The organism is Ralstonia sp. 110700041-2, from assembly GCF_056280165.1.
This window is the reverse complement of sequence record NZ_JBSFAI010000006.1, coordinates 222,338-317,456: the sequence shown is the minus strand read 5'-3', so window position 1 is coordinate 317,456 and position 95,119 is coordinate 222,338. Positions and strand designations below refer to the sequence as shown.

The following is a 95,119-nucleotide window of genomic DNA, read 5'->3' as shown; positions in this document are numbered from 1 at the left end:
GCGTGTAGTCCCTCTGCGTTCGCTTCTTCTGCCCGTCCATCTTGACCCTCACTCCCTGGCGGGGAAAAAGTGTCAACCTTATTCAGGACGGGTCACGGGCAACAAAAAAAACCGCCGCGGCGGTCTTTTTTCTATTGCGTGATGCGCATCAGAGCGAATCAACCGCCGTACATTGCCAGCGGCTTGCCGGCGGCATTCGGGTCGACACGCTTGAGTTGCTCGACAAAGTTGTCGGCGCCGTCCTTGATTGCGGCACCGGACTTGCCCTCGATGCGGCGGGCGCCGTTGTAGCGTGTCACCCAGTACGAAGCGGTCATGTCATCCACGCGGATCTTGCTGCCGGTGGAGGGAGCGTGCACGAATTTGTTGTCGCCGATATAGATGCCGACGTGCGAGAACGTGTGGCGCATGGTGTTGAAGAACACCAAATCGCCCGGACGCAGTTCCGCCGTGTCCACGCTGGTGCCAACGCGGCTCATTTCCACGGCGCGACGCGGCAGCAGGAAGCCGAAAGTATCGTTGAAGACGTAGCGGACGAAGCCGCTGCAGTCGAGGCCCGATTCCGGCGTGTTGCCGCCGAAACGGTAGCGCAGCCCGATCATGCCCAGAGCGTTCATGACGACGTCGCCGGTCTTGCTCATCACGTTTGAGATGAGGCCCGGTTTGGCCTCGGGCTTGACGTCGGCGCGGACTTCCGTGTCTTTGAAGACCGTATCAGCATGCACTGCATTCGACAGCATCACGCCGCAGCCGATCACAACCCCTACCGCCAGGCGCGCCATGGAATGAAGTACGAAATGCTGCATTGGTTCTCCCTCGGAAACTTGTAATGATGCGGCGCACATACGCCGCCGCAAATGAGAACAGTCCGAATCTTGTTAAAACAATCTCGCAGGATGATAAAAGTGACACGTTGACTTGTCAAAGGTCGTTACAAATTCCTCGGAATCCACATGCAAATCATGTACTTAGACATGACTTTAGATGCGCATTCTTACAAAAACAGCGCATCTAAACTGCACTGCCCTAGGGCGAAAACGGTGGATTTTACGGGTTATCCCGGGTGGGGATGAGCGAAGCCGCCGCCATTAGCTTGCAGGTATAGGGGTGCGAAGGCGACGCCAATACCGCTTCAGTGTCGCCCTCTTCCACCACTTTTCCATCCTTCATCACCACCACGCGATGTGACATCGCGCGGATGACAGCAAGGTCGTGGCTGATGAACAGATACGACAGGTTGTACTTTTTCTGAAGGGCAGACAGCAGCGAGAGCACCTGCTGCTGGATCGACACGTCAAGTGCCGAAGTCGGTTCATCCAGCACCAGCAGCTGCGGCTTGAGGATAAGCACTCGGGCAATGGCGACGCGCTGGCGCTGCCCGCCTGAAAACTCATGCGGATAGCGGCCCAGCGCCGTGCGGTCGAGGCCGACCTCGCGCAGCGCCTCGATCACGCGGTGGCGCCGCTCTGTAACGTTGACATGCGGTTGGTGCAGTGCCAGTCCTTCGCCGACGATCTCCTCAATCGTCATGCGTGGCGACAGCGAGCCATACGGGTCTTGAAACACGACCTGCATGCGCGCACGCACCGCGCGGCGCTCGTCGCGCGAAATGTGCAGCAGCGAGTTGCCAAGGAAACGCAAGTCGCCGCTCTTTGCTGCTTGCAGACCCAGCAGCGTCTGCGCGAGCGTGGTCTTGCCGGAGCCGGATTCACCCACGATGCCGAGCGTCTCGCCTTCGCGCAGTTGCAGCGACACGGCATCGACCGCGGTGAACGGATCTGCCCTGAACCAGCCGGCAAACCCGGGGCGATGGCGCTCGTAGATGACCGTCAGCTTGTCGGCTTCGAGCAGCACGGGCGCAAGCGGCACTAGCGGCAGCACGTCGCGCTGCGGACGACTCTCAAGCAGGCGCACGGTGTACGGATGTTGGGGCGCGGCAAATACGTCGGCCGTGCTGCCGGTTTCGACCAGGATGCCGCGCTCCATCACGCCGACGCGCTCGGCGAAGGCACGCACCATGTTCAGGTCGTGCGTGATCAGCATGATCGCCATGCCGAACTCGGCCTGCAGTTCGCGCAGCAACTGCAGGATCTGCATGCGCACCGTCACGTCGAGCGCGGTGGTCGGCTCATCGGCCAACAGGAGCTTGGGCGAGCACGCCAGCGCCATGGCGATCATTGCGCGCTGGCGCTGACCACCCGACAGTTGGTGCGGGAAGGCGTCAAACCGGCGCGGCGCCTCGGCAATGCCGGTGCGTTCCAGCAGCGCAATCGCACGTGCCTTGGCAGCGCGCTTGTCCAGTCCCTCGTGCAATTCCAGCGTTTCGACGATCTGGTTGCCGATCGTGTACAGCGGGTTGAGCGCTGTCATCGGTTCCTGGAACACCATGGCGACGTCGGCGCCACGCAGGCCGCGCATTTCGCGCTCGCTGGCGGCCAGCAGGTCGCGCCCTTCGAGCAGTATGCGGCCGCTGTATTGCGCGTCGGCCAGCAAGCGCATGATCGATAGCGCGGTGACGGACTTGCCCGAGCCGGATTCGCCCACCAACGCGAACCGCTCGCCGGCGTGCAAATCGAAGCAGACATGCTTGACGGCTTCCGTCACCTCGCCGTGCTCGGATTCGAAATGCACGCACAGGTCATCCAGGCGCAGCAGCGGGCCGTCGTACTTCGGCGCTGAGGAACGCAGATCGACGCGGGTCATTTCACCCCCGCCGGTTTCTGGCGCGTGCGCAGTTGCGCGAATGACAGGCGCGTGTCGAAGGCATCGCGCAGCGCGTCGCCCATGAAAGTCAGCAGCACGAGGGTCAGCACGAGCACCACGAAAGTCGACAGCGAGATCCACCACGCGTCCAGGTTGGCCTTACCCTGGGCAAGCAGCTCACCGAGGCTCGGGGTGGATGGCGGTACGCCAAGGCCAAGGAAATCGAGGCTCGTGAGCGCAAGAATGGCCGCGCTCATGCGGAACGGCAGGAACGTGATCACCGGTGTCAGGCTGTTGGGCATGATGTGGCGCCACATGATCTGCCAACTGGACAGGCCCATCGCTCGCGCGGCCTTCACATAGTCGAGCGAGCGGTTACGGTAGAACTCGGCGCGCACGTAATCCGACAGGCTCATCCAGCCGAACAGCGACAGCAGGATGATCAGCAGCCCAAGGCTGGGGGTGAAGATCGACGCGAAGATGATCAGCAGGTACAGCTCCGGCATCGAACTCCAGATTTCAATCAGGCGCTGCGACACCATATCGAAGCGCCCGCCGAAGAAGCCCATCAGCGCGCCGGTCAGCGTGCCGACCAGCACGCCAAGCACCGTAAGCGCCAGCCCGAACAGCACCGAGACACGGAAGCCATACAGCAGCCGCGCAAACACGTCGCGGCCGCGATCATCTGTGCCGAGCCAGTTTTCCGCAGAAGGGGGCGCCGGATTGGGCTCTTTCGAAAAGTAGTTCAGCGTCTCGTACGAATACGGATTGGGCGGGTAAATCGCAAAGCTTCCCGGCTCCTTGAACTTGTCCCGGATGAACGGATCAAGGTAGTCCGTCGGTGTGGGGAAATCCCCCCCGAAGGTCATCTCGGGGTATGCCTTCACGATCGGGAAATACCAGTTGCCGTGGTACCTGACCACCAGCGGCCGATCATTGGAGATGCACTCGGCGCCCAGACTGAGCACGAACAGCACCACGAAGATGAGCAGGCTCCAATAGCCCAGCCGATGCTGCTTGAAGCGCCGCCACGCGCGCTTGAGCGGCGACGGCGAGTGGCGCACCGGATGTGGCGCTGCCGTGTTGGGTGCATGCGTTGAAGTGCGCGAATACTGGGTCATGGTCGCCGGCCCGCCTATCGCCCAACCGAGCCGAAATGGATACGCGGATCAACCAGCACGTAGCACACGTCGGAAATCAACCGCGCAGCCAGGCCAATCAGCGTGAACAAGTACAGCGTGCCGAGCACGACCGGATAATCGCGTCGCATCACCGCCTCATACGACAGCAGGCCCATGCCATCAAGCGAGAACAGTTGCTCGATGAGCAGCGAACCTGTGAAGAATGCGCCAATGAAGGCCGACGGGAAGCCCGTCACCAGCGGCAGCAACGCGTTGCGGAAAATGTGCTTCCACAGCACGCGCCGCTCCGACAAGCCCTTGCTACGCGCGGTCAGCACATACTGTTTGCGGATTTCCTCCAGGAACGCGTTCTTCGTCAGCATGGTGATGACGGCAAAGCTGCCCACCACCGACGCCATGACAGGCAGCGTGATGTGCCAAAGGTAATCCGTGATTTTGCCGAGCAGGCTGAGCTGATCCCAGTTGTCGGAAGTGATGCCCCGGATCGGGAACCACTGGAAGAACGTGCCGCCACCAAAGAGCACCAGCAGCAGCACGCCCAGCACGAAGCCCGGGATGGCATACCCCACCAGCACGATGATGCTCGTCACCAGATCAAACCGACTGCCCGCACGCACGGCCTTCGCAATGCCGAGCGGCACAGCTATCAGGTACGTGAGAAAGAACGTCCACAACCCGATCGAAATCGATACCGGCAATTTCGACTTGATGAGATCCCACACGCTGCGGTGCTGGAAATAGCTCTCGCCCAAGTCGAAGCGCGCAAAGCGGCCGAGCATCAGGAAGTAGCGCTCGACGGGGCTCTTGTCGAAGCCATACAACGCGCGGATTTCCTTGATCTTCTCGGCGTCTACGCCGCGACGCCCGCGATAGTCGAACGCGCCGCCACCGCTGGCCTCGCCTCCGCCGCCTCGCCCCTTCATCTCCATCATCATCTGTTCGATGGGGCCGCCAGGCACGAACTGGATCACGACGAACGTCAGCGTGACCACGCCGATCAGCGTCGGGATCAGAAGCAGCAACCGTTTGATCAGGTACGCGAACATGGTGTCACCGATGCGGTCATTTGGCAGCCGATTGGGCGGAGTCCGGCGTCCGCCACCAAGCCGTCAGCACCCAGGCTTCGGCCGAGTAGTAGTACGGCAAACGATCCGGGTACATCAGGTTCTTGTTGTAAGCCACACGGTGCGAGGCCGAATACCAGTGCGGAATCACATAGCAGCCGCGCATCAGCACGCGGTCGAGCGCGCGTGAAGCCGTGACCAGCTCGTCGCGATTGTTGGCACGCAGTACATCGTCGATCAGCGCGTCCACGGCTGGCGATTTCAGGCCGATCACGTTGTCCGAGCCGGCCTCGTCAGCTGCGGCGGAGCCGAAGCGGTCCTTCAGCTCGTTGCCCGGGCTTTGCGAATCGGGGAAGCGCAGCGAGATCATGTCGAAATCAAACTCTTCCAGTCGCTTCTGGTAGAGCGCGAAATCGGTCATGCGCTGGTTGACCTGGATGCCGAGCTTCTCAAGGTTGCGCGCATATGCCGCCATGACGCGGCTCATGGCGCCGCCATCGTCGAGCATCTCGAAGACAAACGGCTCGCCCTTGGTGTTGCGCAGCGCGCCATCGGAGTATGTCCAACCTGCCTGGGCCAGCAGGCGACGCGCCTGCCGCAGGTTGTCACGCAGAGAGCTGGGAGCATCAGTCGAGGGGGGGTGCGGGCAGCACGCCAAACACCTCTGGGTCGAGCTTGGCTCCAGCAACGCCAGTTCGCCCGCGCTGGGCATGCCCGTGAGTGAATCCGACGCGGCCAGCTCGCTGTTGGCGAAGTAGCTGTCAAGCCGGCGATACGCACCATAGAAGAGCTGGCGATTGAGCCATTCGAAATCGAGCGCCAACGTCAGCGCCTTGCGCACGCGAAGGTCCTGGAACAGCGGCCGCCGCAGGTTCATCACAAAACCCTGCATGCCGGCACCGTTGCGATGCGGGAATTCGCTTTTGATCAGCTCGCCGCTGCGGAACTTCACGCCGACATAGCTCTTGGCCCAGTTCTTGGCACGGTACTCCACCATGGCGTCGTATTCGCCGGCCTTGAACGCTTCCAGGCGGGCGGTTTCGTCCTTGTAGAGCTTGTACTGAATGCGCTCGAAATTGAACGAGCCACGGCGCACGTTCAGGTCACGCCCCCAGTAAGCGGGATTGCGCCGAAAGGTAATGCCGCGCGACGGGTCAAAGCGCTCGATCACATACGGGCCGCTCGCGACCGGGTCCTGGAAGGTCAGCTTGTCGAACGCGACATCCTTGCCGCCGTCCGGATCATCGGGCTTGCCACTGCCCTTGCCCCACTTTGGCGAGAACACCGGCAGCCCACCGACGATGAGCGGCAACTCCTTGTTCCTGCGCTTGAAGTCGTAGCGGATGGTGCTCGCGTCCACCACCGTGACCTTGGCCACATCCGCGGTCATGCTGCGGTAGGCGGGGCTTGCCCCCTTGCCCATCAGCATGTCGTAGGAGTATTTGACGTCGGACGCGCGCACGCGATCGCCGTCGGAGAATCGTGCGCGCGGGTTGATGTGGAAGGTGACCGAGAGCTCGTCGGGGGCGACCGTCACGTCGTCCGCAAGCAGACCATAGCCGCTGGCGGTTTCGTCCCAGCTTGTAATGAGCAGGCTTTCAAAGACCAGCTGATTCAACCCCGGCGCCGACGTTCCCTTGATCGTGAACGGATTGAACTTGTCGAAGCTCGTGCGGCGGTCTGGGTTGCCGAGCAGCAGCATGCCGCCGATGGGCGCCTTCGGGTTCAGATAGCCGAAGTTCGAGAAACCGGCCGGATACTTGAGGTCACCATATTCGGCGTAGCCGTGTGCCGCCCAGGCGGGTGTCACGCAGATTGCCGCCAGCAGGCAGACCAGCGCCATGAATCGCTTGTGTGTCGCAACGCGCACGCTCATTGCGCCCCTAGCCCCCATTGTCCTTGCATGCGTTGATCCGATTGATCGCTGTCTGAAAAACTGTTTCAGACGATTCTAACGCCCTCACGCGGCAATCCCGCCAATTCCGGCCCCGGGGATCGTCCCGCATTGACAAGGCTGGCAGGGGTTGTGCGGCACTGCGCAAATGCGGAGCTGCCCCGTGCTTTCCGGTATGATCGCGCCCACCTAATTGCCTCGTGCCCCGGATACCGCCGCTGCGCAACCGCAGCGACGAGTGACCACAGCAACATACGGGCGCGACGTTGCCCCACATTTGTACGGAGAAACTATGGGATTCCTCGCTGGCAAGCGCATTCTGATTACCGGCCTTCTGTCCAATCGCTCGATCGCCTACGGCATCGCCAACGCCTGCAAGCGCGAAGGCGCGGAACTGGCGTTCACCTACGTCGGCGAACGCTTCAAAGACCGCATTACTGAATTCGCCACCGAGTTCGACAGCAAGCTGGTGTTTGATTGCGACGTCGGCAGCGATGAACAGATCGCCAAGGTGTTCGAAGATCTTGGCCAGCACTGGGGCCACTTCGATGGCCTGGTGCACTCGATCGGCTTTGCGCCGCGCGAAGCGATTGCCGGCAACTTCATCGAAGGCCTGTCGCGCGAGTCGTTCCGCATCGCGCACGACATCTCGGCATATAGCTTCCCGGCGCTGGCGAAGGCCGCGCTGCCGATGCTCTCGCCCACTGCTTCGCTGCTCGCCCTGACGTACCTGGGTGCTGAGCGCATCGTCCCGAACTACAACACGATGGGCCTGGCCAAGGCGTCGTTGGAAGCCGGCGTGCGCTACCTGGCCGGCGCGCTGGGGCCGAAGGGCATTCGTGCCAACGGCATCTCGGCTGGCCCGATCAAGACGCTGGCTGCTTCAGGCATCAAGGATTTCGGCAAGCTGCTGAAGTACATGGAAGATGTCGCCCCGCTGCGCCGTAACGTCACGATCGAAGAAGTCGGCAATGTGGCTGCGTTCCTGCTGTCGGATCTGGCAAGCGGTGTGACGGGCGAGATCACCTACGTCGATTGCGGCTTCAACGTGACCGCAGGCGTGCCGGAGAGCGTCGGTCAAGGCTGATGCATTGATGATGCGCGCGCCATCATCAGATGGAGCGCGCATGTCAGTCTGCGAGACCAACAAAGCAGCAGACAAAGAAAAAGCCCGCATGGCGCGAACCATGCGGGCTTTTTGACGTGCAGTGCAATGCGAGCCGTCACGTCAGCTCGACTCGCATCCGCCTGTTATGTGCGCTTCCCGCGAGAAGCACCAAACTGGCGGAGACGGAGGGATTCGAACCCTCGATCCAGGTTTTGGCCCGGATGCTCCCTTAGCAGGGGAGTGCCTTCGACCTCTCGGCCACGTCTCCCAAACTTGCGTTGCGCGAAGGAGCCCGTGCAACGAAGCGCGTATTCTAGCCACTTCACCCCACCCGGTCAACGACAACTGCATGACACGCGGTGAGAATCTGTGGCCCCCGGGGGGGCGCCACCCCGGCCATCCGGTGCCAGTTCAGCCGATTACGCCTGATCCAGCTCGAACGCCTTGTGGAGCGCGCGCACGGCCAGCTCCATGTACTTCTCATCGATCAGCACCGAGATCTTGATTTCCGAGGTGGAGATCATCTGGATGTTGATGCCCTCTTCCGACAGCGTGCGGAACATCTTGCTGGCGATGCCCACGTGCGAGCGCATGCCCACGCCCACCACCGACACCTTCGACACCTTCGGGTCACCCGACACGCTGGCGGCACCGATATGCGCCTTCACGCTGTCGTTCAGGATCGCCAGGGCGCGCTGGTATTCGCCGCGCGGCACGGTGAAGGTGAAGTCCGTCTTGCCTTCCACCGACTGGTTCTGGATGATCATGTCGACGTCGATGTTGGCGTCGGCAACCGGGCCCAGGATCTGATAGGCGATGCCGGGCTTGTCCGGCACACCGATCACGGTGATCTTGGCTTCGTCGCGGGCAAAGGCGATGCCGGAAATGGCGGCGGCTTCCATGTTCGAATCTTCCTCAAAAGTAATCAGCGTGCCCGAGTTCATCTCGACATCGAGCGGCATCAGCGGGTCGGTCAGCGACGACAGCACCCGGGTCTTCACGCGGTACTTGCCGGCAAACTCCACCGAGCGAATCTGCAGCACCTTCGAGCCAAGGCTGGCCATTTCCAGCATCTCTTCGAAGGTGATCTTGTCCAGGCGACGCGCGTCGTCCACCACGCGCGGATCGGTCGTATAAACGCCATCGACGTCGGTGTAGATCAGGCACTCCTCGGCTTCGAGCGCGGCGGCAACCGCCACGGCCGAGGTATCCGAGCCACCACGGCCCAGCGTGGTGATATGGCCTTCGCTGTCGATGCCCTGGAAGCCGGTGATGACCACCACACGACCGGCGTCGAGATCGGCGCGCACACGCTCGTCGTCGATCGACTGGATGCGCGCCTTTGTGTAGGCCGAATCGGTCTTCACCGGCACTTGCCAGCCGGTGTAGCTGCGGGCATCGATGCCTTCGGCATGCAGAGCAATGGCCAGCAGACCCACACTCACCTGCTCGCCAGTCGAGGCAATCATGTCGAGTTCACGCGGGTCGGGTTGGGCCGAAATCTCTTTGGCCATACCCAGCAGGCGGTTGGTTTCGCCAGACATGGCCGACGGAACGACCACGATCTGGTGACCTGCACGGTGCCACTTGGCAACGCGCTTGGCGACATTCTTGATGCGTTCAACCGAACCCATCGAGGTGCCACCGTATTTGTGAACGATGAGAGCCATCTTGGAAAGATCAGAGGAGGCGGAGCGGTGCAAAAGCTTTTGAAAATACAGCAATTTGCATCGATCGGCAAGCAATCCGCCGGTGACGATGCGTATCACGACGCACCCTCAAGGCCAGGACGCCACGTGATGCGCCAGCCAGTACCGCTATGCGTGGCCGCCTGGTTCATTCCCAGCCCCGCGGCAAACACTAGCATTTCGCCTGCATAGAGCAGTGGCAAACGCTGGCGCTCCCACGCAGGAATGCCGGCTTCCTGGTAAGCCTGCTTGAGCGCCCGCGACGGCCCGCCCGGGCGCAGCACGATGCGCTCGCCGCCGCGCCGGGGCGACAGGACCAGCGGCGCTTGCAAAGTTTGCATCGCAACGCCATCGCTCGCCACGGGCGCAAACAACAGCGCCCCGCCCCATGCGTCCACCGTCACACGCTGCTCGGCCGGATGCGCCGGCTCGAACAGCTGGGCCCCGATGGCGACCGCAGCCTGCCCGGGGCGATCGTTGGCGCCAGTGTCGATCCATGCAACGCCACGGTAGCGCCTGACCTGCCCAGTCGGCAATTCAATGCGCAGTGCACCGTCATCTCGTGCGTCAATCAGTTGCGTATGCAGATCCTCCAGGCGGCGACTCGACAGCGCGCGCATGCCCGCTTTGGTCAACCATGCACGCAGCACCGCACGCTGACGTGGCGCGGACAGCGCAATCAGCGCCGCTACATCCAGTCCATTCGCCGAAGCAATGCGCGTCAAATCCGCCTGAGCGATCTCGTCGATCAATGCGGCCGCATCCGCCAGATGTGCCGCGCTGCGCGACAGCGCCTCGCGATAGGCCGGGAAATGGTCCGCCATGCCTGCGAGCAGTGGACGCAATGCATTGCGTGCGTAGCGTGCGTCGGTGTTGGACGGGTCTTCGACCCAGCAGAGCGCGTGGGCGTGTGCGTACAGCTCGATCTCGCTGCGCGGTGCATCGACCCATGGACGCAGCAACGTGACTGCACCCGCCCGGGCCATCGGCATGGCGGCGAGGCCATCGAGGCCGGCGCCGCGCATCAATTGCAGCAGTACCGTCTCAGCCTGGTCATCCTGATGATGGGCCGTCAGCAGAATGGAGGCGCCCGTCTGCGCGCACAGCGCTTCGAGCGCAGCATACCGGGCTTCGCGCGCCGCTTCTTCAACGCCCTGCCCCGCATCAATCTCTACGTAGACGCGACGCGCATGAAACGCCACGCCGGCGGCTTGGGCCATACGTTGACAGGCACATTCCCACACATCGGCATCGGCCTGCAAGCCGTGGTGAATATGCAGGGCAACGAGCTGCACACGGGCGCCCGCATCCCGCCACGCAGCACACGCGTGCAGGAGCGCGGCGGAATCCCGCCCGCCCGACAGTGCAATCGCCACGGTCGGTGTTTCGATCTCGCCAGAAACAACAAAGGCCGCACACGCGGCAACGCGTTGTGCGACCTTGTTGACGAGATCAGCCGACGAATCAGCGACCTTCGGTTTCCTTGAACTTGCCATAAGCCATCAGGCGCTCGTGACGGCGCGCCTGGAGTTCCGACGTCTTCATGCCCTGGAACTGGCGCAGCGATTCGGCCAGCGCGCGCTTGAGCATCGTCGCCATGCCCTTCGGATCACGGTGTGCGCCGCCCAGCGGCTCGTTGACGATCTTGTCGATCAGGCCGAGCGCCTTCAGGCGATGCGCGGTCAGGCCCAGTGCCTCAGCGGCTTCCGGCGCCTTCTCTGCGGTCTTCCACAGGATCGACGCGCAGCCTTCCGGCGAGATCACGGCGTAGGTGGCGAACTGCAGCATGATCACCGAGTCGCCCATGGCAATGGCCAGTGCGCCGCCCGAACCGCCTTCACCGATGATGGTGGCGATCAGAGGCACCTTCAGGCCAGCCATCACAAACAGGTTGTGCCCGATGGCTTCGGATTGGCCACGCTCTTCCGCATCAATGCCCGGGAATGCGCCCGGCGTATCGACAAACGTGAAGATCGGCAGGCCAAACTTGTCCGCCAGCTCCATCAGCCGCTTGGCCTTGCGGTAGCCCTCGGGCTTGGACATGCCGAAGTTGCGCAGCGCGCGCTCCTTCGTGTCGCGGCCCTTCTGGTGACCGATCACCATGCAAGCTTGGCCGTTGAAGCGCGCCAGACCGCCCACGATCGACAGGTCGTCGGCGAAGGTGCGATCGCCGTGCAGTTCGTGGAAGTCGGTAAAGATCTCGCGGACGTAATCGAGCGTATATGGACGCTGCGGGTGCCGGGCGATCTGCGCGACCTGCCAGGGTGTCAGGTTGGCGTACAGATCTTTGGTGAGCTGCTGGCTCTTGGAAGCCAGGCGGGAAATTTCTTCAGAAATGTCGACAGCGGAATCGTCTTGTACGAAGCGAAGTTCTTCGATCTTCGCCTCAAGTTCTGCGATCGGCTGCTCGAACTCCAGGAAGGTTGTTTTCATGGATCTTCTGAAAGGCTCTTGAAGGCGCGCATTCTACCGGATTTTGACCGTCCGGCGACGCGCTCCGTTTCATCGAAATGAACAGATCAATAGGTGGTCGCCGTGTCTAGGCTGCGCCACATATACCAAGTGGCCACGGTGCGCCATGGCTCCCAGTTGGCGGCCACTTCCCGCGCCTCGCTGCGAGTGACGGGTTCGCCACTGAAATAATTCTGGGAAATCGCGTTGATGAGGCCGATATCGTCCAGCGGCAGCACGTTCGGGCGCATCAGATTGAACATCAGGAACATCTCTGCTGTCCATCTGCCGATGCCGCGGATTTGCGTCAACTCGGCGATCACGTCTTCGTCTTCCATCTCGGCCCACTTGGCGACGTGCACGGTGCCGTTGCGAAAGTGATCGGCCAGATCAAGGATGTACTCGGCCTTGCGTTTGGACAGGCCGCAACCCGCCAGCTTCTCCTGGCCCGCACGCAGGAACTGGGCGGGCACGAGCTTGGGGCACACACCCACGACGCGTTCCCACACCGACTGCGCAGCCTTCACGGAAATCTGTTGCCCGACAATCGAGCGCGCCAGCGTGACGAACGGATCGCCGCGCGAAGCCAAGTGCGCCGGGCCACACGTCGGAATGATCTTGCGCAGGATACGGTCGCGCTTCATCAGGTCTGCGCAAGCTTCTTGCCAGTACTCGGGCGGCCCCGAGAGCACCACTTCGGCGGGCACAGGCAGCGTCTCGCTGGCGGCAAGTGCTTCGGGCAGTGGCACCTTGCTCGCAGGCACGCGTTTGGCCGGGGCCTTGGCGGCCTTGATCGGTGCGCTCTTGGCGACGACCGTCTTGCTCGCCACGCCGTCGACTTTTCTGGCGACTGCTTTCTTGGCAGCCGACACCGTCACCGCCGGCGCTTTCTTGGCAGCGGTGCTGCGTCCTACGTTGGCTTTCTTGGCCACCGCGCTCATGCGCGTCTCCACTCGGTCAGGCCACCCGGTTTGTCTTCGAGGACAATGCCGGCGGCCAGCAGATCGGCACGGATGGCATCAGCGCGGGCAAAATCGCGGGCAGCCTTGGCGGCGCGGCGCTCTTCGATACGCGCTTCCACTTCTGCCGCGTCCACACCATCGGCCGACACACCGCCCTGCAGGAACACATGCGGATCGCGGCCGAGCAGGCCGATCACGCCGGCCAGCGCAGCCAGTTGGCTGGCCAGTTCGGGCGAGCGCGTTTTGTTCACTTCGCTCGCGAGTTCAAACAACACCGACACGGCGACCGGCGTATTGAAGTCGTCGTTCATCGCTTCGAGGAAGCGCTTGCCATGCGACTCGCTCCAGTCGGGTTTTGCACCCACCGCCGCCGGCACATCCTTGAGCGCGGTGTACAGGCGCGTGAGCGCATGGCGCGCGTCGTCGAGGTGGGCGTCGCTGTAATTCAGGTCACTGCGATAGTGCGAGCGCAGGATGAAGAAACGCACGACTTCCGCGTCGTACACTTTCAGCACGTCACGGATGGTGAAGAAGTTGCCGAGCGATTTCGACATCTTCTCGTCATTCACACGGACGAAGCCGTTGTGCATCCACATGTTGACGAACGTCTTGCCGGTCGCCCCTTCGGACTGCGCAATTTCATTCTCGTGATGCGGGAACTGCAGATCGGCGCCGCCGCCGTGCAGATCGAAATGCTCACCCAGCAGCTCGCAGCTCATCGCCGAGCATTCGATATGCCAGCCCGGACGGCCCTCGCCCCACGGCGACGCCCAGCGCGATTCAGCCGGTTCGTCGGCCTTGGCGGATTTCCACAGCACGAAGTCGAGCGGGTCCTGCTTGGCATCATTGGCCGCCACGCGCTCGCCGGCGCGCAGGTCTTCGAGCGACTTGCCGGACAGCTTGCCGTAACCGGGGAATTTGCGCACCGCGTAGTTCACATCGCCGTCGGTCGCCTGATAGGCGAGGCCGTTCGTCTGCAGCCTGCCGATCATGCTCAGCATCTGCGGCACGTATTCGGTGGCGCGGGGTTCGTGGTCCGGGCGCTGCACGCCAAGCGCATCGGCGTCTTCGTGCATGGCAGCGATGAAGCGGCCCGTCAGCGCACTCATCGTCTCGCCGTTCTCGACCGCACGCTTGATGATCTTGTCGTCGATGTCGGTGATGTTGCGCACGTAGGTGACGTCGTAACCGGCCGCGCGCAGCCAACGCTGCACCATGTCGAACACCACCATGACCCGCGCATGCCCGACGTGACAGTAGTCGTACACCGTCATGCCACACACGTACATGCGCACGCGGCCGGGCTCGATGGGGACGAACGTCTGTTTCTCACGCGCGAGCGTGTTGTAGATCTTGAGTGATTCCATGAAGCGGTGTCGGGAGACTCAGCGCGCCGCGCATGCGAGGTACAACGTTGCGGGCGGACTAAATTGGAGGCAATCGGCGCCGGCACGGCGCCTGCAAAACTAGCGGCATATCTTACCGGAACTGCGCTGACAGGGCGGCCTGCCAGTGCGTGAGGCATGCTCCCCGTCAAGAACCTTTCCTGGCGCGCACGGCCGCTGCTGCGCACAAAGACGGTTTGTTAGAATGCGGCGGAGTATAACGGAACCGATTCTCATGAACAGACCGCTGCGTCAGACCGCTGCAACCCTGGCTTGCCTGCTTGCCATGTCGGCGGCACCGGCCTTCGCCCAGACCGCCGGCTTTGCCTTGCCGGCCGATTTGATGCCCAGCACGCAGCAAGCGCCGCAGGTCGCGCGCCAGAAGCGCATCGACGACGCGTTGACCAAGAAGCAATACGCCGAGGCGCTGACAGAGCTGGACAAGGACGTCGCCTCCCAGCCGCGCAACGCGCAGGCACGCTTCCAGCGCGGTGTTGCACTTGCCGGCCTGGGCCGCGCGGACGACGCCATCGTGGCCTTCAGCCAGATGACACAGGATTTCCCGGAACTGCCCGAGCCATACATCAACCTGGCTGCGTTGTATGCCGAGCGCGGTGAGCTGCTCCGTGCCCGCGACAGCCTGATCATGGCGAACCGCGTGGCACCGGAAAATGCGCTGGCGCAATTCAATCTTGGCGATGTCTACGTCCGCCTGGCCGCGCAGTCGTACCAGAGCGCGATCAAGCTGAACCCCAAGAACGCCACCGCCCGGGCACGTCTGGATGCCCTGCCCGACCTGCCGGGCGTGCACCCTGCCACCAAACCTGTCACGACCACGCTGCCTGCAGCCAGCGGTGTGACTGCCAAGCCGGCGAAGCGTCAATAAGAAGACGCGGCCCGATCCTGCTTTCCCACCCACAAGCTCTCTCTTCCTGACCATGCTCCGTATTCGCTCCCTCTTTGCCGGGCTCGTGTGTGCACTGGCCGTAACCGCCACCGCAGCCACGGCAGCCACCGCGTCCGCGCCGCGCATCCAGTTCAAGACATCGATGGGTAACTTCACCGTTGAGGTGTATCCGGACAAGGCGCCCAAGACGGTCGCCAACTTCCTGCAGTACGTGAAGGACGGCTTCTACAAGGGCACGATTTTCCACCGCGTGATGGACGGCTTCATGATCCAGGGCGGCGGCTTCACGCCCGACATGAAACAGAAGGACACGCGCCCGCCGGTCGAGATCGAATCGAAGAACGGCCTGAAGAACGACAAGTACACGATCGCCATGGCACGCACCATGGACCCGAACTCCGCCACGGCGCAGTTCTATGTGAACGTGGTCGACAACAACATGCTGAACTACCCTGGTCAGGACGGTTACGGCTATACCGTCTTCGGCAAGGTGGTTGACGGCACTGACACCATCGACAAGATAAAGGCGGTGGAAACCACCACCAAGTTCCCGCACCAGAACGTGCCCGTGAAGCCGATCGTGATTGAATCGGCCACCGTCGTCTCCAAGTAACGCATTTTTGCCCCACCCAAGGAATTCACCATGACCCAAGTCAAGCTGCACACCAACCACGGCGACATCACCCTGGCCCTGGACGCTGAGAAGGCACCCAAGTCGGTTGCCAACTTCGTCGCCTATGTGAAGGATGGCCACTACAACGGCACGGTGTTCCACCGCGTCATCAAGGGCTTCATGATCCAGGGCGGCGGATTCGAGCCGGGCGAGAAGATGAGCCAGAAGCCCACCAAGGCGCCGATCGACAACGAAGCCAACAACGGACTGAAGAACGAGCGCGGCACCATTGCCATGGCTCGCACCAACGACCCGCACTCGGCCACGGCGCAGTTCTTCATCAACACGGTCGACAACGACTTCCTGAACCACACCTCGCCGACGCCGCAAGGCTGGGGCTACGCCGTGTTCGGCAAAGTGACCGAAGGCATGGATGTGGTCGACAAAATCCGCTCGGTGCGCACGGGCAACCGCGGCTTCCACCAGGACGTGCCGATGGAAGACGTGATCATCGAAAGCGCCGAAGTGATCGAATGATCGACGCAGCGCACGCCGCACAGGCCTCCGCGCTGAAGACACCGGTCCGGGTTTCCGGGCCGGTGTTTTTTATTTCGGATCTGCACCTCACGGCCAGCATGCCGGCCACCGCCGCTGCGTTCGAGCGCTTCCTGCGCACGCGCGCCCGCGAGGCACGCACGCTCGTCATCCTGGGTGACTTCTTTGAATACTGGGTCGGCGATGAAGAGTTGGCTGATCCGTTCCACCAGCACATCGCCAGCCTGCTCGCAGAGCTTTCAGTGGCCGGCACGCGCGTGCTGTTCATGCACGGCAATCGCGACTTCCTGCTCGGCAAGCGTTTCTTGAATGCCGCGCACGCTACGCTGCTACCTGATCCCACCGTGCTGGAAGCGGATGATGGCCAGCGCATCGTGCTTGCCCACGGCGACGCCCTCTGCACGCGCGACGCGGCCTACATGCGCTTTCGCCACTGGACGCGCAAGCGCTGGGTGCAGCGGATATTCCTGACGATGCCGCTGCGCTGGCGGCTGAAGATCGCGCAGAAGATGCGCGCAGAAAGCGAAGCTGGCCGCGCCATGTCCGCCAATGTTGCCGGCGAACCCCGCGCCGCTGCGATGATGGGCGACGTCGCACCTGATGCGGTGGACGCGCTGCTCAAGGCATCCAATACGTCCACGCTCATCCACGGCCACACGCACCGCCCGCAATTGCATCACGAGCCGAGCGGCAGCCGCTGGGTACTTTCCGACTGGGATTTCGATCAAGCACACCCGCGCGGCAGTTTCCTCAAACTGCAAGACGGCACGCTGACGGTCGAGCAAGTGACGACATAAGCCGTCGCCACCGGCCCTTTGCTTACTTGAGCATCCGCTTCAGCTCGCTCGCATCGAACGGATCGTTCGGCGAGTTTTCCAGGTGCGCGCCCAGGCGATCCAGCGCAGAAAGAATCGACTCGATACGCTCCTGCTGAAGCTCGCTGTGGTCGATCAGCCGCTTGAGTGCCAGCGATACCGGATCGTCCGCATCCGGCGTGATGCCGTAGGCGGAAAACTCCTGCTTCAGCGCAGACTGGGCTTCGGTGGCCACATCGCGTTCGATGATGCGCGCCGGAATGCCAACCGCCGTAGCACCCGGCGGTACCGGCTTGAGCACGACCGCGTTGGAGCCAACGCGCGCTCCATCCCCGATGACAAAGCCGCCAAGCACCTTGGCGCCCGCGCTCACCACCACGCCCTTGCCGAGCGTCGGATGCCGCTTGGCGCCCTTGTAGAGCGACGTGCCTCCGAGCGTGACACCTTGGTAGATCGTGCAGTCGTCACCGATCTCGGCCGTCTCGCCAATCACGACACCCATGCCGTGGTCGATGAACACGCGCCGGCCGACCGTCGCGCCGGGATGAATCTCGATGCCGGTGAGAAAGCGCCCGAGGTGCGAGAACCAGCGCCCCAGCCACCGGAAGCCGCCGTGCCAACACGCATGCGCGACCCGATGGACGATGATGGCGTGCAGACCTGGGTAGCAGGTCAGCACTTCCCAGCGGCTGCGCGCAGCCGGGTCTCGCTCCATGATGGCGCCGATATCTTCGCGAATGCGTGTGAACATCTTGAGGTGTGTAGATTGTTATATCTATATGCGCGATGCGCTGAGGGCAGTGTAAGGCATTGCCTTACCGCGCTGCGGCAAGGGTTTTAACCAGACATGCAGGAAATGCCGCCCTGCTGGATCAGCCAGGAGGCGGCTTTCTGGGCGATCAGCGACAGTCGTCGGCGGCGCCGGTGGGCGGCGTGGTGGCTTCGGCACGGCGGCCGAGCATGCGCTTGGCGATGCCGCGCAGGATGTTGACCTCTTCGGTCTCCAGCTGCGTGCGGGCGAACAGACGTCGCAGGCGCGGCATCAGCTTTTTCGGCTGGGCCGGGTCGAGAAAGCCGATCTCGACCAAGCCCTGCTCCAGATGTTCGAACATCCCGTCGATCTGCTCGGCCGTGGCCGGCTCGCCGACAAAGCCGACGCCTTCCATGCGCGTGTCGCCCGTGCCGGTGCCGGCCAGCAGCGCCATGCGCACCTCGTACGCAATCAACTGCACGGCCTGCGACAGGTTCAGCGAGGCATACGCCGGGTTGGCTGGAATGTGCGTGACGACGTGGCAGCGCTCCACCACCTCGTTGGGCAAGCCGAATCGCTCGTTGCCGAAGACGAAGGCGACGGTGGCGTCCGGCGCGGCCAGCAATGCGGCCACTTCTTCTGCCGCAGCACGCGGGCCGATGCGGCGCGGACCGAATTCGCGCGGGCGGGCCGTCAGCGCAATCGTGAGCGAGGCACCGGCCAACGCCTCGCCAATGTCGTCGACGACGCGGGCGGCGGCCAGCACGTCATCGGCGCCACTTGCCATGGCAACGGCATCAGCGTGGCGCTTTGCGTCGGCCTCGCGCGGGCGGACGAGCACGAAGCTACCGGGCTCGCCAAACCCCATGGTCTTGAGCGCACGTGCCGTGGAGCCGACATTGCCCGGGTGACTGGTCTCGACCAGCACGAAGCGGCACCGCGTGGCTTGCTGGCGCAGGATTTCCGGGTCGGCGGGTGTGGTGTTCGGTGTGCTCATTGGCGCAATTCGCGGGGCGCCGGGGGCGGGGTTCATATACAATACGGCCACTCTTTTGACGGCGGGCAGGATCGCAAGATTGGCCCGCCGCTCGTTCTTCTACAATTCGTTGTGTTGTTTCGCCTGCGGCCGCTTCCGAAAAATCGGCGCGTCAGGCGCGGAGATCCCACATGCATCCGATGCTCAATATCGCCGTCCGGGCTGCTCGCAAGGCCGGCACCGTCATCAACCGCGCGTCCTTCGACGTTGATAGCCTGCGCACCGAGCGCAAACAACACAACGATTTCGTCACCGAAGTCGATCGTGCAGCGGAAGCGGCGATCATCGAAGTCATCAAGACTGCCTACCCCGATCACGCGATTCTAGCGGAAGAGTCAGGCCAATCCTGGGCCGACGGCGAAACCGCCAGCGAAAACGTCTGGGTGATCGACCCGCTGGACGGCACGACCAACTTCATCCACGGCTTTCCGCAATATGGTGTGTCGATCGCGCTGATGCAGCGTGGCGTCGTCACGCAGGCCGTGGTGTACGACCCGACGCGCGACGAACTCTTCACCGCCTCCAAGGGCGCCGGCGCGTTTTTGAACAACCGCCGTATCCGCGTCACGCGCCGCGACAAGCTGGCTGACTGCCTGATCGGCACGGGCTTCCCCTACCGCGATCTGGAAGGCCTGTACGACTACACCCGCCTGTTTGCGACCATGACGGAAAACTGCGCCGGCCTGCGTCGCCCAGGCGCTGCCGCGCTGGACCTCGCCTACGTCGCCTGCGGCCGCCTCGACGGCTTCTTCGAGCAAGGCCTGAGCAAGTGGGACATGGCCGCAGGCTCGCTGCTCGTGACGGAATCGGGTGGCCTGGTGGGCAACTACACCGGCGAATCGGGCTATCTGGACCAAGGTGAAATCCTGGCCGGCAACCCGAAGGCTTTCGTGCAGATGATCAAGATCACCTCGCCGTTCTCGCGGTCGAAGGCTGAAGCTTGATTGCGGCGCTGCGCCAGTAGCCGCCAACAAAAAGCCCGCTTTATGCGGGCTTTTTCACGTCTCGGAGCTTACTTCTTGGCAACCGGCGGCTCGTTGGGCGCGAAGCTCAACGAGGGCAGTTCGGCCTGCGCCTTTTCCGGCGTTTCAAGCTCGGGCACCACGCGGCCGACAATCAGACCCAGCGACGGCGACGTGCGCACGTACTTTGTCTCACCGGCGTCCAGTGCGAAGCTCAGCGTCTTCTCGGTCTCGGTGGCTGTTGACACGACATACTTGCCAGCCGGACGGTCAACGAAGAAGAAGCCGCCCGGTTTGGATTGGCCAATCACTTCGCTGTTCAGCTTGATGTCCGGCTGCAGTGCCGCGCCGATCAGCGACGACGAGCGGAAGAAGTACACGCGCCCTTGGTCCTGCTTGAGCGTCGGAATCGACGAAGCCATTTCGGAATACTTCACGCCCGACGCGCAACCCGCCATCAGAACCGTGACACCGATGGCCGAAGCCAATGCGCGCAAAACTCCCTTCATTGTGATTCTCCTGTTGTGATGGATACAGCGGTAGAAAGCGGGGAGTACGCCTGCTCGCCTGGCAGGTAAAACCCGACCAGGCGTTGACCGGCGATCACCAGATAGGCCTCGTGGACCTGGCGGCCTTCAATCGTGAAGATCGTGCCGACCGGGCGATAGACAGCGCCTTGCGACAGCGTACCCACGCGCTGCCAGTTGGAGCCGGCCGCAAGCGTGCGCGTATAGCCAGTTTCCAGGCGTATCTCCGTTGAAGATTTCAACTGAATGCGCGACGGGCCTGTCGCGTTGTCGCTGGCCAGCGTGGCTGGTGCGGTGGACACCATCGGCGCGCACGCGCCCAGGCAAGCCACGGCAATGCACGCCACAGCCCAATGCAGCATTGGCTTCTGCACAACTCCCTCCAGAATCTTTTTTATCGGTACCGAGGCGGCACTCTGTGGAGAACGATCTCAATGAGATGACGCGAGACTGACACCCCCTCGAATCGGGTTTTTCGTGGGGAGTGCAATGCACGTTACTAACAACCGATATAAGCGACGCTTAGCCGGCGTGTTCGGTAGCAGGTTCGCTACCGGCGGCGCGGACCACCCCATCGGCGAGCGTGTCGAGCAACCTGCCAATGCCCCGAAACAATCCCCCGCAAGCCGAACGGGTTTTGCGCGCCTCGCCCCTCATTCACAATGAGCCTCGCCCTCAACGCCATCGACTGCCATGAAAAACGCCCTCGCCCTGCGCCATGTTCCGTTCGAGCATCTCGGCATACTGCAGCCGCTGCTGGAAGCGAGGGGCTACACGGTGCGCACCGTGGACGTGGGCGTGGAGCCGGTGCCGGCCGACGACGTGGTGGATGCGGATCTGCTGATCGTGCTGGGCGGACCAATCGGCGCGTATGACGATGCAACGTATCCGTTCGTGCGCGATGAAGCGGCCGCCATTGCGCAGCGGCTGGCCGCACGCAAGCCGCTGCTTGGCATCTGCCTGGGCGCCCAGCTGATCGCTCGCGCGCTCGGTGCGGCGGTCAAGCCGATGGGCGTGAAGGAAATCGGCTTTGCACCCATCACGCTCACGGCCGCAGGCGCAGGCTCACCGCTCGCGCCGCTGGCCGACGGCACGCCGGTGCTGCACTGGCATGGCGACCAGTACGACTTACCGCCCGGCGCGCAACGGCTGGCATTCACTGAAATCTGCGCCGAGCAGGCTTTCGCCATTGGCAACCACGCACTGGGGTTGCAATTCCATCTGGAGGCCGACCTGGACGAGCTTGAAGCCTGGCTGATCGGGCATGCGGCGGAACTCGGCGCAGCGGGCATCGACCCACGTGCGTTCCGCGCGCAGGTGCCGGCGGTTGCGGAACGCCTGTCGCAATGCGCGCGAGAGGTCTTCACCGCTTGGCTGGATCGCGCGGAGGCCGCATGACGCTGCCGGCTCCCGTCTGCATCGATACCGTCCTCACCGGGCGCGCTGTCGACTACACCCGCCCAGGCTCGCGCAGCGCCATTGACAAGCGCCCCGTGCACGATGCGGTGGAGGTAGGCATCAACGGCATCGTCGGTGATGAGCAAGGCGATTTGCGTGTGCACGGCGGCCCCGACAAAGCAATCCATCACTACCCGTTCGACCACTACGCGGGTTGGCAGGCGGATATCGGCGCGCATCCCATGCTCGCACAGCCCGGCGCGTTTGGCGAGAACCTGAGCACGACGGGCATCACCGAAGCCGACATCTGCGTAGGTGACCGCCTGCGTGCGGGCAGCGTGGTGCTGGAAGTGTCGCAACTCCGTCAGCCGTGCTGGAAGCTCAACGACCGGTTCAACACGCGCGACATGGCGCGCCGCGTGCAGCACACGGGCCGCACGGGCTGGTATTACCGGGTATTGGAAGGTGGCACGCTGCGCGCGGGCGATATGCTCGAATGGTTCGAGCGTCCATGGCCGCATTGGCCGCTGGCGCGTGTACTCGATGTGCTTTACCGCAACATGCTCGATCGTGCGGCGCTGGCCGAGATGCTGACGCTGCCGCTCACGCCCTCATGGCGCAAGCTGGTGGAAGGCCGCCTCGCACGTGGCGAGGTGGAAAGCTGGGCCAGACGCATCGATGGCCCAGCGCTCGAAGCCTGAGTTCTCAACCGTTTAGAACGTTTCCCAATCCGCGTCGGAACTGCCACCGGCTACGGCCAGAGGTTGCTGTTGCTTCCGGGCGGCAGCGGCAGGTGCGACCGGCACCGAAGCCACCGGCTGAACTGCGATCTTCGGTTCGCGCTTGCGCAGCGCCGCCCGTGCCGGCTTGGCCGCGCTGACCGGCTGTGCAGCGGCCTTGGCCACCGGCTTGGAAACCTTCTCGGGCTTGCGCACAGCCATCGCGGCGTTCCCTGCCCCATCCAGCCGGAACTGCGACACGACCTGCGTAAGGTTCTGCGCCTGCTCTTCCAGCGATTGCGCGGCGGCGGCCGCCTGTTCGACCAGCGCGGCGTTCTGCTGCGTCACCTGCTCCATTTCCGTCACGGCCTGGCCGATCTGCAGGATGCCCTGCGTCTGCTCGACCGATGCGGAGGCAATGTCTTCAACGATGTTGGCGACGCGGCGCACGGCCTCCACGGTCTCGGTGATAGTCTCGCCGGCCTGCGCCACCTGCGTGTGGCCCGCTTGCACGCGCGACACCGAATCGTCGATCAACGTCTTGATTTCCTTGGCCGCAGCAGCACTGCGTTGAGCCAGCGCGCGCACTTCGCCTGCCACCACGGCAAAGCCGCGGCCCTGCTCGCCGGCGCGGGCAGCTTCCACGGCAGCGTTGAGCGCCAGGATGTTGGTCTGGAACGCAATGCCGTCAATCACGCCGATGATGTCGGCCATCTTGCGCGAGCCCGCGCTGATGTCGTCCATGGTGGCCACCACGCCACGCACTACATCGCCGCCACGCGAAGCCAGGTCTGCCGCATTCGACGCCAGCGCGCTGGCCTGGCGGGCGTTCTCGGAGTTGTTGGTGACGGTGGAGGTCATCTGCTCCATGCTGGCAGCCGCCTTCTCGAGCGAGGCGGATTGCTGCTCGGTACGCGAAGACAGATCGAGGTTGCCGCTGGCGATTTCGTGCGCGCCGGTGTTGACCGAATCCGAGCTGTTACGCACCTGGCGAACGGTGTTCACCAGGCTTTCGCGCATGCGACCCACGGCAGCCAGCAGGCGGCCCAGTTCATTGCGGCCACCCGTCTTGACATGCACGGCCAAATCGCCTTCAGCCACGCGACTCAGCACGGTCACGGCTTCGTTGAGCGGCGTGATCACGAAGGCCTTGAGCCCGTAGAACACCGCCACGATCAACGCGAGCGCCATGGCAATACCGAGCGCCACGAACTTGAGGATCGTTTCGTAGCGCGCGCGGCCGCTGTCGGCCTCGTCCTTGGCCAGCTTCTTGACGAGCTGCTGGAAATTCTCGATTTGCACCGACCACGCTGCACCGGTATCGGTCACGTCCTTGTAGTTGATCGGGGCATAAGCTGAGGCATCACCTGCGCGCAAGGCCGCCATGCCACGCTGCACGGCTTCGATGTGCGTCTGTGCGGCCTGCACGATCGCCTGGCGCAGCGACTCGTCCACACCTTCGATGGGCGGCGCATTCTTGAAGGCTTCGACCTGTTCGATGGACTTCTTCAGGCCCTTCTCCGAGCTGGCAAGCGCTGTCGTCTTGGCAGCGCCATCCATGTTCTCGCGCAGGACGCTGTACAGGCGCGACATGCCGGTGCGCGCGCGCTGCATGTCCTTGTACGCGTCGTTCAACAGCATGCTGCGGTCGGAAATCTGATGCACGCGCTCGGTGGCCGCGTTGGTGGTGCGCAAGGCCAGCACACCCACCGCCGCGCCGACCACGATCATCAGTGCAAAGGTGATCAGAATCGCCAGCAGGCCAGCGCGCACGCTGGTGTTCTTCAAAATGCGGTCCATCTTGTCTCCGGGGTCCCGGCAGGCAAACCCATGCTTGCGGTGTGCGGGGTCAACGAGGTGAAGGTCAATCGTGGGTCAGAACGTTTCCCAGTCAGCGTTGTCTCCAGCGGCGACCAGAGGCTTCGCCTTGGCCAGGCTCGCGGGTATCGCTGCCGGTGCAGCCAGGCTCTTTTCGGTTCGCTCGACCGGCTTGGCAGCAGCCTTTCGCAACACAGGCGGCTTGCGCGACGTCAGCTTGGGCTTGGCAGCTTCGGTGCTCGGCCTGGCGGCCCCGCGCCGCGGCGCTTCGTCCTTGGGTGATGCCGGTGCCATCGGCGTTGCGAGTGCCACGGGCTTGACCGGCGCAACAGCCGGCTCAACCCGCGCCACCATGGCCGGCGCACGCAGCGCATGCGCATCGAGGCGGAACTGCGCCACCACCTGCGTCAGGCTCACGGCCTGCTCTTCCAGCGATTGCGCAGCAGCAGCGGCCTGCTCCACCAGCGCAGCGTTCTGCTGCGTGGCGTCGTCAAGCTGCGTGACGGCGTGGCTCACTTCTTCAATGCCGGAGCGCTGTTCCTGGCTGGCCGACGAAATCTCGCCAACGATGTCGGTCACGCGCTTCACGCTCGCGACGATCTCCCGCATGGTCGTGCCGGCTTCTTCCACCAGCGCGCTGCCTGCATCCACGTTGACGACGGAATCATCGATCAGCGCCTTGATCTCTTTGGCGGCAGCCGCGCTGCGTTGCGCAAGGCTGCGCACCTCACCGGCCACCACAGCAAAACCACGGCCCTGTTCCCCCGCACGCGCGGCTTCGACTGCCGCATTGAGTGCAAGGATGTTCGTCTGGAACGCAATGCCATCAATCACGCCGATGATGTCGACGATCTTGCGTGACGACGCGTTGATTGAGCCCATGGTTTCCACCACGCGCGTCACCACGTCGCCGCCGCGCACGGCCACATCCGAGGCGGACGCGGCCAACTGGTTGGCCTGCTGGGCGTTGTCGGCGTTCTGCTGCACGGTCGACATCAGCTGCTCCATGGCCGAAGCCGTTTCTTCCAGCGAGCTGGCCTGCTGCTCGGTGCGCGACGACAGATCCAGGTTGCCGCTGGCGATTTCGCGCGTGGCGGTGCCGATGGTCTCCGACGCGCCCTTGATGCGGCCGATGGTGTCCACCAGCGCGCCGCGCATGCGGCTCATGGCGTAGAGCAGGCTGTTGTTGTCGTCGGCGCGGGTGGCAATCTCCAGCGTCAGGTCACCGCCGGCAATGCGGTTGGCCACATCAGCCGCGTAGGCGGGGTCGCCGCCCAGCGTGCGCTGCAGGCTGCGGTTCGCGACGCCGCCCAGCAGCAACAGCAAACCGCCGACCAATACCAGCAGCCCGCCGGTTTGGTACAGCGAAGTCATGAACGCGGCATTGATGTCGTCCATGTAGACGCCGGTCGAGAAGACCCAGTCCCACGGCTCATAGCGCATCGCGAAAGCCGTCTTGGGCACCGGCTCCGAGCCGCCGACTTTCGGCCACACATAGCTGGTGAATCCGCCCTTCGGATCTTTGGCCGCGTTGGACAAGCCCACGTAGACGGCATTGCCCTGTGCGTCCTTGAAGCCGGATTGGTCCTTGCCGATGAACTCGGGCTTGATCGGGTGCATCACCACCACGTTGTTGGAGCTGGTGATGGTGAAGTAGCCGTCCTTGTCGTAGCGCAGCGCCTTGAAGCGGTCGAGCGCCTCTTTCTGCGCGGCGTCTTTGCTCAACGTGCCGTTCTTGGTCAGGTCGTCATATTGCTTGACCAGGTTCACGGCCATGGTCGTCACGCTGACGAGGTTGTTCTTGCGCTCCTCGACGCGGATCTCGCGCGCCTGATACGCGTTGAATACCGAGATCAAGGTCAGCGCGACAAGGCTGATGATCAGCGGCAGCCAAAGCTTTTGGCGAAAGCTGAGCTTACTCATTCCAGAGTCTCCGGATGCGGAACCGCGAGGCGCCATTTGCGCAAACGCGTTCCCACTATGGTTTTAGGGGTCCGAATGGTCTATCGGCAGGCTGGCCGCCAACCTTGAGGGGGCGTCGCGCGCCAAGCGCCGCCGCACTGCATTTGCGCCCGTCCAGGGCAAGGCGCCCCGCACGCGACCTTTGCAAATTACGCCACATTAGGCAGAATTCTTTTGATTTTGAATTGACAATCGTCGATGAAAACCACACTCGAAGAACTGCTCGCCTTCCGCACCGTCGTCGATACGGGCTCCGTCACGGCGGCGGCTGAGCAGCTCGGCCAGACGGTGTCGGGCGTGAGCCGCGCGTTGCGCCGCCTGGAAGAGAAGCTGGACACCACCCTGCTCTCGCGCACCACGCGGCGGCTGTCGCTCACCGACGAGGGCGCGACGTTTCTGGCGCAGGCGCGCAGCATCCTCGCCGCCGTCGACGAGGCCGAGGAGCAGATCGCCCTGCGCCGCCAGCAGCCTGCCGGCCGCCTGCGTGTCAACGCTGCCATGCCGTTCATGCTGCATGTGGTGGCGCCGCTGGTGCCGGACTTCCGCGCACGGTATCCGCAGATCGAGCTGGAGCTGAACACCAACGACCTGATCATCGATTTGCTGGAAGAAGACACCGACGTGGCGATCCGCATCGGCACGCTGCGCGATTCCACCCTGCGTGCGCGCCTGCTTGGCACGCGGCGGCTGCGCGTGCTGGCGAGCCCTGCCTATCTGAAAGCGCACGGGCGGCCCCGCCACGTGGATGAGCTGCAGAAGCACGCCCTGCTCGGTTTCGTGCAGCCGGAATCGCTAAACCAATGGCCCCTGCGCGGCCCGTACGGCGATCGCCTGCGCATCGAGCCCACGCTCAAGGCCTCCAGCGGAGAAACCCTGCGCTAGCTCGCGCTGCAAGGCGCGGGCATCGTCTGCCTGGCTGATTTCATGACCGCTGAAGACAGCCGCGCGGGCGATCTCATGCAGGTGCTGCAGGACGCCACGGTGGAGGTGCTGCAGCCGATTCACGCGGTGTACTATCGCAACACGCAGTTGGCTTCGCGGATTGCGTGCTTTCTCGATTTTCTCGAAGCCCGGCTCGCCGACGATAAGCAGTGAAGCAGCATCGCTGGTATGCAACAATTGCGCGATTCAACACCTTCCGCGCGCGGCCTGATCGGATCACATCCGGCCGCGCGCTGCGCTTTAGTACTCATGGCTGAACACTCCGCTCCGGTTCTGGAGATCGACCCGAAATACGGCCCTTTCGACAAGCACACCCCGATGATGCAGCAGTATTTACGGCTGAAATCGGGGCATCCGAACACGCTTGTCTTCTATCGCATGGGCGACTTCTACGAGCTCTTCTTTGAAGATGCCGAAAAAGCCTCGCGCCTGCTCGATATCACGCTCACCGCACGCGGCAGCTCCAACGGGCATCCGATCCGCATGGCGGGCATCCCGTTCCACGCTGCCGAGCAATACCTCGCCAAGCTGGTCAAGCTGGGCGAATCCGTGGCCATCTGCGAACAGATCGGGGACCCGGCCACAGCCAAGGGGCCGGTCGAGCGCAAGGTCGTACGCGTCGTCACACCCGGCACGCTGACGGACGCCGCCCTGCTTTCCGACAAGATCAACAACCACCTGCTGGCCATCGCGCATCTGCCGGCCAAGCGCGGCGCCGCACCGCTGATCGGTCTGGCCTGGCTCAACCTCGTCGGCGGCGAATTGCGCGTGATGGAGTGCAGCCCCGACCAGCTCGACCGCGAACTCGAACGCATCCGCCCCGCCGAAGTGCTGGCCGACGATGCAACGCTCAACACCATCCAGGTGGATGTTGCCCGCACGCGCCTGCCCGATTGGCACTTCGACGTGGAAGCCGGCACCCGCCGCCTGCGCGAGCAACTCGGCGTCGCGAGCCTCGTCGCCTTTGGTGCGGAAACGTTGACGGCCGCACTGGCGGCTGCCGGCGCGCTGCTCAATTACGCAGCCGCCACGCAAGGCCAATCGCTGCGTCACGTGATCGGCCTGACCGTCGAGCACGAAAGCGAATTCATCGGCCTGGACACCGCCACGCGCCGCAACCTGGAACTGACCGAGACGCTGCGTGGGCAGGAATCGCCGACGCTGTTCTCGCTGCTCGACACGTGCGCCACGAGCATGGGCAGCCGCCTGCTGCGCCATTGGCTGCATCATCCACTGCGGGATCGTGCCATCCCCCAAGCGCGGCAGCAGGCGATCGAGGTGCTGCTCGGCGGCGATTGGCAAACATTGCGCTCGACGCTGCGCACGCTGTCGGATGTGGAGCGCATTACCGGGCGACTGGCGCTGCTGTCGGCGCGCCCGCGCGATCTGTCTTCGCTGCGCGACACGCTCGCGCGCCTGCCCGAGATTCGCGAAGAACTGCCGCAGAGCGACGCGGCTCCGCTGCTCATCGAGCTGCACGCCGCGCTCACCCTGCCCGAAGACGCCCACGCCCTGCTGCAGCGCGCCGTGATGGCCGAGCCGGCAGCGATGGTGCGCGACGGCGGCGTCATCGCCCGCGGTTACGATGCCGACCTCGACGAGCTACGCGACATCTCGGAAAACTGCGGCCAGTTCCTCGTCGATCTGGAAGCCCGCGAGCGCGAGCGCACCGGTATCGCCAATCTGCGCGTCGAATACAACCGCGTGCACGGCTTCTACATCGAAGTCACCAACGGCCAGGCCGCCAAGGTGCCGGACGATTACCGCCGCCGCCAGACGCTGAAGAACGCCGAGCGTTACATCACGCCCGAGTTGAAAGCGTTCGAAGACAAGGCGTTGTCGGCGCAGGACCGTGCCCTGTCGCGCGAAAAGCTCCTCTACGAAGAGCTGCTCCAGAAACTGTTGCCGCACCTGGCCGAATTCAAACGTATCGCCGCCGCGCTGGCACAGGCCGATGTGCTCGCGACGCTGGCCGAGCGTGCGCATGCGCTGTCGTGGTCGCGCCCCACGCTGACGGACGCACCCGGTATTGAGCTGACGCGCGCACGCCATCCGGTGGTCGAACAACAAGTCGAACAGTTCGTCGCCAACGACTGCATGCTGCAGGAGGCGCGCAAGCTGCTGCTGATCACGGGCCCAAACATGGGCGGTAAATCGACCTTCATGCGGCAAACCGCGCTGGTCGTGCTGCTCGCTTACGTGGGCGCATTTGTGCCGGCGGAGGCCGCAGTCATCGGCCCAATCGACCGTATCTTCACGCGTATCGGCGCGGCCGACGATCTGGCGGGTGGCCGATCCACCTTCATGGTTGAGATGACGGAAGCGGCTGCCATCCTGCACCGCGCCACACCCAACAGCCTGGTGCTGATGGACGAGATTGGCCGCGGAACGAGCACGTTCGACGGCCTGGCGCTTGCCTGGGCGATTGCGCGTCACTTGCTGTCGCACAATCGCAGCCACACGCTGTTCGCCACGCACTATTTCGAGCTGACACAACTGCCGCAGGAGTTCGCACAGGCCGCCAACGTGCATCTCTCCGCCGTCGAACATGGTGACGGCATCGTCTTCCTGCATGCCGTGCAGGAAGGTCCGGCCAGCCAGAGCTACGGCTTGCAGGTCGCACAACTGGCGGGCGTGCCGCAGCCGGTCATTCGCGCCGCGCGCAAACGGCTGGCCTGGCTGGAGCAGCATTCCGCCGACACAGGCGCCACGCCCCAGCTCGACCTGTTTGCACTCGCCGCCGATATGCCCATCGTCGACGAAGGCGATGCCGACGCCGAAACACCCGACAGCGCGCTTGCGGATGCGCTTGCCGGGATCGATCCCGACGATATGACGCCGCGGGAAGCGCTTGATGCGTTGTACCGCCTCAAGGCATTGGCGAGCCCGGCCGCCTGATTCCGATGACCCGGCTCGGCGCAGTTTCCCGCACGTTTCAATGCATCGCCATGGCGTTGGCGATGCTGATGCCGGTGGCTGTACCAGCTGCACCCAAGGTCGCGAATTCTGCACCTGACGCGCCGGGCGCCTTCACCTTCACGGTGATCGGCAACGTGCCCGACCGCGCCGAGGATGTCGCCCCCGTGCGCGCACTGCTGGACGCCATCGACGCCGAACACCCCGCCTTCGTCGTCCATCTGGGCAACCTCAAGGGCCGCGATGAAGCGTGTTCCGACACGCTGCTCGAAGCGCGCCATGACCTGCTCGACAGCCTGATCGCGCCCGTCATCTACATCCCGGGCGACCACGACTGGAGCGACTGCCAGCGCCCCGCCGCGGGCAGTTTCGACCCGGTGGAGCGCCTGCTGCGCCTGCGCGAGCTGTTCTACCCCGACGACAACACGCTCGGCCAGCGCACCATGACGGTCATGCGCCAGTCCGACCAGGCGAAGTTCCGCAGCTACCGCGAAAACACGCGCTGGACGATGAATGACGTGCTGTTCGTCACCCTCAACGTGCCCGGCGACAACAACAACTACAAGACCGCGGGCGGGCGCAACGGCGAATACGAAGACCGCCTTGAAGCCAATCGCCAATGGCTCGCACGCGCCTTTGCCGTCGCGCGCCAACGCAAGATGGCGGGCGTGGTCGTCATGATGCAGGCCGATCCACTCTTTGAAGACGGTTGGGAACGGCGCCGCGCACCCAATCTGTTCGACGGCTGGCTGCGCCGCCGCTCGCATGACGGCTACCTTGCACTCAAGCGTCAGTTGCGAGCGCTCACGCGCGACTACGACGGTGCCGTCCTGCTCATCCACGGCGCCAGCCAGACGTTCATGCTCGACCGCCCGCTCAAAGACGAAGACGGCCGCCCGGACGCGCATGTCATGCGCGCACGCACCTATGGTTCGCCGGTGCTCGATCGCTGGCTGGAAGTCTCCGTCACGCCAGGCCGCACGCCGCTGTTCCATACCCGCAGCCGCCGCCTTGACAACACCCCCATCCCAGCGCCGGAAATCACGCCAGCGCCGGCGCAATAAAGAAAACGGGAGCCGAAGCTCCCGTTCTCGTATCTTGATGGACTTGCCGATCAGTGCAGCGTGTGCGGCTTATCGTCCTCGTCCTCGTCCACCACTTCAAGGCCATTTTCACCGTGCACGTGGCCGTGCTCGATCTCTTCAGCCGTGGCTTCCCGCACTTCGGTCACCTTCAGTTCGAAGCGCAGCGCCATGCCGGCGAGCGGGTGATTGCCGTCCAGCACAACCTTGTCTTCCGCCACGTCGGTGACTGTATAGACGATGGCATCTTCCTCGTCGCCATCTTCGGGCACGCCCTCGAACTGCATGCCAACTTCGAGCGGTTCCGGAAAGCGATCACGCGGCTCGATCTTGATCAGCTCCTGATCGTAGTCACCGAAAGCGTCGTCCGGTTCGAGCTGCAGCTTGGTCTCGAAGCCTTGTTCCTGGCCGTCCAGCGCTTCCTCGATCTTGGGGAACGTGCCATCATAGCCGCCGTGCAAATACACCATCGGCTCATCGGATTCCTCGATGACGTTGCCCTGCGCGTCGGACAGTTTGTAAGCCACCGACACTACCGTATTCTTCGCGATTTTCAATTGCGCACTCCATGAACGAAGTCCCATTATACGCTGCCGATGGCGGCGTCCAACCTGCTCTTCCAGCGGGGCATCCGGCGCAACTCCTCGGCGGGCTGTCACCGCGCGATTTCATGCGCACGCACTGGCAGAAGAAGCCTCTGCTGATCCGGCAGGCACTCTCCCCCGAAGAGATGCGTGCGCTGCACTTTCCGCTCTCGCCTGAACGTGTACTTGCCCTGGCTGCGCGCCCCGATGTCGAGTCCCGCTTGATCGCGCAATCGCGCGGGCGCTGGTCGTTCAATCACGGCCCCTTCGACGAACGCCCGCTGCCCTCGCGCAAGACACGCAACTGGTCGGTGCTTGTGCAGGGCGCGAACCTCGTCGAGCCGGCGGTCGAAGCGTTGATGCAGCGTTTCCGGTTCATTCCCGACGCGCGGCTCGATGACGTGATGATCAGCTTCGCAACCGACGGCGGCGGCGTCGGCCCGCACTTCGATTCGTACGATGTGTTCCTGCTGCAGGCCCACGGCAGGCGCCGCTGGCGCATCTCAGCCCAGGACGATCTCACGCTCGTCCCCGATCTGCCGCTCAAGATCCTCGCCAACTTCCAGCCCGAAGAGGAATTCGTACTAGAGCCCGGCGACATGCTGTATCTGCCGCCGCACTACGCACATGACGGCGTGGCCGAGGGCGACTGCATGACGTATTCGATCGGCTTCCGCTCACCGTCGTACCGCGAACTGGCCGGCCACTTCCTGGGCTTCCTGTCGCAAACGCTGGAAGACGACCCCAACTTCGACGGCCGCTACGCCGATCCCGAACAGAAGCCCACCACCCACCCCGGCGAACTGCCGGCCGCCATGGTCAAGGCCCTTGTCCAGAAGCTCAACGCGTTGCGCTGGACGCCTGAACTCGTCGGTGAATTCCTCGGCGCGTACCTTTCCGAACCCAAGGATCACGTCGACTTCGTCACGCAGCCCCGCTTGCCGCTTGCCCGCTTCACGGCTCGGGCGCGCAAGGAAGGCATCGTGCTGGACGCGCGCACGCAGGCGCTGTATGACGCGCAACGCTTCTGGATCAACGGCGATACGTTTGAACCATCGGGAACGCTGCTTGCGTGGCTCTCCGCGTTGGCGGACGCACGTCGTGCGAGCGCTGCATCCGTGGATGCGGCGGCCGGCTTGCCAGATCTGATGGATACGCTGCACGCTTGGTACGAAGAAGGCTGGCTCAGGCTGGCTGGACCCGCGCAACGATGATTCCGCATTGAAACAGATCGTTACAAAAGCGTCTGAATCGCACGTGCGTCAGCCCCGACTCAGCTACACACAGTAGGTAAAGGCCGCTATAATCCGACGCTAGCTTGCAAGCCGAGCAGTCCTCGTGCGGCTTGGCTGCCAGCATAGAAGAAGGTGTAGTACCTGAGCGATAATTACCGGTAATTATTCATCGCGCTTTCTGTTGTCCGCTTTCCATAATTCAGTTTAAGGATCGAAAAAATGAAAAAGTCTCTCCTGATCGCCTCGCTGATGGCTGCTGTGGCTCTGGCTGCTTGCGGTAAGAAGGAAGAAGCCGCTGCTCCGGCCGCCGCTCCGGAAGCTTCGGCTCCCGCCGCTGCTGCTCCGGCTGCCCCGGCTGCTTCGGACGCCGCTGCTGCCCCGGCTGCTTCGGACGCCGCTGCTGCTCCGGCTGCTTCGGATGCTGCTGCTTCGGCCCCGGCTGCCAAGCAATAATCGCGTTTCTCGCGAGACAAAAAAGCCGACCTTCAGGTCGGCTTTTTTTATGGGCGCCCATCTAGCGTTGGAACTCCGAGCAGCAACTACGCGACCCATCCGCCATTCAAAGTTGTTTCTGAATCTTACAAGCCGCGTCGATCGGACCAGCCGCCCTCAAACGGTGCACCAAAGCAGGCCCTCTTCCTGATCCGCAATCGGCACGTCTTCAGTGCGAGCCCCCAGCGGCACGGCAATCGCCTCAGCAGCCAATAGCGGCGTGTTGTTCTGCTTGGACAGATGCGCAGCAACGACCGTATGCAACGCGTCGTGGCGAACGCGCGTAAGGATCGCGGCTGCAATGTCATTGGCCAAATGGCCGAAATCTCCACCGATACGCCGTTTCAATGACCACGGATAGGCTGAATTGGCCAGCATCTCGCGGTCATGATTGCATTCGAGCACGAGGGCGTGCATGCCTGCCAGATGGGCGCAAAGGTATTCCGTCAACATGCCGGCATCGGTCAGCACGCCCAAGCGCCGCGCGCCGTCGTTGAAGACGAACTGCAGCGGCTCGCGCGCGTCGTGCGGCACGGTGTAAGGCAAGATTTGCAGATCGCCGACGGAGAACATATCGTCGGCGCGACAGAAACGCACGGCTGCACGGTCGGCGCCGCGCAGGTTTTCCGTGGCGCGATACGTGCCGTGACTGGTCCAGACCGGGATATTGAATTTGGCGGCAACCGCATAGGCGCTGCCAACGTGATCGCTATGCTCGTGCGTGACGAGGATGGCGTTGAGGGATTCGGGCGTACAGCCCAGGCGCTCGAGCCGCCGCACAGTCTCGCGGATACCGAATCCGCAATCCAGCAGGATGCGCGTGCACGTCGCGCCGCTCGCGGATTCCACGAGCAGCGCATTGCCTTCACTGCCGCTGCCAAGGCTGGCGAATCTCAGTGTCATCGCCCACCCAGGCAGCCGTACTGCATGATGCCGATTACCGCAGTTGCTCGTCGAGCAGCGACAGGATGCGCTTGCCGATGTCGCCGGTCTGCGCGGAGCCATCGTCGTTTTGCACCAGCACCGTCGAAGACGTGCCAGCATCCTTCACGACCACGCGGTAACGCTTGGCCCGCTTGAGGTCTTCGATCTTCGTGCCCGAGAACAGGCGCGAGAAGAAGCCCGGTGCGTTGGCTTCGGCACGCGTATCAGCGTAGCGAACGAAGTAGACCCCTTGCGAGCGGTCGCGGTCATCCACGGTGAAGTTCACGCGATCCAGCGCCAAGCCCACGGTGCGCCATGCGCGATCAAAGGGCTCCGGCACCTGCAGGACCGGTTGGCCATTCGACTGCGTCAGCAACGATGGGCCGGTACGCGGGGCCGGTTCAGCCTTCGTGCCGTCTTGCACCGGGTGCGCTGCCTGCGTTTGCGCGAGCTTCTGCTGTGCGGCCTCCTTGCTGGCGCCCAGCCGCTGCATCAGGCGCGACAGGAATTCGGCTTCGAGTTCCGGATCGGCCGGACGCGGCGTCCACACGGTCTGGTCCTTGGACGAACCGACCAGTTGTTCCTGCGCGCCGCGGTGCGAGATGTAGACTTCGACCGTGCCGTTCGGACCCTTCTCGATGCGGGTGCGGAACTTGTCACGCTCAGACGTCGAGTACAAGCCATCGAATACCTTGCCGACGGTGCGGCGGATGATGTCCTGCGGAATCTTCGCGCGGTTTTCAGCCCAGTCGGTTTCCATGATGCCGGTCTCGGGCGAGTCGATCACCAGCAGGAAGCCCAGTTCTTGCCAGAACGTGCGCAATTGCGGCCACAAGGCATCCGGCGTGGTCTTCACGAGCAGCCAGCGCTGATTGCCATCACGCTCGATACGCATGTCGGACACGGCAGGCAGCACATTCTCGGTGCCCGAGCCGGGCGTCGTGACCTTGGGCGCCGTTGACGTATACGCCGACAGCGTGGTCGTGCCCGTGTCCGGTGCGGCATAGCGGCGGTCAGCCTGGATGCCGGTCAGGTCGGGCGGGACCTCAAGCGTCGGGCCTTTCTTGGCCTGCGATTTGTAATCGATGCGGTCCGGCTGCATCACCTCATTGACGGTATCGCAACCGGAAATCAGGGCAACCGACAGCGCGGCCAGCAACAGTTGAGCGGACGTCGCCACAGCCCCGCGACGGGTTTGGTGCAGTTTCATTGACTTGCGATCCTTCAGATGAGAACGATGGCTTAAGGGCCTGAGAAGCGCCTTGAAACAATCAGGAGAGCAGCCCGGCATCCTTCAGGGATGCGCGCACAACCTCGTGATACTGGGGTGCCAGCGGCGTCAACGGCAGGCGAATGCCACCTTCCATCTTGCCCATGGCCTGGAGAGCCCACTTGACGGGAATCGGGTTCGACTCGACGAACAGGTTCTTGTGCACCGACAGCAGTTGCATGTGGATGCGGCGAGCCGTCTCCACGTCGCCGCGCATGGCGGCAACGCACAGTTCGTGCATGGCACGCGGCGCCACGTTGGCCGTCACGGAAATGTTGCCGTGGCCACCCAGCAGCATCAGCGCGATGGCCGTCGGATCATCCCCGCTGTAAATCTTGAACGAGGCCGGTGCGCCCTTGATGAGGTGCGCGGCGCGGTCGATGTTGCCCGTGGCTTCCTTCACGCCGATGATGCCCGGCACTTCGGCCAGACGCAGCATGGTTTCGACCGTCATATCGGCCACGGTGCGGCCCGGCACGTTGTACAGAATGACCGGCAGATCCACCGACTCGGCCACCTTGCGGAAGTGCAGATACATGCCTTCCTGCGTCGGCTTGTTGTAGTACGGCACGACCTGCAGGGAGGCATCAGCGCCTACTTGCTTGGCGTAGGCCGTCAGCTCCACCGCCTCGGTGGTGGAGTTGCCGCCGGTACCGGCAATGATGGGAATGCGCTTGTTGGCCTGCTCGACCGCCACGCGGATTAGTTCACGGTGCTCTTCCACCGACACGGTCGGCGATTCGCCGCTGGTTCCGACGATCACGATGCCGTCGGTGCCTTCGGCGATGTGCCAGTCGATGAGCTTGCGCAGGGACGGGAAATCAAGGCTGCCGTCCTCGTGCATGGGCGTGACGATGGCGACGAGACTGCCGGAAATCTGGATCATGGTTTCGAAAGCAGACAAAAGCGTGAACGTAAACAGTCGGATTGTACCGGATCGTCAGAACGGATTCGCCACATCTGAGACCCGCCAAGAGACGGGTAAGCCGCCGTCCTCAGCAACTTCAAAGTGCGTAGCGCGGCGCAACCGCCCCTGAGGGCTCGCGAACCGCGCAAATCCGCTGCACGTAAGCGTCTCGGGGCGATGCGAGAAAACCGTCTTCGTAGCCGATCACCCGCATCTGGCCTCGCACGGCATCGAGCAGTTCGCCCGGTGCCAGCAGGAATGCCGGGTTCGACGGCTTCCCGACGGTTTCGTTTCCGTCGGCGAAAGTTTCGTAGATCAGCCGGCCGCCCGGCGCGACGGCCGCCAGCAAGTGCGGCCAAAGCGGTCGGTGCAGATAGTTCGTGACGACAACGGCATCGAAAGTGGCGCCGGCAGGCAACGGCCAGGGGCCGCCTTCGATGTCAGCGACGATGGTTTCGGCGATGCCGACGAGGCCCGACAGCGCGGCCGCATCGCGGTCGATGCCAGTCAGGCGTAGACCGCGTGCGGCCAGCCAGCGCACGTGGCGTCCACTGCCGCAAGCCACGTCCAGCACGGAGGCGCCAGCCGGCAGTCCAGCCGCCCAACGCACCACCCACGGCGAGGGCGCAGCGAACGTGTGTGAATCAGACGCGACAGCAGACATCAACAGCCCATCAGCTGTACGACAGACCCATCGCCTCGCGCACCTCGCGCATGGTCTCCTGCGTAACCTTGCGGGCGTTGTCGCAGCCATCAGCAATGATGGCGCGCAGCAGTGACGGATCGTCGATGTATTTCTGGGCGCGCTCAAGCATCGGCTGCTGCTCCCGCAGGATGCCCTCGATCACGGGCTGCTTGCACTCCAGGCAGCCAATGCCGGCGCTGCGGCAACCCTTTTGCACCCACTCTTTCGTGTCGGCATCAGAGTAGACCTGATGCAACTGCCAGACCGGGCACTTGTCCGGGTCGCCCGGATCGGTGCGGCGCACGCGAGCCGGATCGGTCGGCATGGTGCGAACCTTTTTCTCGACGGTTTCCTTGTCCTCGCGCATGCGGATCGTGTTGCCGTACGACTTGGACATCTTCTGGCCATCAAGACCCGGCATGCGCGATGCCTCGGTCAGCAGCACCTGCGGTTCGGGCAGGATGATCTTGCGGGCGCCTTCCAGATAGCCGAACAGGCGTTCGCGGTCGCCCATGGACAGGCTCTGCGATTCGGCCAGCAGCGCGCGGGCCTGCTCCAGGGCCTCGTCTTCACCACGCTCCTGGTAGGCAGTGCGCAGCTCCAGATACAGCTTGGCGCGCTTGCCCCCGAGCTTCTTGGCCGCTTCCAGCGCCTTCTCTTCGAAACCTGGTTCGCGGCCATAGAGGTAGTTGAAGCGGCGGGCGACTTCGCGCGTCATCTCGACGTGCGGCACCTGGTCTTCGCCCACCGGCACGAAGCCGGCGCGGTAGATCAGGATGTCGGCGGCTTGCAGCAGCGGGTAACCGAGGAAGCCGTAGGTGGAGAGGTCCTTCTCCTTGAGCTTCTCGATTTGGTCCTTGTATGTCGGCACGCGTTCGAGCCAGCCCAGCGGCGTGCCCATCGAGAGCAGTAGGAACAGCTCCGCGTGCTCGGGCACACGGCTCTGGATGAACAGCGTGGACTGCGTCGGATCGACACCGGCAGCGAGCCAGTCGATCAGCATTTCCCACACCGATTCCTCGATCACCTCGGGCGACTCGTAGTGCGTGGTCAGCGCATGCCAGTCGGCGACGAAGAAGAAGCACGGGTATTCGGCTTGCAGCCGGACCCAGTTTTTCAGGACGCCGTGGTAATGCCCCAGGTGCAGAGCACCGGTCGGACGCATGCCAGAGAGAACGCGGTCAGGAAACATGTGGGAAATGGGGTTGAAGACTCAGGAAAACAGCATCTGCAGCGGACTCAGAATCCACTGCAGCAGTTGAAACAGCAGCGCCATGATCGGGCGCATCCAGACGTTGGTGATGACGTTGGAAATAATCAACGCCATCACGATAAAGAAGCCGAACGGTTCGATGCGCGACAGACCGAGCGCCATCCGAGGTGGCAGGAGTGCTGCCAGCACGCGCCCGCCATCGAGCGGCGGCAGCGGAAACATGTTGAACGCGGCCATCACCATATTGACCAGAATGCCAGCGCGCGCCATGCCGATCAGGAACGGTTCGTTCACGCCGCCCACCGCGAACACCACCGCCAATACGCCCCAGAAGATCGCCTGGACAAAGTTGGTGACGGGCCCCGCCAGCGCCACCCACATGCCATGCCAGCGCGGGTCCCGCAGACGGTCGAAGCGCACCGGCACCGGCTTGGCATAGCCGAAAACAAAGGCACCCTGGGTTGCAAAATACAGCAACAGCGGCATCGCAATCGTGCCGATGGGATCGATGTGCCGCAGCGGATTGATGCTGACGCGGCCCATGACATAGGCTGTATCGTCGCCGAAATGCTTGGCGACGTAACCGTGCGCCGCCTCATGCAGCGTGATGGCAAACAGGACGGGAATCGCGTAAACCGCGATGTTCTGGATCAGTGTGGGGTCCATAAGCGAGCTATTGTAGCAAGCGCGCGCCGCGGCACGGCGCCACCGAAGCACGCGCCAAGGGCTCGCCTACAGGCCCACGCGAGCCGGATCACCCCGGCCTTGGCGCACAAGTTCGGGCTCGCCGCTCGTCAGGTCGATGACGGTGGTGGGTTCGGCCGGGGCCGGGCCGCCGTCGATGACGAGTTCAAGCTGCTTTTCAAGCCGATCCCGAATGGTCTCGGCCTCGTTGAGGGGTTCGTCATCGCCGGGCAGTTGCAGCGTGGCGGAGAGCAGCGGCTCACCCAGTTCCGCCATCAGCGCCAGGGGAATCGCGTGTTCCGGTACGCGCAGGCCGATCGTCTTGCGCGACGGGTGCGAAAGCCGGCGCGGCACCTCCTTGGTCGCCTCCAGCAGGAAGACGAACGGCCCCGGTGTGGCCGCCTTCAGCACGCGATATTGCTTGTTGTCGACACGCGCGAACGTGGCCAGCTCGGAAAGGTCCCGGCACATCAATGTCAGGTGGTGCTTTTCGTCGATGCCGCGCACGCGGCGCAGGCGCTCGACGGCCGATTTGTCGTCCAGATGGCAGGCGAGCGCGTAGCAGGAATCGGTGGGCAGCGCGACCAGGCCGCCGGCGCGGATGATCTCCGCCGCCTGGCGAATCAGGCGCCCTTGCGGCGTGGTCGGGTGGATCTGGAAGAACTGGGACATGGCAGCCGCGCGCTCAGGACATCCACCGGCTCCACACCGGCGTCAGGTTGTCGGGCAGCGGCGGCAGTGTGCCGAGTTCGACGCGGCCCTCGCCGGGGCCATGAAAGTCTGAACCGCGCGATGCCAGCAGGCCGTAACGGCGGGCTACGTCGGCGTACAGCGCGTACTGGTCGGGGGTATGGCTGCCGGTGACGACTTCGACCCCCTCGCCGCCCAGCGCCTTGAATTCATCAAACAGCGCACCGTGCTCGACCAGCGACAACGTGTAGCGCCCCGGATGCGCCATCACTGCGACGCCGCCCGCGCCCTTGATCCAGTTGATCGCATCGGCCAGGCGCGCCCAGCGATGCGGCACGTAGCCCGGCTTGCCGTCGCCCAGATAGCGGTCGAACACCTCGTGGATGTCCCGGCAGTGACCGTGCTCGACGAGGAAGCGTGCGAAATGGGTGCGCGAGACCATGTCCGGGTTGCCGGCGTAGCGCAAAGCACCTTCGTAGGCGCCTTCGATGCCGAGCTTGGCAAGCGCGGCGCTGATGTCTTCAGCGCGCGCGCAGCGGCCGGAGCGCGTGCGTTCCAGGCCCTGCGCCAGATCGGCGTTATCCGGATCGATGCCCAGGCCGACGATGTGCAGCGTGCGCCCCGCCCACGTCACGGAAATCTCCACACCCGAGAGGTAATCCATGCCCAGGGCCGTTGCGGCTTCGCGCGCGGCGGCCTGTCCACCCACTTCGTCGTGGTCAGTCAACGCCCAGAGCGTCACACCGTGGGCGGCAGCGCGCGCGGCAACTTCGTGCGGCGCGAGCATGCCGTCCGACACCGTGGAGTGGCAGTGCAGATCGGCATTTCGGGCGGAGGCGGCGGAGAGATTTGGCATTTCGCCATTTTACTGCTGCGGCGCGCAACCGGGGGCCCTGCCCCCCCACGGATCGGCATCCGGAAGACCCGACTGCCCGTGGCGGTGTTCGCGGCGGGCCGCTTGCTGCAGGCTATAGTGGCCGCATTGTTTCGTTTTCTTCGCTTTGTCATGACTTCCGCCGCCACTCTCAACGCCGATTCCCCCCAGCCCGTGGAGCAACGCACCGACGTGCTTGTCGTGGGCGCTGGGCCGGTAGGCCTGTTCGCGGCGTTCCAGGCGGGCGTGCTTGGCATGTCGTGTGTGCTGGTGGATGCATTGGACCGCCCGGGTGGTCAATGCACAGAGCTGTACCCGGAAAAACCCATCTACGACATCCCGGCGCTGGTGTCGTGCACCGCACAGGAACTCGTCGATCGGCTGATGGCCCAGTGCGCGCCGTTCAACTACCCCATCCTGTGTGGTCGCCGGGCCGAAACCGTGGAAACGCTGGAAAACGAGCACGGCCGGCGCTTTCGGGTCACCACCAGCGCCGGCGACGTGTTCGACTGCGCCGCCGTACTCATCACGGCAGGCAACGGCGCGTTCACCCCACAACGTGTGGCTTTGCCTGAAGCGGCCGCACTGGAAGGCCGCCATCTGCACTATGCCGTGCGCGACACCGCGCGCTTTACGGGCAAGCGCGTCGTCATTGCCGGCGGCGGGGATTCCGCGCTCGACTGGGCGCTCGCGCTGCGCAAAGTCGCCGCACGCGTGACACTGGTCCATCGGCGAGAGGGCTTCCGCGCAGCCGATGCCAGCGTTGCTGAAATGCGCGCCGCCGTCGTCGCCGGCGAAATGGATTTCGTGCTCGGCATGCTTTCGCGCCTGGACAGCACGCCCGACGGCACGCTCATCGGCGCAGCCATCCGCGGGCGCGACGGCGAAACCGTTCTGCCCTGCGATGAACTGATCGCCCTGTATGGTCTGGTTTCCGAGCCAGGCCCGATTGTCAACTGGGGCGTGGAGATGCGCGCCGGCCGCATCACGGTGGAAACAACGGCGTACGAGACCTCGCGCCCGGGCGTGTTCGCGGCGGGCGATATCGCGCTGTATCCGAACAAGCAGAAGCTGATTCTGTCGGGCTTCCATGAAGTGGCGATGGCGCTGCGGCGCGCCTACCGGTATGCGAATCCGGACAAGACGCTGGTGCATACGCATTCGAGCAACGACGCCGGGCTGCAGACGAAACTGCATGTAACGGCGGAATAAGTCTCGCATGCGCGCACCGTCGCTCTACGAAACCGTGCTTGGTGCGAGATATGCGGAACTGGCGCCGGCCGTGCAAACCTTCCACCGCCTGACCGGCGCGGTGACGCTGCACGGCGAAGTCGAAACGGAACCGCCAGCCTCGCACCTCGCACGCATGCTTGCATGGTGCATTCGCACGCCGCGGACACCGACGCGTGGCCCGCTCCGAATCACGCTCAACACCGCCGGCACAGAAGAAATCTGGACGCGCCAGTTTCCCCGCCACACGATGCGCTCGACCTTGTCGCTGCACCGGGGGTACCTCACAGAGCGGCTCGGCGCGGTGCGCCTGTTCTTTTCGCTGGAGGCGAATCACGCCGTATTGCGCATGCGTCTGGAAGGCTTGCGCTTCCTCGGCATCCCTTGCCCTGCCTGGCTGCGGCCCGCCGTGTTGGCCGAGGAATCCGGTGACGGTGACCGCTTCCGGTTCAACGTGCGTGCCAGTGTGCCGTTGCTCGGCGTGGTAGCGGCGTATCGAGGTTATCTCGACCTGTCGACGATGGAGCGCGAATGATCGTCGTCTACGATGCGCACTGCCTGCTGTGCAGCGGCTCCATCCAGTTTCTGCTGCGGCATGACCGGCAAGGGTTGCTGCGCTTCGCGTCCATGCAGGGTCAAACTGGGCGGCAGCTGCTCGCGCAGGCCGGCGTGAATCCGGATGACGTGGATACCGTGCTCTTCGTGCGAGACGGCCGTGCGTGGCGTGAAAGCGCGGCCGTCCTGCGCATCCTGCATGCGCTTGGCTGGCCGTGGCGCTTGGCCTGGATCGGCTGGTTGATCCCCGCAACGCTGCGCGACGCGTTGTATCGCCGCGTTGCACGCAATCGCTATCGATGGTTTGGGCGGTCAGACACCTGCATTCTGCCGCCGCCCGGCGCGGCGCAGCGGTTTCTTGATTGACCTGCCGCTTAGCGCTGCAAACAGAACTCTTCGATCAGCGCGGCCACCTGTTCAGGCTGATCGTGATGCAGCATGTGCCCTGCATCCGCAATCAGCACCTCACGGAAATCAGGAAACGCCGTAAAGCGCGTCTTGAACTCGGCCAGCGGCACGTCGCCAGCAATGGCTTTTAGTGTGGGCGAATCGACTGCCTCGACGTGCAGCACGGGGGCGGTAACACGGCGCCAGATTTCCATCACCTCATCCAGCCGATAAAGCTGCGGATTGATGATCTTGTGCGCGGGGTCGCCGAGGATCTCCCAGCGGCCGTCAGCATTCTGGCTCGACCAGTGTTGCGCCAGGAATGCGGCCTTGTCGGCCGGCAGGCGTGGGTTGGTCTTCTGCAGGCGCGCGGCGACGTCCTCGACGGTCGCGTAGGTGTTCAGGCGCGGCTTGTCCTTCAGCTCGTCGAGCCATCGCGCATAGCGGCGCGGCGCCTGCGATGCCTTCGACGCCGACATGCCGAAGCCTTCCAGATCCACCACGCGCCGCACGCGCTCGGGCCGGATACCCGCGTACAGGCAAACCACGTTGGCGCCCAGGCTGTGCCCGACCAGCGTCACCTGCCCTTCCGGCTGGTAGTGGTCGATGATGGCTTCGAGGTCGGCCACGTAATCGGCAAACCAGTAGCTCTCGACGCCGGGGGCGTCCGTGGGCCGGGCGGTCTGGCCGTAGCCGCGCCAATCCGGCGCCACGATATGCCAGCGCTGGCGCAGCGCGTCGACCAGAAACTGGAACGATGCCGACACATCCATCCACCCGTGAAACAGGAAGAGGATTGGCGCACCCGGCTCGCCCCATTCGCGGATGTGGTAGCGCAGGCCGCGCACGGGCAGGTACGTCGAGCGGGATGCCAGGCGCACGGCAGGCTGTGTGGTGGAGTTCATGGTTTCCGTCACCGAATATAAATCGAACGATCGTTCTTTTTCTCGGGATTATAGCGGCGGATGAGCTGCGCCGTGGCGCTTAGAACGAGGCTTCCAGCGCGGCGATTTCGTCGTCGTCGAAACCAGCTTGGCGGCGCGCCTCGAGATTGAATGGCCCGCGCAAACGCGGCGCACCGTATTGCTCGGCCAGCTTGCGATACGTCGGCACGGGATCGAGCCCCGCGCGCTCGCACAGCCAGCGGTACCAGCGGTTGCCGACCGCCACGTGGCCAATCTCGTCGCGCAGGATGATGTCGAGGATGCCCGCGGCGGCCATGTCGCCCGCCTGCGCCAACTTGGCGCGGATTGGCGGAGAGGCATCGAGCCCGCGCGCCTCCAGCGTGCGCGGCACCAGCGCCATGCGCGCGAGCGGATCGGCGGCGGTTTTCTCCGTCATCTGCCAAAGGCCGTCATGGGCCGGGTGATCGCCGTAGCGGCAATCGAGCGTGGCCAGATGGGCAGAAAGCAGCGAAAAGTGCGTCGCTTCTTCCGCCGCCACGCGCGTCCAGTCCTGGTAGAACGCCGTGGGCATCCCGGCAAAACGCCACACCGCGTCGAGTGCAAGATTGATGGCATTGAATTCGATGTGCGCGAGCGCGTGCAGCAGCGCGCCGCGACCGCGTGGCGTATCGATCGCACGACGGCGCGGAACCTCGGACGGCGGCACGAGCACCGGTACGGCGGGGCGGCCGGGGACACCGTTTGCTGGTGCCGCAATGGCCTCGTCAATGCCCCAGCTCGCGTCGTCGGCGTTCTTGGCGCGCTCGCCCAGACGCAGCGTGGCGTCCACCTTGCTGGCCGGATCGGTGAGACACAGCGCGGCCAGGGCAGCATGGCGCAGTGTGTCAGCGGGCGTTTGGTGGCGAGGTTGCGAAGCGGTCATCAGCGTACAATTTGGACTTTCCGCCATTTTAATTCGACGCATCGGCCTGCCTTGCCCGGCAAGCTTGAAGACGCGCTCTTTTCCCCCACCTAAGCAGACTCTGGAGACCGATCGCATGGCCCTCTACCAACTCGGCGATGTTGCACCGACCATTGACGCCAACGCCTATGTGGCCCCGGAAGCGACCGTCATCGGCTGCGTGGAGCTGAAGGCTCGCGCGAGCGTGTGGCCCGGTGCCGTCATCCGCGGCGACAACGAGCCGATTACCGTGGGCGAGGCCAGCAACGTGCAGGAAGGCTCGGTGCTGCACACCGACCCGGGTTGCCCGCTGAACATCGGCGACCGCGTAACGATCGGCCACCAGGCCATGCTCCATGGCTGCACGATCGGCGAAGGCTCTCTGATCGGCATCCAGGCGGTGGTGCTCAATCGCGCGGTGATCGGCAAGAACTGCCTGGTGGGCGCGGGTGCGATCGTCACCGAAGGCAAGGTCTTCGAAGACGGCACGCTCATTCTGGGCGCGCCTGCGAAGGCCGTGCGCAAACTGACGGAAGACGACATTGCCAAGATGCACCTGAACACCGAAACGTATGCAGTGCGTCAGGCGATGTACAAGCAGCAACTGAAACGGATTGATGGATGACTGACGAGCTGAAGAAATTTGTATTTGACGCTGCGCCCGTGCGCGGTGAACTGGTGCGCCTGGAAGGCACGTGGCAAGAAGTGCTGAACCGCCGCCGCTACCCCGCCCCGGTCAGCACGCTGCTGGGCGAGATGATGGCCGCTGCTGCGCTGCTGTCGGCCAACCTCAAGTTCAACGGCGCACTGGTGATGCAACTGCACGGCGACGGCCCGGTGCGCATGCTGGTCGTGGAGTGCAACTCCGACCTGTCGATGCGGGCCACGGCCAAGATTGCCGAAGGTGCCGAGATTGCCGACGACGCCACGCTGGCCACCATGGTCAACGTGCACGGCAACGGGCGCTTCGCCATCACGCTCGATCCGCAAGACAAGCTGCCCGGCCAGCAGCCATATCAGGGCATCGTGCCGCTGTCGGACGAGAACGGGCCGCTCGCCAGCATCACCGAAGTGCTTGAGCACTACATGCAAAGCTCCGAGCAGCTCGACACGCGTCTATGGCTGGCTGCCGACGGCAAGGTCGCGTCGGGCATGCTGCTGCAACGCTTGCCTTCGTATGGCGGTGCGATGGAAGGCCGCACGGGCCATGTGTTCGCACAGGTGGGCGAGACCGGCCAGCCTCTGCACAAGGACGTGCAGGAGCAAGACCTCGACACGTGGGAACGCGTTTGCCAGCTCGGCAAGACGCTGCGCCGCGACGAACTGCTCGGGCAGCCCATCGACACGCTCATCAAGCGCCTGTACTGGGAAGAAATGGAAGCCGCCGGCATCCGCATGTTCGAGCCGCAGAGCCCGCGTTTCCGCTGCTCGTGCTCGCGTCTGCGCGTGGGATCCATGCTGCGTTCGCTCGGCCAACCCGAGGTCGACAGCATTCTGGAAGAACGCGGCAAGGTGGAAATCGACTGCGAATTCTGCGGCCAGCACTACAGCTTCGACGCCGTGGATTGTGCACAGCTCTTCGCACAAGACACTGTCGCGCAGGGTATTCAGGGCGCATCCGACCAGCGCCACTGAACACGGCGACATAGTATGAAGTGCGCGTAGCGCGCGGCACTTATCAGTGCCGCCCACGCTCTAAATCGCCAGCCCCCTCATCTGCCGCTTGCTGCGGAGCGCACCATGTCCAAGCTCACTTCTTCGTCCTTGCGATCGTTGAATTTCTCTCGTGCTGGCGCGCTGGCGTTGCCGATCGGGGCCGCGCTGCTGGCGTCAGCCTGTGTTGCCGTGCCGCGTGGACCGGGAGGCACGCCCTACACCGCCCGGCTACCGGACAATACGCAGGCTGCGGCACCGGCGCCGTTGTCGGCGGAAGACCGCAAAAAGCTGGATGCGCTGAATGCCAAGGCACTGCGCGAATCGGATCAAGCCATCAGACGCGATGCCGAGGCGCGTGCCTATGCTGCGGCGCCGTATTACGCACCGTACCCGTACTACGGAGGCTATTCGGTGTATTACGGCAGCGGATGGCGCCACCGGGGCGGCTGGGGCGTCAGCTACGGTGCACCCGTGTGGGGCTATCCGTACTACTGGTAAAACCCGGAAATTGTCGTCAAGGCGAGCGCGTCTGTTGGACGCGTTCGCATGGCGGGCTCAGTGATGCGCCTGCTGACCCGCCGGAGGGGGCGGCGGTAGCGGAGTCTCGCTGGTTTTCGGGGCCGGGGCGACAAATTGCACGAAGCCTTCGTCGTCCTTCACCATCCCGAGCTCATAGCGCGCGCGCTCTTCAATGGCGCCCGTGCCTTCCTTCAGATCCTTCACTTCACCTTCGAGCTTGGTGTTGCGCTGCTTCAGTTCAGCGTTGCGCTGATTCTGTGCCGTCACCTGCTTTTGCATGTCCCACACGCGCAACCAACCACCCTTGCCCAGCCAGAGTGGGTACTGGATGGCAAGCAGTAACAGCAGCAGGAACAGCGTAATCAGGCGCATAGAGACAAGCGTTGGCAGGACTCGGGCCCCAAATGCCATGCGACCGCCAGAGCGGCGGTCGCACAGTCATGCAGGGCAAAACTGCGAGGAATTATCGCAGGTTATAGAACGCCGACTTGCCCGGGTAGCTGGCGATATCACCGAGGTCTTCTTCGATGCGCAGCAGTTGGTTGTACTTGGCCATGCGGTCCGAGCGCGACAGCGAGCCGGTCTTGATCTGGCCAGCGTTCGTGCCAACGGCGATGTCGGCGATCGTGCTGTCTTCGGTTTCGCCCGAACGGTGCGAGATGACGGCGGTGTAGCCAGCGCGCTTGGCCATCTCGATGGCCGCGAACGTCTCGGTCAGCGTACCGATCTGATTGATCTTGATGAGGATCGAGTTGGCGATGCCCTTCTCGATGCCTTCCTTCAGGATCTTCGTGTTGGTGACGAACAAGTCGTCGCCCACCAGTTGCACCTTCTTGCCGAGCTTATCGGTCAGTGCCTTCCAGCCCGCCCAGTCGCTCTCGTGCATGCCGTCTTCAATCGACACGATGGGGAACTTGTCAGCCAGGTTCGCCAGGTAGTTGGCAAAGTCTTCCGACGACAGTTGGAGGCCTTCGCCTTCGAGGTGGTACTTGCCGTCCTTGTAGAACTCGGAAGCTGCGCAGTCGAGCGCCAGCAGCACGTCTTCGCCGGCCTTGTAGCCAGCCTGCTCGATGGCCGACAGGATGGTGTTCAGGCATTCTTCGTTGCTGGCGAAGTTCGGTGCGAAGCCACCTTCATCGCCTACGGCCGTGCTCATACCCTTGTCAGCCAGGATCTTCTTCAGCGCGTGAAAGATCTCTGCACCGCAGCGCAGGGCTTCACGGAAGCTCGACTGGCCAACCGGCATCACCATGAATTCCTGGATGTCCAGGCTGTTGTTGGCGTGTGCACCGCCGTTGACGATGTTCATCATCGGCACCGGCATCTGCATCGCGCCCGAACCGCCGAAGTAGCGGTACAGCGGCAGGCCGGCTTCTTCAGCGGCAGCCTTGGCAACCGCCATCGACACCGCCAGCATGGCGTTCGCGCCCAGGCGGCTCTTGTTCTCGGTACCGTCCAGATCGATCAGGGTACGGTCCAGGAAAGCCTGTTCCGACGCGTCCAGGCCCATGATGGCCTCGGAGATTTCGGTGTTGATGTGCTCGACGGCCTTGAGCACGCCCTTGCCCAGGTAGCGCGACTTGTCGCCGTCACGCAGTTCGATGGCTTCGCGCGAGCCGGTGGATGCGCCCGACGGCACCGCGGCACGGCCCATCACGCCCGATTCCAACAGCACGTCGCATTCGACGGTGGGGTTGCCGCGCGAGTCCAGCACTTCGCGACCGATGATATCTACGATGGCACTCATGAAAATCCCTCTTGGTGTCTTAAAGCAGGTAACGCTACGAGATCGACAGGCAGGTTAAATGCCTTCGACCACGATCATGTTCATGTTGGCAGCGTTGGCGCGCGCATTGCGCGCAGCGCGATATTCCTCGCTGTTGTAGAACGTCTTGGCGGCATCGTAGCTCGGGAACTTGAGCACAACGATGCGGGTAGGGTTCCACTCGCCTTCCAGTGGCTCGGTCTTGCCGCCGCGCACCAGCGGCTCGGCGCCGTGCGCTTGCATGGCCTTGGTCGACAGCGTCTTGTATTGCTCGTACTGCACGGGGTCTGTCACGTCCACGTACGCGAGGATGTAGCCAGCGGCCATGTGTCTCTCTCCGGATGCCGAAACGAAAACTGAACTGGGCTGAACCGAAAACGACAGCGGCGGCTGGTAGAGCCGCCGGTCATCGGGGGAAATCAGTCGAACTGATTTTCCAGGAAACCGCTGCGCTTGGTGAGCGCATCCAGTTCTTTCAGTACTGACAGCAAGTCTTTCATGCGCCGCAGCGGCACAGCATTCGGGCCATCTGATTTTGCGCATGCGGGATCGGGGTGCGTTTCCATGAAGACACCTGCAACCCCCACAGCGATCGCGGCACGAGCCAGCACCGGCACGAACTCCCGCTGGCCGCCCGAACTGGTGCCCTGGCCGCCCGGCAATTGCACCGAATGCGTGGCGTCGAACACCACCGGCGCCCCCGTCTCGCGCATGATCGCCAGCGAGCGCATGTCCGACACCAGGTTGTTGTAACCGAACGAGGCGCCGCGCTCGCAGGCCATGAAGTTGTCTTCCGGCAGACCGGCATCGCGGGCAGCGTGACGCGCCTTGTCGATGACATTCTTCATGTCGTGCGGTGCGAGGAACTGGCCCTTCTTGATGTTGACGGGCTTGCCGCTCTGCGCGCAGGCGCGGATGAAATCGGTCTGGCGGCACAGGAACGCCGGCGTCTGGAGCACGTCCACGACTTCGGCCACCGGCTTGATCTCGTCGATCTCGTGGATGTCGGTCAGCACCGGCACGCCCACCTGGCGACGGACCTCCGACAGAATGCGCAGCCCCTCTTCCATGCCCAGACCGCGGAACGAAGCGTCCGACGAGCGGTTCGCCTTGTCGAACGACGACTTGTAGATGAACGGAATGCCCAACGCACCCGTGATCTCCTTGAGCGTACCGGCGGTGTCGATCGCCATCTGCTCGGATTCGATCACGCAGGTGCCGGCAATCAGGAAGAACGGTTTGTCGAGGCCGACTTCGAAATCGCAGAGTTTCATGATGTTCCCGTGTGCCGGCGCTCAGGCGGCAGCGCGTTGCGTGTTCTGCTGATGTGCCAGCGCGGCTTCCACGTAGGCTTTGAACAGCGGGTGGCCGTCACGCGGCGTCGAGGTGAATTCCGGGTGGAACTGCACGCCGACGAACCACGGGTGCATCGACGCCGGCAGTTCCATCATTTCCGGCAGGTTTTCCGACGGCGTACGCGCGGAGATGATCATCCCGGCCTTTTCAAGCTGCGGCACGTAGTGGTTGTTCACCTCGTAGCGGTGACGATGGCGTTCGTTGACTTCCGCGCCGTAGATCGCCGCTGCCTTGGTACCCGATTGCACCGGCACGCGCTGCGAGCCCAGGCGCATGGTGCCGCCCAGGTCGGAGTCGGCCGAGCGCTTTTCGACGCGGCCATCGCGATCCAGCCATTCGGTGATGAGCGCGACCACCGGATGCTCGGTCTCGTCGTTGAATTCCGTGCTGTTGGCGTCCTTCATGCCGGCCAGATGGCGTGCAAACTCGATCACGGCCAACTGCATCCCCAGGCAGATGCCCAGGTACGGCACACCCTTTTCACGAGCGTATTGGATTGCGCGAATCTTGCCTTCCGTACCACGCTTGCCAAAGCCGCCCGGCACCAGAATCGCATCCAGCGTATCCAGCACCTGCGTATGGCCCGATTCCAGTTCTTCGGAATCGATGTACTCGATATTGACGCGCGTCGAAGTGTGCAGGCCGGCGTGGCGCAGCGCTTCGATCAGCGACTTGTACGACTCGGTCAGGTCAACGTACTTGCCGACCATGCCGATGGTGATCTCGTGCTGCGGGTTTTCCAGCGTGTGCACCATATGCGCCCACACCGACAGGTCCGCCGGCGGAGCTTCGATGCGCAGCTCTTCGCAAATGATGCGATCCAGCCCCTGCTCGTTGAGCATCTGCGGGATCTTGTAAATGGTGTCGACATCCCACACCGAGATCACCGCGTCCTGCGGCATGTTGGCGAAGAGCGAAATCTTCGCACGCTCATCGTCGGGAATCGGGCGGTCAGCGCGGCACAGCAGCGCGGTCGGCTGGACACCGATTTCGCGCAGCTTCTGCACCGAATGCTGGGTCGGCTTGGTCTTCAGTTCGCCGGCGCTGGCGATGAACGGCACCAGCGTCAGATGCGCGAACGCCACCTGGTTGCGACCCAGGCGCAGGCTCATCTGGCGTGCGGCCTCGAGGAACGGCAGCGATTCGATATCGCCCACCGTACCGCCGATTTCCACGATTGCCACATCGGCCTTACCGTCGTGCGATGCCGCAGCACCGCGCTCGATGAACGCCTGGATTTCGTTGGTGATATGGGGAATGACTTGCACCGTCTTGCCGAGATACTCGCCGCGACGCTCCTTGCGGATCACGGATTCGTAGATCTGGCCGGTGGTGAAGTTGTTCGCCTTGCGCATCTTGGCCGAGACGAAACGCTCGTAGTGGCCAAGATCGAGGTCGGTTTCTGCGCCGTCCTCGGTCACAAACACTTCGCCGTGCTGGAACGGGCTCATGGTGCCCGGGTCGACGTTGATGTAGGGATCGAGTTTGAGGAGGGTGACTTTGAGACCGCGCGACTCAAGAATGGCCGCGAGCGAGGCGGCGGCGATGCCCTTGCCGAGTGAGGACACTACGCCACCGGTAACGAATACGAACTTGGTCATGACCTAGCTTGCCGGGGAAAGCCGGATTATAGCAAAGGTCCCCTCTCCGATCCGTGACAGAACGGTGGAATTTGCCCCAGCGCGGTCTTGCCTATGCGGCGTGCGGCATGGAGCCTGCGTTGGCGCGCATTTCGTGGATCAACTCGCGGATCAACCCGGCCGTTTCCAGCGGCTTTTCCATCGGATAGAGGTGGCTGCCCTCGATCCAGCGCAGCCTGCTGCCGACGATGCGCCGGGTGGCGCCCAGTCCGACCTGCCGAATCTCGCGCGAGCGGGTGCCTGCCACGAAACTGACCGGAAACGCCGTGCCGCCCGCAACCTTTCGCCCCATGTTGGTCGGCAAGGTCCGGTAGATCTGGTATTCGATTTCGCGAGAGAAACGCAGTGTGCGCTCATGGTCACGGCCGGTGGGCTCTGTACCATGCTCGACATAGTCGCGCAGCACGTCTTCGTCCCAACGGTCGAACTTGCGCTTGGCCTTGAAGTGGCTCCAGACGGAGTCGAGATCAGGCCACAGGTGGCGCCGGTTCTTCGTTGCTGCGGCAGGTGATTGGCTCTCATCAATGTCCAGCCACTGCGCAACGCGCAGCAGCTTGGCGCGCCACCCCGCAATGATCGGTGAATCAAGCATCACGACGCCGCGCACGCGCTCGGGCCGACGAAGTGCCGCCATCAAGCTCAAAAAACCGCCCAGCGAGTGCCCTACCAGCCAGACCGGCTCGGGCTGCGCGTCGATTTCCGCAAGCAGCTCTTTCACCAGGCCAGGCCACGAACGTGTGACGGGGAAACGTGGATCGTGCCCAAAGCGCTCCACCGCGCGGATGTCGAATTCGTCACCCAGCACGCCCAGCATCTTGCGATACGTCCCGACGGGAAAGCCGTTGGCATGCGAAAAGAGCATCACATCGCGCATCGCAGATCCTGTGCCGTTCAGTGCGACTTCTGCGATCCGCCAGCCACGCGCTGGATGGTCGAAACCTGTTCCAACGCGGGGCCGGGCGCACGGTCCGGCGCCGCTGGCGCGTCGGCGGCAGGCGGCGCAATGCGTACGGGCTCAACCTCTGCGGAGGGATGTCCCTCGCGGCGCAGCGGATACGACGGCGAAGTGCCGGTTTCCCAATCCGGATCGTCGATTTCGGCAAACACCTGGCGCAGCCGCTTACCCCATGTGCCGCGAATCATCGTGAAATATGGGTTCTCTTCATCAATGGCGACAAAGCGCGTCACATGCAGCGAGTCGGCCTCGTAGACCAGCAGATCCAGCGGCAAGCCCACCGAAATATTGGACTTCAGCGTCGAATCCATCGAGATGAGCGCGCATTTTGCGGCTTCATCCAGCGGCAGCCCGGGGCTGACCACGCGATCGATGATCGGCTTGCCGTACTTGGCTTCGCCAATCTGGAAATAGCAGTTCTCGGGCGTCGCTTCAATGAAGTTTCCCGCCGCGTAGACGTTGAACAGGCGCGGCCGCTCTGCGCCGATCTGCCCGCCAAAGATGATGCTGACATTGAAGTCGATCTTGGCCTTGGCCAATGCCGCGGCGTCGCGGTCGTAGACGTCTCGTACGGCCTCGCCCACGATCGTGGCCGCCTCGAACATGTCACGCGCCGTCCACAGCGAGCGCGGCTTGCCGCGCGCTTCGGTCAGCACCTGGCGCACCGCCTGGCTGATGGCGAGATTGCCGGCCGTCAGCAGCACCATGACGCGATCGCCTTCGCGCTCGAAGACGGTCATCTTGCGGAACGTGGAAATAGCATCCACGCCCGCGTTGGTACGGGAGTCAGACAGGAACACAAGGCCTGCGTCCAGGCGCATGGCGACGCAATAAGTCATGGGCGAAACAACAAACGGAAACGGTGGTTGAGGGCATTCTAGCGCGGCGATCAGAACCCATCCGCGCGCTTGGAAGAGATGCTCAATTCACTTGCGCAGCCTCGGCGGGCAGCGGCTCGATGGAGATGCTGACATCCAGCGTCTCAGCACCCCCGCCCTGCCGCACGCCGCGAACCGGCGCAGCCGACTGGTAATCACGCCCGACCGCCAACCGGATATGGCGCGCATCGGTAAAGCATTGGTGGGTGACGTCGATGCTGCACCACGTGTGGGATTCGGCATCGAGGCAGACGTCGGCCCAGGCATGACTGGCAAGGTCTTCCTCGCCCACGGCTTGGAAATAGCCGCTGACATAGCGCGCCGGCACGCCCAGTGCCCGGCAGCACGCGACCATCACCTGCGCCTGGTCCTGGCATACGCCCGTGCCCAGGCCAAACGCCTCCGCAGCGGCCGTGCCGACGTGAGTGGTGTTCGGCTTGTAGCGCACACGCGTGGCAATGGCTTGCGCCAGGCGCACGGCAGATTCTGCGTCGCCGTGCACCAGTGCATGCTCGCGCGCAAAGTCGATCATCTCGGCGGGCGCGGAAGTCAGCGGCGTGGCGCTCAGAAAATACAGCGGCGAAACGCGATAGCGCCCCTGCTCGCGTGCTTCGACAAACCGTTGGCTGCCAGGCGAGCCCGCAGGAAACGCTTCGACAATGCCGCGCGCGTCGATGATGACGTCTTCCGTACGGTTGCCGAGAGTGAAGTGGTGGACGATGTTGCCGAAACCGTCGGTGGCGCGCGTGAGGTTGCCAGGCGCGTGGATCTGCCAGCTCTCCACCTGCTGCAGCTCGCCGCTGCGAGGCGTCAGCCGCAGCTCATGCACGCTGTGGCGCAGCGGCTCGGCATAACGGTAGACCGTCGTATGTCGAATTTGGTATTTCACGATGACACGGGCGCCGCCCGAAAGCGGCGCCCCGATGTATGCACAATGCCCTGCAGGGTCATGCGACCTCGAGCGGCACCAGGAAATCCTGGCTGATGCCGTTGCCCAGGTCGCCGATCCGCTCCAGGAAGTTGGTCAGCCAGGCATGCAGGCCGACCGAAAAGATATCTTCGATGCGGGCGTACCGCAGGTCGGCGTGCAGTTTACCAGCGCGACGCTCCGTCTCCGCCGATTGACTGTTGCGCACGGTCGAAAGAATCGCAACCACCTCGTCCATGCTGGCCAGCAGCGAACGCGGCATGTCGCTGCGCAGGATCAGCAGTTCCGCCACGCGCGTCGGCGTGATGACGTTGCGATAGATCTTGCGATAAACCTCGAAACCCGACACGGAGCGCAGCGTGGCGGCCCAGTGGTAGAAGTCGCCCTGCTCTGCGGCGGCTTCATCGCGTGTGGGCGTGGACTGGAACTTCACGTCCAGCAGCCGCGCAGTGTTGTCGGCGCGTTCCAGAAACGTGCCCAGCCGCATGAAGTGGAACGCGTCGTCCGTCAGCATGGTGCCGACCTGCACGCCGCGCGACAGATGCGAGCGGAACTTCACCCACTCAAAGAACTGCGACGGATCCTCGCGCAGCATGCCTTCGGCAATCAGGCGCTGCACGTCGAGCCACGTGGTGTTGATGGTTTCCCACACTTCCGTTGTGAGGGAGCCGCGCACGGCGCGGGCGTTCTCACGCGCGCCGCGCAGGCAGCTCATGATCGACGACGGGTTGGTCATGTCGCGCACCATGAAGTCAATCACGTCGTCGCGCGAAAGCAAGCCATAGCGGTCGGCAAAAACCTGCGTGAGTTCGGATATATCGAGCATCGCCCACCAGCCCTGCTCCGCCACTTCCGCCGATTGCGGCATCAGCGAGGTCTGGTAGTTCACGTCGAGCATGCGGGCGGTGTTCTCGGCGCGTTCGGTGTAGCGCGCCATCCAGAAAAGGTGGTCTGCGGTGCGGCTGAGCATGGCGTTCCCTTCTACGTATCCGATATGCGGTGGATCGATCAATCGATTGCCAGGTTGCGTCGCTGCGCGTGCGTTCAGCGCTCCAGCACCCACGTGTCCTTCGTTCCCCCGCCCTGCGACGAGTTGACCACCAGCGAGCCGGCCCGCAACGCCACGCGTGTGAGGCCGCCCGGCACCATGCGCACGTCCTTGCCGGACAGCACAAAAGGCCGCAGATCGATGTGGCGCGGTGCAATACCAGCCTCCACATAGGTTGGGCAAGTCGACAGCGCCAAGGTGGGCTGGGCGATGTATTGATCAGGGCGCGCCTTCACCACCTCACGGAAAGCGGCAATCTCTTCCTGCGTGGCAGCCGGACCGACCAGCATGCCGTAGCCGCCTGCCCCGTGCGTCTCCTTGACCACCAGTTCGCCCATGTGGTCCAGGACGTATTGCAGGTCATCTGGACGGCGGCACATGTATGTCGGCACGTTATTCAGAATCGGCTCCTCGCCCAGGTAGAAACGGATCATGTCCGGCACATACGGATAGATCGACTTGTCGTCTGCCACGCCGGTGCCGATGGCATTACAGATCGTCACGTTGCCCGCGCGATAGACCGACAGCAGCCCCGCTGCGCCGAGCGAAGAATCCGGGCGGAACACCAGCGGGTCGAGGAAGTCGTCGTCCACACGGCGGTAGATGACATCGATGCGCTGCGGACCCTGCGTCGTGCGCATGTAGAGGTGGTCGTCCTGCACGAACAGATCGTGGCCCTCCACCAGCTCGACGCCCATTTGCTGTGCCAGGAACGCGTGCTCGAAATATGCCGAGTTGTACATGCCCGGCGTGAGCACCACCACGGTGGGGTCCGCAATGTTCTGCGGCGACACGCTGCGCAGCATGTCGAGCAGCATGTCGGGGTAATGCGCAACCGGCGCCACACGATTGCGTGCGAACAACTCCGGAAACAGCCGCATCATCATCTTGCGGTTTTCCAGCATATACGACACACCCGAGGGCACGCGCAGGTTGTCTTCCAGCACGTAGAACTCGCCCTCGCCGGCCCGCACGATATCGATGCCAGCCACGTGCGCGTAGATGTCGCGCGGCACGTTGACGCCCAGCATGTCCGGGCGGTATTGGGCGTTGTTGTAGATCTGATCGGGCGGTATGACGCCCGCGCGCAGGATGTTCTGCTCGTGGTAGATGTCGTGCAGGAAGCGGTTCAGCGCATCAACGCGCTGCCGCAGGCCGCGCTCGAGCGTGGCCCATTCGCTTGCGGGGAAGATGCGCGGAATGATGTCGAACGGGATGGTGCGTTCAGTGCCGCTGTTCGAATCGTCCTTGTCGCCGTACACAGCAAAGGTGATACCGACCCGGCGGAAGATCAGGTCTGCCTCGGCGCGCTTGTTCTGCAGCGTCGAGGCGGATTGCGCGCCCAGCCATTCGGCGAAACGTCCGTAGTGGCCGCGAACCTCGCCCTGCTGGACGAGCGCTGCCGGGGCCGGTTCGGCGGCATGGGGGTTGCGGTCCCCGTCATGCCAGCTGAGCATTTCATCGTAGAACCGGACTGCCATGCTTTCCTCCCCTGACGGCGCCGCGCGATGTACGCGGCACGCGGTTTTTATAGCACAGCGGTTTTGACCGCCACAATGGGGCCAACCCGTTGTGCCACCAAGTTTTCACGGCTGGGCGTCGAAGGCGCCGGTGGCCGTTGCCAGGGGTTCCACTTCCTGTGCGGAAGACCAGTACCGCGGCCGCATTTTGCGCGCGGTCTGGATGTCCAGCACATCGCCGTCGGTCTGAATGACGACGGCACCGGTCTTGTCCGTGCGCAACCCGTCGATGTCGCGCGCAACGTAGCGCTGCCAAATCTGCGGATGCGGATGTCCGTACCGATTGCGGTAGCCGACCTGGAAAACCGCCACTTGCGGAGAAACCGCGTTCAGGAACGCGCCGCTGGAGCTTGTCTTGCTGCCGTGATGAGGCACAAGCAAGATGTCTGCCATCAGTCGCTCAGGCGTTTCTGCGTCGATCAGCGCGCTTTCCTGGGCGGCTTCGATATCGCCGGTCAGCAAGGCGGCGTGGCGGCCATTGGCGATACGCAGCACACAACTGCGGGCGTTGCTGGACACGCGCTCGCTTTCAGCCGGCAAACGCCGCGGGTGCAGCACCTCAAAGACAACGCCGTCCCACGTCCATGCTTGCCCAGCCAAACAATCGGCAAAACCGATGTTGTTGGCATCGGCCGTGCCGCGCAGGGCGTGCCCCGGAGGCAAAGACGCCAACATGGTGCGCACCGGCACCGCGCCGATCACCGTTTCGGTGCCACCGGCGTGGTCGTTGTCTTCGTGGCTGACGGCAAGCGTGTCGAGCGCTTCCACGCCATGTGCTCGCAGATAGGGAGCGATGACGCGGGCGGCGGCATCGGCATGGTCGCCGTAGCGCGGGCCGGTGTCGAACAGCAGGCGATGGTTGGCCGTTTCAACCAAGGCCGCAGCGCCCTGGCCGATGTCGAACGCGACGAGCCGGAATTCGCCAGGCGATGGCAATGGCTCGCGCGCCAGTACCAACGGCAAGAGGAGCAAGGCACCCTGAGCGCGCCACACCCATGCGCGCAAGCCACCCGGCACCAGCAATAGCGCCACCGCAACCATCGACAGCAACACTGCCCACATGGGTCCAACCGGCGCAACCCACACAGACCAGCGCGGCTTCGCCAGCCATTCAAGCCATACGACCAGCCACCGGAAGCTCGCTTCGGCCAACATCAGCACTGGCTGCGCTAGCGGGTCCGGGAGAGCCGCGCCGATCAGCGCCAGCGGTGTCGTCATGAAACTCACCGCGGGAATCGCCAGCCCATTCGCCGCAGCAGAGACGACCGACGTCTGCTGGAACAGCAGCAAAGTCAAAGGCAATAGCCCGAATGTGACCGCGAACTGAATCCGCGTACCGCCAGCGAGCGCACGGCGCGTGCGTTCGACCCAGCCATCTGGGTTGTCACTGCGATGGCCATCGAGCGCCATCTGCGCGGCGATGAAGATGATCGCCACCGCGCCGAACGACAGCCAGAACCCCGCCGACATGACGGCCCACGGGTCCACCACCGCCACCACGGCCGCCGCCCAGCACAGCGACAGGCTGGCGGGCACATTCCGATCGGTCAGCCGGGCGATGGCTACGGTGGAGAGCATCAGCAGCGTGCGCTGCGCCGGCACGCCCATCCCGACGAGCAGGCAGTAGGCGAACGCAGCCAGCATGGCCGCGATGGCGCCTGCGCGCGGGGCCGGCATGCGCAGCGGCAACGGCGTACGCAGCCAGCGCGCCAGCCAGAACGAGCGACGCCACAGCGCCATCCACAACGCTGCAAACAGCCCGGCGATCATCGTGATGTGCAGCCCCGAAATGCTGACGAGGTGGCTGATGCCGGTGCGGCGGAACAGGTCCCAGTCGTCGGGAGCGATGCCGCTCTGGTCGCCCACCACCAGGGCGACAATGACAGCCGCGTAGCGCCCATCGGGCAGGGCATCGAGGATGTGGCGCCGCACGCTGGCACGCCAGCGCTCCACGCCAATTCCGAAACCGGCGCTCGCCTCGCCAAGCGCGATGTTCTGCGCGCGCTTGCCTGTACGCACATAGCCGACGGCCCGGATGTTGTCGGCCAGCATCGCGTATTCGCCATCGAAGCCGCCGGGGTTGGTCAGGCTGTGCGGGCGCTTTAGGCGCAGCGTCAGTTGCCAGCGTTGGCCGGGCTGCAGATCGGGGATGCCAGCGCGTCGGTCCGGCTTCGCATCTTCCTCGCCCACGTTGCCCCACGTGCGTGGGCCATACCAGGACAGGCGCACGCGGGGCGGCACGGTATCACCCGCATTGCTGGATTCGATGTGAAAGAGAAAGCGCGTGGCGTCATCACCGGTCTGCGGCAACTCAGCCACCACGCCGGTCGCTATGATGTCCTTGCCTTCGCACGCGGGGCTGAGTGCCACCGCCATGCGCTGCTGCGCACGCCAATCGCTCCAGCCAAAGCCCGCCGCGATGGTGCTGGCGACGAGCAACACAGGAAACAGCATCAGCCGACGCCGCGTGGCACCGGCCAGCGACAGACAGAGCACCAGCACGCCAAGCGGCAGCCACACCGGCAGCAGCGTCGCCTGCATCTGCAATGCCACGCAGCCGGCAACAAAGCCGATCAACCCGAGACGCATGTGCGGGCGTCAGGCTTGCAGGAGCGCTTCCAGGCGGGGAATGGCGTCGATGCTGTTGCGGCGCGCCTGGTAGGCCAGCGCCTCAATGGAGATGCCGCGCAGTTGCGCCATCGCATCGGCAATGCGCGCGACTTCCGTGGGTACATTGCGCACACCGCCCTGCTCCCCGAATTGATCATCGGCCAGCCAGGCTGGCGCGAGGTCAGGCGCGTCGGTTTCCAGCACGATCGACTCGATCGGCAATTCCTGCGCCAGCCGACGCACGCGATTGGCGCGCGAAAAGGTAAAGACGCCGCCAAACCCCAGCTTGAAACCGGAATCGACAAAGCGATGCGCCTGTTCCGGGCTGCCGTTGAACGCATGCGCAATGCCGCGTACACCCGCCTTGGCCGCGGCGCTCTGTACCTGATCTTGCGACTTGCGCACGTGCATCAGCACAGGCAGGTCGAATTCGCGAGCGATGCGCAGTTGCGCACGGAACACGGCGTTCTGCCGTTCAATGTCGTAGTTGGGAATGAAGAAATCGAGGCCGATCTCGCCGACCGCCACAAAGCGCGGGTCGTCCATTGACGCGGCGACTTGGCGGCGCAGCTCGAGGAGGTCCTCTTCACTGGCCTGCGCGGCGTAGATCGGATGGATGCCCAGCGCATAACTGCAACCGGCATGCCGATGAGCCAGCGCCCGCACCGCGTCGAAATTCCAGCGTGCCACCGCCGGCACGACGATGTGGTTGACACCCGCTGCATGCGCCTGCGCGACGACCGCATCACGGTCGGCATCGAAGTCGCTGGCATCGAGGTGGCAATGGGTATCGATCCACATGGTCGGTTCAGCATTGGGGAAAGCGGCAACCTACCGGAAAGCGCGGTCTTGTGGAATCCGCCTTTTCCGATCATGCCGGCCGGCTTAGCGCTCCTGGTGCAGATGGCCGTCCCGCAGGCGGAAGATGCGATCGCAACGGCCGGCCAGCTCGATATCGTGCGTGACGATGACAAAGCTCGTGCCCAGCGTGCGCGTGAGTTCCAGCATCAGGTCAAACACTTCACCGGCAGTGTGATCGTCAAGGTTGCCGGTAGGCTCGTCAGCCAGCACGCAAGCCGGAGACCCGACCAGCGCGCGCGCAATCGCCACGCGCTGACGCTCGCCGCCGGACAGCTCACCCGGACGGTGTGCCGTGCGCGGGCCCAGACCCACGCGTTCGAGCATCGCCTGTGCGGTGTGGCGCGCTTGCGCTTCTTCCACGCCGCGAATGCGCAGCGGCATCGCGACGTTGTCCAGCGCGGTGAATTCCGGCAGCAGATGATGGAACTGATAGACGAAGCCCAGCGCCTGGTTGCGCAGCGTATTGCGCTCGCGCTCTTTCATGGCGGTGAAGGGCTTGCCGAGCAGGGAGACGCGGCCCGACGTCGGCTCATCCAGCCCGCCCAGCACGTGCAGCAGCGTGCTCTTGCCCGAGCCCGAGGCGCCGACGATGGCGACCTTCTCGCCCACGCCGATGCGGATATCCACGCCCTTGAGCACGTCGACGTTCAACCCGCCCTGGCGGAACGACTTGGACAGCCCTTCGGCTTGCACCACCCCACCCTGCGGCGCCGCGGCAGGCGCTTCCATCGAAGTCATGACGGCCTCACTCATAGCGCAGTGCCTCCGCCGGATTCACGCGCGAAGCGTGCCAGCTTGGATACAGCGTCGCCACCGACGCGAGGATGAAGGAAATGACGCCAATGGTTGCAATGTCGTTCACGCGGGGGTCCGAGGGCAGTTCGCTGATGAAATAGATGTCACGCGGCAGGAATTGCACGTGGAAAAGACGCTCGATGAAAGGGACGATCACGTCGATGTTGTAAGCGATGAGCGTGCCGAAGCCGACCCCCAGCAATGTGCCGATGAACCCGATCGCAACGCCCTGCACGATGAAGATCTTCATGATCGACGCGGGTTGTGCGCCCATGGTGCGCAGGATGGCGATGTCGGCCTGCTTGTCCGTCACCGTCATCACCAGTGTGGACACCAGGTTGAACGCGGCCACGGCGATGATCAGCGTGAGGATGATGAACATCATCTTCTTCTCGGTCTTCACGGCGGCAAACCAGTTGCGGTTCTGGCGCGACCAGTCGCGGATGTACAGCTCGCCGGACAACGTGCGCGACAGCGCTTCGGCCACCTGCGGGGCGCGGTCCATGTCGACCAGCTTCAGACGCACGCCGGTCGGGCCATCGAGGCGGAACAGTCGTTCGGCGTCTTCCATGTTGACGAGTGCGAGGGAGCTGTCGAACTCGTAGTGGCCCGACTCGAAGATGCCCGTCACCGTGAACTGCTTCAGGCGCGGCAACACGCCCGCCGGCGTGATGGTGCCCTGCGGCGCCACCAGCGTGACCTTGTCTCCCTGATGCACGCCCAGGCCGTTGGCCAGCTGGCTGCCCAGGGCGATGCCGAATTCGCCGGGTTTCAGATCGTCGATCGAGCCCGATTTGAAATCCTTGGCAATGTCCGACACCTTCGGCTCGTCCGCCGGCGACACGCCGCGCAGCAGCACGCCGCGCACCGCCTCGTCGCGCGTGATCATGGCCTGTGCGCCCACGTAGGGCGCCGCGCCGATGACTTCCTTGTTCTGCATCGCCTCATTGGCGGTACGCTGCCAGTCCGGCAGGCTGTTCGGCGCCATCACTTCGATATGCGCCAGCACCGAGAGCATGCGGTCTCGCACTTCCTTCTGGAAGCCGTTCATGACCGAAAGCACGATGATCAGCGCCGCCACCCCCAGCGCAATGCCGAGCATGGAGATGAGCGAAATGAAAGAGATGAAGCTATTGCGGCTGGCGCGCTTGCTTGCGCGCGTATACCGCCAGCCGATCTGCCATTCGTATGGAAGTTTCAAAGGGGGTTCCCCGTGGGTGTGATTTGTCCGGCTCACTGGCCGACAAGCCGGAAGTTTACAATCTCGGAGCCATGATTCCTGAACTCACCCTGATTGTCCCGTTTTGCGCGCCCGCTGCCGAGGTGGCGGATGACGCTTACCGTCAATTGACCTTGCCGGGCCTGGAAAGGTTGCTCGCGCGTGCGCGCGAAACGGAACGCGAGCGCCACGACGACGCCTACCTGCCCACGCTGCCGCACGAGCGCTGGCTGGCCAAGCATGCCGGGCTACCGATCTCTCCGCTGCCGTCGGCGCCATACATGCGCCTGGCGGACGGCGGCACCGCCGACACGCGCACCTGGGCCTGCCTGCAGCCGGTCCACATCCACGCCGCCCGAGACCATCTGGTGATGCTCGACCCGGCCCAGCTGCGCCTGGAAGCCGCCGACGCCGACGCGCTGCGCGCCGCCATCGCCCCCCTGGTTTCTGAGATGGGCATCACGCTCGATGCCACGCACGCCGCGCGCTGGTACGTCGCCGATTCGCCCTTTGGCGACCTCATTGCCGCCGCGCCGCAGCGCGCCACCGGCCACAACATCGACATCTGGCTGCACAAGGGCGAGCAGGAGCGCGCCTGGCGCAAGTTCCAGAACGAGATCCAGATGACGTGGTACGACCACCCCGTCAATCAGACGCGCGAGGCGCGCGGCCTGCTGCCGGTCAACTCGGTCTGGCTATTCGGCCAGGGCGCGCTGGTCGATGCCCGCCCCATTGCCGAGCGCATGATCGGCGCTGATCCGTTCTTCGCCGGCCTGTGTCACGCCGGCAACGCCACCGAACTCTGCGCTGAAACGCTGGCCGCCGTGCCATTCGACGACACGAGCGCCGCCGCGCTGCTGGGCGACGCCGGCAAGCCCTATCTTTCCGCCGACTGGTACGACTGGATCGAAACCCTGCGCGCCTACGATCGCGACTGGTTTGCCCCCGCCGCCGCTGCGCTGGCCGACGGCCGCATCGACGCCGTCTCGCTCGTGCTGACCGGCGACTCGCACTACGCACATTACCGCGTCACCCGCCGCGAACTCGCCAATGGCCCGTTCGGCTGGCTGCGCCGCTTCAGTCGCCCGCGCAGCTTGCGCGACGCGCTGTCCCCGCTTTCCATGGCCGCTTGAGCCTGATCCTGCATGACCCGCATCGCTGTCCGCTCACATTCCGCTGACGCCGCCACCACGCTGGCCGGCCACGGCATCCATCCTGTCCTGGCGCGCATCCTCGCTGCCCGGGGCGTCGCCCGGCCAGACGAACTGTCGACCGAGCTGACGGACCTGCTGCCCCCCGCGCAGCTCAAGGGCATTGACGACGCAGCGCGCTACCTGGGCGACGCCATCGCCGCCGGCAAGCGCCTGCTGATCATTGCCGACTACGACTGCGACGGCGCTACCGCCTGCGCCGTGGGCGTACGCGGCTTGCGCATGCTCGGCGCGCAGGTCAGCTACATCGTCCCGAACCGCTTCGAGTTCGGCTACGGCCTGTCGCCCGAAATCGTCGCCCTGGCCGCGCGCGAGAAGCCGGACGTGCTGGTCACCGTCGACAACGGCATCGCAGATGTGGCGGGCGTGGCGGCCGCCAACGCGCTGGGTATCGACGTGGTCGTGACGGACCACCACATGCCCGGGGCGCAGTTGCCCGAGGCGCGCGTGATCGTCAATCCGAACCAGCCGGGCTGCGACTTCCCGAGCAAGAACCTGGCGGGCGTGGGCGTGATGTTCTACGTGCTGCTGGCACTGCGGGCGGAATTGCGTAAGCGCGGTGTGTTCACGCCGCAGGATCAGCCACGCCTCGATGCCCTGCTCGACCTGGTGGCACTCGGCACCGTGGCCGACGTGGTCAAGCTCGACGCCAACAACCGCCTGCTGGTCGCGCAGGGCCTCAGGCGCATGCGTGCGGGACGCATGTGCCCGGGCATCGCCGCGCTGTTCCGCGTGGCCGGTCGCGAGGCGCGCCGCGCGTCGACGTTCGACCTCGGCTTCGGCCTCGGCCCGCGCCTGAACGCCGCTGGGCGCTTGGCCGATATGTCGCTCGGCATCGAATGCCTGCTCACCGACGACTACGACCGCGCCATGTCCATCGCCGCCGAACTTGACGGCATGAACCGCGAGCGCCGCGAGATCGAAGCCGGCATGCAGCAGGAAGCGCTCGCCATCCTCGACAGCATGAACGCCATCGATGGCGCCGGCCGCCACACCATCGCGGTCTACAACGAGACGTGGCACCAGGGCGTGATTGGCATCGTCGCGTCGCGCATCAAGGACAAGTTCCACCGCCCGGTGTTCACCTTCGCGCCCGGCGACGACGGCGTCATCAAGGGGTCGGGCCGTTCGATTCCAGGCTTCCACCTGCGCGATGCGCTGGACGCCGTCCACAAGCGCAGCCCCGGGCTGATCGTCAAGTTCGGGGGCCACGCCATGGCAGCGGGGCTCACGCTGCGTGAAGACGGCTTCGAGACATTCGTCGCCACCTTCGAGGCCGTCGGCCGCGAATGGTTGACCGAGGCGCTGCTCTCGCGCGTGCTCGAAACCGATGGCGAAGCCGACCCCGAATGTTTCACGCCGCAGTTCGTCGAGCTGCTCGAAACCCAGGTCTGGGGCCAGGGCTTTCCGGCGCCAAGCTTCTGCGGCGAGTTCGACGTGCTATCGCAGGCGGTGCTGAAAGACAAGCACCTGAAGCTCAAGCTCGGCCGCGGCAAGCAGCATTTCGACGCGATCTGGTTCAACCACGCAGAGCCGCTCGGCGCCTCGGCGTACGTGGCCTACCGGCTCGACAACAACACGTTCAATGGCATCACGCGCGTGCAGATGGTGATCGAGCACGCGCAATAGCGGATTGGACAAACCTTGCGCCAACGCATAAATACATGCCAAAACTGTCTGACGGTGCGAAGATGACGCAGCAATCGGGCACGGCCGGTGCGTTACAATGCGAGACTGCCGGCATGGAAACGCCCAAGCATCCATGACCGCGCGCCCCACGAATTCCTAGCACCAACTTCCAAGCGAAATGACTCACGTCGTTACCGAAAGCTGTGTCCGCTGCAAGTACACCGACTGCGTGGACGTCTGCCCCGTCGACTGCTTCCGCGAAGGCCCGAACTTCCTGACGATTGATCCGGACGAGTGCATCGACTGTGCCGTCTGCGTGGCCGAGTGCCCGGTCAACGCCATCTACGCCGAAGAAGACGTGCCCGCCGATCAGCAGAAGTGGATCGCCATCAATGTCGAGCTTGCACAAGCCGGCTGGCCGTCCATCACCAAGACCAAGCAACCCTTGCCCGACGCCGACGACTGGAAGGACGTGAAGGACAAGGAGCAGTACCTCGACCGCGGCTGAACGCGGTTGAACGAACTTGCCCGGCACACTTTTTGTAGTGCATCGCAAAAAAAGGTATTGACGGGCAGATCGAAAACTAGCTAGAATTCATTTCTTCGCTGTTGCAGCGATTCCCCGATAGCTCAGTCGGTAGAGCGCCGGACTGTTAATCCGTAGGTCCCTGGTTCGAGCCCAGGTCGGGGAGCCAAAATAACAAAACGCCTCGCTTCGTGCGGGGCGTTTTCATTTGTGGCATCGATGCGTGTATTGTCTGCATCGATCGTCATGCCCGGATGGTGAAATTGGTAGACACCGCGGACTTAAAATCCGCTGCGCCCTAATCGGCGCGTGCCGGTTCGATCCCGGCTCCGGGCACCAATCCCCTCTTTGCTCTTCCCCTCTTCCGCTCCAGCGTGTTACGTCGCGCAGCATGCGTGCGCCTTCGGCGCGTCTTCGTATTCATCGTGACGGCGCACCCATGACATGGGGCCGGTCTCGTTGCGGCCGAGCGGCGCGCGGTCAAGTAGCAGCAGTGTCCCTAGCATGTCTTCCAAGCCGCGCGCATACGTCGAGTACGTGTGGAAGACATTGCCCGCCTCGTCCTTGTAAAACGCGCTCATTCCGGGCAACTCGTCGTGGGCGTCTTCACGGGGCGTTGCCGTGTAGTTGTAGTCGACCGAGCGCTTGCGAGTTCGTCTTGCGAGAAGCTCACCCGGTAGTCGTGGTTGAACGCCGTACCGAACGACGACACCCACGGGAATTGCCAGCCCATGCGCTTCTTGTAGGCCGCGATTTTGTCGATCGGCGCGCGAGATACGGCGACGAACGTCACGTCATGGTGGTTCAGATGCGTGAGCATTCCGCCAATATGGTCGGACAGGAAGGAGCACCCGGGACAGCCCGCGCCCCAGTCGGGGCCGAGCATGAAGTGGTAGACCATCAACTGGCTGCGACCGTCGAACAACTCGGCCAGCGTCTTCTTGCCTTCCGGCGAGTCAAATTCGTATTCCGTATCGACCTTGACCCACGGCAGCGCCTGGCGCTCGGCGTTGATGGCGTCGCGCAGATGGATGGCCTCCTTCTCGCGAGCCAGCAGCGCCCTGCGTTTGATGAGCCATTCGTCTCTGGAAACTACGGGATGCGCTTGCATGATCGCCCCTTTGTCTAAGACCCCGGACTCCATACTAGGTGGCGTCACGCGAATGAAAAGCCGCGGCGCACAAGTCGCCAACCGGATGCGACTTGCGCGCCATGGAAGAGAATCAGCCGCCTCGGCGCATGTCATTTCAGGTGCCGGATCAGCCCACCAGCCAGCGCACGCCCACATTGATGAGCGCGCCGCCACCCACCAGACCAACCCACAGCACAGCGGCGCACAGCAGCGGTCGCACACCGGACTTCAGCAGCATCGGCACATGCGTTTGTGTGCCGATGGCAAACATCGCGCAGGCCAGCATGGCGGTGTCGATGGCGTCGATGGGGGCATGCCATGCGACTGGGATCGCACCAGCGGAATTCAGCAGCGTCACGATCAGCAGGCCCACCGCAAACCAGGGCATCGCCTTCCAGGCATGGCCGGCGGCTTTGCGAAGCGCGTTCCCGGGAGACGCCGAAGCGCAAGCCTGACCTTCAGCGGGCGTTGTGCACGCCAGTACCACGAGCAACGGAGCCAGCGCCAGCACACGCACCATCTTGCTGACGACGGCGGCGTTGGTGGCGTCGTCGCCCAACGGACGCGCTGCGGCAATCACCTGCGCGACCTCGTGCACCGTCGAGCCGATGTAGACGCCAAAGTACTCCGGCGCGATGGCCACACCGGCATGCGCAACAAGCGCGTACAGCCACGGATACAGAAAAATGCCGATCGTGCCGAACAGCACCACGCTGGCGATTGCCACGGCGGTTTCGCGCGGCGACGCCTTTACCGCTGGCGCAACGGCCAGCACAGCCGCCGCCCCACACACCGCACTCCCGGCCGCCACTAGGACGGCTTGCGAGCGCGTCAGGCGAAACCAACGCGTGCCGATCCACGTACCGGCCAGCATCGTCGCGGCCAATACCACCAGCGGAATCACCACGCCCGAGGTCCCGAGATCCTGGATCTGCGCCAGCGTCAGCCGAGCGCCGTAGAGAATCACGCCGGCACGCAGCAAAGTATGTCGCGCAAACTGGATCGCCCCCGGCGTCAGCCAACGCTGGTGCCCAGGCACATGGCCCACGGCCATGCCGAGCAGGATGGCAAGCGTCAATGCGCTTAAGCCCAGATGCCCAGCCCACGGCATTGCGCCGAGCGCCACCGCGACGCCCGCGCACCCGAACAGCACCGCCACGCCGGCAAGAGTTCGCCCATCGAACCCCGCTGCCATGCTCTGGGGTGCCAGCTGTTTCTGTGCAATCGTCATCACATTTGCCTTGCTTATTCACTATACGCATAACGATATGCAGTCCGTGATAACATGTAAAACAGGTAATTTTTGTAATTTCAACCACTTTTATGGATAACAAAGCGCCTCGCGTCACACTACGTCAGTGGGCTGTCTTCGCGGCCATCGCGCAGAGTGAGACGACCACCGCTGCCGGCGAAGCTCTTGGCCTGTCGCAATCGGCCGTCAGCGCGGCTCTGGCAGAGCTGGAATCCACGCTGGGGCATCCGCTGTTTGATCGGCACGCACGGCGCCTGCATCTGAATGCGCTGGGCCGGCAACTATTGCTGCAAGCGCAGGCACTGCTCGATCACGCCGATGCGCTGGAACACGCAACCGCCCAGCCGAACGTGCGCCTGAAGCTCGCGGCCAGCAGCACGATCGGCAACTATGTGCTGCCCGCCCTCCTCGCAGGCTTCCGGCACGACATCGCGCCGGACAGCCAGCTCGACGTGCTGATCGGCAACACGCAGGACGTGGTCGATGCCGTGCAACGCTTCGAGGTGGACATCGGCCTGATAGAAGGCACCTGCCGCGGCGAGGCACTGGAGATCGAAACGTGGATCGACGATGAGATGGTGATCGTGGCCGCGCCGGGGCACCCGCTCACCCAAGGGACCGAGCCGGTCTCACACGCGGCGCTGCGCGAGGCGGGCTGGCTCATGCGCGAACCCGGCTCCGGCACGCGCGAACTGATCGACAGCCGGATTGCCTCGGTGGTGGGACCGCTGCATGTGGCGCTCGAACTCGGCCACTCCGAGGCCATTCAGCGCACGGTGGCGGCGGGCTACGGCATCAGTTGCCTGTCGCGCCACGTAGTGGCCGACGCGTTGCGAGACGGCCGGCTGGTCGAGGTGAACAGCGGCTTGCCGCGCATCGCGCGGCCCCTGCTCATCGTGCGCCATCGGGACAAGCATCCGACGCACGGGCTCACGCAATTCATCGACGTGCTACGCGGCTACAGAGCCGATTCGAAAAAATTCACGCAAAGGACTAGCGCGATCTGAAAAAGGTTGATATAGTCTCGTTTCTTCGCGGGGCGTTAGCTCAGTTGGTAGAGCAGCGGACTCTTAATCCGTAGGTCGAGTGTTCGAGTCACTCACGCCCCACCAGTATTTGAAAGGGTTTCCAGGCAACTGGAAACCCTTTTGCTTTTCCGCAATCCGATGGCTTTTCCGCAAAAGCTAATCGCGACCTAGCCGCAGTACCCCTGTGGCATCATCCTGCCAAAGCAACAACGACGGCAGAAAATGAAGAACATCCTATGGGGGATCGCTGCGGCGATCATTCTGGCCGCGTGTGTGCAGGCCAAACAAGAACCGATCACAACGCCCGGCGATAGGACTGCCATTCAGGCCGCCATCGCGCGCGGCGAGGCAACCGTCGTATTCGTCGGCGACTCCATCACGGCAGGCGCTGACGTGCCATACCGCTGGTCGTGGGCACCTCTGTTCGCTGCGGATCTCCAGGCGGCCCACCCGAACGTGCGGTTCAAATTCATCAACCTGTCGCTGCCCGGCCGCAGCCTCGTGCAGGCGCTCGACGACAAGTACGTCGCCCAGGATCATGAAGTGCCAGCGCCTCAGGGCTACTACATGCCGCGCGGAGACACGAGCCTGTGGCCGCAAGGTTCGCAGCCGGGCCAGTCGTGGAAACAGGCGGTGCTCGCACAAAACCCCGATCTGGTCGTGATCGCATTCGGCATGAATGACGTGAGCGGAGACGGCGAGGCGTTTCACAAGGTGAGCACCTGGCTGGCGGCTACGTACCAGCAGGCGCCGTCTCATCCCTCGATCGCCATGGTGGCGACTATCCTGCCGTCACGCAGCGCCACGGACTACCAAGGCAAGGAATCGAACATCGACAAGGCCGCGCAGGCCGCCCGCGATTCGGCAGCAGAGGTGCATGCCACGCTGATTGACGCCAACGCCTTCCAGAAGTGGATGCGGGAAGGAAAGCCGCATTACGCGCTTGGCCTGCTGGGCGGCGCTGACGCGGCATTGCTTGGCGGCTTCCTGATCGGCGGCAATGGCATCAACCATCCGTCGATCATCGGTCACCGACTGATCTATCGGCAGGCCTATCAGCCCCTGCTGAGCGCACTGAAACCGGCATCGGAATCGAAATAACACGGGCTTGACAATGTACCTCACGGGTACTAGTCTTGGCTTCACTGAGCCGCGCAATTCGCGTGGTTCGATACTCCGAAAGGAATGCCACCGTGAAAACCGAATTTCTCGCGCGTGTCCGCGCCTGCTGGATCTCCAATGCCCTACGTACCGCCGTCTCCGGAGCAACTGGAAAAGTTGAAACAAGAGTTGGGGCTGAGCAGCGGCGCAATGGCCCAGCTCTTCGCTCTGGCGAACGGCCGGCAATGGCGGCGGTATCTGTCGGAAGACCCGAACAACCGCCGCGACATGGGTCTGCACATGCTGTTCTTCGGAGCTGCGCACCTCGTGCTCGACAAGAAGACCCTCGATCGCATCTATGCCGAGATGAAGCGCATCGGAGCCTCGTACGATCCGGATTCCGAGCAGGTCTCGGACTAGCGTTTGCCGCAGCGTTGCTGGGCCTTTCCGCATGCGGCGGTGGCGAAGAAGCCGCAAGCCAAGCTGCAGCCCCGGCAACCCCTCCCGTCTCTACAGCAACCCCGCCAGCCCCCTCGAAGCCCGCAGTCACCACGGCAACCGATTTCACGAAGTTCCAGGCCGCGCCAGCGGTCTCGGTTGGCGGGTGGTATTGGTCCGATCAAATCGTCCGTGACGAATCGGTGTTGCCGATCTCTGGCAAGACGAACTACACGCTGGCGCGCGACATCGTGCGCATCGTGAGCGTGCGCAACCGGCAAACAGGCCAAACCTACACGCCCATCACGGATTACACCGCCGTCAACGGCCAGCTCGTAATCCCAGCCGGGTCGCAGATTCCGGTCGTGCCGGCCGCCTGGACAAGCACCCCGCCCGACAATAACCAATACAACGTGGTCCGGGCAGACGGCACGCCGATTCGGGTGTCGCACGACTATCAGTACCACCAGATCGAAGTCACATATGAAGGAAAAGCCTACGGCGGCACCTACGTGAATTCGCCAGGCGCACAGACCACGCTGGCGAAGCTTGCCGCCGGCCAAAGGGTCGCAATCACCTTCGTGGGCGATAGCATCACGTATGGGAGCGATACAACCTGGGAATTGAACATCGAGCCTCGACAGCGCGGCTGGGCCGACCTTGTATCGATGCACCTTGCATCCCTGCATTCCGCCCAGGTGTTCTATCGCAACTGGGCGATCCCGAGCACCGTGTCGCTGGCCGGCTCCAACATGGCAGCGTCCTGGCTGGGTGACACGCCTTCCGACCTTGTGGTGATTGCCTATGGCATGAACGACGCGGGATTGGGCGTCTCAGGCGCAGACTTTGAGGCGCATCTGCGCACCATGATCTCGGCCGCGCGTACAGCGAACCCCAATGCCGAAGTGGTGCTCGTATGCAGTTGGCCGAGCAATCCCGAGGCCAGTCCGCTCAACTGGACGCCGCTCGGATGGTATTACTCGGCGATCAACCGCATCGCCTATGACACGCCCGGGGTGCTGATCGCGAACATGACCTCGGCGACCTGGGATTACCTCCTGACGCGCAAGTCGTTCTACGACATAACGGCCAACGGCGTGAACCACCCGAGCGACTGGATGCACGTCGTCTATGCGCAGGTTGTGCTGGGGACGATCTTGGGGGTGCCGGTCCCGAACTGAGCGGGGCCCGGCGTTCTCTCAATGAGAGGCCGTCAAGGCGTCGTAGTCGCGCTCGCAGGTGAGCCCGGCGACCCTGAGTCGGTCGGCGTAGCCAGCCAGCTCTCCCGAAGTTTGGTCAGACCGGCTGAGCACGTTGACGAGCACATCGAGGGGGTCGCCACCAGGCTGACTCGAGCCTGCGCCGGCAGCGGCGGAATGGCCGGCTGCGCGGGCGGCGGCGACAAGTCGGGCGACTCGTGCGCGCAGGCTGTCAGCAGCAGCGCCGGCAGCAACAGCATCAGCGGCAGCAGCCGCAGCTTGTTTCGTGGCGTCATTTGCGATCTCCGCTTGGGCTTTGGTGCGCCGCTGCTCCTCGGCGCGAGCGGCCTGCACATCGGCGAGGCGCTTCTCTTCGGCCGCTTCCTTAGCCGCATCGAACTGCTGCTGCACGTGGGCAGCACCGGCTTCATATCCTTGCTTGTAGATGTGGTGGTGCAGCGCCGTCAGGCCGAGCAGCACACCTACGGCAATGGCGGCGATACCGCCCCACTTCACCCAATCGATGGTCATGCCTTGGCCCTCCCCTCGCACAGCTCGCGCTCTGCCTGGCGGCGGCGCACAAGACCCGGAAGCACCTGACCACCGGCCCGAACCCATTTCGAAAGCTCGGCACATGCGCCGGCCACGTCCCCTGCATTGGCCTTGCGCGCGAGCGTGCTTTTGCAGACCGCGCCCACGCCCACGTTGTAGGCCAGATCCACAAACGCGATCTTCTGGCCAGGGGTCAGCGGCGCCTTGATGCACGCCATGACGCCCTCAGCGTGGCTGGCCAGATCGCGATCGAGCTGTGCGCGGCATTCTTCTGGGGTGTAGGTCTTGCCCCACGCCGCATCTTCGGTGGCGCCCGTGCAATAGGTCAGCACGCCGATCGGATCGCGGTAGGTGGTGAGCTTCGTACCCTCAAACTTAGGCACGATGGCTAGCAAGCCGGCCGCCGCCGCGGTGCCGACGATGGTGGCGAGCGATTTAGTCGGGAGTTTTTGTGCGGGCACGTTTGGGCTCCTGCTTGATGAGGCGCACGACAAAGCTGCCGGCGAAGACGACGCCTGTAAGGATCGCCAGATAGCGGGCAGGCAGCACGTCGCGGATCTGGTCATACATCACGGCGTAGGTGGTCGAGAGCGCCACGCCCACGGCGTTGATCTGCTGCGAGTACAGGCGGTAACACCGATGCCATTCATCGATCAGCTTCATTTCGTACGCTCCTGGGTGACACGTTCGAGAACAGAGACACGAGCAGCTAGGTCACGGAAGTTCCCGTATTGCGTGGCCGCCCAGCCAAGCACACCTATGCATGCGAGCAGCGCCGTACCGATGAGCTTCCACATGCGGCTGTGAACATCCATCTGGGATGACAGCTTTCCAATCTCGGTTTTGGTTGCGTCGCTCACCTCGAAGAGCCGGTTCGTCTTGCCATCGATGGTGTTCACCCGCTCCTGCAGCGCTGCCATCAGCACAACGCCCTGATTGACGGACGCCAACTGCCCCTTCATTTCCTTCAAATCGTCGATCGCGTGGCTGACGCGCTCGGTGAGCACCTGCACTGCGGCATCAGTTGCCATTTCTTCACTCACTGGTTATCCCCCAAGCTGACGAACTGTCTTTCTTTGAAGTGCATCTGTTGTCTCAAAATCGGGTTCAGCCTGGGCTCGGCAGGAACGCTTGAAACTGCGCAGACTGCCCGTTATAGAAAGTCGCGTAGCGCTTATCGGCTGTGTCGATCTCTGCCTGATTGGGATACACATCCGGGTCTTGTGGTGCACCGAAATAGGCGGTGATTGCCGTTTGCTTCGCATCGGTGAACTGGACAATGATCGTTGCCATTCTTTTCCTCGTTAGAACTGATACGCACAAGCGTAGATTTGATAGGTCGGCGTTCCTGAGGCGACCGTCGATACCCAATACAGCGTCTGCGCTGTAATCAGGTCGATCGCATAGTTGTTCGCATATCCCAGGCTGGCTGATGAGATCCCGTAGCTAAATGCCTGCAGCCCTGTGTTGCTGGCATCCGCGCTCAGATTGAGCGTGAGCAAACCTGTTGCGGAGCTGGTGATGTTGGTGGAGCCGCGAACTGATGTGGCATTGGGCGGAACAGCGCTTGCCAGCGAGATAGATGCCGGAGACGCCTGCGCAGTGCTGGAGCTGAGATAAAGGATCGTGGGAAACGACACCCAGCGGTCTCGTTGGCTGCCGATCTTGAACTGCCCGCTGCCGTTTGTCGGCCATACAGACACCAGACCTGTCGCCGTATAACCAGACGGTCGGTTACCACCGCCATAGACATTCCCGACTGCTGACGACGTTGCGTTCTGGCAGAACAAGCCGACTGCATTGGTTGCCGGGTTATAGGCCAAATAGAGGGCGCCATATCCGTTAGCCGGGGGCGACCCAGTGTCCATCCCGCCAATGCCGACGCCTGCAGTGTTGACAGACACGTTGACATTTGAAAGCGTGTACGCCATCCCGCCCAGGCCCGTTTCCACAACGACCTCATCCGCTGTGAAAGTGAGCGTTTGAGTAGCAGCCGAAACTGTGATCTTAGCGTTACGCATCGAGCCGGCAATGCTCACCTTCGGCGCGACCGGATCAAGCACAACCAGATCCGTGCCGTCATAGACCACATCCGACGACCAACCCGATGCCGGAATCACCGCCGGCTGCTTCACGCCGTTGGCGTCATACTGCTTGAGATTCTTCACACCCAAGCCGCTGATGTTCATCGTGTTGCTGCCCGTCGTGCCGGCCGCATTGAACGTCACGCTGAAGCGTTGATTCGTTGCGTATGCGGTAATGGCCGGCGAAGGCGTCAAGGTGTAGCTCGGCGCAGTGCCGGCGGTCGTGAACGCCGTCCCTGCCTGAGTCTGTACTTGCCCCAATTGCACGGGGTTCGTGCTGGTCGTGGCTGCCGCCACGTTCATCTGCTCATTCAACTGCACGATATTCGTGCCGTCGCAGGCAATGCGCGAAAGCACCCCGCCCTGCGCCACCGTCACGCCGGTGCCAGATGCTGTCTTGCAGGTGACGGTGAAACTGCCCGTCGTGTTGTTGACGACCTCCCAGTTCCGCAACCAAGTGGGAAAGATGATCTGGATGTTGCCCGTCAACGTGCCGGCCAGCGTGATCTTATTCTTGGCAGCCTGTGCAGGCGTGAGCGTGACGTTGGCGTTTGTGAGGCCACCAAGCGCAGTGATGCCATAGGTGCGGCCCGGCACCCACTTCGTACCGGGTCCCGTATCAGGGTTGTCGGTATTGTTGTCGTTCAGGCTTACCCAGCTTCCCTGCAGATCTGCACTCATCAGCTCGGCGCCGCTCGGGTAGCCACCGACGTTCACGTCCGCCGCAAACGAGGAACTGAAGCCATACAGACCGCCCGCATGCGACCAGCGGGTCGACTGGGTGATCATGTACAGAATCCCGTTCATGTCGAGACCTGCAGGTGGGATGCCGCCAGCCACGAGAGGCGTGCGCGTCGCAGGCGGGAAACCATCCGTGAACGATGCCCCACCGGGGTTACCGGGAAGCTGTGAGGCCTCCGGGATGGTGTTCTTGCCGCCGCCCGATGCGAACGGAAGTGGGATCAGAGTCGGTGTTTGGCTCGACTGCATGTCAATTTCCTTAGTAGAAGGTGCCTTGGTCGAACGGAGCCGCACTGGCACCGGCTTCTGCAAAACCAAAAATATTCGGCACGGGAACCTGCGCCACGGAGGCGAGAACACCCGTCGGGCGCGGCAGCACACCGGACTGCTGCACGACGGCCATCTCCCACGGTTCGAGATAAAACTCGAACGTGTAGCGCACCTGCATATTCCCCAGGTCGTTCACGTAGCAGCGGCCCCGGCCGGCAAACAGGTTCTGCAGCAATTGGTTGATGCTGGGGATCGAGCAATCCGTGATATTCGCCATCGCTTTCGCGAGGATCAGCGTCTTGAATGGCGCGTCTTGCAGCACATAGGTCTGCGTGCCCGGCGTGCCCGAGTAGAAGACACCCTGGTCGAACGGCTGGGCGCTCGCCGTGCCCGCTTCGGAAAACCCGAAGTTGATCTCGGTCGTCGGGATGGTCAACTTGCGACCGTTCTCCAGCCCGACGATCTTTCCCCAGATGTCGAGCCCCTTCCCTACAGCCGTGTCCACGTTCCAGATCAGGTTGTAGAAGGCGTCAATATCCGCGCTCGGGTCGATGTAGTCGTCCATGTTTTTAATCAACTGGACGAGCGTCGGGCTGTTCGCGTATTGGCTGAGGATGGTTTGCTCGACGTTGAACATTTACACCGCAGTCACTGAAATATTGGCTGCCGTTATTGTAGGCGACTGATTAATCCCGATCGCAACAGAATTGGAATTTGCTGTGCCAATGCCGAGCTGAATCGACAACAGTTCGACTGATGGATCAACGGCCATGACACCGGGGTAATAGCGCCCTGCAAACAACGTAGTACCGCTACGAGCACGCGCTCCGCCGTCCGATCCCGTGAATGCAGCAATAACCGCGTTTTTAATCAATTGCACATAGTTGGTTGGCAAATTCGGGTTATTTACGACTTGAACGGAAAAAAGAATCGGCGTCGGCGTGAGTGTTTGATAAGTGACCGAATATTGTGGATAAGGCTGCTGATATCCGTCGGTGTCATATACCGTGACGGTCGTATTGCCGTTGTAGTTGCAGCCCGGCGATTTCTTTGCCCAGATGGCGTTGGCGATGTCCTGCGGAGCGCCACCATAGACGCCCACGTAGAGGGAATTCGGTGCGAGCTTCACGCCGCCAATCGTGAGCGGCGTCGAGTTCGGGTTGTCAGTCACGTAGGCATCGAGCACACCTGAGACGTTCAGCACGCGCCCGCGCACAGCAGGCACAGACCCCGAGGCATTCTGCGAAACCGACTGCCGGCGGCGGTACTCGAAATCGGCACGGCTCTCGACCACGTTGCCAGCGACGCCAGACACAACGCTTACAGTGTCCCATCCGGGGATAGCTTGGTTGATGCTCACCTGATTTGCTGCCGGCACCGGCGTCGGGCCGGTCACGGTGCACGCGAATGCGAGCGTGATTGAGCCGCTTGCGGGGATCGTACCGGCCTGCGTGCAGACGTACACGTTCTGGCTCTGGTCGGCGATTCGCGCGCCAAGCGGAATCACCGTACCAACAAGCCCACCGCAGGCGATCTGCAGCGCCGTAGGCTGGGCCGGATTGCGTTCAATGAAGTAGATGCGGCCGATGGCATCCTGGAACCGCCCGTCGGCTGTATCCGGGTCGACGCCGTTCACCACCTGCAGCATGTCGTCGTTCTTCGCTGCGATGGTGGCTGCCCAGCTCGTTGCGAACTGTCCCTGTGGCGTCTTTGTGTTCGGCGTACCGTCGGCGTTGGTCGTGTTCAGGTTGCCGCCAAACGCGGCGTTGGCATCGGCCAGCGCGCCGGCCAGGATGGCCGACTCGGCGGGCACGATGGGGCCGGTGGGCGCCCAGTTGATCGGCGGAACGCTGGAGGAAGGATTGGCCATGTGGAACCTCAGAAGGTGATCGGCAGCGTGACGCCCGCGTCGGTCGTCACCTGGACTTGGCCGGAGAGCACGCGCCCTTCAAAGCCGGTGATGAAGCACTGGGCGGATACAACGCCTTTGACGGTCAGCGCCGCGGTGACGATGCGCGATTTGACGAGCTGCAGCGGCGGACGCTGGCCGAGGATCTCCGACCAGTACGGCACGCCATCCTTGACGTTGAACCAACACTCGCCCAGGAACGTGCGCACGGCGCTGGCCACGTCCTGGGCGATGGCATATGGCTCATCTGCCATGGCGATGTTGCCGTTGGCATCCAAGCACAGATCCCAAAGGGTGCGATCGAGAAGAAGAGTCGAGGCCATCAGTTCACACTCCCGCTGTTGCCGCCACCCGGCTGAACGCCGTTGTGCGTGTGGGTGTCGTCAATGCGTTTGCCGTTCGAGGTGATGCTGCCAACGAACTGCACAGCGCCGGAGATATAGGAAGCGACACCGCTGATCGCACTCCCGGTCATGCCCGCCAGCCAAGAAAGCAGCCCCTGAACGATCACCGTGCCGCTGAAGCCAGACTGCGGCGAGTTGACCGTGAACGACGTAGCGGCATCGACCTCGACGAGCGGCGCCTGCAGCGTCACCTTCGTCGGCGAGACGACGGCGACGCCGGCCCCGCTGAACTGCACATACTGCTGCGGCGTGCCGTTCAGGAAGCCCCCGAGATACAGGCCGTCGGCGATGTCAAAAATGCGCTTCGAGCCCGGGTTGGCCTGCACCTTGGTCGCCTTCACCGAGGAGATGTCGCGATCCTCCACCACGGCCAAACCGATGTCGCCGACCTGCGGGTCGATGATGACCGCGTTGGTGCCGCCCTGGAGCCGGAAATACGGAAGGTGGTAGACGGTCCCGTGCGGCGTCGCGTTGTTCCAGCCGTCGAGTTGATTGACCAGCGGCTGCACGTCAACGAAGCCGACGGGACTCACGCCGCCGCTATTGGTGACGGCGACGACCTGCACCAGCTTGGCGCCGCTGATCGATCGCAGAATCTGCCAGATCAGGAACGATTGCAGATTGGTCTGGTCGGCGCCCGTGGCCTGATCGGCGGCACCGAGATAGGCGTTGTTCTGGGCGTCAGACACTTTGCGGCCTCGCAAGAATGCCGGTGAACCACTGACCGTTGGGCGTCTCGCTTTCGAGGATGTGCGTGGCATTGGAGACGAGCCATTTGCCACATGCCATCTGGAGCTGGCTTTGGATCTCGATCTGGCCGCCGGGCTTGATCTGCGGATTGAACAGGGTTGACACTTCTACCCCGTTGCTTGAGTAGCGCGGATAGCCGCGCATGCCCGTGGCCGGCGAGATCAGAGGCGGCCCTTCGGGGTCAGCGCGGAACCCGAACTTCGGCCAGATCGCCAGCGTTCCGCGATCGATGGTCATCGAGATGTCGGCAGCCCGCGCGCATGCTTTCGCCTGCGCGAGCGCCGTGCCGGGAAAATACGGGTTCGATAGCTGCACCTGCACGCCGTTGTTCTCGAACGCGAACCCCATCTGCGTAGCAAGCGACTGCATGATCGTCGCCACGTCCGCCTGCCCCTGTACGCTCAGCGCGCCCACGGGCTTCAGGGATGCCGCCAAGCCGGCCACGCCGATGATCTCCAGGCACGATTCGGGCATACCGTCCAGGTTGGCCCACGATTCGTTGATCGTGCCGTTGTAGATGCTGCTCAGCCCGGTTTCGTCGTCTCCGGCTGCCAGCAGCATGGTGTTCTTGAAGCGCACGCCCGAATTGATGAGGCCGACGGATGTGAGTTCGTTGAGCATCTGCAACGTCAGGCCGAAGATGCGCACGTGCGCGGCCGGCATAGCGTCGCCGTAGGTCGCCTGAATGATGGCGTGCACGCGCAGGCCCGTGAGGGTGACGGTATTCGCATCGCCCTCGCCAAAGGTGCCGGTGCCCAGCGAGAGCGTCACGTCGATGCGCTTGCGGGTGAAGCTCATAGGTCGGACGCCTCCAGGTAGACGAGCAGATAGCGCGTGCCGAGGCCGTCGTAAGTCGGGTCGCTGGTGCCCTGCGTGTCGGCGAACATGAGATCGCCGACAAAGCCCAGATAGGGATGGCGGATCAGCCACACTCGATCACGCGCGACGACGCCGCTTTTGATGGGCACGTTGTTGATCGCGAGGTCTAGATACAGGCCGGTCGTCTTCTGGTAGACGTTGATCTGGCAGTTCTGGCCGGCGAGCAGCACGGATAGCTTCTGCGACGGCGTGGCGGTGACTGGAATGAGCTGCATCACGCCCCCTGCGAACCGATGAGTGCGTTCTGCTCCGCCGTCGGCGTCTGCGGCTGCACCTGCCCTTGAGATACCGGATCTGCCGATGCCGAGTTCTGGGTGTTCGCAAACTCGGCGGTGGCCGTCACCCGAATCTCTTCCAGGTGCGTGTTCACCTTGAGCAGCGTCACGCCATTGCGCACCTCGCGCCGCGTGTCATAGGCGACCACGTTCGCGTTGGCATAGACGCCCTCCGGCGTCACCACGTTGAAAAGCATGGTCGACTGCTTGGCAGCCTCGATTGCGCCCAGGAATGCCGCACGATCGGCCACCGAACGCCCGCACACGAGCTGCACGCGCGCCTCATAGGGCAACTGCACCTTGTTGTAGGACTCGAACGCGCCCTCTTCCTGCGGATAGTCAGAGACACGTGAGTCCGCGCGAAACTCCAGCGTGGTGGCCGTATCGGCGACCGCCATCGGCGCGCCAGTCTCGTCGAAGATGCCCCAGACCGGCCGCAGTACGTCGTCGAGGATCCCGATCACATCGCCGCTCAAGAGCTGCGGGATCAGGCGACCAGGATCAGCAAGTGGGTTGCGCAGCACCGGCGGCACGCCGGGCATATCCGGCACGTCCGGGTACTCAGGGACTTCAATGTCAGGCATCGGCATGTCAGCTCATCCCCGTATTGGCCTGGGCGACCATCGACTGCCGCTGCACGGCGGGCGCGAAGTCGCGCGCGATGCCGTTGGCATCCGTGGCCTGGGTGTAGACGTTGATCGGCCCGTTGATGTTCGTTTCGCTGGTCGAAGTGCTGGTCGGTGCGCCGGCCGCTGGCAGCGTGGCCGTGCCCGCCAGCGCGCTCTGCTGCGCGATCTGCGCGGCGTTGGCCTGGCGCAGCGCTGAAGAGCCCATGATGGCCTGCAGCTTGGCGCCGTACTGGGGGTCGGTGGCGTACTTACCGGTCAGCGCGGCGGCGTAGGCCATGGGGTCGTCGGTATGCTTGCGCGCCTCTTCGTACGCCTTCCCGTTGGCGAGCAGGCGCCCGTGCGCATCGAAGGCGTCGGCGAGGGAGTCATACTTGGCGAAGCGCTGTTTCACACGCTGCGCGACGCCGTTGACGACCTCGGTGGTCTCCGCCTCGACATACGGCTGGCCGGCAGTGGCCTTGATCCCGAACGGGTTGTTGCTGCCAGCCGGCATGCGCTTGCCGAAGCCGCTCTCCAGTCCATACTGGCCGAGCGTCACCGCGGCGGGCACGCCATACTTGGCCTGTGTCGCCAACGCCGCGTCGACGGCGGTGGGGCCGGCCTTCTTCACCAGCGAATCAGGCAGCGTCAGGAATGCAGCAACGTCCGCATTCGATTTGCCGGTGGCCTTGGCCGCCAGCGCGGTGAGGAAGTCGCCCGCCGGCAGGTCGGCAGAAGCTGCCCACCACTTCCCGTTCTTGATGTCTTCGAGTCCCTTCGACTTGTCGGCGTCGGGCAGCCCGAGCAGCTTGGCGATGCCGAGGCCGCCCAGCACGGCAATGGCCGCCGGCCCGAGGCGACCGATCACGCCCAGCGACGTGCCGAGGCCGCCGAGCGCACCGGCGAGCTGCAGAACAGGCGCCACCATCGAGATGATCTTCAGGCCGAGCAGCGCCATCAGCACGACCTTCCAGCCGCCCAGCGCCTGCACGCCTTTGTCGAGTTCTTGGAAAAACTCCTTCACATCGGCGATGAGCTGCGACCAGTTGATACTGGTCACCCAGGCGGCAAACTTTTCGGCCATCTCTGCCGTCTGTGCACCAATCTCGTCGGAGTGGTTGGAGAACCAATTCGAGAGGCGTTCGAGCAGCCCCATGATGGTCTCGAACCCGGGCGCCATGGCGATCACCACACGCTGCATCGTGTTGCCGATGCCTTCCTTGAAATCCTTCCAGCGGTTGTTCAGCGCGCGCAGGCGGTCGGTTTCCTGCTCCGACAGCTCGTTGAGCTTCTGTTGCCGCTCCATCTCCGCGCGCAGCGCCTGCGGGCCCTGCATGAGCGCGTAGGCCATCGCGCGCGTGTAGCCCTCCTGCTGCATGGCCAGGATGGCGAAGCCGGTGCCCTGCGTCTTGGCGAGCTTCTGCGCGATCTCGGCGTCGCGCTCCAGCTTCTTCATGGGGTCGTTGGCGTCGCGCACGTCGGCGTTCACGCCCGCGCGGCTGGCATTTAGCAGGTACGCCTCCAGCCGCTTGTCCAGCTCGCCCGATTGCAGCTTGGCGGCCTGTTCCTGGATGCTCTTGAGTGCGTCGTCTGCGTCGCCAGCGGACGCGCCCAGCCGGTCGAAGCTCTGCTCGACCGCGCGCACCTGCCCGGGCACCATGTTCAGCTCGCGTGCGAGCTGGCCGGTAGCGATGGCGCCCTTGATGGTGTCCGCGGTGTAGTCGGCCAGGCCTTTGATGCCGAGGCCGGCGGTGAAGATGGTGACGAGCGCGAGGACTTCGGTGCGCAGGCGCTTGAACGAGTCGGCGGCGCGCTTGTTGCGCGCCTCGATCTCCTTGGCGGCGCGGATCTCTTCCGCTGTGAGTTTCTTGGTTGCCTGCGAGGCCTCGGCCTTGCCGCGCTTGAACGCTGCGGCATCGAGGCCGAGGGTCACAACCAGAGCATCGACGATAGTCGCCACGGTTACTTTCTCCGTTCCATCGCGACGCGCTCGTTGTGGCTGTCGACGATGATTATTTCGAGCAGGTCATGCAGGTCTTCCTGGCCGTAGAAAGTCTGGAGTTCGCGCAGGTTGGCGTGCCTGCTCGACAGCACCGCGCCAATGCTGCGCGGCACGTTCGGATAGTCGATCAGGCCGCCGATTGACTCGCCGACCCAGAAGCCTGCGTCGATGGGTCGGCGGCGATAAAAGACTCCATGTGCAGTTCGAGGACCGCCTTACGCAGCTTCAGCCGTGTCGCAACTTCCTCGATGTCGCCGTTCTCGCCCTCGACCAACGCGCGGGCGCCGCCCTGCTGGCCGGTGGCGAACTCAAACTGAACGCACGTCATCATCTCGTCGAACAGCGGCTTGACCAGCTCGAACGGCACCTTGGTCAGTGCCTTGATGCCGATGGCGGCCACGCCAGCGAAGCCGGCCGACAGCACTTCGTCGGGTACCTCGACACCGCTGTGCATGACCGCGAAGAGCGCGCGGGCGGCCCACTCTTCCGACTGGTAGGCTGACATCTCGGTGATGAGAAACCGCTTGCCCTTGTCGCGGCCGTCGGTGGCAATGAAGGTGGTGGTTTTGCGCGCCATATCAGACCGGTGCCGGGCGCACCGACTCCCAGGTGATCTCGTAGGTAACGGGCTGCAACGTCTTCTTGGCGTCCGGCATGACCTTGCCGCGCGTGAGCGTGCCGTTGCCCATGGCGTATTTGCGCCCCGGGCCTTTCAGCAGCACGATGCCCGTCGCGGTGTAGACGTCCTGCAGCGCGTCTTGAGCGTTGATCCAGGCGTCGAAAAACGCGATCGATGGCGAGTTCGCCATCAGCGTGATACGCCACTTGGTGTTGTGCGGGATCCAGCCGCTTGCCTGCTTGCCGTCGAGACCCATCGCGACTTCCGCGAGTTCAACGTCGTCCGTGTCGAAGATGTCTTCGGCCGCGTAGCCCTGAATCTGCTGGGCGACCGGGAAGACGGTATTCACAGCCAGGAAGATCTGGCTGTTTGCGCTGGTGATGGTGCCTGCCATGTTTGTTTCCCCTTACTGAACCATGACCGAGGCCATCTGGACGACTTGGACGCTACCGCCGTCCATGTACCAGAAATTGACCGGCGGAGATTGACGCGCGGCACGGATCTGCGCCGCAGTCGTCGAAGCGAGCACCTGCAGATACCAGCCGCGCGTCGACAGCGTTTTGTCGATCGCCAAGCCTGCGGCGTTGTTCACCTCGGCAATCTGTGCCGCTGAGAGCTGCACACCCGCTTGCAGGCCCCCGAAGTTCGCGAACTGGTTGATCGGGTCCATCAGCCACGCCTCGATGAGGGCGTCGCCCGTGGCGTTGTAGGGCACCGAGTTGGCCTGCGTCAGGCCGTTCATGATCGCGAGCTGGAACTGGTTGTTCAGCCAGATTTGGTTGACGTAGGAATCGATCCAGTCGTACTGCCCCGCGATCTGGCCAGGCGTGAAGAAGGTGAACTGCTGGTTGGCCGTTGCGAATGCCCCGTAGCAGTTGTAGCCGTTGGCCTTCAGGTTCGTGTACACCGTCGGGTCGGTCACGGTGGCGGCCAAGCCGGACTGCGACTTGAACGACGTTGTGATGCGGCCGGCGCGCGCGCTGAAGTCGATCGAGGCGATCATGCCCATCAGGAACGCGGCTTGGTTCACGTCCTGGTAGATCGGCGCGACGCCGGACATGTTGGCCTGATCGACGATGTACCCGAGCGAGGAGGTAGCCGGCACGACCGTCGTCGGGCTTTGGTCCGGATCCCATGCGGCGTACAAGTAGCGATTCGGCTGCTGCGCCGTCCAGGTCGCGAAAGCCTGTTTCTGCGCGTTGCCGCTGCCGTTGTCCGGATCAAACGCCGTCATGAACGACGCCCAGTTGGTCGTCAGCCGCACCAGCGCATTCATCGCGTTGGCGGGCGTCGAGGCGATCGCGCCTTGCGACAGCACGGCGCCGGTCGCCTGCGTGAGCGCGATACCCGCAGCCAGCGTGCCAGTAGCGTAAGCAATGGTCGATGCGGCGCCAGTGATGCCAGACGTGACAACGAACGCACTGGACACGCTGTCAAACGTCACAGCCGGCGCGACATATGCGCCGGTCATCGAGCCGCTTGCCACCGTCTGCGTGTTGTTCACCGTGTAGGTGCCCGTGCCGCCGGTGCCGGACACGAAGCCCGTCACGACGGTGCCGGCTGCGACGCCCGTGCCGGTGATCTTCTGGCCAATCGCAATTGCGCCGGTCGTTACTGCCGACACGGTGAGCGTCGTGCCGCTGATCGCGCCGGTGAATGCGGCCGATGTCTGTGTGGTCGCTGCCAGCGCGCTTTGGATCGTCGCAGCGGCGGCCGAGAAGCTCGACGCGCTCGACAGGTTGATCGAGGCAGCCGCCCAGGTGAAGCCATCCACCACCACCGACAGCGAGCCCGACAGCGCCTGAAGCTGCGAGAGCGTCATTGCTGCCAGCGAGCCGCCGCGCAGATAAGCCGCAACCGGCGCAGTCGGATATTGCATAAAGCCGAGCGAACCCGGCTTTTTCGTCGAATTGTCAAAGCCTTTGTAATAAACAGAGGCCAAAGACGCTTCAAGCGAATTAGCTCCGAAGTAATTGGCGACGGCCAATTGCGTCGGGAAAGTCGGCACGCTGCCAATGGGCACGCGCGGGTTCGTCGTGAGGATAATCCCCACCAGATCGAGCGCCGAGCCGCCCGCGCTGATAACGCTCGGAATCGCAGACGCGATAAGGGATGCCGGGATCGACATGGTTTAGGCTCCGGGTGGATATGCCGCATCAACGCTGACGATTTGCACCGTAACGGCTTCTGCGAAATCTTGCGGCGTTTGAGTGATTGGATTGTACTGAATAGCAGCGTCAATAATCCAACGCTGTTCAAACTGGTTTTCACCGTTAATAAACGGCATTTGTTTCGGTTCTTCGCAATAAAGCGGTTGAATTTGCGAATTTACGGACGCAAAAGAATTGCAGCCATATTCGTCGCGGAACAGCGTCGCGATGATCGCCGTGTTGTCGGCTGAGTTCGGGCCGTGCACGTCGAGCTGCACGTGCATCGCCATCGAGGCGAGCGAGTTGCGTGTGCCCAGACCGGTGCCGGGATCGGTGAACGTGTCGACGTTCGTCGACAGCCGCGGCATCGTGATGACGTTCATCGTCACGAAGTCCGGGACCGCTGGCTCGGCTACGCCGTTCTCCTGTGCCTTCACCACCTCGACGCCCGCCGGCAGGATGCCCAGCATGAACGTGCGCAGCGCGGTGAAGATGTCGGTTTCCTTGATCGTGATGGTCGCCGGCATGGTCAGCTCATCTGCAGTTGGATTGCCAGCGCGCACCAGTCCGGCCAGGTTTCCAGCACCTGCACGCCGAGCCACGTTGTGCCCTGGAGGTTGGGGGGCACGTTGGCGGTGGTGCCGAACTGGAGGCGATCACCCCCGCCTTGGCCGGGCCGGTAGATGCTCCGCCAGTCGCCGTCGAGATAGACCTTGCGCAGCACACCGCCGATGTTCAGTCCGTCGAGGTGCTGGATCTCCTTCGCCGACAGCGCCTGCACCTGCACGCTTTCGGTCGAAGTGGTGTAGTTCGGCGTACGCCCACCGTCAGGCGCTGTCGCGTAGCCGCTGCTGCGCTGGAGCGTCACCGGCACATGCGGGTTCACCGCGCCGATCACGCCCTTGACGACGCCGTGCATGTTCATTCCGACACCTCGCCGTCAACAATGTCGTAGGCCACCGAGTTCATCATGTGCTTGGAATCGCGCAGCACCTGGTTGTGGCCCTTCTTCATGATGGTCGACGGCTTGTTGGGGGGATCAGTGAAGGTGGCGATGGTGCGCTTGATGTCCGTCATCGCCGCCTCGCCCGCCAGGCGCAGCGCGGCCTCGAAATCGCCGCCATTGCGTTGCACCGTCGCTCCGACCACCTTCGACCAGCGCGTGCCCTTGGCCTGCGCCGTGGTGCGCATGAAGGGCCGCGGCGGTGTCACGATGGTCTTGCCGTTGACGTTGCGAGTCGTGCCGTACTCGTCCCAGAAGGCCACCATGGCTGTCGGTGTGCCGTCCGGGTACTGCGAGCCTTCAAGGATGCCGGCCCGCATGGTCTTGTTTGTCCCCTTCAGGTACTGCGCGAGCGCGGCTTCCAGCTTCGTGCCGCCGGCGACCTTAGCTGCACACATGGGGAGCGGCGAAATACCGGAACGTGCGGTAAGGCAGCGCCATCTGCCAGAAGAGCAGGCCGTACTGGCTCTGTGCCCAGAAGACGGCGTTCTGCGCTTGCACCTGCGCGAAGGTCGCATTCACCGTGCCTTCGGTGGCACCGGTCATCTGGCCCACGAGAGCGGCCTGGGAACCATCACCAGCGCTCGCGCGCCCCATGAGGAACGCGATGTGGGCGGTGATGAAATTGAGCATCTGCGCGCGGATGGTCACATCCTGCACGATCGACGCGGGGGTGTTGTTCAGGAAGATGCTGGCGGCTGCGAAGTAGCCGTTGAGGGTGTCGTCGCTCTGACCCGCAAAAGCAGGAAAAGCCGCCCTGAAGGCGGCCGGGTCAAAGGTGACGACACCCGTGGTCATGCTTACTTCTTCTCGATGTCGCCCGTCTTGGTGCCATCGACGGTCTTGTCTTCGCGGTTCGCGTTCGGGTCATACGGCTCGAAACCCGTCTTGTTGCCGCTCAGCTCGTTCGCCTGCGCCTCACCGGACTTGTCGTCCTTAGCGACGAAGATGAACTTGTTGACATGCGCTGCCGACTTGCCGTGATCCTTGACGATCTGCTCCCAGTCGTCAGCGTCGACCAGCGTGACGCCGTGGCCGGCAACGCTGTCGCGGCCCGGCATGCCTGCGACCTGCAGCTCCGATCGCTCATCGCCATACATGCCGACGAGGCGCACGCTGCGATCGCCCGGCAGGTTGTAGACGATCCCGTGCGGGAGCTTGCAGTACACCTTGACCGGCTTGGCCGGCTTCGTTTCTTGGACTTCCGCCATATCAGACCCCCAGCATTTGTTGGATGAAGTTCGGGTAGTACAGCACCGCGCCGTACGCGTGACCGGACTTCTTTTCCGAGTACGAAGAATCGCGACGGACGACACCGTGTGCACGCATGCGCTCGGCGTATGCCAGTTCGCCTGTCGGCTGGCCCTCCACGTCCACAGCGATCATCTGCACGAGGTTGCCGCTGCCCGTCGCGAATTCGGGGATCGTCTCGATCTCCATGTTCGGATAGGCCAGCTTCAGCCGGTCGCGCAGCACCTGACCATACGCGTTCTGTTTGGTCAGGTTCTGCTCGGACACGTTCGGGATTCCGACCTTCACGCGCGACTTCGTGTTGATCAGGCCGTTGCCTGCGGCGATCAGGTTTTTCCAGAGCAGCACGAAATCGGCGTAGATCTCGTCCGACGTCTTCGCATCCCACGTCGTGCCACCGGCGCCAGTGGTGGGAGCAACCGGAGCGCTGAGCGCAGGGTCATTCGTCAGGCCGTAGTTCTGCAGGCCGGCCACGCCGAATAGGAAGATCGCGTTTTCCTTCTTGCGGAGGATCAACGCCGAGGCGAGCTGCTGGCGACCAGCGTAGTCGAGGCGGGCCTTTGCGGCGACTGCCATCTGCTTGTCGCCCCACTGCGTGTTCGTCTGGAACCCGTAGTTCTGACGGGCCGGGAAGTTCACGTTGTGGCCCGACTGACCGTTGCCACTGTAGTCACCGTACGTCGCCGTCTCACCGGTCGATTCGACGGACATGAACGTAGCCGTCGAGGTCGTCCAGTCGCCTTTCTGTACAGGCGGATAAAGCAGTTCGGCGTTCATCGGCGCAACGAGCACCTCGATCACGCGCGGATCGAAGTAGTTCGTGAGCATCTGAGGAATGCCGTTGTTCGGCTGCGTGACAAGTGGGCCCGCCGCGTCCATTGCTGCAATGAGCTTCGATTTCGAAGCATCGGTGAGCAGCTCGGCACCATGCGGGAGGTGGATGCCGTATGCGGAAAGTTGATTCAGCTTCATGCCAGTTGGCTCCACGTCGAGATCTTGATAACCGAGTTCGCCGCACCGCCACGCGTCACGACAAACTGCGTTTCGATGGCGCCCGTGACCGTCGCGCCGGCGGCGCCAAACTGCAGCGTGCCGTCAGCGAGAGTCGCGAACACCTTCTGGCCGAGCGTTGCGGCGTTGGCCGAACTCGCGAAGAACTCGCCTTGCTCCGCGACTTGAACAGCCATGCCGGCCGGAACCGACATGCTGTATTCCTGCAAATAGTTAGGGATCACGCCAACCTGATCGGTCATTGCGAAGCCCAACGGCTTGCCAGTACCGGTGTTCTGCACTTGGTTGTCGGTGTCAGTGCCCGGCCACACAAAGCGACCCACGGTGACAGCCGTCTGCGCTACACGCGAGATCGCCGAGATCGGGTTCATCGAGGCGCGCGTGCCAGGCACACCGACCTCGGGCTGAAGACGTACTGCGTTCGGGAAACCCATGATGTTCGATCCTTACGCGTGGTTGATCTTGGCGAGATTCGGGAAGAGCTTTTGCAGCTCCGCGTCCGATTTCTCGTCGCTGGCGGTGAGCACCTGGTTGCCCGGGCGACTGGCGATCAGCACGTCGACGATGCCGGCATAGGCCACCTTGTCGTGCTTTTCCGGATCCATGCCGCCAACCTTCAGCGCGTGGGCGTAGATGGCCTCGGCAGAGTCGAAAGCCATGGCGTCGATCTTGCCGGTGATCGGCGCAACCTTGTCGGCGGCGCGGAAGCGACCCTCGATCGACTGTTTCACGCCGTCGGTGGCTTCCTTGATCTTGGCGTCCATGGCCGAAGCGTTCTTCGCCTGCTCGGCCTTCTTGGCCTCCTCGGCGCGGGCTTCTTCGTCCTGGGCAGCCTTGCGCTTGGCTTCCTCGTCGTCTTCGTCGCAGGCGCCCTTGTTTTCCAGCTTGGCCAGCAGTTGCTTGAGCAGCCCGACGACTTCGGTGTTGCCGTCGTCCTGCGCGGACTCGCCGCCCAGCGCCTGCACTTCTTCGAGGGCTTCTTCCAGCGCTTGTTCGGCGGCTTCGGTGTCGAGGCCCTCGTCCATCGCCACCTTGAGCTTCGGCAGTCGCGCCTTGAGCGCGGCCTGTTGCTTCGGGTTCAGTTTCACGGTTCGTACCTTTCCAGGAGGTTGGATTTGGGAGTCGGCCACCAGCACATCCGGTCCGGCGCGGCCCTCTACGACTAAAGCGACGTGATTGCCTTCAATCTTCGTCATCTTTATTTCGTATGGCTGGGAATTATATGAGCCATTTTCCAAAACGGGAACGTAACGATAAGAACTGGACAATTCCCGTTGCTCGTCCGACTCAATTTTTTCGATAAATTCAGCATCCCAGAATGCCAAATCATTGGTTAGATATTCACCGTCGAATTGCGAATTAGACCCTGTAGTTCCAATAATCAGATCTTTTTTAGGGTCTTTTGCACTTACGTGTTTGTGTACGGCGAGGATGGGCAGCTTGTTGAACGTGGAGGCCGCGCGGCGAAGCTCTTCGGGCGGTCGGAAGACGTTGTAGACGCGATCGGGGTCGAGCCCGAGCCGCTCCCAGTCGATGATCTCCCTACCCCAATACGGATTCACGTCCGCCTTTGAGATTCGGCTGACGGCCACTTTCATGCGACCGTCTTTATCGAAAGAACGCACCGTTTCTTTATCAAAAGCGAGAATTACCTCGGATTTATTCATCGTCTTCATCATCAACACCAGGAATGATTGGAGCGGCTACACATCCGCAATTTATCTCTTCACCTGGAAAAGTCCACTTGCCGTCAATAAAAAGGCCTTTTGCCAGATCAAAAACCTTTCCATTGGCGTGCACATGCGATGGGCGTGGCGTCTTGCCGCCGCCGGTGTGCATCCACCGCGCCTTCGTGACGCCGAGCGAAAGCTGCCGGGCGCGCGCCATCTGCGCGGTGGCCTTGTTGTTCTGGTCGTTGGCGATCAGCTTGGCGCGGCGCCGGGTGACGGCGTAGCGCTCCTGCAGCTCGTCGGTGAGCGTCTTCAGGTCACGGCCGGCGGCCACGCTGCGCATCACAAGGCCTTCCACCTCGGTGGCGTATTCCGACTGGATCGACTTGATGAGCGAGACGTTTTCCTGCACGGTCGCCTGCATCACCGTGTTCGTGAGCAGCGTGTCTTTCATCGTGACGGCCATGCCGGTGGCGGACACGACGGACTGCCGCACGGCGTTCATGGCGTGCCGGTCGATCTTCCCGATGAAGTAGTCGGCGAGGTCTGGCGCCTTCTCGGCGAACATCTTCCGCCACTGCGTCGCGCGCTTGCGCAGCTCGTCGCCCAGGGCGCGGGCCGGGCTCGCGTCGGTGGCAATCTCGCTCTCGCGCTTGCGGTAGGCGGCCGTCAACCAGTAGATGGTCGAGCGGTGCATCTCATCGATGAGGCGTTCCAGCGAGCGCTGGTAGCTGATGCGGGCGGTAGCGCTGGGGCGCGCCGGGCGCATCTCGCCGCGCGCCTTTGGTGCGCGCGCCGGCATCAGGCTACTCCGGCGCCGTCGTCTTCCTCGATCCCTTCGCCGATTTGACCACCGCCGGGCTGCTCGGGCAGATCGTCGACATCGATCGAGTCATAGCCGCTGTCAGGGTCGGCGGCCAAGCGGGCGCGCTCTTCCTCGGCGCTCACGACGCCGCGGTCGTAGTAGACGGCGAAGGTATCAGCGTTGGCCTTGCGGTTGGTAGCCTTCTCGACCTCCGACTGCTCGTGCAGGGGCACGAAGCGGTGCGTGAGGTCGTCGTCGATCACGCCCGTTTCTGAGAGCTGGATGATCTTGATGGCCTTGGCCAGGTTGTCGCTGAAGACGTTGGCCTGTTGGCTGGCAACGTGGTCGTACCAGTTCGCCTCGTCATATTCGCCGGTGGAGTTGAAGCCCTTCGGCGAGATGCCCAGCAGCTTCACGGCCGGCGTGCGGCTGATGGCGGCCAGCAGTTCGAGCTGCTGCGACACGATGTCGGCCAAGCCCGACAGCGGCGTGTTGACCTGGACGAAATCCTCGGCTTCCTTGTCGAGGGCCATCAGGCCTTCGTTCGAGCCCAGCAAGCTCCACATCAGCGCGCGGGCCTTCAGCGACGCCGCATCCTCGTAGCCGCCGCCGTTCATGATCTGGCTCATGTCGGTCTTCAGGATCGACGTGCTGAAGCGCTTGATGAGCTTGGCGACCGAGATGCGCACCGTGTCGAACCGGTCGATGTAGTCGAGCGCCATCTGCGCGAGCGGGATGCCGAAGAAGTTGTAGGCCGGTTTGAGCAGGATGGGAGGCTCGTTCTGCGCGAAGTGCAGCATGCGCGATGCGTGCACACGCCGCCCTTGAACTAGCCACGCCGTCGGCTGGTAGTAGTCGGCTTCCAGCGGGTTGTCAGCGTTGTACGGCGCCGGGTAGCAGTTGATCGGCTCGATGATCCGGAAGCCCTTGAACGAGCCCTTCGTGATCTTGGCTGAGTCGAGCGTCAAAGGTGTCGCGACCTCCGCCAAGCCGGCGGGCGTCCGCGTGTTGTCGCCCATGTCGATGTAGAGCATGCAGCCACCGAAGTAGCCGGTTTTCTTCATCGCCTTGTTGAACGCGGTCTTGAGGTGGTAGCGCTCGGTGGCCGCCTGCAGCGCCTTCACGCGCTCGGCGTCCGATTCCTCGCTGCCCTGGCCGCTGAACTCGATCCACTTGCGGGTCATCTCGTCGGCCAGGGTCTCGACCATGGCGCGGATGAGCGGATGCTGGGAGAGCAGCGACAGTGCGGCGTAACCGATGAAGTCGACGCCGTTGAGCTGGTTGAAGCCGGTGCACGTGCCCAGCGTGGCGGCCAGATTGTCGCAGACGGAATCCATCGCGACCTCCGGCGCCTCTTCGCCCTTGGTGAAGGTGCCCGGCGCCACTACGGGCGGTTTGAACTTCGCCTGCCAATCGACCGCAGCGCCTGCGGCGGCATCCTGGGCGACCAGGGCGTCGATCACCGTTGGGCTGATTTTCAGGCCCCGCCGCTCAGGGCCGACCAGCGCCGGAAAGCTGGGTTCAATGCGCGGTGCCGGCGCGGCCTCGGCGTGCGCGGCACCTGGGGAGACAAGCGGCACGCCGCCGAGAAAGGAACGGATTTTTTCGAGCATGGCGTGCCGGGGACGGGTTACGACAGGTTTTCCGGCTTGTAATCGCCGGTGGCGTCGGCCTGCGTGGAAGCGACCGAGTGCAGGTGCAGCAGCAGGCCGATGGCGTGCAGGTCGGCCTTCAGCTCGTCGACGGCTTCGTGCTCGAAGGCGTGCAGCTTGGCCATCAGGCCGGCGAACCGCTCGCGCGCTTCGGCGTGGTCTTCCACATCGAGCGCGACGGCCGGCACCGGGTCAGTGGTGGCCACGGTGTCGGCTTCGGTCGAGGCAGTCGGCGCAGACGAGGCAATGTCGCTTGCGGGGGTATCGGCCGCACTGGATGCAGCGGCCACGGGCTCCCCCGCTTCCACCGGCGCAGCGGCGGCAATGTCCGCGGTGGTGTCGCTGGTCGGCGCGGTGTCAGCCGGCGCGTAGGCGTCTTCGGGGGAAGCTGACGGTGCGTCGTCAGCCATGCGGATCGAGACGAGGGACAGGCCGAGGATGGCCGAGAGCAGCGAGCGCATTTGATACTCCGTAAAGTGGTTTAAATCACGAAAAACGATGGAATTAAGACCCCATTACGGCACGCAATGCGTCATCCGAAATATTCAGGCCAGTACCACGTCCACGGATATAGCCATCCATCGAATAGCGAATTCCGTCAATGTGGTGGTTCCATGCGTCGACGATTATAGGCAGAACCTCACCTGTTGTTTTATCCACCTTGTACGAATAGCGCTCAAACTCTTCAATGGTTTTAACGCACCGTGGATGAATAATAATCGCGTCAAAACCGCGTAAAAACGTGATTCCATCCTCTACAGAGCCACCCCACTTCTTCGCGGCCTCGATGTTGAATCCTTGCTTTGCGACGAGGCTGATCGTCTCGGGCCGCGCACAGTCGGCCTTGATCTTCCAGCGGCGGGCACCGGGGATGCCCTTGAACTTCAGGCCATCGGCCAGGCGCCATTTCGCATTCTGGTCTTCCCGCATGCCTTCATTGCCAGCGAACAGCTTCCAGATTTCATCGAGATCGACCTGTTCACCGTGGGCCTCATAGTCGACATAAAGCGTATTTCCTTTAACGAAACTGCGATTAAGCGTGGTCGGGTCTTTTGCAAAGCCCCAGTCGGCGCCAAAGAAGAAACGCGCATTGGCCGGCGTCTCGAATTCCTCTTTCCGCCATTTACCGGCAAAGATCAATTCATCGGAGCGCCGATTGAACTTGCCCAGCCAAATCCAGTTGTAACGGTCGGTGTCGGTGCGCTCCATCTTGGCGCGCTCCAGCTCCAGCTCGTCGGTGAACCACGGGTTGTCGGTGTAGTTGGCGCGGATGATGAGCACGTCGTCATCCTCGTAGCAGCCGTCGGCGTCGAGCAGGTGCTCATACGGCCCGATGAGGTCGACCCACGTTGGGTCGGTCGCCTTGTTCGGGTTGAAGGTGACGATGATCTCCGACCCCGGCTCGCGGATGGTCGGCATAAGGATCTGCCACGACTCGCGGGATACGGTCTCGCCTTCTTCCACCCAGGCCTTTGTCGCCTTGGCGAAGCCCTTGATGCCGTTGACGTTGCGCAGCAGACCGCGAAACGAAAAGCTGCTGCGTGTCGCTGGCACACGGATGGTCTTGCGGCCCACCACGAACGAATCGGACAGATCGCGTCGCTCGATCTCTTCCGACAGCTCGGCGAGGCTGGATTCCTCGATTGACGCCTGGATCTCGCGAAGGCACAGAACGCGCTCTCGGCGCGCCGACGCCTGGGCGGTGAGGATGGAGACAACCGTGCGTGTCTTGGCCGACCCGCGCCCGCCGTAGACGATCTTCAGGCGCTTCGGATAGATCAGGCGTTCCAGCCTGGCGGGAATAAGCACGGTCGGCTCGGCGTCCGTCTCATTCCCATCGATGTCAACGCGCTTGATGACCTCGCGCTGCATGTTGCAGATGCCGAACACAGCCGGTTCGGCCTTGGTGGCGATGCCCTTGAAGTAGCGCTCTACCCGGGCAATCGCCCCACGCGAGATGCGGCGTCGGCTCATTGGCCCTCGGCGAGCTGGGCCTCAATCTTCGCCAGACGGTCGGCGAGTTCGCTGATCTCCAGCACGTCGAGCTTGCCGCGAATCATCGCGACGAGCTGCTGGCCAACGTCGGGCGAGACCTTGCCGCCGGCGACGGCGCGCACGATGGCGTCGACCTGCTCGACCGGCGTGCCGCCCTCTGGGAAGTCGAACTGCACCGTGGGTGCAACCGGCTTGGCGGCCGGCGCCACTCGGGTGAGCAGCTCCTTCATCATCACCGTGTCGCCTTC

98 protein-coding genes, 4 tRNA genes and 2 pseudogenes (1 of these 104 only partly in view) are annotated in these 95,119 nt (G+C 63.5%); 29 read left to right on the top strand and 75 right to left on the bottom strand.

Annotation, left to right across the window (positions count from 1 at the left end):
* Positions 1 to 158: 158 nt before the first annotated feature.
* From ACUXH0_RS11680 to ACUXH0_RS11660, 5 genes are all read right to left on the bottom strand, one after another.
* Positions 159 to 806, bottom strand: coding sequence for a C40 family peptidase (locus tag ACUXH0_RS11680; RefSeq protein WP_004626223.1), 648 nt, complete (start codon positions 804 to 806; stop codon positions 159 to 161).
* Between the two features lie 241 nt (positions 807 to 1,047).
* A complete protein-coding gene (locus ACUXH0_RS11675; RefSeq protein ID WP_012435294.1) occupies positions 1,048 to 2,703 on the bottom strand; it encodes an ABC transporter ATP-binding protein in 1,656 nt (551 codons plus the stop codon).
* Positions 2,700 to 3,824 carry an ABC transporter permease gene (locus tag ACUXH0_RS11670; protein ID WP_004626216.1) on the bottom strand — a complete coding sequence of 375 codons (1,125 nt, stop codon included), beginning with the start codon at positions 3,822 to 3,824 and terminating at the stop codon, positions 2,700 to 2,702. The genes ACUXH0_RS11675 and ACUXH0_RS11670 overlap by 4 nt, the downstream gene beginning before the upstream one ends.
* A gap of 14 nt (positions 3,825 to 3,838) precedes the next feature.
* Complete coding sequence (locus ACUXH0_RS11665) at positions 3,839 to 4,891, bottom strand: microcin C ABC transporter permease YejB (RefSeq protein WP_004626214.1); 1,053 nt, start codon at positions 4,889 to 4,891, stop codon at positions 3,839 to 3,841.
* Positions 4,892 to 4,907: 16 nt separating this feature from the next.
* Complete coding sequence (locus ACUXH0_RS11660) at positions 4,908 to 6,752, bottom strand: extracellular solute-binding protein (protein ID WP_259393771.1); 1,845 nt, start codon at positions 6,750 to 6,752, stop codon at positions 4,908 to 4,910.
* Between the two features lie 343 nt (positions 6,753 to 7,095).
* Between ACUXH0_RS11660 and fabI the strand changes: the two genes are divergently transcribed.
* Positions 7,096 to 7,890 (top strand): enoyl-ACP reductase FabI, encoded by a 795-nt coding sequence (gene fabI, locus ACUXH0_RS11655; RefSeq protein ID WP_004626209.1) that lies wholly within the window; start codon positions 7,096 to 7,098, stop codon positions 7,888 to 7,890.
* Between the two features lie 195 nt (positions 7,891 to 8,085).
* On the opposite strand, the gene ACUXH0_RS11650 is transcribed toward fabI, so the two are convergent.
* The 6 genes from ACUXH0_RS11650 to cysS form a co-directional block, all read right to left on the bottom strand.
* A tRNA-Ser gene (locus ACUXH0_RS11650) sits at positions 8,086 to 8,179 on the bottom strand.
* 151 nt (positions 8,180 to 8,330) lie between these two features.
* The gene (locus ACUXH0_RS11645; protein ID WP_009238446.1) at positions 8,331 to 9,581 is read right to left on the bottom strand and encodes an aspartate kinase; all 1,251 of its coding nucleotides are present in this window, start codon (positions 9,579 to 9,581) and stop codon (positions 8,331 to 8,333) included.
* A gap of 95 nt (positions 9,582 to 9,676) precedes the next feature.
* On the bottom strand, positions 9,677 to 11,095 hold the full coding sequence (gene tilS / locus ACUXH0_RS11640) for a tRNA lysidine(34) synthetase TilS (RefSeq protein WP_004626204.1): 1,419 nt from the start codon (positions 11,093 to 11,095) through the stop codon (positions 9,677 to 9,679).
* Positions 11,064 to 12,032, bottom strand: a complete 969-nt coding sequence (locus tag ACUXH0_RS11635; protein ID WP_009238448.1) for an acetyl-CoA carboxylase carboxyltransferase subunit alpha — start codon at positions 12,030 to 12,032, stop codon at positions 11,064 to 11,066. Before ACUXH0_RS11635 ends, tilS begins: the two co-directional genes overlap by 32 nt.
* A gap of 86 nt (positions 12,033 to 12,118) precedes the next feature.
* The gene (locus ACUXH0_RS11630) at positions 12,119 to 12,991 is read right to left on the bottom strand and encodes a DNA-3-methyladenine glycosylase family protein (RefSeq protein ID WP_012435291.1); all 873 of its coding nucleotides are present in this window, start codon (positions 12,989 to 12,991) and stop codon (positions 12,119 to 12,121) included.
* Entirely contained in the window at positions 12,988 to 14,379 is a 1,392-nt protein-coding gene (gene cysS / locus ACUXH0_RS11625; protein WP_012435290.1) for a cysteine--tRNA ligase, read from the bottom strand. The genes ACUXH0_RS11630 and cysS overlap by 4 nt, the downstream gene beginning before the upstream one ends.
* Before the next feature lie 253 nt (positions 14,380 to 14,632).
* Here cysS and ACUXH0_RS11620 point away from each other — a divergent pair, with 253 nt between their 5' ends.
* From ACUXH0_RS11620 to ACUXH0_RS11605, 4 genes are read left to right on the top strand one after another with little or no spacing between them, the layout of a single operon-like run.
* Positions 14,633 to 15,283, top strand: a complete 651-nt coding sequence (locus ACUXH0_RS11620) for a tetratricopeptide repeat protein (RefSeq protein ID WP_012435289.1) — start codon at positions 14,633 to 14,635, stop codon at positions 15,281 to 15,283.
* A gap of 52 nt (positions 15,284 to 15,335) precedes the next feature.
* Entirely contained in the window at positions 15,336 to 15,917 is a 582-nt protein-coding gene (locus ACUXH0_RS11615) for a peptidylprolyl isomerase (protein WP_004626193.1), read from the top strand.
* 30 nt (positions 15,918 to 15,947) lie between these two features.
* Entirely contained in the window at positions 15,948 to 16,454 is a 507-nt protein-coding gene (locus tag ACUXH0_RS11610; RefSeq protein WP_004626191.1) for a peptidylprolyl isomerase, read from the top strand.
* Positions 16,451 to 17,269: a UDP-2,3-diacylglucosamine diphosphatase gene (locus ACUXH0_RS11605; protein ID WP_012435288.1), complete on the top strand. Its 819-nt coding sequence runs from the start codon at positions 16,451 to 16,453 to the stop codon at positions 17,267 to 17,269. Before ACUXH0_RS11610 ends, ACUXH0_RS11605 begins: the two co-directional genes overlap by 4 nt.
* Positions 17,270 to 17,291: 22 nt before the next feature.
* Here the strand turns inward: ACUXH0_RS11605 and cysE are convergent, their stop codons facing one another.
* Positions 17,292 to 18,038: a serine O-acetyltransferase gene (gene cysE / locus ACUXH0_RS11600; protein WP_012435287.1), complete on the bottom strand. Its 747-nt coding sequence runs from the start codon at positions 18,036 to 18,038 to the stop codon at positions 17,292 to 17,294.
* Positions 18,039 to 18,186: 148 nt separating this feature from the next.
* The gene (locus ACUXH0_RS11595) at positions 18,187 to 19,071 is read right to left on the bottom strand and encodes an RNA methyltransferase (protein WP_404944701.1); all 885 of its coding nucleotides are present in this window, start codon (positions 19,069 to 19,071) and stop codon (positions 18,187 to 18,189) included.
* A 134-nt stretch (positions 19,072 to 19,205) separates the two neighbouring features.
* On the opposite strand from ACUXH0_RS11595, the gene ACUXH0_RS11590 reads away from it, so the two are divergent.
* On the top strand, positions 19,206 to 20,018 hold the full coding sequence (locus tag ACUXH0_RS11590; RefSeq protein WP_012435285.1) for an inositol monophosphatase family protein: 813 nt from the start codon (positions 19,206 to 19,208) through the stop codon (positions 20,016 to 20,018).
* 68 nt (positions 20,019 to 20,086) lie between these two features.
* On the opposite strand, the gene ACUXH0_RS11585 is transcribed toward ACUXH0_RS11590, so the two are convergent.
* Both ACUXH0_RS11585 and ACUXH0_RS11580 read right to left on the bottom strand, forming a co-directional pair.
* On the bottom strand, positions 20,087 to 20,545 hold the full coding sequence (locus ACUXH0_RS11585) for a DUF2846 domain-containing protein (RefSeq protein ID WP_012435284.1): 459 nt from the start codon (positions 20,543 to 20,545) through the stop codon (positions 20,087 to 20,089).
* A complete protein-coding gene (locus ACUXH0_RS11580) occupies positions 20,542 to 20,925 on the bottom strand; it encodes a hypothetical protein (RefSeq protein WP_027693039.1) in 384 nt (127 codons plus the stop codon). The genes ACUXH0_RS11585 and ACUXH0_RS11580 overlap by 4 nt, the downstream gene beginning before the upstream one ends.
* Positions 20,926 to 21,256: 331 nt before the next feature.
* Here ACUXH0_RS11580 and ACUXH0_RS11575 point away from each other — a divergent pair, with 331 nt between their 5' ends.
* The gene (locus tag ACUXH0_RS11575; protein WP_012435282.1) at positions 21,257 to 21,961 is read left to right on the top strand and encodes a glutamine amidotransferase; all 705 of its coding nucleotides are present in this window, start codon (positions 21,257 to 21,259) and stop codon (positions 21,959 to 21,961) included.
* Entirely contained in the window at positions 21,958 to 22,662 is a 705-nt protein-coding gene (locus ACUXH0_RS11570; RefSeq protein WP_012435281.1) for an MOSC domain-containing protein, read from the top strand. The genes ACUXH0_RS11575 and ACUXH0_RS11570 overlap by 4 nt, the downstream gene beginning before the upstream one ends.
* Before the next feature lie 12 nt (positions 22,663 to 22,674).
* On the opposite strand, the gene ACUXH0_RS11565 is transcribed toward ACUXH0_RS11570, so the two are convergent.
* Positions 22,675 to 24,480 carry a methyl-accepting chemotaxis protein gene (locus tag ACUXH0_RS11565; RefSeq protein ID WP_182594876.1) on the bottom strand — a complete coding sequence of 602 codons (1,806 nt, stop codon included), beginning with the start codon at positions 24,478 to 24,480 and terminating at the stop codon, positions 22,675 to 22,677.
* Positions 24,481 to 24,555: 75 nt separating this feature from the next.
* Positions 24,556 to 26,421 (bottom strand): methyl-accepting chemotaxis protein, encoded by a 1,866-nt coding sequence (locus ACUXH0_RS11560; RefSeq protein ID WP_012435279.1) that lies wholly within the window; start codon positions 26,419 to 26,421, stop codon positions 24,556 to 24,558.
* A gap of 237 nt (positions 26,422 to 26,658) precedes the next feature.
* On the opposite strand from ACUXH0_RS11560, the pseudogene ACUXH0_RS11555 reads away from it, so the two are divergent.
* From ACUXH0_RS11555 to ACUXH0_RS11545, 3 genes and pseudogenes are all read left to right on the top strand, one after another.
* A pseudogene (locus ACUXH0_RS11555) lies at positions 26,659 to 27,555 on the top strand (LysR substrate-binding domain-containing protein).
* 96 nt (positions 27,556 to 27,651) lie between these two features.
* The gene (gene mutS / locus ACUXH0_RS11550) at positions 27,652 to 30,300 is read left to right on the top strand and encodes a DNA mismatch repair protein MutS (protein WP_182594875.1); all 2,649 of its coding nucleotides are present in this window, start codon (positions 27,652 to 27,654) and stop codon (positions 30,298 to 30,300) included.
* A gap of 5 nt (positions 30,301 to 30,305) precedes the next feature.
* Positions 30,306 to 31,382, top strand: a complete 1,077-nt coding sequence (locus ACUXH0_RS11545; protein WP_012435276.1) for a metallophosphoesterase — start codon at positions 30,306 to 30,308, stop codon at positions 31,380 to 31,382.
* Between the two features lie 50 nt (positions 31,383 to 31,432).
* Here the strand turns inward: ACUXH0_RS11545 and ACUXH0_RS11540 are convergent, their stop codons facing one another.
* Positions 31,433 to 31,957 (bottom strand): FKBP-type peptidyl-prolyl cis-trans isomerase, encoded by a 525-nt coding sequence (locus tag ACUXH0_RS11540; protein WP_012435275.1) that lies wholly within the window; start codon positions 31,955 to 31,957, stop codon positions 31,433 to 31,435.
* An 11-nt stretch (positions 31,958 to 31,968) separates the two neighbouring features.
* Here ACUXH0_RS11540 and ACUXH0_RS11535 point away from each other — a divergent pair, with 11 nt between their 5' ends.
* Positions 31,969 to 33,198 (top strand): ribosomal protein uL16 3-hydroxylase, encoded by a 1,230-nt coding sequence (locus ACUXH0_RS11535; RefSeq protein ID WP_004626159.1) that lies wholly within the window; start codon positions 31,969 to 31,971, stop codon positions 33,196 to 33,198.
* A 240-nt stretch (positions 33,199 to 33,438) separates the two neighbouring features.
* Positions 33,439 to 33,672, top strand: coding sequence for a hypothetical protein (locus tag ACUXH0_RS11530; protein ID WP_024542047.1), 234 nt, complete (start codon positions 33,439 to 33,441; stop codon positions 33,670 to 33,672).
* A 156-nt stretch (positions 33,673 to 33,828) separates the two neighbouring features.
* Here the strand turns inward: ACUXH0_RS11530 and ACUXH0_RS11525 are convergent, their stop codons facing one another.
* The 8 genes from ACUXH0_RS11525 to ACUXH0_RS11490 all read right to left on the bottom strand — a co-directional run bounded on the left by ACUXH0_RS11525 (position 33,829) and on the right by ACUXH0_RS11490 (position 40,940).
* Positions 33,829 to 34,614, bottom strand: coding sequence for an MBL fold metallo-hydrolase (locus tag ACUXH0_RS11525; protein WP_024973071.1), 786 nt, complete (start codon positions 34,612 to 34,614; stop codon positions 33,829 to 33,831).
* A 34-nt stretch (positions 34,615 to 34,648) separates the two neighbouring features.
* Positions 34,649 to 35,845, bottom strand: a complete 1,197-nt coding sequence (bamC, locus tag ACUXH0_RS11520; RefSeq protein ID WP_012435272.1) for an outer membrane protein assembly factor BamC — start codon at positions 35,843 to 35,845, stop codon at positions 34,649 to 34,651.
* A gap of 61 nt (positions 35,846 to 35,906) precedes the next feature.
* Positions 35,907 to 36,791, bottom strand: a complete 885-nt coding sequence (gene dapA / locus ACUXH0_RS11515; RefSeq protein WP_012435271.1) for a 4-hydroxy-tetrahydrodipicolinate synthase — start codon at positions 36,789 to 36,791, stop codon at positions 35,907 to 35,909.
* Positions 36,792 to 36,909: 118 nt separating this feature from the next.
* Positions 36,910 to 37,476, bottom strand: coding sequence for a class I SAM-dependent methyltransferase (locus ACUXH0_RS11510; RefSeq protein WP_012435270.1), 567 nt, complete (start codon positions 37,474 to 37,476; stop codon positions 36,910 to 36,912).
* A 10-nt stretch (positions 37,477 to 37,486) separates the two neighbouring features.
* A complete protein-coding gene (locus tag ACUXH0_RS11505; protein ID WP_004626154.1) occupies positions 37,487 to 38,689 on the bottom strand; it encodes a tryptophan--tRNA ligase in 1,203 nt (400 codons plus the stop codon).
* Positions 38,690 to 38,710: 21 nt separating this feature from the next.
* Positions 38,711 to 39,376, bottom strand: coding sequence for a site-2 protease family protein (locus ACUXH0_RS11500; protein WP_004626153.1), 666 nt, complete (start codon positions 39,374 to 39,376; stop codon positions 38,711 to 38,713).
* A 66-nt stretch (positions 39,377 to 39,442) separates the two neighbouring features.
* On the bottom strand, positions 39,443 to 40,066 hold the full coding sequence (locus tag ACUXH0_RS11495; RefSeq protein WP_004626152.1) for an L-threonylcarbamoyladenylate synthase: 624 nt from the start codon (positions 40,064 to 40,066) through the stop codon (positions 39,443 to 39,445).
* Between the two features lie 13 nt (positions 40,067 to 40,079).
* A complete protein-coding gene (locus tag ACUXH0_RS11490) occupies positions 40,080 to 40,940 on the bottom strand; it encodes a 3',5'-nucleoside bisphosphate phosphatase (protein WP_012435269.1) in 861 nt (286 codons plus the stop codon).
* Positions 40,941 to 41,090: 150 nt separating this feature from the next.
* Between ACUXH0_RS11490 and ACUXH0_RS11485 the strand changes: the two genes are divergently transcribed.
* From ACUXH0_RS11485 to ACUXH0_RS11475, 3 genes are read left to right on the top strand one after another with little or no spacing between them, the layout of a single operon-like run.
* Positions 41,091 to 42,170, top strand: coding sequence for an NAD(P)/FAD-dependent oxidoreductase (locus ACUXH0_RS11485; protein ID WP_012435268.1), 1,080 nt, complete (start codon positions 41,091 to 41,093; stop codon positions 42,168 to 42,170).
* A gap of 7 nt (positions 42,171 to 42,177) precedes the next feature.
* Positions 42,178 to 42,723, top strand: coding sequence for a DUF4166 domain-containing protein (locus tag ACUXH0_RS11480; RefSeq protein ID WP_012435267.1), 546 nt, complete (start codon positions 42,178 to 42,180; stop codon positions 42,721 to 42,723).
* Positions 42,720 to 43,109, top strand: a complete 390-nt coding sequence (locus tag ACUXH0_RS11475) for a thiol-disulfide oxidoreductase DCC family protein (protein WP_012435266.1) — start codon at positions 42,720 to 42,722, stop codon at positions 43,107 to 43,109. The genes ACUXH0_RS11480 and ACUXH0_RS11475 overlap by 4 nt, the downstream gene beginning before the upstream one ends.
* Before the next feature lie 8 nt (positions 43,110 to 43,117).
* Here the strand turns inward: ACUXH0_RS11475 and ACUXH0_RS11470 are convergent, their stop codons facing one another.
* Together ACUXH0_RS11470 and ACUXH0_RS11465 are read right to left on the bottom strand one after the other, a co-directional pair.
* A complete protein-coding gene (locus ACUXH0_RS11470; protein ID WP_012435265.1) occupies positions 43,118 to 44,035 on the bottom strand; it encodes an alpha/beta fold hydrolase in 918 nt (305 codons plus the stop codon).
* A gap of 79 nt (positions 44,036 to 44,114) precedes the next feature.
* Complete coding sequence (locus tag ACUXH0_RS11465; protein WP_027693038.1) at positions 44,115 to 44,984, bottom strand: ferritin-like domain-containing protein; 870 nt, start codon at positions 44,982 to 44,984, stop codon at positions 44,115 to 44,117.
* 88 nt (positions 44,985 to 45,072) lie between these two features.
* On the opposite strand from ACUXH0_RS11465, the gene ACUXH0_RS11460 reads away from it, so the two are divergent.
* The 3 genes from ACUXH0_RS11460 (at position 45,073) to ACUXH0_RS11450 (ending at position 47,129) form a co-directional block, all read left to right on the top strand.
* Complete coding sequence (locus ACUXH0_RS11460; RefSeq protein ID WP_012435263.1) at positions 45,073 to 45,600, top strand: gamma carbonic anhydrase family protein; 528 nt, start codon at positions 45,073 to 45,075, stop codon at positions 45,598 to 45,600.
* Positions 45,597 to 46,610, top strand: coding sequence for an Hsp33 family molecular chaperone HslO (hslO, locus tag ACUXH0_RS11455; protein ID WP_012435262.1), 1,014 nt, complete (start codon positions 45,597 to 45,599; stop codon positions 46,608 to 46,610). Before ACUXH0_RS11460 ends, hslO begins: the two co-directional genes overlap by 4 nt.
* Before the next feature lie 105 nt (positions 46,611 to 46,715).
* Positions 46,716 to 47,129, top strand: a complete 414-nt coding sequence (locus tag ACUXH0_RS11450) for a hypothetical protein (protein ID WP_012435261.1) — start codon at positions 46,716 to 46,718, stop codon at positions 47,127 to 47,129.
* Between the two features lie 57 nt (positions 47,130 to 47,186).
* Here ACUXH0_RS11450 and ftsB read toward each other — a convergent pair whose 3' ends face one another.
* The 14 genes from ftsB to ACUXH0_RS11380 all read right to left on the bottom strand — a co-directional run bounded on the left by ftsB (position 47,187) and on the right by ACUXH0_RS11380 (position 62,707).
* On the bottom strand, positions 47,187 to 47,522 hold the full coding sequence (ftsB, locus tag ACUXH0_RS11445; RefSeq protein ID WP_012435260.1) for a cell division protein FtsB: 336 nt from the start codon (positions 47,520 to 47,522) through the stop codon (positions 47,187 to 47,189).
* Positions 47,523 to 47,613: 91 nt separating this feature from the next.
* Positions 47,614 to 48,897 (bottom strand): phosphopyruvate hydratase, encoded by a 1,284-nt coding sequence (gene eno / locus ACUXH0_RS11440; RefSeq protein WP_004626133.1) that lies wholly within the window; start codon positions 48,895 to 48,897, stop codon positions 47,614 to 47,616.
* A gap of 54 nt (positions 48,898 to 48,951) precedes the next feature.
* Positions 48,952 to 49,242 (bottom strand): DUF1330 domain-containing protein, encoded by a 291-nt coding sequence (locus ACUXH0_RS11435; protein ID WP_004626130.1) that lies wholly within the window; start codon positions 49,240 to 49,242, stop codon positions 48,952 to 48,954.
* A 92-nt stretch (positions 49,243 to 49,334) separates the two neighbouring features.
* Complete coding sequence (gene kdsA / locus ACUXH0_RS11430; RefSeq protein WP_004626127.1) at positions 49,335 to 50,189, bottom strand: 3-deoxy-8-phosphooctulonate synthase; 855 nt, start codon at positions 50,187 to 50,189, stop codon at positions 49,335 to 49,337.
* A gap of 21 nt (positions 50,190 to 50,210) precedes the next feature.
* On the bottom strand, positions 50,211 to 51,872 hold the full coding sequence (locus tag ACUXH0_RS11425; protein ID WP_012435259.1) for a CTP synthase: 1,662 nt from the start codon (positions 51,870 to 51,872) through the stop codon (positions 50,211 to 50,213).
* Positions 51,873 to 51,963: 91 nt separating this feature from the next.
* On the bottom strand, positions 51,964 to 52,785 hold the full coding sequence (locus ACUXH0_RS11420; RefSeq protein WP_012435258.1) for an alpha/beta fold hydrolase: 822 nt from the start codon (positions 52,783 to 52,785) through the stop codon (positions 51,964 to 51,966).
* A 17-nt stretch (positions 52,786 to 52,802) separates the two neighbouring features.
* Entirely contained in the window at positions 52,803 to 53,705 is a 903-nt protein-coding gene (locus ACUXH0_RS11415) for a proteasome-type protease (protein WP_012435257.1), read from the bottom strand.
* A gap of 82 nt (positions 53,706 to 53,787) precedes the next feature.
* Positions 53,788 to 54,633 carry a transglutaminase family protein gene (locus tag ACUXH0_RS11410; RefSeq protein WP_004626120.1) on the bottom strand — a complete coding sequence of 282 codons (846 nt, stop codon included), beginning with the start codon at positions 54,631 to 54,633 and terminating at the stop codon, positions 53,788 to 53,790.
* 58 nt (positions 54,634 to 54,691) lie between these two features.
* Positions 54,692 to 55,642, bottom strand: coding sequence for an alpha-E domain-containing protein (locus tag ACUXH0_RS11405; RefSeq protein WP_004626118.1), 951 nt, complete (start codon positions 55,640 to 55,642; stop codon positions 54,692 to 54,694).
* 74 nt (positions 55,643 to 55,716) lie between these two features.
* Entirely contained in the window at positions 55,717 to 57,201 is a 1,485-nt protein-coding gene (locus ACUXH0_RS11400) for a circularly permuted type 2 ATP-grasp protein (RefSeq protein WP_012435256.1), read from the bottom strand.
* Positions 57,202 to 57,306: 105 nt separating this feature from the next.
* Positions 57,307 to 59,829, bottom strand: a complete 2,523-nt coding sequence (locus ACUXH0_RS11395) for a DNA internalization-related competence protein ComEC/Rec2 (protein ID WP_012435255.1) — start codon at positions 59,827 to 59,829, stop codon at positions 57,307 to 57,309.
* 9 nt (positions 59,830 to 59,838) lie between these two features.
* Entirely contained in the window at positions 59,839 to 60,651 is an 813-nt protein-coding gene (locus ACUXH0_RS11390; RefSeq protein ID WP_012435254.1) for a TatD family hydrolase, read from the bottom strand.
* Between the two features lie 84 nt (positions 60,652 to 60,735).
* A complete protein-coding gene (gene lolD, locus ACUXH0_RS11385) occupies positions 60,736 to 61,464 on the bottom strand; it encodes a lipoprotein-releasing ABC transporter ATP-binding protein LolD (RefSeq protein ID WP_004626109.1) in 729 nt (242 codons plus the stop codon).
* Entirely contained in the window at positions 61,457 to 62,707 is a 1,251-nt protein-coding gene (locus tag ACUXH0_RS11380; RefSeq protein WP_012435253.1) for a lipoprotein-releasing ABC transporter permease subunit, read from the bottom strand. Before ACUXH0_RS11380 ends, lolD begins: the two co-directional genes overlap by 8 nt.
* Positions 62,708 to 62,778: 71 nt before the next feature.
* Between ACUXH0_RS11380 and ACUXH0_RS11375 the strand changes: the two genes are divergently transcribed.
* The 5 genes from ACUXH0_RS11375 (at position 62,779) to ACUXH0_RS11355 (ending at position 66,430) form a co-directional block, all read left to right on the top strand.
* Complete coding sequence (locus ACUXH0_RS11375; RefSeq protein WP_182594874.1) at positions 62,779 to 63,858, top strand: hypothetical protein; 1,080 nt, start codon at positions 62,779 to 62,781, stop codon at positions 63,856 to 63,858.
* A gap of 12 nt (positions 63,859 to 63,870) precedes the next feature.
* Entirely contained in the window at positions 63,871 to 65,565 is a 1,695-nt protein-coding gene (gene recJ, locus ACUXH0_RS11370) for a single-stranded-DNA-specific exonuclease RecJ (RefSeq protein ID WP_182594873.1), read from the top strand.
* 178 nt (positions 65,566 to 65,743) lie between these two features.
* Positions 65,744 to 66,073: a ferredoxin FdxA gene (gene fdxA, locus ACUXH0_RS11365; protein WP_004626101.1), complete on the top strand. Its 330-nt coding sequence runs from the start codon at positions 65,744 to 65,746 to the stop codon at positions 66,071 to 66,073.
* Positions 66,074 to 66,184: 111 nt separating this feature from the next.
* Positions 66,185 to 66,260 (top strand) — tRNA-Asn (locus ACUXH0_RS11360).
* Between the two features lie 79 nt (positions 66,261 to 66,339).
* Positions 66,340 to 66,430: transfer RNA gene (locus tag ACUXH0_RS11355), tRNA-Leu, on the top strand.
* Positions 66,431 to 66,468: 38 nt separating this feature from the next.
* Here ACUXH0_RS11355 and ACUXH0_RS11350 read toward each other — a convergent pair.
* Positions 66,469 to 67,202, bottom strand: a pseudogene (locus ACUXH0_RS11350) (DUF899 domain-containing protein).
* A gap of 148 nt (positions 67,203 to 67,350) precedes the next feature.
* Positions 67,351 to 68,454 (bottom strand): YeiH family protein, encoded by a 1,104-nt coding sequence (locus ACUXH0_RS11345; protein ID WP_182594872.1) that lies wholly within the window; start codon positions 68,452 to 68,454, stop codon positions 67,351 to 67,353.
* 92 nt (positions 68,455 to 68,546) lie between these two features.
* Here ACUXH0_RS11345 and ACUXH0_RS11340 point away from each other — a divergent pair, with 92 nt between their 5' ends.
* The 5 genes from ACUXH0_RS11340 to ACUXH0_RS11320 all read left to right on the top strand — a co-directional run bounded on the left by ACUXH0_RS11340 (position 68,547) and on the right by ACUXH0_RS11320 (position 72,223).
* The gene (locus ACUXH0_RS11340; protein WP_182594871.1) at positions 68,547 to 69,482 is read left to right on the top strand and encodes a LysR family transcriptional regulator; all 936 of its coding nucleotides are present in this window, start codon (positions 68,547 to 68,549) and stop codon (positions 69,480 to 69,482) included.
* Between the two features lie 29 nt (positions 69,483 to 69,511).
* A tRNA-Lys gene (locus tag ACUXH0_RS11335) sits at positions 69,512 to 69,587 on the top strand.
* A 138-nt stretch (positions 69,588 to 69,725) separates the two neighbouring features.
* The gene (locus ACUXH0_RS11330; protein WP_182594870.1) at positions 69,726 to 70,604 is read left to right on the top strand and encodes an SGNH/GDSL hydrolase family protein; all 879 of its coding nucleotides are present in this window, start codon (positions 69,726 to 69,728) and stop codon (positions 70,602 to 70,604) included.
* Between the two features lie 210 nt (positions 70,605 to 70,814).
* Complete coding sequence (locus ACUXH0_RS11325) at positions 70,815 to 71,024, top strand: hypothetical protein (protein ID WP_259393770.1); 210 nt, start codon at positions 70,815 to 70,817, stop codon at positions 71,022 to 71,024.
* 224 nt (positions 71,025 to 71,248) lie between these two features.
* Positions 71,249 to 72,223 (top strand): SGNH/GDSL hydrolase family protein, encoded by a 975-nt coding sequence (locus tag ACUXH0_RS11320; protein ID WP_182594868.1) that lies wholly within the window; start codon positions 71,249 to 71,251, stop codon positions 72,221 to 72,223.
* 18 nt (positions 72,224 to 72,241) lie between these two features.
* Here ACUXH0_RS11320 and ACUXH0_RS11315 read toward each other — a convergent pair whose 3' ends face one another.
* The 31 genes from ACUXH0_RS11315 to ACUXH0_RS11165 form a co-directional block, all read right to left on the bottom strand.
* Positions 72,242 to 72,772, bottom strand: coding sequence for a DUF2514 family protein (locus ACUXH0_RS11315; RefSeq protein ID WP_182594867.1), 531 nt, complete (start codon positions 72,770 to 72,772; stop codon positions 72,242 to 72,244).
* Positions 72,769 to 73,254 (bottom strand): lysozyme, encoded by a 486-nt coding sequence (locus ACUXH0_RS11310; protein ID WP_310735958.1) that lies wholly within the window; start codon positions 73,252 to 73,254, stop codon positions 72,769 to 72,771. The genes ACUXH0_RS11315 and ACUXH0_RS11310 overlap by 4 nt, the downstream gene beginning before the upstream one ends.
* On the bottom strand, positions 73,229 to 73,456 hold the full coding sequence (locus ACUXH0_RS11305) for a DUF7940 domain-containing protein (protein ID WP_259393769.1): 228 nt from the start codon (positions 73,454 to 73,456) through the stop codon (positions 73,229 to 73,231). Before ACUXH0_RS11305 ends, ACUXH0_RS11310 begins: the two co-directional genes overlap by 26 nt.
* Positions 73,453 to 73,824, bottom strand: a complete 372-nt coding sequence (locus ACUXH0_RS11300) for a hypothetical protein (protein ID WP_182594865.1) — start codon at positions 73,822 to 73,824, stop codon at positions 73,453 to 73,455. Before ACUXH0_RS11300 ends, ACUXH0_RS11305 begins: the two co-directional genes overlap by 4 nt.
* A 76-nt stretch (positions 73,825 to 73,900) precedes the next feature.
* Positions 73,901 to 74,086 carry a hypothetical protein gene (locus tag ACUXH0_RS11295; RefSeq protein ID WP_182594884.1) on the bottom strand — a complete coding sequence of 62 codons (186 nt, stop codon included), beginning with the start codon at positions 74,084 to 74,086 and terminating at the stop codon, positions 73,901 to 73,903.
* Between the two features lie 11 nt (positions 74,087 to 74,097).
* Positions 74,098 to 75,867: a hypothetical protein gene (locus tag ACUXH0_RS11290; RefSeq protein ID WP_182594864.1), complete on the bottom strand. Its 1,770-nt coding sequence runs from the start codon at positions 75,865 to 75,867 to the stop codon at positions 74,098 to 74,100.
* Between the two features lie 10 nt (positions 75,868 to 75,877).
* Positions 75,878 to 76,525: a DUF2612 domain-containing protein gene (locus tag ACUXH0_RS11285; protein ID WP_182594863.1), complete on the bottom strand. Its 648-nt coding sequence runs from the start codon at positions 76,523 to 76,525 to the stop codon at positions 75,878 to 75,880.
* Positions 76,526 to 77,758 carry a baseplate J/gp47 family protein gene (locus ACUXH0_RS11280; RefSeq protein WP_182594862.1) on the bottom strand — a complete coding sequence of 411 codons (1,233 nt, stop codon included), beginning with the start codon at positions 77,756 to 77,758 and terminating at the stop codon, positions 76,526 to 76,528.
* An 8-nt stretch (positions 77,759 to 77,766) separates the two neighbouring features.
* Positions 77,767 to 78,120, bottom strand: a complete 354-nt coding sequence (locus ACUXH0_RS11275) for a contractile injection system sheath initiator (RefSeq protein WP_182594861.1) — start codon at positions 78,118 to 78,120, stop codon at positions 77,767 to 77,769.
* On the bottom strand, positions 78,120 to 78,890 hold the full coding sequence (locus ACUXH0_RS11270; protein WP_182594860.1) for an oxidoreductase: 771 nt from the start codon (positions 78,888 to 78,890) through the stop codon (positions 78,120 to 78,122). The genes ACUXH0_RS11275 and ACUXH0_RS11270 overlap by 1 nt, the downstream gene beginning before the upstream one ends.
* Positions 78,883 to 79,749, bottom strand: a complete 867-nt coding sequence (locus ACUXH0_RS11265; RefSeq protein ID WP_182594859.1) for a baseplate hub protein — start codon at positions 79,747 to 79,749, stop codon at positions 78,883 to 78,885. The genes ACUXH0_RS11270 and ACUXH0_RS11265 overlap by 8 nt, the downstream gene beginning before the upstream one ends.
* On the bottom strand, positions 79,746 to 80,045 hold the full coding sequence (locus tag ACUXH0_RS11260) for a phage baseplate plug family protein (protein WP_182594858.1): 300 nt from the start codon (positions 80,043 to 80,045) through the stop codon (positions 79,746 to 79,748). Before ACUXH0_RS11260 ends, ACUXH0_RS11265 begins: the two co-directional genes overlap by 4 nt.
* Positions 80,045 to 80,695, bottom strand: coding sequence for a phage baseplate protein (locus ACUXH0_RS11255; protein ID WP_137910674.1), 651 nt, complete (start codon positions 80,693 to 80,695; stop codon positions 80,045 to 80,047). Before ACUXH0_RS11255 ends, ACUXH0_RS11260 begins: the two co-directional genes overlap by 1 nt.
* Before the next feature lies 1 nt (position 80,696).
* The gene (locus ACUXH0_RS11250; protein ID WP_182594857.1) at positions 80,697 to 82,673 is read right to left on the bottom strand and encodes a glycoside hydrolase family 73 protein; all 1,977 of its coding nucleotides are present in this window, start codon (positions 82,671 to 82,673) and stop codon (positions 80,697 to 80,699) included.
* Positions 82,674 to 82,675: 2 nt separating this feature from the next.
* Positions 82,676 to 82,828 (bottom strand): transcription elongation factor GreA, encoded by a 153-nt coding sequence (locus tag ACUXH0_RS11245; protein WP_310735959.1) that lies wholly within the window; start codon positions 82,826 to 82,828, stop codon positions 82,676 to 82,678.
* A 14-nt stretch (positions 82,829 to 82,842) separates the two neighbouring features.
* Positions 82,843 to 83,292: a hypothetical protein gene (locus tag ACUXH0_RS11240; protein ID WP_182594856.1), complete on the bottom strand. Its 450-nt coding sequence runs from the start codon at positions 83,290 to 83,292 to the stop codon at positions 82,843 to 82,845.
* Between the two features lies 1 nt (position 83,293).
* A complete protein-coding gene (locus ACUXH0_RS11235) occupies positions 83,294 to 83,728 on the bottom strand; it encodes a phage tail fiber protein (RefSeq protein ID WP_182594855.1) in 435 nt (144 codons plus the stop codon).
* 12 nt (positions 83,729 to 83,740) lie between these two features.
* Positions 83,741 to 85,462, bottom strand: coding sequence for a DUF3383 domain-containing protein (locus ACUXH0_RS11230; protein WP_182594854.1), 1,722 nt, complete (start codon positions 85,460 to 85,462; stop codon positions 83,741 to 83,743).
* Positions 85,463 to 85,465: 3 nt separating this feature from the next.
* On the bottom strand, positions 85,466 to 86,011 hold the full coding sequence (locus ACUXH0_RS11225) for a phage neck terminator protein (protein WP_182594853.1): 546 nt from the start codon (positions 86,009 to 86,011) through the stop codon (positions 85,466 to 85,468).
* A 2-nt stretch (positions 86,012 to 86,013) separates the two neighbouring features.
* Entirely contained in the window at positions 86,014 to 86,409 is a 396-nt protein-coding gene (locus tag ACUXH0_RS11220; RefSeq protein WP_182594852.1) for a hypothetical protein, read from the bottom strand.
* Positions 86,406 to 86,885, bottom strand: a complete 480-nt coding sequence (locus ACUXH0_RS11215) for a hypothetical protein (RefSeq protein ID WP_182594851.1) — start codon at positions 86,883 to 86,885, stop codon at positions 86,406 to 86,408. Before ACUXH0_RS11215 ends, ACUXH0_RS11220 begins: the two co-directional genes overlap by 4 nt.
* The gene (locus ACUXH0_RS11210) at positions 86,872 to 87,285 is read right to left on the bottom strand and encodes a DUF4054 domain-containing protein (RefSeq protein ID WP_182594850.1); all 414 of its coding nucleotides are present in this window, start codon (positions 87,283 to 87,285) and stop codon (positions 86,872 to 86,874) included. Before ACUXH0_RS11210 ends, ACUXH0_RS11215 begins: the two co-directional genes overlap by 14 nt.
* 2 nt (positions 87,286 to 87,287) lie before the next feature.
* Entirely contained in the window at positions 87,288 to 87,698 is a 411-nt protein-coding gene (locus ACUXH0_RS11205; RefSeq protein WP_182594849.1) for a hypothetical protein, read from the bottom strand.
* 1 nt (position 87,699) lies between these two features.
* Positions 87,700 to 88,710 (bottom strand): major capsid family protein, encoded by a 1,011-nt coding sequence (locus ACUXH0_RS11200; RefSeq protein ID WP_182594848.1) that lies wholly within the window; start codon positions 88,708 to 88,710, stop codon positions 87,700 to 87,702.
* A complete protein-coding gene (locus ACUXH0_RS11195; RefSeq protein ID WP_182594847.1) occupies positions 88,707 to 89,183 on the bottom strand; it encodes a structural cement protein Gp24 in 477 nt (158 codons plus the stop codon). Before ACUXH0_RS11195 ends, ACUXH0_RS11200 begins: the two co-directional genes overlap by 4 nt.
* Before the next feature lie 12 nt (positions 89,184 to 89,195).
* Complete coding sequence (locus tag ACUXH0_RS11190; RefSeq protein ID WP_259393768.1) at positions 89,196 to 90,416, bottom strand: DUF2213 domain-containing protein; 1,221 nt, start codon at positions 90,414 to 90,416, stop codon at positions 89,196 to 89,198.
* Positions 90,409 to 91,221, bottom strand: coding sequence for a phage head morphogenesis protein (locus ACUXH0_RS11185; protein ID WP_182594846.1), 813 nt, complete (start codon positions 91,219 to 91,221; stop codon positions 90,409 to 90,411). The genes ACUXH0_RS11190 and ACUXH0_RS11185 overlap by 8 nt, the downstream gene beginning before the upstream one ends.
* Positions 91,221 to 92,837, bottom strand: coding sequence for a DUF1073 domain-containing protein (locus tag ACUXH0_RS11180; protein WP_182594845.1), 1,617 nt, complete (start codon positions 92,835 to 92,837; stop codon positions 91,221 to 91,223). The genes ACUXH0_RS11185 and ACUXH0_RS11180 overlap by 1 nt, the downstream gene beginning before the upstream one ends.
* 17 nt (positions 92,838 to 92,854) lie before the next feature.
* Positions 92,855 to 93,337, bottom strand: coding sequence for a hypothetical protein (locus ACUXH0_RS11175; protein WP_182594844.1), 483 nt, complete (start codon positions 93,335 to 93,337; stop codon positions 92,855 to 92,857).
* Between the two features lie 43 nt (positions 93,338 to 93,380).
* Complete coding sequence (locus tag ACUXH0_RS11170) at positions 93,381 to 94,748, bottom strand: PBSX family phage terminase large subunit (protein WP_259393767.1); 1,368 nt, start codon at positions 94,746 to 94,748, stop codon at positions 93,381 to 93,383.
* 98 nt (positions 94,749 to 94,846) lie between these two features.
* Positions 94,847 to 95,119: the 3' portion of a hypothetical protein gene (locus ACUXH0_RS11165; protein ID WP_182594842.1), read on the bottom strand. 153 nt of this gene lie beyond the right edge of the window; 273 of the gene's 426 nt are visible here — the last part of the coding sequence; its start codon lies beyond the right edge, outside the window; its stop codon occupies positions 94,847 to 94,849.

What these genes read in the sequence shown, in the direction of transcription:
- ACUXH0_RS11405 (WP_004626118.1), bottom strand. Translation starts at nt 55,642, where the DNA reads ATGCTCAGCCGCACCGCAGACCACCTTTTCTGGATGGCGCGCTACACC.
- ACUXH0_RS11680 (WP_004626223.1), bottom strand. Translation starts at nt 806, where the DNA reads ATGCAGCATTTCGTACTTCATTCCATGGCGCGCCTGGCGGTAGGGGTT.
- ACUXH0_RS11530 (WP_024542047.1), top strand. Translation starts at nt 33,439, where the DNA reads ATGAAAAAGTCTCTCCTGATCGCCTCGCTGATGGCTGCTGTGGCTCTG.
- ACUXH0_RS11215 (WP_182594851.1), bottom strand. Translation starts at nt 86,885, where the DNA reads ATGTGTGCAGCTAAGGTCGCCGGCGGCACGAAGCTGGAAGCCGCGCTC.
- ACUXH0_RS11275 (WP_182594861.1), bottom strand. Translation starts at nt 78,120, where the DNA reads ATGGCCTCGACTCTTCTTCTCGATCGCACCCTTTGGGATCTGTGCTTG.
- ACUXH0_RS11205 (WP_182594849.1), bottom strand. Translation starts at nt 87,698, where the DNA reads ATGGCGGAAGTCCAAGAAACGAAGCCGGCCAAGCCGGTCAAGGTGTAC.
- ACUXH0_RS11460 (WP_012435263.1), top strand. Translation starts at nt 45,073, where the DNA reads ATGGCCCTCTACCAACTCGGCGATGTTGCACCGACCATTGACGCCAAC.
- ACUXH0_RS11660 (WP_259393771.1), bottom strand. Translation starts at nt 6,752, where the DNA reads ATGGCGCTGGTCTGCCTGCTGGCGGCAATCTGCGTGACACCCGCCTGG.
- ACUXH0_RS11470 (WP_012435265.1), bottom strand. Translation starts at nt 44,035, where the DNA reads ATGAACTCCACCACACAGCCTGCCGTGCGCCTGGCATCCCGCTCGACG.
- ACUXH0_RS11295 (WP_182594884.1), bottom strand. Translation starts at nt 74,086, where the DNA reads ATGGCAACGATCATTGTCCAGTTCACCGATGCGAAGCAAACGGCAATC.
- ACUXH0_RS11490 (WP_012435269.1), bottom strand. Translation starts at nt 40,940, where the DNA reads ATGCCAAATCTCTCCGCCGCCTCCGCCCGAAATGCCGATCTGCACTGC.
- ACUXH0_RS11260 (WP_182594858.1), bottom strand. Translation starts at nt 80,045, where the DNA reads ATGCAGCTCATTCCAGTCACCGCCACGCCGTCGCAGAAGCTATCCGTG.
- ACUXH0_RS11390 (WP_012435254.1), bottom strand. Translation starts at nt 60,651, where the DNA reads ATGTGGATCGATACCCATTGCCACCTCGATGCCAGCGACTTCGATGCC.
- ACUXH0_RS11330 (WP_182594870.1), top strand. Translation starts at nt 69,726, where the DNA reads ATGAAGAACATCCTATGGGGGATCGCTGCGGCGATCATTCTGGCCGCG.
- ACUXH0_RS11290 (WP_182594864.1), bottom strand. Translation starts at nt 75,867, where the DNA reads ATGCAGTCGAGCCAAACACCGACTCTGATCCCACTTCCGTTCGCATCG.
- hslO (WP_012435262.1), top strand. Translation starts at nt 45,597, where the DNA reads ATGACTGACGAGCTGAAGAAATTTGTATTTGACGCTGCGCCCGTGCGC.
- ACUXH0_RS11395 (WP_012435255.1), bottom strand. Translation starts at nt 59,829, where the DNA reads ATGCGTCTCGGGTTGATCGGCTTTGTTGCCGGCTGCGTGGCATTGCAG.
- ACUXH0_RS11500 (WP_004626153.1), bottom strand. Translation starts at nt 39,376, where the DNA reads ATGGACCCCACACTGATCCAGAACATCGCGGTTTACGCGATTCCCGTC.
- ACUXH0_RS11605 (WP_012435288.1), top strand. Translation starts at nt 16,451, where the DNA reads ATGATCGACGCAGCGCACGCCGCACAGGCCTCCGCGCTGAAGACACCG.
- ACUXH0_RS11225 (WP_182594853.1), bottom strand. Translation starts at nt 86,011, where the DNA reads ATGCCGGCGACCATCACGATCAAGGAAACCGACATCTTCACCGCGCTG.
- ACUXH0_RS11300 (WP_182594865.1), bottom strand. Translation starts at nt 73,824, where the DNA reads ATGGCAACTGATGCCGCAGTGCAGGTGCTCACCGAGCGCGTCAGCCAC.
- dapA (WP_012435271.1), bottom strand. Translation starts at nt 36,791, where the DNA reads ATGATCCAGATTTCCGGCAGTCTCGTCGCCATCGTCACGCCCATGCAC.
- ACUXH0_RS11665 (WP_004626214.1), bottom strand. Translation starts at nt 4,891, where the DNA reads ATGTTCGCGTACCTGATCAAACGGTTGCTGCTTCTGATCCCGACGCTG.
- ACUXH0_RS11325 (WP_259393770.1), top strand. Translation starts at nt 70,815, where the DNA reads ATGGCCCAGCTCTTCGCTCTGGCGAACGGCCGGCAATGGCGGCGGTAT.
- ACUXH0_RS11475 (WP_012435266.1), top strand. Translation starts at nt 42,720, where the DNA reads ATGATCGTCGTCTACGATGCGCACTGCCTGCTGTGCAGCGGCTCCATC.
- ACUXH0_RS11535 (WP_004626159.1), top strand. Translation starts at nt 31,969, where the DNA reads ATGAACGAAGTCCCATTATACGCTGCCGATGGCGGCGTCCAACCTGCT.
- ACUXH0_RS11570 (WP_012435281.1), top strand. Translation starts at nt 21,958, where the DNA reads ATGACGCTGCCGGCTCCCGTCTGCATCGATACCGTCCTCACCGGGCGC.
- ACUXH0_RS11425 (WP_012435259.1), bottom strand. Translation starts at nt 51,872, where the DNA reads ATGACCAAGTTCGTATTCGTTACCGGTGGCGTAGTGTCCTCACTCGGC.
- fabI (WP_004626209.1), top strand. Translation starts at nt 7,096, where the DNA reads ATGGGATTCCTCGCTGGCAAGCGCATTCTGATTACCGGCCTTCTGTCC.
- ACUXH0_RS11635 (WP_009238448.1), bottom strand. Translation starts at nt 12,032, where the DNA reads ATGAAAACAACCTTCCTGGAGTTCGAGCAGCCGATCGCAGAACTTGAG.
- ACUXH0_RS11615 (WP_004626193.1), top strand. Translation starts at nt 15,336, where the DNA reads ATGCTCCGTATTCGCTCCCTCTTTGCCGGGCTCGTGTGTGCACTGGCC.
- ACUXH0_RS11645 (WP_009238446.1), bottom strand. Translation starts at nt 9,581, where the DNA reads ATGGCTCTCATCGTTCACAAATACGGTGGCACCTCGATGGGTTCGGTT.
- ACUXH0_RS11565 (WP_182594876.1), bottom strand. Translation starts at nt 24,480, where the DNA reads ATGGACCGCATTTTGAAGAACACCAGCGTGCGCGCTGGCCTGCTGGCG.
- ACUXH0_RS11240 (WP_182594856.1), bottom strand. Translation starts at nt 83,292, where the DNA reads ATGGCGCGCAAAACCACCACCTTCATTGCCACCGACGGCCGCGACAAG.
- ACUXH0_RS11560 (WP_012435279.1), bottom strand. Translation starts at nt 26,421, where the DNA reads ATGAGTAAGCTCAGCTTTCGCCAAAAGCTTTGGCTGCCGCTGATCATC.
- eno (WP_004626133.1), bottom strand. Translation starts at nt 48,897, where the DNA reads ATGAGTGCCATCGTAGATATCATCGGTCGCGAAGTGCTGGACTCGCGC.
- ftsB (WP_012435260.1), bottom strand. Translation starts at nt 47,522, where the DNA reads ATGCGCCTGATTACGCTGTTCCTGCTGCTGTTACTGCTTGCCATCCAG.
- ACUXH0_RS11280 (WP_182594862.1), bottom strand. Translation starts at nt 77,758, where the DNA reads ATGGCCAATCCTTCCTCCAGCGTTCCGCCGATCAACTGGGCGCCCACC.
- ACUXH0_RS11235 (WP_182594855.1), bottom strand. Translation starts at nt 83,728, where the DNA reads ATGGCAGGCACCATCACCAGCGCAAACAGCCAGATCTTCCTGGCTGTG.
- ACUXH0_RS11575 (WP_012435282.1), top strand. Translation starts at nt 21,257, where the DNA reads ATGAAAAACGCCCTCGCCCTGCGCCATGTTCCGTTCGAGCATCTCGGC.
- ACUXH0_RS11200 (WP_182594848.1), bottom strand. Translation starts at nt 88,710, where the DNA reads ATGAAGCTGAATCAACTTTCCGCATACGGCATCCACCTCCCGCATGGT.
- ACUXH0_RS11185 (WP_182594846.1), bottom strand. Translation starts at nt 91,221, where the DNA reads ATGCCGGCGCGCGCACCAAAGGCGCGCGGCGAGATGCGCCCGGCGCGC.
- ACUXH0_RS11670 (WP_004626216.1), bottom strand. Translation starts at nt 3,824, where the DNA reads ATGACCCAGTATTCGCGCACTTCAACGCATGCACCCAACACGGCAGCG.
- ACUXH0_RS11485 (WP_012435268.1), top strand. Translation starts at nt 41,091, where the DNA reads ATGACTTCCGCCGCCACTCTCAACGCCGATTCCCCCCAGCCCGTGGAG.
- ACUXH0_RS11230 (WP_182594854.1), bottom strand. Translation starts at nt 85,462, where the DNA reads ATGTCGATCCCGGCATCCCTTATCGCGTCTGCGATTCCGAGCGTTATC.
- ACUXH0_RS11620 (WP_012435289.1), top strand. Translation starts at nt 14,633, where the DNA reads ATGAACAGACCGCTGCGTCAGACCGCTGCAACCCTGGCTTGCCTGCTT.
- ACUXH0_RS11525 (WP_024973071.1), bottom strand. Translation starts at nt 34,614, where the DNA reads ATGACACTGAGATTCGCCAGCCTTGGCAGCGGCAGTGAAGGCAATGCG.
- ACUXH0_RS11495 (WP_004626152.1), bottom strand. Translation starts at nt 40,066, where the DNA reads ATGTCCCAGTTCTTCCAGATCCACCCGACCACGCCGCAAGGGCGCCTG.
- mutS (WP_182594875.1), top strand. Translation starts at nt 27,652, where the DNA reads ATGGCTGAACACTCCGCTCCGGTTCTGGAGATCGACCCGAAATACGGC.
- ACUXH0_RS11630 (WP_012435291.1), bottom strand. Translation starts at nt 12,991, where the DNA reads ATGAGCGCGGTGGCCAAGAAAGCCAACGTAGGACGCAGCACCGCTGCC.
- lolD (WP_004626109.1), bottom strand. Translation starts at nt 61,464, where the DNA reads ATGAGTGAGGCCGTCATGACTTCGATGGAAGCGCCTGCCGCGGCGCCG.
- ACUXH0_RS11375 (WP_182594874.1), top strand. Translation starts at nt 62,779, where the DNA reads ATGATTCCTGAACTCACCCTGATTGTCCCGTTTTGCGCGCCCGCTGCC.
- tilS (WP_004626204.1), bottom strand. Translation starts at nt 11,095, where the DNA reads ATGGCAAGTTCAAGGAAACCGAAGGTCGCTGATTCGTCGGCTGATCTC.
- ACUXH0_RS11305 (WP_259393769.1), bottom strand. Translation starts at nt 73,456, where the DNA reads ATGAAGCTGATCGATGAATGGCATCGGTGTTACCGCCTGTACTCGCAG.
- ACUXH0_RS11210 (WP_182594850.1), bottom strand. Translation starts at nt 87,285, where the DNA reads ATGACCACGGGTGTCGTCACCTTTGACCCGGCCGCCTTCAGGGCGGCT.
- ACUXH0_RS11435 (WP_004626130.1), bottom strand. Translation starts at nt 49,242, where the DNA reads ATGGCCGCTGGCTACATCCTCGCGTACGTGGACGTGACAGACCCCGTG.
- ACUXH0_RS11585 (WP_012435284.1), bottom strand. Translation starts at nt 20,545, where the DNA reads ATGAAGGGAGTTTTGCGCGCATTGGCTTCGGCCATCGGTGTCACGGTT.
- cysE (WP_012435287.1), bottom strand. Translation starts at nt 18,038, where the DNA reads ATGTTCACACGCATTCGCGAAGATATCGGCGCCATCATGGAGCGAGAC.
- recJ (WP_182594873.1), top strand. Translation starts at nt 63,871, where the DNA reads ATGACCCGCATCGCTGTCCGCTCACATTCCGCTGACGCCGCCACCACG.
- ACUXH0_RS11505 (WP_004626154.1), bottom strand. Translation starts at nt 38,689, where the DNA reads ATGTTTCCTGACCGCGTTCTCTCTGGCATGCGTCCGACCGGTGCTCTG.
- ACUXH0_RS11465 (WP_027693038.1), bottom strand. Translation starts at nt 44,984, where the DNA reads ATGGCGGAAAGTCCAAATTGTACGCTGATGACCGCTTCGCAACCTCGC.
- ACUXH0_RS11595 (WP_404944701.1), bottom strand. Translation starts at nt 19,071, where the DNA reads ATGAACCCCGCCCCCGGCGCCCCGCGAATTGCGCCAATGAGCACACCG.
- ACUXH0_RS11190 (WP_259393768.1), bottom strand. Translation starts at nt 90,416, where the DNA reads ATGAATAAATCCGAGGTAATTCTCGCTTTTGATAAAGAAACGGTGCGT.
- bamC (WP_012435272.1), bottom strand. Translation starts at nt 35,845, where the DNA reads ATGAAACTGCACCAAACCCGTCGCGGGGCTGTGGCGACGTCCGCTCAA.
- ACUXH0_RS11480 (WP_012435267.1), top strand. Translation starts at nt 42,178, where the DNA reads ATGCGCGCACCGTCGCTCTACGAAACCGTGCTTGGTGCGAGATATGCG.
- ACUXH0_RS11400 (WP_012435256.1), bottom strand. Translation starts at nt 57,201, where the DNA reads ATGGCAGTCCGGTTCTACGATGAAATGCTCAGCTGGCATGACGGGGAC.
- fdxA (WP_004626101.1), top strand. Translation starts at nt 65,744, where the DNA reads ATGACTCACGTCGTTACCGAAAGCTGTGTCCGCTGCAAGTACACCGAC.
- ACUXH0_RS11285 (WP_182594863.1), bottom strand. Translation starts at nt 76,525, where the DNA reads ATGTTCAACGTCGAGCAAACCATCCTCAGCCAATACGCGAACAGCCCG.
- ACUXH0_RS11170 (WP_259393767.1), bottom strand. Translation starts at nt 94,748, where the DNA reads ATGCAGCGCGAGGTCATCAAGCGCGTTGACATCGATGGGAATGAGACG.
- ACUXH0_RS11415 (WP_012435257.1), bottom strand. Translation starts at nt 53,705, where the DNA reads ATGACTTATTGCGTCGCCATGCGCCTGGACGCAGGCCTTGTGTTCCTG.
- ACUXH0_RS11180 (WP_182594845.1), bottom strand. Translation starts at nt 92,837, where the DNA reads ATGCTCGAAAAAATCCGTTCCTTTCTCGGCGGCGTGCCGCTTGTCTCC.
- cysS (WP_012435290.1), bottom strand. Translation starts at nt 14,379, where the DNA reads ATGGAATCACTCAAGATCTACAACACGCTCGCGCGTGAGAAACAGACG.
- ACUXH0_RS11195 (WP_182594847.1), bottom strand. Translation starts at nt 89,183, where the DNA reads ATGGGTTTCCCGAACGCAGTACGTCTTCAGCCCGAGGTCGGTGTGCCT.
- ACUXH0_RS11545 (WP_012435276.1), top strand. Translation starts at nt 30,306, where the DNA reads ATGACCCGGCTCGGCGCAGTTTCCCGCACGTTTCAATGCATCGCCATG.
- ACUXH0_RS11450 (WP_012435261.1), top strand. Translation starts at nt 46,716, where the DNA reads ATGTCCAAGCTCACTTCTTCGTCCTTGCGATCGTTGAATTTCTCTCGT.
- ACUXH0_RS11510 (WP_012435270.1), bottom strand. Translation starts at nt 37,476, where the DNA reads ATGTCTGCTGTCGCGTCTGATTCACACACGTTCGCTGCGCCCTCGCCG.
- ACUXH0_RS11265 (WP_182594859.1), bottom strand. Translation starts at nt 79,749, where the DNA reads ATGAGCTTCACCCGCAAGCGCATCGACGTGACGCTCTCGCTGGGCACC.
- ACUXH0_RS11590 (WP_012435285.1), top strand. Translation starts at nt 19,206, where the DNA reads ATGCATCCGATGCTCAATATCGCCGTCCGGGCTGCTCGCAAGGCCGGC.
- ACUXH0_RS11610 (WP_004626191.1), top strand. Translation starts at nt 15,948, where the DNA reads ATGACCCAAGTCAAGCTGCACACCAACCACGGCGACATCACCCTGGCC.
- ACUXH0_RS11175 (WP_182594844.1), bottom strand. Translation starts at nt 93,337, where the DNA reads ATGCGCTCGCTGCTCTCGGCCATCCTCGGCCTGTCCCTCGTCTCGATC.
- kdsA (WP_004626127.1), bottom strand. Translation starts at nt 50,189, where the DNA reads ATGAAACTCTGCGATTTCGAAGTCGGCCTCGACAAACCGTTCTTCCTG.
- ACUXH0_RS11255 (WP_137910674.1), bottom strand. Translation starts at nt 80,695, where the DNA reads ATGCCGATGCCTGACATTGAAGTCCCTGAGTACCCGGACGTGCCGGAT.
- ACUXH0_RS11345 (WP_182594872.1), bottom strand. Translation starts at nt 68,454, where the DNA reads ATGACGATTGCACAGAAACAGCTGGCACCCCAGAGCATGGCAGCGGGG.
- ACUXH0_RS11220 (WP_182594852.1), bottom strand. Translation starts at nt 86,409, where the DNA reads ATGAACATGCACGGCGTCGTCAAGGGCGTGATCGGCGCGGTGAACCCG.
- ACUXH0_RS11420 (WP_012435258.1), bottom strand. Translation starts at nt 52,785, where the DNA reads ATGCGCGATGTGATGCTCTTTTCGCATGCCAACGGCTTTCCCGTCGGG.
- ACUXH0_RS11580 (WP_027693039.1), bottom strand. Translation starts at nt 20,925, where the DNA reads ATGCTGCATTGGGCTGTGGCGTGCATTGCCGTGGCTTGCCTGGGCGCG.
- ACUXH0_RS11675 (WP_012435294.1), bottom strand. Translation starts at nt 2,703, where the DNA reads ATGACCCGCGTCGATCTGCGTTCCTCAGCGCCGAAGTACGACGGCCCG.
- ACUXH0_RS11340 (WP_182594871.1), top strand. Translation starts at nt 68,547, where the DNA reads ATGGATAACAAAGCGCCTCGCGTCACACTACGTCAGTGGGCTGTCTTC.
- ACUXH0_RS11315 (WP_182594867.1), bottom strand. Translation starts at nt 72,772, where the DNA reads ATGACCATCGATTGGGTGAAGTGGGGCGGTATCGCCGCCATTGCCGTA.